This window comes from Mesorhizobium sp. M0052 (assembly GCF_040323255.1).
GTDB lineage: Bacteria > Pseudomonadota > Alphaproteobacteria > Rhizobiales > Rhizobiaceae > Mesorhizobium.
Genome location: NZ_JAMYUS010000007.1, coordinates 108,590 through 217,759, shown reverse-complemented (window position 1 = coordinate 217,759; position 109,170 = coordinate 108,590). Strand labels below are relative to the sequence as shown.

Here is a 109,170-nt window from a genome sequence, read left to right as displayed (position 1 = left end):
GCTGCTGCAGATGCTGCCCGGTTTTGCCGAAGACGAACGGCAAGGCGCGGCGGCGCAGTATCTCATTCGAGCCGGCGCCGACTGGCCGGAGGCCGAGCGCAACAAGGCGCTGGCTTCGGTGATGGCGATCCTCAGAGATTCGCGTTTTGCCGGGCTGTTTTCGCCGTCGTCCCGCGCCGAAGTTGCTGTGATGGGCAGCCTTGAGGTCAAGGGCAGACTGCGCTCGATCTCCGGCAAGATCGACCGGCTGGCGGTGACGCCCGGGCGCGTATCGATCGTCGACTACAAGACCAACCGGCCGGCGCCCGCAGGCCTGGCCCAGGTGCCGCCGGCCTATATACTACAGCTGGCGCTCTACCGCGCGCTGCTCCAGCCGCTTTACCCCGGCCGCGCGGTGACGGCAGCACTGCTGTTCACCGAGGCACCGAGGCTTATCGAACTGCCGGCGCAGGCGATGGATGACGCCCTTGCCCGACTCACGGGAGCGTGACACAAGTTCTGCTTGAAGAAGGGCTGCTGAACCACCACATTTGGTGCGAGATAAATTTCGAAAGGATTTTCGTATGGCCACCGTCAAGGTCGACAAGAGCAATTTCCAGGCCGATGTGCTCAACGCCTCGCAGCCCGTCGTCGTGGATTTCTGGGCCGAATGGTGCGGCCCCTGCAAGATGATCGGTCCGTCGCTGGAAGAGATCGCCAACGAACTCGGCGACAAGATCAAGATTGCCAAGCTGAACATCGACGAGAACCCCGAGCTTGCCGCCCAATTCGGCGTGCGCTCGATCCCGACGCTGATGATCTTCAAGGGCGGCGAAGTCGCCGACATGAAGGTCGGCGCCGCGCCGAAGACCGCGCTGTCGCATTGGATCAATGGCAGCCTCGCCTGATCCTGTAGGAGTTTCTGAAGTTAAGCCCGGCCCTCGCGCCGGGCTTTTTCTTTGGCGTCATCGCCCGACCGCCTCTGGCCCTCGCATCGGCGCACTCCATGTCATCTGCTTGTTGCAGGACAGGAGAGACAAATGACCGGATCCGCCAAGGCCACCGTCTTCATCGACAATGAGCGCGTCATCGTCACCGAATATCGCTTCCAGCCCGGCGACAACACCGGCTGGCACCGGCATGGCCATGACTACGTCGTGGTGCCGCTGATGGACGGCAAGGTGAAGCTGGTGACCAAGGACGGCGAGAGTTTTGCTGAAATGAAGAAGGGCGCGCCCTACTTCCGCAAGGAAGGCGTCGAGCACGACGTCATCAGCGCCAATGACGGCGAATACGCCTTCATCGAGATCGAGCTGAAATAGGCCTCAGACTGGTGCCGCGGCCGCCGATGTCTATTTAGTTTGAGCCGCGGTTTTTTTTGGCCTGCCTAGGCTTGCCGGGCTTCCGTCCGGTCGCGGGCTTCAGGACCTGCCCATATCCCTCTATAGCGCCCGTATACACACGATAGAGAAACGTCTCTCGGCTTACGAAATACGCGACACTGGGCTGGCCGGATGCATCATTGGGGCGCGTCGGTCTGTGGGCCACTCGAACAATTGGGTGCGGTGGCTCGATGGCTCCCGGTAACATCACATGATCGCCGACCCGCGGAGCATATTCAAATATCAGCTCCTCCGGCGGGTCGTTGTCGACGGTAACAAGACACTTCACAACCATTCGAGCTTGCCTCCATGCTTCGCCAAGCATATCGGGGCTTCTGCCCGAGGGGCAACCGCCCGATAGATTCCCCGGGCCAAAATACTACCAGTCGGCGATGCGATCCCCGCCGGTGAATTGCGCGCTTTTTGCGGTGTATTCGAACAGCTCGATCTTCACGCCGTTGGGGTCGCGGATCCAGGCCTGAAACGTGTCGTCGCAGGCATGCTTCTTGGCCGTGATATCAATGCCTTTCGACTTGATGTGGGCGATCGCCGCATCGATGTTTTCCACCTCAAGGCAGAAATGGTTGATCTGGTTGAGCTCGCTATGGCTGGTGCCGTCCTTCTGGAACACCTCGACATGGCTGCGATCGCCGCAATTGAGGTAGAAGCCGAACACCTTTCCGTCGCGCAGGAAGTTGAACTGCGTGTCGAGGCCGAGCACGTCGCGGTAGAAGGCCCGCGTCGCCTCCAGATCATGCGCGAAGATGCAGACATGGGCGAGTTGCTTGACCTTGATCATGATGGGCTCCTCGCAGTGAAATGGCTTCAGGTTGGCGGCGTGCCGTTTTCGGCCAGCACCGCGCCGGCGAGATATAACGACCCGCCGATCAGGATGCGTGGCGCCGGCCCGTCCCAGGTGTCGCGCAGCAGCATCATCGCACTGGCGACGGAACTGACCGGTTCGGCCGTGAGGCCGGCTTCGGTCGCCCGCACCGCCAGCTCGTCATTCGGCACGCCGGCATCGCTCATGCTCACCGGCACGGTGTAGACATGCCGTGCCAGGCCCTTGAAGGCGTGGAAGTAGCCGCTCTGGTCCTTGGTGTTGATCATGCCGGAGATCAGAAACAGCGGCCGCGGGTTCTTTTCCTCCTGCTCGGCCAGCGCCTCGGCAATGACCATGCCGGCGCCCGGATTGTGGCCGCCGTCGAGCCAGATGTCGGCGCCCTTGGGCGCCAGCTCCATCAGCCGGCCCTGTACCAGTTTCTGCATGCGGCCCGGCCATGCGACGCTCGCCATCGCCTTCTCAGTGGCGCGATGACTGATTTCGAAACCGGCGGCCTTGACGGCGGCAATCGCTGCCGCCGCATTGGCGAACTGGTGGCGCCCGGGCAGGCGCGGTGGCGGCAGGTCCATCAGCCCGTCCTCATCCTGATAGACCATGCGGCCGTTTTCCTCGAAGGCGAGAAAATCCTGGCCGTAGACGAAGGTCGGGCAATCCAGCCGCTCGGCGGTTTCGATCAGCACTTGCAGCGCCGTCTCGCTCTCCTGCGCGCCGATGACCACCGGGCAGCCGCGCTTCATGATGCCGGCCTTTTCGGCGGCGATCAGTTCGACCTGGTCGCCGAGATAGGCTTCGTGATCCATCGACACCGGCATGATCACCGACACCGCCGGCCGGGCAACGACATTGGTGGCGTCGAAGCGGCCGCCAAGGCCGACCTCGATGATGGCGGCGGCAGCCGGATGTTCGGAAAACAGGATGAAGGTGACGGCGGTTAGGATTTCGAAGACGGTGATCTTCTGGCCTTGATTGGCCCGGGCGACGCGGGCGATGGCCTCGGCGAAGGTCTCGTCGTCGACCAGCCGGCCGCCGCCCTCGGCCGCCAGTCGGTAGCGCTCGGCCCAGTTCACCAGATGCGGCGAAGTGTGGACATGGACAAGGTGGCCGCCGGCTTCGAGCAGCGCGCGCGAAAAGGCCGCGCACGAGCCCTTGCCGTTGGTGCCGGCGATATGGATGACCGGCGGCAGCCGCTCCTGCGGATTGCCGAGGCGTTCGAGCAGCCTTGTGATGCGGTCGAGCGAAAGGTCGAAGCCTTTCGGATGCAGCGCCATCAGGGCTTCGATTTCACGATCTGCGGCAAGCGTTGTCATGAGCGAATCCTACGCATGCGCACAGGTGCACGCAATCGCGGTTTGCGGCCAGAAATGTCGCGTCAGGCCTGCGGGCGGGCTTCCGTCGGGATGACCGACGGCGGCAGGATTTCCGGCTCCAGCGGCTTTTGCTCCTGCGGCAGTTTGAGCAGGATTTTCAACAGCCGTGAAATCGTCTCGCGCAGTTCCAGCCGCGACACCACCATATCGACCATGCCGTGCTCCATCAGATATTCGGAGCGCTGGAAACCGTCCGGCAGTTTCTCCCGGATGGTCTGCTCGATGACGCGCGGGCCGGCAAAGCCGATCAGCGCGCCGGGCTCGGCAATGTGGACGTCTCCCAGCATGGCGTAGGAGGCGGTAACGCCGCCGGTGGTCGGGTTGGTCAAGACGACGATGTATGGCAGGCCGGCTTCCTTCAGCCGGTCGACGCCGATCGTGGTGCGCGGTAACTGCATCAGCGACAAGATGCCTTCCTGCATGCGCGCGCCACCGGAGGCGGCAAACAGGATCAGCGGCCGCTTGCGCTGCAAGGCGACCTCGAAACCGTGCACAATGGCGTCACCCGCGGCCATGCCGAGCGAGCCGCCCATGAAGGCGAAATCCTGCACCGTCACCACAACCGGCAGGCCTTTGACCGTGCCCAGCGCGTTGATGATGGCGTCTTCCAGGCCGGTCTTGGCCTTGGCGTCCTTCAGCCGGTCCGTGTAGCGCTTCTCGTCGCGGAACTTGAGCGGGTCCTGCATGACCTTGGGGTTCTCAAGCTGCTCGTATTTGCCGTCGTCGAGGAAGAATTTCAGCCGTTCCTTGGCCGAAATCTTCATGTGATGGCCCGATGACGGGATGACGAACTGGTTGGATTCCAGGTCCTTGTGAAACACCATCTCGCCGGTCTCGGGATCCTTGATCCAGAGATTCTCGGGCATGTCGGTGCGCCGGCCGAGCATCGAATTGATCCTCGGGCGAACGTAATTGGTGATCCAGTTCATCGCTTCGGCTCCTGTCCTGACGAAGAGTTGGCTCGTGCATGTCGCCCAAAAGTGGGAACCGATTTTGGGATAACGACTTGCACAAGGCCTAAGTAGGGAAACTATTCGGCAGCAGCAAGGCGGGCCGAACGCACGCCCTGAGACAGTCCGCTGACCAGGGTGGCGACGGCCTCGGCCGGGTCGGCGGTCTTCTCGCCCTTCGGTCCCAACACATTGGCGACCGCGTTGACGATCGCGGTGCCGACGACGACGCCATCGGCATTGGCGCCGATAATGCGCGCCTGCTCGGCGGTCTTGACGCCGAAGCCGACGCAGACTGGCAAGTTGGTGTGGCCCTTGATGCGCTTGACCGCGGCGGCAACCTTGCCGGTGTCGGCCAAAGCCGAGCCGGTGATGCCGGTCATCGACACGTAATAGACGAAGCCCGACGTATTCTGCAGCACCTTGGGCAGGCGCTTGTCGTCGGTGGTCGGCGTTGCCAAGCGGATGAAGTTGATGCCGGCCTTCAGCGCCGGAATGCAGAGTTCTTCGTCCATCTCCGGTGGCAGGTCGACGACGATCAGCCCGTCAATGCCGCTGGCGATGGCGTCCTTGAGGAAGCGATCGACACCGTAGATGTAGATCGGGTTGTAGTAGCCCATCAGCACGATCGGCGTTTCATTGTCGGTGGCGCGGAAATCAGCCGCCGTCTTCAGCGTCTTGACCAGGGTCTGGCCACCTTTCAGCGCCCGCAGGCCAGCGGCCTGGATCGCCGGTCCATCGGCCATCGGATCGGAAAACGGCATGCCCATTTCAATGATGTCGGCGCCGGCCTTGGGCAGCGCCTTCATGATCGACAAAGCGGTGTCATAGTCGGGGTCGCCGCTCATGAAATAGGTGACGAGCGCCGGGCGGCCCTCGGCTTTCAGTTTTGCCATGCGGCGGTCGATGCGGGTCACCATGATCAGATCTCCATGCCCAGCATCGAGGCCACTGTGTGCACATCCTTGTCGCCGCGTCCCGACAGATTGACGATGACGATCTGGTCCTTGTCCATATCAGGCACGATCTTCACCGCATGCGCGATGGCGTGCGCGGATTCCAGCGCCGGGATGATGCCTTCGACGCGCGTCGTCAGCTTGAAGGCTTCCAGCGCCTCGTCGTCGAGGATCGGCACATATTCGACGCGGCCGGAATCGCGCAGCCAGGAATGTTCGGGGCCGACGCCCGGATAGTCGAGGCCGGCCGAGATCGAATGGCCGTCCATGATCTGGCCATCGGCGTTCTGCAGGAGATAGGTGCGGTTGCCGTGCAGGACGCCTGGCGCGCCGGCATTCATCGAGGCGCAATGCTCGATGCCGTCGAGGCCGCGGCCGCCGGCTTCGATGCCGATGATGCGGACTTGCCTGTCGTCGAGGAAAGGATGGAACAGGCCGATGGCGTTGGAGCCGCCGCCGACAGCCGCGATGATGGTGTCGGGCAGCCGGCCTTCCTGTTCGAGGATCTGGGCGCGCGCCTCGATGCCGATCACCGACTGGAAGTCGCGCACCAGCTCCGGATAGGGATGCGGACCTGCGGCGGTGCCGATCAGATAATAAGTGTCCTCGACATTGGTGACCCAGTCGCGCAACGCTTCGTTCATGGCGTCCTTCAGCGTGCCGTGACCGGCGGTCACCGGCCGCACTTCGGCGCCGAGCAGCTTCATGCGGAACACGTTGGGGCTTTGGCGGGCGACATCGGTGGCGCCCATATAAACGACGCAGGGAAAGCCGAAGCGCGCCGCGACCGTGGCCGCGGCAACGCCGTGCTGACCAGCGCCCGTCTCGGCGATGATGCGCTTCTTGCCCATGCGCTTGGCCAGCAGGATCTGGCCGAGGCAGTTGTTGATCTTGTGCGAACCGGTGTGGTTCAAATCCTCGCGCTTGAAGTAGACTTTGGCGCCGCCCCCGAGGCCCTTCGCCGAGGAAACCTCACGAAGATGCTTGGTCAGGCCTTCGGCGAAATAGAGCTTTGACGGCCGCCCGGCATAGTGGGTCGACAAATTGGTCAGCTCAGCCTTGAAGTCCGGATCGTTCTTGACCTCGTTCCAGTGCCGCTCCAGGTCGAGGATCAGCGGCATCAGCGTCTCGGCCACGAAGCGGCCCCCGAAGATGCCGAACATGCCCTGTTCGTCGGGTCCGGTGCGGAAGGAATTGGGTGTCGCCGGCTTGTTCATCGCCGATCTCCTGGTCTTGGTTCTGAGCATGTCTTATCGGAAAACCGGTTCCCACTTTTCCGGAACATGCTCGGGTTCGAAAGAAGTGCTCAGGCAGCGCGGTCGTCGCGCGCGGCCCTGACGGCCCGGAAAAACTGCTCGATCAGCGCCGGATCCTTGACGCCCGGGCCGCTTTCCACCCCCGACGAAATGTCTATCGCGGGCGGATTGGCTGATATCAGGGCGTCGCCGATATTGGCGGCGTTGAGCCCACCGGAAAGCATGTAATCGAGCCCGGCGTCAAGGCCGGCCAGGATGCGCCAGTCAAAGGCGACGCCATTGCCGCCCGGAAGTTGCGAGCCCTTTGGTGGCTTGGCATCGAACATGAAGCGATCGGCAACGCCGATGAACGGCTTTAGCCGCTCGAGATCGGCAGCCTCACTGACGGAGAACACCTTCATGACAGGCAAGCCGTAGCGGGCTTTCACCTCGGCCACCCGCTCGGGCGTCTCCGTGCCGTGCAGTTGCAGCATGTCGGGTCGCATCTTTTCGACGATCTCGTCCAGGAAGGCGTCATCGGAATCGACCGTCACGGCAACCGCCAGGGCCTTGCCGATTGCCGCCTGGCGCAGGCGGCCGGCTGCCGCAGGCTCGACATAGCGCGGGCTCCTGGCAAAGAAGATGAAGCCGACATGGCTGGCGCCGCCGGCCAATGCCGCGGCCATTGCATCATCGGTCTTCAATCCGCAGATCTTGATATCGAGCGCCATGGCGCGGGGATTGGCACGAAACCGGCCAAGAGTCGAGAAAAAGCATGCTGTTTGCCGGCAACGCCAAAGGCGCTACCTATTGATGGGAGAAGCAAGGCGGAGCAGACGAATGGCCGACCAGAGCATAGCCGAACTCAGGCAGAAGATCGCGCAAGCGCGCGACGTCATCGCGCATCTGATGCAAAAGGCCGCCTTCGACGGGGCAGAAGCGCACCGGGTCCTGGATTATTTCGGCAGCGATGCGTTCGAGCAGAATTTCCTGCCATGGCCGCGCCATGGCGACGAAGGGCTGCGGCCTGAAGAGCTTAATGCGGCCAATGATGATTGAGCGCGGCGCCGGCGCAGGCTAATCGAACACGATCGCCTGCAGCGCGCCGCCATTGCGCTTCAGCCAGTCCTTGCAGCGGTCGGTATCGGGACAGAGCTGATCGCACAATTTCCAGAATTTCGGGCCGTGGTTCATCTCCTTGAGATGCGCCACCTCATGCGCGACCAGGTAGTTTATCACCGGCGTCGGCGCCATCATGATGCGCCATGAGAAGGACAGATTGCCATCGGAAGTGCAGGAACCCCAGCGGCTCGACGTGTCCTTGAAGCGGATCGCCTTGGCGCGCTTGCCGATGGCCTCGGTATGCTTGACCACCAGCTTCTCGATGTCCTTCTTGGCCTCACGCTTGAGGAAATCGGCGATGCGGCGCGGCAAATGTATGCGCTCGCCATGGACGATCAGCAGCGGACCGCGCTCGTCGCGCGACACGGTGACGGTGCCGCGTTTCGACGGTTCGTGGACGATGCGATGCGCGACGCCGCGTATCGGGATCTTGATGCCGGGGCGCACTTGCGGCCGTGTCGGGACCTTGGCCAGACGCTGCTCCAGCCAGTCCTGGTGGCGGTGAAGGAATTTCTCCACCTCGCCGCGGCGCAGGCCCGGCGGCACGGTGATGCGCAGCCCCTGGCCGCCCGAATCGATGCGCAGCGTCAGCCGCCGTGCGCGGGCGCTCTCGACGATCCTGAGCGGCAGTGTGCGGCCGGCAACGACGTGCTCTCGCTCTTCGACAGGCGAGGGTTTTGGTTTGGTCAGGTTGCGGAAAAAGCCGAAGGACATGGCTGAACGATACGCGATTCGAGGAAAACGACCAGAACAAAAAAGAAACGGCGCCGCTCGCGCGACGCCGTCCATCATGCCAAGGCCTGTCCTACAGCGCCGCGCGTCTCTGACGCGCAAAGGACGCTGTAGCACTCTAATTCGGCGCATGACCCCGAAAATCGGTTCCGATTTTCGGGGTCATGCGCGCAGCCTCAGTCGTCAAGCAGGTTCGGGCCCTTGCGCTTGGGGGTCGCGGGCTTGGCCGTTTCGGCCGAGCCTGTTTTCGCAGGCGCCGTCGACTTGTTGCGGTTGGCCATGAAGCGGTCGAACTCGTCCTGGTCCTTGGCGCGGCGCAATTCGCGGGCGTACTCATCGAACTCGCTCAGCATCTCGTCGAGCTTGCGACGCTCTTCGGCGAGGCGTTCGAGTTCCTTCTCGCGCCAGTCGTCGAAAGCGACATTGCCGGTGCGGGCCGAACCGTGGCCCCAGCGCGCGGCCTTGTCGGAACCGCGGCGGCAGCCGGCGAAGATGCCGTCGGTGGCCCGGTTGACGTCGCGCTTGAAGCCGTCAAGCCGGTCGCCCCAGATGATGTAGGCGAGCATGGCGAAGCCAAGCGGCCAGAACACCATGAAGCCGATCACCATCAGCGCGATGGTCGCCGGCGTCCAGGCCGGGCGGATCAATGCGGATGTGTTCATTTTCTCCCATTCCTTCGGTTGGAGACAGCCAAGAGTGGCTGCGTGGATTCGAAATGGGATGAGAAAAACGGCGATTCAAGACAACGTCCGCCAAAACCGGACAAGGGCCTGAAATGATTATCGCTTTTTGAGCGCTTCGAGGGAAAGCACGACCAGGCCAGCGACCAGACCCCAGAAGGCGGCGCCAACGCCGAACAAGGTCAGCCCTGACGCGGTGACCACGAAGGTGACCGTGGCGGCCATGCGCTGGTCCTCGTCCTTGAGCGCGATCGACAGCGCGTTGGCGAGCGATCCCATCAGCGCCAGGCCGGCTACCAGAACGATCAGGCTCTGCGGCAGGACGGCGAAGATTGCCACCAGCGAGGAGCCGAAAACCGCGAAAATCAGATAGGCAAGTGCATAGAAGGGTCCGGTCTTCCAGCGCTCGGCCGGGTTGGGATGGACGTCCGGCCCGGTGCAGATCGCCGCAGAGATCGCGGCCAGATTGGTGGTCGAGCCGCCAAACGGCGCCGACAGCAGCGAGAACAGGCCGGTGACGCCGATCAGCGGGCCGGGTTCGGGGTGATAGCCGGCGGCGCGCAAGACGGCGAGACCCGACAGGTTCTGCGACGCCATGGTGACGAGGTAGAGCGGCAGCGCCAGGCCGATGACAGCTGCGGCGCTGAAATGCGGGGCAATCAGCGTCAGCGTCGACAGTTCCGGCGCCGGCAGTCCGCCGACACGGCCTGTCAGGAATGCGGCGATGCCGCCGCCGATCAGCACCGCCAGCACCGACAGCGCCGGGTTGAACAGGCGAATGACGAAGAAGGCCGCGATCAGCGGCAGGATCAGCCAGGGATCGACCGGAATGGTCTTAACGGCATTGAGCGCGAAGGTGACGACGATGCCCGCCAGCATGCCGGACGCGACTGACGCCGGTATCCTTGATATCAGCTGGGTCAGCGGCTTGAACAGGCCGGTGGCGATCAACATCAAGCTGGTGACGATGAAGGCGCCGACCGCATCAGCCATGGTAAACCCGCTCGATGCCGCCATCAGCGCCAGGCCCGGTGTCGACCAGGCGGTGATGATGGGTATTTTCGTGCGCCAGGACAGCCACAAGCATTCGATCGCCATCGCCACGCACACTGCCGTCACCCAGCTCGCGGTTTCGGCTTGCGTGGCGCCAACCGCCTTGGCGGCGGCAATGACGACGGCCAGCGTGCCGCCGAAGCCGACGATTGCCGCGACAAAGGCGGATATCGGGATGGAAATGCGCATTCTTGCCTACCCCGCCCGCTGAACCATGTCGCCCACCGCCCTCAGCAGCATGTCGAGATCCTGCGGCCGCGACAGCCGGTGGTCGCCGTCGGGAATGAGCGACAAGGTGACGTCGTCGGCCGGCAGCAGCGAGACCAGCTTCAGCGCATGGCTTGCCGGCACATCGGCATCGGCCAGGCCCTGCAGGATGTGGACGGGGCAATGGGTATCGATCGGCCCGGTCATGACCCGGTTCGCCCTGCCGTCCTCGATCAGCGCGCTTGTGTAGATGTAAGGCTCGGCGGAATAGTCCGAAGGTTCTTCGAAAAAGCCTTTCTCCCGGAGGTCGCGCCTCTGTTCCTCCGTCAGAGCCGGCTCGACCAGCTCGGCGGTGAAATCCGGCGCCGGCGCGAGCAGCACCAGGCCAACCACATTGCTGTCGCCCGCCTTGCGCAGTTCCTGCGCCATGCGCAGCGCGATCCAGGCGCCCATCGACGAGCCGACCAGGATTTGCTTGCCCTCGGTGAAACGCCGGAAGACGGCGAGGCTCTCGCCAAGCCATTTCGAAATGGTGCCGTCGGCAAAGGCGCCGCCGGATTCGCCATGGCCGGAATAATCGTGGCGCAGATACGCGCGGCCTTCCCTTGCCGCCCAATCCGATAGCGTCTGCGCCTTCGTGCCCAGCATGTCGGATTTATAGCCGCCGAGCCAGACGATGCCGGGCGTTGCGCCCGAGGAATGGCGAACCGCGATATCAATGCCGTCGACATCCAGCAGGGTTGGGGTGGTCGCGGTCATGGCTGTGGATCAATCCTGGTTCTGGGGGCCTGATTGCGGGAGCCTGATTTTACTCGCCGGTCTTTTGACACAGGCACAGGCGAGGCGGAAAGTGCTCGCGACATCCTTTGTTTGGTGCAGGCCTGCGATCAGGGTGATTTTCTGTCAGCGCTGTGCTATTGACTCCGCCCGCGCGCTCACCACATTGGCGCGTCCTGAACATTTCTAGATTGAAACCCTGAACGAAACGGCCAAGGAGACCACGACCATTCGCAGACCTTTCAAAGCAGCGGCGCCCACCAAAGATGGCCCGCGCTCCAACCGTGATATCCGGGTTCCCCGGGTCCAACTGATCGACGCCGATGGCCAGAACCGCGGCGATATTTCCATCAACGACGCATTGCTGCTCGCCGAAGAGGCAGGGCTCGATCTGGTCGAGATCTCGCCCAATGCGGTGCCGCCTGTCGTCAAAATTCTCGATCTCGGCAAATTGAAATACGCCAACCAGAAGAAGGCGGCCGAGGCGCGCAAGAACCAGAAGGTCATCGAGATCAAGGAGATCAAGATGCGCCCGAACATCGACAGCCATGACTACGAAACCAAGATGAAGGCCGTGCGGCGCTTCTTCGAGGAAGGTGACAAGGTCAAGCTGACGTTGCGCTTCCGCGGCCGCGAGATGGCGCATATGGAACTCGGCATGCAGCTCCTGAACAAGGTGCGCGAGGAGACGGCTACCATCGCCAAGGTCGAAGCCGAGCCGAAGCTGGAAGGCCGCCAGATGATGATGGTGCTGGCCCCGCGCTAGATCAGTTCGGGCGTTGCGCTCTAAATCCGCCTGAATCCTGTCTCATGGCGTCCCGGCGATCGGCGGGACGCCGATTCTCCTGTCCAGACGCCGCGATCGCCGGCAAAGCTTCTCGACGATCGGATTCCCGACATGGCCAATGAAATCAACCCTGCGCCCATCAAGGAGCTGGGCGGCTACCAGCACATGCGCCGGATGGTGCTTGCGGTGCTGGTGGTGGTGCTGTTTGCGGCACTGCTGTTCGGCCAGTCGACCTTCCCGCCCGATACCCCGGTGCATGAAACGATCGAGATGGTCGGCGTGCTGCTGATCTTCCTTGGCGTCGTCGGCCGCTTGTGGTCGACACTCTATATCGGGGGGCGCAAATCCTCCGAAGTGGTCACCGGCGGACCCTATTCGATCACCCGCAATCCTCTCTACGTGTTCTCGACCGTTGCCGCCGCCGGCGTCGGGGCGCAGATCGGCTCGTTCTCCGGCATCGTCCTGTTTGCGCTGTTGTGCGCCGGCGCCTTCCACATCGTCATCCTGCGCGAGGAACGGTATCTCAAGGAGGTTCTCGGCGCGCCCTACACAGCCTATCTGGCGCGGGTGCCGCGTTTCTTCCCCCAGCTGTCGCTCTACCAGGAAGGCGACACCGGCAGCTTCAAGCCGCGCCTCTTGCTGACCACCTTGCTCGACGGGCTGGTGTTTCTGGTGGCGTTGCCGGTGTTCGAGACCATCGATGGCGCCCAGCAATCGGGCATTCTGCCGGTGCTGTTCAGGCTGCCCTGATCGCGGACAGAGCGTCGCAGCCGCTCGGGTGTTGCGCGCCAGCCCGCTTTGAAGTATAGGACCGCCGTTCCAAGAAAACCGCCCGGCAGGGCATGCCGTGGCGGTTTCATTTGCTTTTCGGGCTTTTGGTCCGCCCGAAGCGAACAAGAAGCGCGATTGTGCGCCACCAATACGGAGTAGCAAAATGCCCAAGATGAAGACCAAATCGGCCGCCAAGAAGCGGTTCAAGATCACAGGTACGGGTAAAGTCCTGTCGGCTGCGGCCGGCAAGCGTCACGGCATGATCAAGCGTTCCAACAAGTTCATTCGAAATGCCCGCGGCACGATGGTTCTGGCTGAACCGGATGGCAAGAAGGTCATCAAGAATTTTCTGCCGAACGGCCTCTGAGCATTCGGTTTCCAGGAACAGCGTTTAAGGAGATCATGACATGGCACGCGTAAAAAGAGGCGTCACCTCGCACGCCAAGCACAAGAAGGTCCTGAAAGCCGCGAAAGGCTTCTACGGCCGCCGCAAGAACACCATTCGCATCGCCAAGCAGGCGGTCGAAAAGTCGATGCAGTATGCGTATCGCGACCGCAAGAACCGCAAGCGCTCGTTCCGCGCGCTGTGGATCCAGCGCATCAACGCCGCGACGCACGAGCATGGCCTGACCTATGGCCGCTTCATCGACGGCCTCAACAAGTCCGGTATCGAGATCGATCGCAAGATCCTGTCCGACATGGCCATCCATGAACCGCAGGCGTTCGCCGCACTCGTGGCCAAGGCCAAGGTCGCGCTCGAATATCTGAAGAACACCACCCCGAATGCTTTTGAAAGCGCTGTCGCCTAGAGCATGATGCCAAAAAGTTGCTGACTTTTTGGACAACATCATGCTCAGGGAAATTTAGCGAGGAGCGCGATCTTTCCGAAAAGTCTGCAACTTTTCGGGATCGGGCTCCGAGCCCAGCGCTTCCCAGCATTCGCAATTCTGATTGGGGAACCCGCGCTGGCACGGCTGGCGCGGGTTTTTCTTATGGCTGAACTTTCAACTTGAAAGTGACTTTCACCTCAAAGTTGACTCCCAACACAGCGAGTTTGACCGTGAACGACATAGCTACCGGCTTGGATACTCTCGAAAACTCCCTGATGGCCGACGTCGCGTCGGCCGCCGATGAGGCTGCTATCGAAGCCGTGCGCGTCGCGGCTCTCGGCAAAAAGGGGTCGATCTCGGAATTGCTGAAGACACTGGGCGCGATGAGCGCCGAGGAGCGCCAGGTCAAGGGCCCCGCGATCAACGGCCTGAAGAACCGCGTCACCGAAGCGCTGACGACACGCAAGGCCGAGCTGAAGGATGTGGCGGTCACGGCGCGCCTTGCCGCCGAGACGGTCGACGTGACGCTGCCGGTGCGGCAATCGCCGGCCGAGCGCGGCCGCATCCATCCGATCAGCCAGGTCATCGACGAGATCGCGGCGATCTTCGGCGATCTCGGCTTTGCCATCGCAGAAGGTCCCGATGTCGAGAGCGACTATTACAATTTCACCGCGCTGAATTTCCCCGAAGGGCATCCGGCGCGCGAGATGCACGATACCTTCTTTTTCCAGCCGGACGAAAAGGGCGAGCGCAAGCTGTTGCGCACCCACACCTCGCCGGTCCAGATCCGCACCATGGAGAAGCAGAAGCCGCCGATCCGCATCGTCATTCCCGGCAAGACCTACCGCCAGGATTCCGACGCTACCCACTCGCCGATGTTCCATCAGGTCGAGGGGCTGGTGATCGACAAATCGGCCAATGTCGCCAACATGAAGTGGGTGCTGGAAGAATTCTGCAAGGCTTTCTTCGAGGTGCCGCAGGTCAAGATGCGCTTCCGGCCGTCGTTCTTCCCGTTCACCGAGCCAAGCCTCGAGGTCGACATCCAATGCGACCGCTCGTGGCCCGGCGAAGTGCGCTTCGGCGAAGGCTCCGACTGGATGGAGATCCTCGGCTGCGGCATGGTCCACCCCAATGTGCTGCGCGCCGGCGGGCTCGATCCCGACGAATATCAGGGCTTTGCCTGGGGCATGGGAATCGACCGCATCGCCATGCTGAAATACGGCATGCCGGACCTGCGCGCCTTCTTCGACGCCGATGTCCGCTGGCTGTCGCATTACGGTTTCCGGCCGCTCGACATGCCGACGCTGTTCGGAGGTCTTTCCGCATGACGGCGCCGCACGCCGGTGGCTGCCGCTGCGGCGCGGTACGGTTCGAGGCCTCGGTCGAACCGCACCATGTCAGCTATTGCCATTGCGGCGATTGCCGGCGCGCCAGCGGCGCGCCGGTGTCGGCCTTTGTCGGCTTCCTTACCGAGCAGGTGGCTTTCACCGGCAAGGCACTGAAGATGTACGAGAACGGCCCGGTTACACGCTCGTTCTGCGGCATTTGCGGCTCGCCTATCGCCTATGTCGACGAGCGGCTGGAAGACCACATCTATTTCATGCTGGGCGCCATGGACATGCCGGCTTATTTCCGGCCGACGCACCATGCCTATGTGCGCGAGCAGCTGCCCTTCGTGCATATGCCCGACGACTTGCCGCGCCATTTGAAGACAAGCGTGCCCAGACCCGATGGACAAGGTCCGGGCGGGTACAGACAAAACGGAACATAGTGATGAAACTCACCCTTTCCTGGCTCAAGGATCATCTCGACACCGACGCCACGCTCGACGAGATCGTCGAGAGGCTGACCTCGATCGGCCTCGAAGTCGAGCATGTCGACGACAAGGCCGGCCTGAAGCCGTTCGTCATCGCCAAGGTGCTGACGGCGGTGCAGCATCCCGACGCCGACCGGCTGCGGGTGCTGACCGTCGACACCGGCAATGGCGCAGCCCCTGTCCAGGTGGTGTGCGGTGCGCCGAATGCCCGCGCCGGCCTGATCGGCGCCTTCGCCGCGCCCGGCGCCTATGTGCCCGGTATCGACGTGACGCTGACCGTCGGCAAGATCCGCGGCGTCGAGAGCCATGGCATGATGTGTTCCGAGCGCGAGCTGGAGCTGTCGGATGAGCACAATGGCATTATCGACCTGCCGGCCGATGCGCCTGTCGGCACCAGCTTCGCGGCTTACGCGCATCTCGACGATCCGGTGATCGAGATCAATCTGACGCCGAACCGGCCGGATGCGACCAGCATTTACGGCGTAGCCCGGGACCTGGCGGCAAGCGGGCTTGGCCGGCTCAAGACCGCGCCGGTCGAAGCGGTCCCTGGCAAAGGTGAAACGCCGGTCAAGGTGACCATCGAGGCGCCGGAGCTCTGCCCCGGTTTCGCGCTGCGCCTGGTGAAAGGCGTGAAGAACGGGCCGTCGCCGAAATGGCTGCAGCAAAGGCTGATCGCCATCGGCTTGCGCCCGATCAGCGCGCTGGTCGACATCACCAACTACGTCACCTTCGACCGTGGCCGGCCGCTGCATGTGTTCGATGCCAAGAAGGTCGCCGGCAATCTCGTCGTGCGCCGCGCACGCGACGGCGAGAAGGTGCTGGCGCTCGACGGGCGCGAATACACGCTGACGCCGCAGATGTGCGTGATCGCCGATGATAATGGCGTCGAATCGATCGCCGGTGTCATGGGCGGCGAGCATTCCGGCTGCGACGAGAGCACCACGGACGTGCTGATCGAATCCGCTCTTTGGGATCCGATCACCACGGCCCGCACTGGCCGTACGCTCGGCATCATCACCGATGCCCGTTACCGTTTCGAGCGTGGCGTCGACCCAGAATTCATGGTGCCCGGCGTCGAGCTGGCGACAAAGCTTGTGCTGGAGTTCTGCGGCGGCGAGCCGACGGAAACCGAGGTCATTGGCTATGCCGGCTACAAGCCTAAGATCGTTTCCTTCCCGATCTCGGAAGTAAAGCGGCTGACCGGCACCGAAGTGCCGAAGGCGGAAAGCCTCGACATCCTTTCGCGCCTCGGCTTCGAGCCGCAGGGCTCGGACGACATCGTCGATGTGGCGGTGCCGTCCTGGCGGCCCGATGTCGATGGCAAAGCCGACCTGGTCGAGGAAGTCATGCGCATTCACGGCGTCGACAACATCGCGCCGCAGCCGCTCGGCGCTCATGACGCGGTCAATTCCAAGATCCTGACGACGCTGCAGGTGCGCACCCGCATTGCCAAGCGCTCGCTCGCCGTGCGGGGCATGCTGGAGGTTCTCACCTGGTCGTTCATCCCGGCCAAACACGCCGAACTGTTCGGCGGCGGCCAGACGGCGCTGAAGCTCGCTAATCCGATTGCAGCCGACATGTCCGATATGCGGCCCTCGTTGTTGCCCGGCCTGATCGTCGCCGCGCAGCGCAATGCCGACAAGGGGATCGGCGATGTCGCGCTGTTCGAGGTCTCCGGTACCTATGAGGGCGACGGCCCCGACCAGCAGCGGCGCGTTGCCGCCGGTGTGCGCCGCGGCACCGCCAAGCTCGACGGTTCCGGCCGCAGTTGGGCCGGCAATTCCGGTCCGGTCGGCGTGTTCGACGCCAAAGCCGACGCGATTGCAGCGCTGGAAGCCTGCGGCGCGCCGGTCGACAGGCTGCAGATCGAGCCAGGCGGTCCGGCCTGGTATCATCCCGGCCGCTCCGGCACGATCAAGCTCGGCCCGAAGACAGTGCTCGGCACCTTCGGCGAGTTCCACCCGAAGACGCTGGAGGGGTTGGACGTTTCCGGACCGATCTGCGGTTTCGAGGTCTATATCGACGCCGTGCCCGAGCCGAAGGCCAAGCCGACGAAAACCAAGCCAAAGCTGGAGCTGTCCGCCTTCCAGGCGGTGAAGCGCGACTTTGCTTTCGTCGTCGACAAGACGGTGGAGGCCGGCGCGCTGGTGCGCGCGGCGCTCGCCGCCGACAAGAAGCTGGTCACCGGCGTTTCGGTGTTCGATGTGTTCGAGGGGGCATCTCTCGGGACCGCCAAGAAGTCGGTTGCCATCGAAGTATCTATCCAGCCGGTTGAAAAGACGCTCACCGACGAGGATTTCGAGGCGCTGGCCAAGCGCATCGTCGACAATGTTGGCAAGCAAACGGGCGGCATGCTGAGAACGTAGAGCGGCTAACGCCGCCCTACGTATTTCGACTTCAGGCAATTCTTAGGGAAAGCGCGTCTTAGGGAAAGCGCGGCGCGCTTCCCAGTAAAACCGCTACACACTTTTCCTGGAATTGCTTCTGAGGATTGCCGGCAGTTGCGAATCGCTCTCCAAAGGGCGATGGACCATCTGCGCTATTCCGGTCTGCCGTTCGAAGCCCAGCGCGAAGCGTTTCTCGCCATGGTGTTGGCGGATGCGCTCGTCAGCGACGCGCTGGAGCGGGCCCGCACGCTGGCGTTGCCGGACTGGCTGGTGGTGTCCGGCGCGCTCTACAACAGCGTCTGGAACCACCTGACCGGCAAGCCGCCGGGCTACGGCATCAAGGATGTCGATCTCTTCTACTTCGATGACAGCGACCTGTCCTACGAGGCCGAGGAACGGTCATCCGTCGAGCCGCGCAGCATTTCGAGGGGCTGGCTCTGCCGGCCGAGGTGCGCAACCAGGCACGGGTGCATCTGTGGTATCCGCAGAAATTCGGCCAGCCCTGCCCGCGCTATACGAGTTCCAGCGAGTCGGTGAGCTATTTCGCCTCGAAGACGCATGCGGTCGGGGTGCGATACGATGCCGATGGGCAGCTTGAGGTCGTGGCGCCGTTCGGGCTGGATGACCTCTTCGCGTTTCGCATCACGCCCAACCGGCTGATGGATAACAGGCGCACGCATGAGGCCAAGGGGGCGAGGGCGAAGGCGTGCTGGCCGGAGATTACGGTGGTGCCTTGGTAATACGAAATGGCGGCGCGAGGCACCCCCCTCTGGCCTGCCGGCCATCTCCCCCGCAAGGAGGGAGATTGGCAGCTTCATCGTTGGCGCACTTTCTGCAACGTTGGTGATTGGCGAAAACAGCGACGACAGCCGATCTCCCCCCTTGCGGGGGAGATGTCCGGCAGGACAGAGGGGGGTGCCGCGCGCTGACTTCTCAGGGCGCCAAGCTCCCCCGCTTGTTCACCCATTCACCAGCGCCAGCAATTCCTCAGTGTAGCGCTTGCCAACCACCTTGTCCGGCGACAGCGCATCTCCAATCGCCGCGACCTCAGCCGCGCTCAGCTCGATCCCGACCGCCGCTGTGTTCTGCTCGAGATGGCGGATCTTTCTTGCGCCGGGGATCGGCACGATGAAGTCGCCCTGGTGCAGCACCCAAGCCAGCGCCAGCTGCGCCGAGGTGACGCCTTTTTCCACCGCCAGCTTTTCCAGCGTCGCAACGACCTTGGCATTAGCGGCCATGGCGTCGGCCTGGAAACGCGGCAAGGTGCGGCGCCAGTCGTCGTCGCTGAGGGCCTCGGGCTTGGCGATGGTGCCGGTGAGCAGGCCGCGACCGAGCGGGCTGTAGGGGACGAAGCCGATGCCGAGTTCGCGGCAGACATCGAACACTTCGTCTTCAGGGTCGCGGCTCCAAAGCGAGTACTCACTCTGCACGGCAGCGATCGGATGCACGGCGTGCGCCCGGCGGATGGTGGCGGCACTGACCTCCGACAGGCCCAGCGCCCGCACCTTGCCATCGCGCACCAGCTCGGCCATGGCACCGACCGTGTCCTCTATCGGCACGTCGGGATCGACGCGGTGCTGGTAGTAGAGGTCGATAACATCGGTATCGAGCCGCTTCAGCGAGGCTTCGGCCACCGCCTTGACGTGCTCCGGGCGGCTGTCGACGCCGACCATGCGTTCGAGGCCTGAGCCTTCCTCGGAAATCTTGAAGCCGAATTTGGTGGCGATCGTCACCCTGTCGCGCACCGGCTTCAATGCCTTGCCGAGAAGGATCTCGTTCTCAAAGGGACCATAGACTTCGGCGGTGTCGAAAAACGTCACGCCGATCTCGACAGCGCGGCGCAGCGTGGCGATTGCGTCAACCTCGGCCTGACCGCCATATGCGAAGCTCATGCCCATGCAGCCGAGGCCGACGGGGAAGACTTCGAGCTCAGTACCAAGTTTGCGGGTTTTCATGGCGCATCTCCTTGTTGCGATGAAACAGAGATAGCGCCTAGCTTTACGTTCGATAATTGGCTGTCATTCGCACGGGCTGTTCTATAAAATAGAGCAATGAACCGAGCGCATCTTTCTCAACTCGCTGTACTGGCAACAGTCGCCCAATGCGGTAGTTTTCGCGGCGCGGCGCGCGAACTGGCCATCGCGCCCTCGGCAGTTAGCCATGCCGTGTCCAGCCTGGAGGCGCGGCTCGGCGTGCGGCTTTTGGCGCGCAGCACCCGCAGCGTGGCACCAACGGAGGAGGGCGCGCAGCTGCTCGAACGGCTGCGGCCGGCGCTGTCCGAGATCGATCTGGCGCTGGAAACGGCGATCGAGGCGCGCGACCGGCCGGCCGGGAACCTGCGGCTGACCGTGCCGCGCACCGCGGCCCACCTGGCATTGACGCCCAGGCTCGGCGGCTTTGCCGCGGCCTATCCCGACATCGTGCTGGAAATCGTCATCGAGGATCGCTTCACCGACGTCGTCGAAGGCGGCTTCGATGCCGGCGTGCGGCTCGGTGAGAGCCTGCAGCGCGACATGATCGCGGTGCGCATCGGACCGGACCTTCGCGGCGCCGTGGTCGGCGCGCCATCCTATTTCGCGACCATGCCAAGACCCCGCCATCCGCGCGATCTTGCCGACCACCGCTGCATCCGCTTCCGTTTTTCCAGCGGCATTCTTTACCGCTGGGAATTCGAGAAGGATGGCGAAGAGATCGAGATCGCGGCGCAAGGGCCGCTGATCCTCGACGAAGACCATCTGATCGCCCAGGCGGCGGTCGACGGCGCTGGGCTCGCCTTCGTCTTCGACGATTATGTGCGCGCGCCGCTCGCCGACGGTCGCTTGATCCGCGTGCTGGAAGACTGGTGTCCGCCCTTCGACGGTTTCTTCGTCTACTACCCCAGCCGCCGCCAGATGCGCCCGGCGCTGCGGGCGTTTGTTGATTTCTTCAAGGTCGGTGCTTAGCCACCTCCCCCTAGTGGGGAGGGTCGATCCGCGTAGCGGATCGGGGTGGGAGTCTTCGTAGGGCGCTACCCCCCACCCCGTCGCTTCGCGCCGACCCTCCCCACAAGGGGGAGGGTGGAAGAAAGCCCAGCTGCCATTCGTTCACCAGCCATGCCGGCATTCATCACCAACAACTCAACCCGCTACGGCTGGGCGGCGATCGTCCTCCACTGGCTGATCGGCATCCTGTTCATCGGCCAGTTCATGCTTGGCTTCATCATGGTGCGGTTGACCAGCCAGCGCACCGCCTTCGAGCTGATCCAGCTGCACAAATCCTTCGGCTTCCTGCTGCTCGGCCTCCTCATCCTGCGCATTGCCTGGCGGCTCGGCAATACGGCCCCGGCCTTGCCGGCCTCGGTCGGAGGCCTGGAGCGTCGGACGGCGCCGCTGGCGCATCTGGCGCTTTATGGCTTCCAGCTCGCGGTGCCGCTGTCCGGCTGGGCACTGGTTTCGGTGTCGATGCTGGAGATCCCCAGCATGCCGTTCAACCTTTTCGTGATGCCGAACCTGCCGCTCGGCGTGTCCGATGCGGCGGAAAACTTCTGGGCGGTAGCACACTGGTATCTCGCCTATGCCGGCATTGCCTTGGTCGCGCTGCATGCGCTGGCGGCGCTGCGGCATCATTTCTGGCTGCGCGACAGCGTGCTCACGCGCATGATCACGCCTTCGTCAGATCAGGACATGGAATAGCGCGCGCCGCGCATTCGTTCATTGGAGTGAGGGCGCAACACTTCGCCTGCCCCAGTAAGGACAAAACCCATGTATGCGCGCATCTTCGGATTGGCGGCTGTTGCCGCTTGCCTTGCCATGCCTGTCTCCGCCGCTGTGGACCTCGGCGACGCCGCCGGCAGCTACACGGTCAACCCGGCCAGCTCCAGCATTCGCTTCTCCATCGGCAAGGTCGGTGGCGGCGGCCTCGACGGCGCCTTTGGCCGCTTCAAGGGCTCCATCCGCATCGACAACAGCGATGTCGGCCGTTCCGCGGTCAACTTCACCATCTATCCCGAAAGCGTCGGCACCGGCCAGGGCCGCATCGACGCCTTCCTGCGCTCCGATGCGGTGTTCGACGTGGCCAACAGCCCCGAAATCCAGTTCCGCTCGACCAGCGTAACCCGAACCAGCGACACCACGGCGCTGGTCAGCGGCCGGCTGACGGCGCGCGGCAAGACGTTTGCGGAAAAGTTCACTGCCGAGCTCGGCGGGCTGAAGGGCGGCGTCATTAAATTCCACGTCACCGGTAAGGTGCTGCGCTCCCGGTACGGCATGGATGTCGGCACGCCGATCTATTCGAATATCGTCAATTTCGACATGACGCTAACGGGCAAGCGAGGCTAGCAGGACCAGCGATCCGCATTGGCTTTTCCTGCAATTTCGGGCAAACCTCCTCGCCTGTAAATCGATAGGAGAAGCCTGATGTTCCGATGGGGTGTTTTGTCGACGGCCAAGATCGGCCGCGAGCAATTGTTGCCGGCAATCGTCGAGGCCGAGAATGGCGTTTTGTCCGCGATCGCCAGCCGCGACCTGTCGAAGGCCGAGGCCCTGGGCGAGCGGTTCGGCGCCAGGCATGCCTTTGGTTCGTATGAGGAGCTGCTCGCTTCGAAAGACGTCGACGGCGTCTACATCCCGCTGCCGACCTCGCAGCATGTCGAGTGGACGGCCAAGGCCATCGAAGCGGGCAAGCATGTGCTGGTGGAAAAGCCGCTGGCGCTCGACGCCAAGAATATCGCACCGCTGATCAAGCTGCGCGACCAGAAGAAGGTGCTGGTCTGCGAGGCCTTCATGGTCATCTACCACCCGCAATGGATCAAGGTGCGCGATCTCATCGCCGATGGCGCCATCGGCCGGCTGCGCCATGTGCAGGGCGCCTTCTCCTATTACAATGTCGATCCCACCAACATGCGCAACCAGCTCGATCTCGGCGGCGGCGCGCTGCCTGATATCGGCGTCTATCCGACGGTGTCGACGCGGTTTTCGAGCGGCAAGGAGCCACTGCGCGTGCAGGCGACGATCGAGCGCGACAAGAAATTCGGCACCGACATCTATTCCTCGATCCGCGCCGATTTCGGCGATTTCGAACTGTCCTTCTATCTGTCGACGCAGATGGCGGCGCGGCAGGTGATGGTGTTCCACGGCGAGAAGGGTTTCATCGAGGTGTTCTCGCCGTTCAATGCCGGGCTCTACGACCATCACCGCATCGAATTGCACAACCAGAACCATACGGAGGCGCAGGTGTTCCGCTTTCCCGGCACGCAGCAATACCGGCGCGAGGTCGAGACGTTTGCCAGGGCGGCACAGGGTGGCAAGGAGCGTGTCTTCACGCTGGAGGAGTCCGTGCTCAACCAGAAGGTCATCGACGCCATCTTCCGCGCCGGCGGCAAGGAAGGCTGGGAGGCCGTCTGATACAGCAATCTTAGCGGGTAATTTCATGGGAGAAGGGCGTCCGCATTGTGCATGCGGACGCTCCTTTCCTGTTGAACTGACGATCTCACGCGCCTCTGAGCGTCAGGTGCAAGGTCTCGGCGAAGCGGTCGGGATAGGGCGCAAAGCCCATGTGGTCGCCGGGGAAGGCGGCGCGCTTGCTGCCGAGCCCGTCGGCCAGCGCCTTGCCCATGCCGTCGATCGGCTGGCCGATGGACTCTTCGCCGATGCCGACCACGACCGGGCGGCCGCGCAGCGCCTCGATATCAGGACGGTAGAGCGACAGCGGCATGACGCCATGCGCCAGCCAGTATTCGAAATTGCCGCTGACCCTGGCAAAGGTCTCGGCCTCCTCGGGCGACGGTTCGAACGAAGGCGGTCCGTCCTGCGGCCCGGCTTCATCCTGACCCGGCCCTTCCGACAGGCTGTTCTCGCTGAAGAATTTCTGCATCGCCGCCTCGACACCCTGGCTGCGATAGGTGTCGTGCAGGTCGCGCATGCCGGCCAGTGACGGCGACGGGTCGTCGAGCAGCATCATGCTGGGCGGCTCATGCGCCACCAGTGCACGAACCCGGCCGGGATGGCGGGCGGCGAGGTTGAGCCCGATCTGGGCGCCGCCGCTGGTGCCGAACACATAGGCCGGTCCGGCGCCAAGCGCCTCGATCAATCGCGCGGCATCGTCGCCATGGACATCGAGGTCCTGCTCTTGCGGCTCTCCGTCGAAGGTGCTGCGCGAATTGCCGCGCGGATCATAGGCGACCACCGTGTAGCGGTCGGCGAGGTGGCCCGCGACATCGGCGAAGACGCCGGCGTCCTGCGGTCCGCCGGGGATTATCAACAGTACGGGGCCGGAACCGCGCATCTCATAATAGAGGCTGGCGCCCGGTACTTTCAGCGTCGACGTTTGGGGGGTCATGTCCATCTCTCCTGTTGTTCTCATGTCAAAGTTCGGCTTTGCGCCGGGTCCGATCATTTGCTGGCGACAACCATGCGGTTGCCCTCGCTGTCGCGGAATTCGGCGACTGTGCGGCCCGGCTGCCAAGGCGCTTCCTGCGGCTCGGTGATGATTTCGACGCCGCGCGCCTTCAGGCCCGCGACCGTTGCCTCGACATCGCCATCAACGAGCACCAGCACGGGCTCAGTGCCCGGCGTGTCATCGGGGCGTTTGACGAAATGCAAATTGGTGACGGCGCCGGGAAATGTCAGCTCGATCCAGCGCCAGCCGCTGTCGCCCATCAGCTGGTCCTCCGCCACTTGGCAAGCAAGATGTCCGGTGTAGAAGGCCTTGGCGCGGTCCTGGTCGAACACCGGCAATTCGGCAAACTGGATGTGCATGATGGGTCTCTCCTGCTCCTGGACGGCTGCCGCGCAGCCGTCGACGGGAAAGACGATCCGGACGATCGAAAAGATTCGCCGGGCGACGAATCTTTTCGAGGCCGCGAAACGTCTTCTCTGTGCAGAGTTGAAAAACAGGAGACGACAATGGGCTACAATCTCATCCGCTACGGCGTGAAGGACGAAAGCATCGCCGAGAACCGTATGCTGGTTGCACAGGTGTTCGAGGCACTCGACGACACGAAGCCGCAATCCGTGCGCTACCTCGTCCTGGAACTGGAGAATGGCGAGTTCATCCATCTTGTCAGCCAGGATGGCGACGGCCTGACGGGGCTCGCAGCCTTCAAGGCCTTCAGCGCCGATCATGCCGGGCGCCGCTCGACGCCGCTTGCCAGATCGCCGGCAAAGATCGTCGGCAATTATCGTATGCTGGCCGGCGAGGTCGTGCCGGCTTGAATGCAAAGACCGGCATTTTGGGAACGGACAGGATGAACACAGCAAAACTCGACCGCGTTGCCCTGGAGGCGATGCTCGGCGCCTTGCGACCGAAGCTGCACCGCTACTGCGCCCGCATGGCCGGCTCGGTGATCGATGGCGAGGACATCGTCCAGGAGACACTGATCAAGGCACTGCAGGCCATCGACGGCGACGCCACCGTTGGGCGTCCGGAGCAATGGCTGTTCCGCATAGCCCACAATGCCGCGCAGGATCATCTGCGCCGGCGCCAGCGGGAGCAGGCGCGCATGAGCGAGACCGACATGACGACGATCGAAGACCCCTCCGCAAGCGCCGATGCGAGGCTCGCCACCGCCGCCAGCCTGCGAAGCTTCATGCAGCTGGCAACAGTGCAGCGCAGCGCCGTGATCCTTGTCGACGTGCTTGGCCTCAGCCTGCACGAAACCTGCGAAGTGTCCGGCGCGACGCTGGCCGCGACCAAGGCAGCGCTGCATCGCGGGCGGTCGCAGCTGCGCCTGCTGGCGTCACAGGACGAGCAGGCGCCTGCCCCAAAGCTCGACGCCGACGACGAGCGGCGCCTGCGCCGCTATGTCGACCTGTTCAACGCGCGCGACTTCGACGCCGTGCGCGCGTTGATCGCCGAGGATATCCAGCTTGAAGTCGTCAACCGCACCCGCATGCGCGGCAAGGCGCAGGTTTCCAACTATTTCGGCAATTACGACCGTGTCCAGGACTGGGCGCTGTCGCTCGGCTTCGTCGACCGCAGGCCGGCCATCCTGATCCGCAACCCGCAAACGGGAGATGACGCCGTGCGCGGCTTCATGCTGGTCGACTGGCAGGATGGAAAGGTCAGCCATATCCGCGATTTCCGCTACGCGCCCTATTGCCTTGCCGATGCGGACATCCGCTTCATCGACGAGTAAGCATCGGCCAGAGAGCGCGGACTTCGCGCCTCAGGCGAAGCTTTGCAAATTGGCGTCCTGCAGCTTGGAGCCGGCGAGCAAGGCCTCGAGCACCTGCTTCTTGAGCGACAGGCACTGCGAGCGGGCAAGCTTTGCGATGGCCGAGACTTCGGCCAGCTCGCAGGCAAGCACCAACTCCTTCTGCTGGCCGATGATCGCTTGCGTGAAGTCGCGCGATTTGAAGCCGAGATGGAGGACACGCTCCGACTGGTCGAGCGTTTGGTCGAGCAGGCGAACCAGCCGCAGATTGCCGGAGAGTTCAGCCAGGGCCAGGCGAAAGGCGCGGTCGGCCGCCAGAAAGGCGACATGGCTGCGCAGCGTCTCCGGCTTCAGCACCTTCTGCGCCGCCAGCCTGATGTCGTCGAGCCCGCGTTCGGTGAGGTTTGCCGCGGCCACCCGGAACACTTCCGGTTCGATCAGGCTGCGGAGGTCGAAGATCTCGTTGACGTCGCGCAGGCTAAGCGGTGCGATGACATAACCGCGGCGCGGCTCGCTCTTGATCAGCCCTTCCTGCGTCAGGCGGGCCAAAGCCGAGCGGATCGTCGCCTTCCTGATCTGGTAGCGGTCGCCGATCTGCTTTTCGGTCAGGCTTTCGCCGGGTTGCAGGACGCAGGCGACGATGTCGCTCTTCAGCTGCTCATAAGCTTCCTCGCTGCGCAATATGTCGGCGGTCGACGGCGCCTTGACGGCGGACGGTGACACTGATTTCGGAAGAGCCATATCTGCCTGCCCGTGTGGTCTGCCCGCGTGGTCTGCCCGCGTAGTCTGCCCGCGTAGTCTGCTTGCCCGTTTCGACCATCCGGTTGAGGGGTCTGTCGGCATTCGCTAGCCTGAGCATCTCAGCTGTATTGGTTGAGCTTCCCAATGGAGATGACGACAAATGTCTCTTGCCGCCAACTCGCCTCTCTACGCCGTAACCGCCGGTATCGTCAACGCAGCCAAAGGTGCTCATGCCATCGAACGGGTCAAGGCGGTGCTGCGCGAACACACCGACCGCTTCCATGCATCAGGCGTGCTCGCGCATGAGGAAGACGACGATGAGGTGCTGCTGCATGCCAGCCCTGACTTGACCATCTACCACATCACGCTGTCGCCCGGCCTGCGGTACCCGCCGCACAACCATCTGATGGATGCGCTGATCGGCATCTACAAGGGCAGCGAGACCAACTTCATCTATCCCGTCGACGGCAGCGAGATCGATGCGCCGGAACGCCACGACATCGCGGCGCCCGCGGTGGTGCACATGACCCCTGATACCGTGCACGCGGTGGCCAACACCGGCATCGCCCGCTCAGGCGCGCTGCATGTCTATCTCGGCAATCTGACCGAGACCCACCGCCACATGTGGAGCCCGGGCAGCACCCACGCCGAGCCGTTTGACAATGAGCGGTATCTGGCTGGAGCGAGGCCTATTGGGCCCTGATCCGGGAAAGGCGGAAGAAAAGTGAGCGTGCTGCGCGGCGGCGTGAATGAGCATTCAGCGTCGCTGCGCCCAGATAACGGTCGCCGCGTACTCTCCCGTTTCAAGAACATCGCAGCGCGTTTATAGCGCAGTCAGGCTGACGACTGGGGTAATAAATGAAGAAGCCCGGAATAGGCGGCGTCCAGTTCTCCAGCACTCGGATGAGGCGGTGCTCGGCAACGTGTTCCGCGACCTGCTCTTCATATGCGAGCCCAAGACCGGCTAGCGGATCGCAGGAAATCGCAGATTCGGCGGAAATGGCGCGCCCGAAGAGATTCGAACTCCTGACCCCCAGATTCGTAGTCTGGTGCTCTATCCAGCTGAGCTACGGGCGCGCAACAGGCCATGCTTTACATAGCCCCGCTAACCGATCCTGACGACCGGCCGCGACAAGACGTGTTCCCTAGCGACTGAATTTCCGAAAAGCAAGCCAATCCGGCAAAAGTTTTGTCGCAGCTGCTTTCGACGGTGCCGATCAAAGGGGTGCTGAGATTCAGCTCAGTCCGGCTTCGGCTGAATATCAATACAGCTCAGGCAGGGCGGCGCAGGCCGTTGCGGGCCTGGTCGAGGCGGACCGGCTGGTCGGGGATGGTGACGGCGAAGGTGGTGCGGCCGCCGATCGATTCGACCAGTTCCACCGTGCCGCCATGGGCGCGGATCAGCTCGTGCGCGATGGCCAGGCCAAGGCCGGTGCCGCCGCTGCGGGCCGAGCCTCGAAACGCCGCGAACAGGTTTTCTCGCGCCTTCGCCGGCAGGCCGGGACCGGTGTCGGTGACAATGATGCGGCTTACGCTGCCTATGCGCTCGGCCGATACGGCGAGCCGGCGCACCAGCGCGCTCTCGGCGTCGGCCGCCATCGCCTGCACCGCGTTTCGGCACAGATTGGTGAGCACGCGAAACAGCTGGTCGGAATCGGCATCGACCTCGAAGGCGAGCTCGACGGCATTGACGAATTCGATGCCGTCCTCGATGTCGAGCAGGCCGTGGACGTCGTCGACCAGCTGGCGCAGCCGCAAGCGGCGGCGTGAGGGCGCCGGCTCCTGCGTGCGACCATAGTGGAGCACACCTTCGGAATAGGAGACGGCGCGGTCGAGCGCGCGCAACAGCTTTGGCGCGAAGGCCTGCACCGTCGGGTCCTTGACCAGGCGCAGGCGGTCCGACATCAGCTGCGCCGAGGCCAGGATGTTGCGCATGTCATGGTTGATCTTGGAGACGGCGAGGCCAAGATCGGCAAGATGCTTCTGCTCCGACAGCATCTTTTGCAGCCGTTCCTGCATCTGCGACAGTTCGCGCTCGGCAACGCCGATCTCGTCGGCACGGGCGGCCGGGTGGATGATGCGCCCTGGATCGTCGGGCGCCTCGGAGAAGGACAGCATCGAGCGCGTCATGGTGCGGATCGGGCCGATCATGATCAGGTCGATCGCGGCATAGACCAGCATTGCGGTGAACAGCGAGATCAGCAGCGAGACGAAGGCGACGTTGCGCGAATAGCGCAGCATGGCGTTGCGGAGGGAATAGTCGGGCATGATCAGCTCGAATTCCTTGTCGCTGTCGCCGACCGGGCCGAACACCCGCAGCATGCGCTTGCCGCCGAAGAACAGCGTATCCAGCGCCCCGGTCATGCCCTTGATCATGCCGACATTGGCGATGTCGATGTGCTCGTCGACCTGCGGCGGCATCTCGGCCACCACCAGCAGGCGCGATACGCCGCCGTCGCGCACCGCGATCGCCTTGGCGCCGATTGCCATCAGCACGTCGTTCTGGGCGGCGCGGGAGAGCGAATTGGGCTCACCCTGCACCAGCACGATCGACACCGCGGCAGCGGTGCTTAGCCTCTCCTTCAGCCAGGCCAGGCGGTAGCTGGCGATCCAGGGCAGGAAAATGAGGACTTCGGCCAGGAGCACGAAGACAATGGTGAGCAAGAGCAGCTTGGTCGACAGGCCGCGCGCCAAGGGCACTGAACGATTGGGCACCGAACGGCTCGCAACCGGGCGAACGGTCGCCGGGCTGGCATCGGCTGTCGCCGGGCCGCTCCCTTCATCCGCTGATGCAACTTCGCTCATTAAGGCCTGTCTTCACAAACGCTTGATCGGTTGAGATTAGGTGATTGCGGCTTTTTTGCCAATTTCATCCTTCGTTGGACGATGGCGCCAGCAATAAAAATAGCCTCGAACTGGGTGTTCGCGCCGCGACGAACGGGGTGTCGCGCCGTGACGAACTGGCAGTTCGCGCTGCGACGAACTGGCGTTCGCGCTGCGACGAACTCATAGTTCGCGCTGGATTGACTCCCAAAACCCTTCTTTCTATAAGCCGCTCACGCTCGGGCCATTCGTCCCGGCGCGGTTTCGATCGCGCCAATGCCGGCCCGGCAAAGCTCCTGTTACACAGTGACAGAATCAAGAAGGGCCGCACCCCGCGGTATTAAAACAAATGAAGCGTACCTACCAACCGTCCAAACTCGTCCGCAAACGCCGGCACGGTTTCCGTGCTCGCATGGCCACCAAGGGTGGTCGCGGCGTCGTCGCAGCTCGCCGCAACCGCGGCCGCAAGCGGCTCAGCGCCTGAACGGAAGACGAGATCGTTGCCCGCAACCGGCAAGCCAGTGGGACCAAACCCCAAGCGGCTTCTGAAACGTGCGGAATTCCTGGCCGTCCGCCGCGGTGAAAAGCGGCGCGGGCGGCTTTTTCTCGTCGAAGTTCTCGACCGCAATGACGGCCTGCCGCCGCGCGTCGGCTTCACCGTCACCAAGAAGGTCGGCAATGCGGTTGTCCGCAACCGCGTCAGGCGGCGGCTGAAAGAAGCCGTGCGCACCCATGCCGCAAGTGACATGGCGCCCGGCAATGACTATGTCATCGTCGGGCGTGAAGACGTGCTCACCATTCCGTTCGGCCAGTTGAAGGCCGAACTCTCCCGCCGTCTCAGCGGAACACGATAGGCCAAGGGCTTTCGATGGAAAACAACCGGAACTTCTACATCACCATCGTCTTGTCGGTGCTGATCCTCGGGCTGTGGCAATATTTCTATGTGCTGCCGCGCAGCGAACAGCAGCGCGAGGCGGCCCGCATCGAAGAGCAGCGGGCGGCGGAGCAGAAGAAGGCGGCCGAGGCCGCCAACCCCGGCGGCACGCCGGCGCCCGCAGCGCCCGGCGCCATTCCAAACGCGCCCGGCACCTATGTTACGACGCCGGAAGGCCGCGCGCAGGAAGTGGCCAAGACGGCCCGCGTCAACATCGACACGCCGAGCCTGTCGGGCTCGATCAACCTCACCGGCGCCCGCCTCGACGACCTCAAGCTCAAGCACTATACCGAGACGGTCGACAAGACATCGCCGCAGATCCAGCTGCTCAATCCGCAGGCGCTGCCCACCGGCTATTATGCCGAGATCGGCTTTGTCGGCAGCGACACGACCGGCACGGTGCCGGGCCCGGAAACGGTCTGGAGCGTCGACGGCAATGCGACTCTGACGCCGGCGACGCCAGTGACGCTGACCTTCACCAACGACAAGGGCCTGACCTTCAAGCGCACGATCTCCGTCGACGGCGACTACATGTTCACCGTTTCCGATGCGGTGCAGAATTCAGGCTCGGCCCCGGTCACGCTGTCCAATTACGGCCGCGTCATCCGTTTCGACAAGCCAGCCATTGCCAGCTCCTATGTGCTGCATGAAGGCCTGATCGGCGTCACCGGCACGGAAGGCCTGCAGGAGCACAAATACGCCGACATCGAGAAGAACAAGCTGTATACGCCGAGCAAATCGACCGATGGCTGGCTTGGCATCACCGACAAATACTGGGCGGTCACCCTGGTGCCGACCGAGAAGCAGCCCTTCCAGCCGCACTATGCCTATTACGACAATGGCCGCCCGCGCTACCAGTCGGACTTCCTCACCGACCCGATCACCATTGCCGCCGGCCAGTCGGCGACGGTGGAGACCGAGATCTTCGCCGGCGCCAAGGAAGTCAACAAGATCAACGCCTACGCCCAGGACCGGCAGATCAGGCTGTTCGACCGGCTGATCGATTGGGGGTGGTTCATCTGGATCACCAAGCCGATGTTCTACCTGATCGACACGCTGTACAAATTCTTCGGCAATTTCGGCCTGGCCATCCTTGCCACCACGGTCGTCGTCAAAACCCTCTTCTTCCCGCTCGCCAACAAATCCTATGCGTCGATGGCGAACATGAAGAAGGTGCAGCCCAAGATGCTCGAGATCCGCGAGAAATACGCGGACGACAAGATGAAGCAGCAACAGGCGATGATGGAGCTGTACAAGACCGAGAAGATCAATCCGCTCGCCGGCTGCTGGCCGGTGGCGCTGCAGATCCCGGTGTTCTTCTCGCTCTACAAGGTGCTCTACATCACCATCGAGATGCGGCACGCGCCGTTCTTCGGCTGGATCCAGGATTTGGCCGCGCCCGATCCGACCTCGGTCTTCAACCTGTTCGGCCTGCTGCCCTTCGCGCCACCGGCATTCCTGCCGCATATGGGCGCCTGGGCGGTGGTCATGGGCATCACCATGTTCCTGCAGATGCGCATGAACCCGACGCCGCCGGATCCGACGCAGGCGCAGATCTTCACCTGGATGCCGGTGATCTTCACCTTCATGATGGGCAGCTTCCCGGCCGGCCTCGTCATCTACTGGGCCTGGAACAACACGCTGTCGATCCTGCAGCAGGGCGTGATCATGAAGCGCCAGGGCGCCAAGATCGAATTGTGGGACAATCTGACGGCATTGTTCCGAAAGAAACCCTCGCCGGCTGAATAGAAGGCGCTATTCCGGCAATCAAAGCCCCGGCTCGTCCGGGGTTTTTTTGGACGAGGCGCGCATCACGTTCCCGTGAGGCGCGAAACTTGCGGCGTGCAACCGGCGTGGCTGCTGCTTGTACCGCCAAGGCCGATCAACACCGATCAGCTCTAATCCGAAGACCGCTGTTTTTGATCCGTGACCCCGTCATGTCCATCGCGGGGATGCGGCGCGTGGAATGGGCATTCGCCTTTAAGTATTTGTTATCATTATCGTTTTTTACTCTGCACCGAAACTTTCCCGCAATCGCCGCGTAACTCTTCCCGACAATCGAATCAACAATTGTCGCACCAGAAGGGTTCTCCAATGGCAAAGTCCATCCTCAAGGCATTCTGCTTTTCCGCCGGCCTGGCTCTATCGGGCCTCGCAGCTACGACGGCCTATACGCTCGCCAATCCCGCCGTTGGCGGCGCTGCGATGCTGACCTCGAAGAACATCGTCGAGAACGCCCTCAACTCGCCGATCCACAAGACGCTGGTTGCCGCCGTCAAGGCCGCCGGCCTGGTCGACACGCTGGAAAGCGCGGGACCCTTCACGGTGTTTGCGCCGACCGATTCCGCCTTTAAGAAACTGCCGGCCGGCACCGTCGCCACGCTGGTGAAGCCCGAAAATAAGGACAAGCTGACCAAGATCCTGACCGCCCATGTCGTGGCCGGCAAGATCTCCGCCAAGGATATGATGACCAAGGCCAAGGCGATGGGTGGCAAGTATGAAATGAAGACCGTCAGCGGCGACACGCTGATCGCCGAGGTAAAAAAAGGCGCGCTTTATATCGTCGACGAATCCGGCGGCGCCGCCAAGGTAACGGTCGCCGACGTCAACCAGTCGAACGGCGTCATCCACGTCGTCAACAAGGTGCTGTTGCCGAAGTAACGGTTTTAGGCAACGGGGAATGACGGCGGGCTGCGACGGGCTTTCTCGGTCTGCCTTCCCCACCTCACGGCGAGGTGCCATTCTTTTGAAGCCGTCTTCGACACCACCGGGGTCCTGCTTGTCCTTCGCAGGGCCCCGTTTTTCGTTTCAGGGCGCCTTAGGCGACTGCGCTGCGGTCGACCTGATCGTGATCTGCCGCGGCACCAAGTGAACATCGAAGCCCAGCAGGGCTCGCTCATCGGGCGATTGGTGCTATAGGGCGGATCACGCCATCTAGAATGGCGGCTTTAATTTGCGCCACTCTCGACGGATCTCGCCATGGACGGACCCAACCCAGACATCAAACACCCGATCCCGATGCACACCCGCGTCGGCTTCCTCAAGCCCCTGGTCACCGCGCCGAATATCGAGATCGGCGAGTTCACCTACTATGACGATCCTGACGGACCGGACAAATTCGCCGAGCGATGCGTGCTGCATCATTATCCCTTCATCGGCGACAAGCTGATCATCGGCAAGTTCTGCGCCATCGCGGAGGGCGCGCGCTTCATCATGAACGGCGCCAACCATGCCATGTCCGGCTTTTCCACCTATCCGTTCAACATTTTCGGTCATGGCTGGGAGCAAGGCTTCGACCCGAAGACGTGGTCACAGGAACTGCGCGGCGACACGGTGGTCGGCAATGATGTATGGATCGGCATGGATGCGGTGATCATGCCCGGCGTGTCGGTCGGCAATGGCGCCATCGTGGCGGCGAAATCGGTGGTGACGCATGACGTGCCGGCCTATGCGATCGTCGCCGGCAATGCGGCAAAGGTGGTGAAGATGCGTTTCGACGACAGGACGGTGCGGCGGTTGCTGGCTGTGGCGTGGTGGAACTGGCCGGTGGACAAGATCGGCCGCAACCTCAACGCCATTCGGGGCGCCGATATTTCCAGGCTGGAGGCAGCGATTTGAACGCGCTGGGCAACACCGTCATCGGCACCGACCTGTTCACCAAGGGGTGGATCTTCATCCGCGGCGTGCCGGCGATGAAGTTCCTGCCGCCGGAGGGGCCGCCTGAGATCGCCTTTGCCGGCCGCTCCAATGTCGGCAAGTCGTCGCTGATCAATGCGCTCGTCGGCCATAACGGGCTGGCGCGCACCTCCAACACGCCGGGCCGCACGCAGGAGCTCAACTATTTCGTGCCGGGCGGGTTTTCCGGCGAAGGCACCGACCTGCCGCCAATGGCGCTGGTCGACATGCCGGGCTACGGCTATGCCAGCGCGCCGAAGGAAAAGGTGGACGACTGGACCAAGCTGGTCTTCGACTATCTCAAGGGCCGCGTGACGCTGAAGCGGGTCTATGTGCTAATCGATTCCCGGCATGGCATCAAATCCAAGGACGACGAGGTGCTGTCGCTGCTCGACAAGGCGGCGGTGTCCTACCAGATCGTGCTGACCAAGACCGACAAGATCAAGGCCGCCGGCGTGCCGCGGCTGGTCGAAGAGACATTACTGAAGATCAAGAAGCGACCGGCGGCGTTTCCGTTCGTGCTCGCCACGTCGTCGGAAAAGGGCGAGGGTCTGGACGAACTGCGCGCGGCGATCGTGCTGGCGGCCAATGGCGGTTAAAAGCAACTCCGGGAAAAGTGTGAAGCGGTTTTCCGTCCGGAGTTGCGAAAAAAGACCTTTGGCTAACTAGGCCTTTGCCTTGGACTTCGCCTCGAGCGCGATCATCTGATGGCTTTCTTCCTCGGCAAGCTTTTCGGTGCCGTAGGACTTCAGGAACAGGCTGACGCCCGACCGCACGATGTGGTCGATTTCATCCTGGCTCGGCGCCTTGGTGCGGTAGGCGAAGATGCACTGGCGAAACAGGCCGGCGAGGCACAGTTCGGTGAATTGATAGGCGGCAAGATCGACATCATCGATCTTGAGCAGGCCGCGTTCGATGGCTGCATTGAGGAACTTGACCACCTTGTCGTGGCCGCGTTTGGGGCCGCGTTCGTAAAACCGCGCGCCCATGTCCGGTATCCTGTCGGAGGCGCCGATCACGGTGCGTTGCGCCTGGATGACCTTGGCCGAGGTGATCTTCATCGACAGCACCTTGCCGAATTTCACCAGCGTCTGGCGCAGATCGTCGGCGCGGTCGAGCATGTCGTACATGTTCTTGAAGATGGTGCCGCGCTCTTCCTCGATCAGCGCCTCGAACAGCTCTTCCTTGTTGGCGAAGTAGACATAGATCGTGCCCTTGGAGACGCCAGCCTCGCGGGTAATGTCGTTCATCGACGCCGCTTCGAAGCCCTTGTCGATGAACACGCGCCGCGCGCCCTCGATGATCTGGCTGCGCTTGACCGGATCCTGGCCCGCCGCCGGGCGGCCGCGACGCGCACTATCCAGCACATCGCACGGATCATTTTCGACGTCGGGTAACGTGTCGGCCATTAAAGTCACACCTCGCGAAATAATTCGAACCGAGCGGTTCGATTGCTCTTGATATGGGCCTGCTTTAGCGCTATGTCAACGTTCGCATCGAACCGAACGGTTCAGTATAACACATTTTCCTTATGTAGCTACGGTAGCGAGATATCATGTCCTCGAACACGCCAACCACCGCCGAAGTCCGCCCCTTTCCCAACGCCAAGGTCTCGCCGGTTATCGAAGCGCCGGAAGCGCCCATCAAGCCTGCCGCCGAAGTTTTGGCCGAGGTGCCGGCCAAGAAGAAGCGGTCGGCTCGCTCGTTCATGCTGCCGATCATCGGCCTCGCTCTGCTCAGCGCCGGCGCCTGGTATGGCTATAATTACTGGACCGACGGCCGGTTCCTGATCTCGACCGACGATGCCTATGTCCAGGCCGACATGTCGTTCGTCTCGCCGAAGATTTCCGGCTATGTCGATCAAGTCAAGGTCTCGGAGAACCAGCAGGTCAAGGCCGGCGATCCGCTGCTGACGATCGACGACGGCGACTACAGAATAGCCGTTGCCCAGGCGGAGGCGCAGATCGCCACGCTGGCCAAGACGCTCGACCGTATCGACGCGCAGACCAAGGCGGCGCAAGCTTCGCTGCAACAGGCGCAGGCGCAGAAGGTCGCCGACCAGGCGGCAGCCGACAACGCCGCTCGCGCCCAGCAGCGCGCCGCGCAACTGGTCAAGACGCATGTCGGCACACAGGCGCAACTGGACGATGCCCAGACCGCTCTCGACCAGGCCAATGCAGCCCTCGTCGGCGCCGACGCGCAGATTGCAGCCGCACAGGCCAATATCGGCGTGTTCGAAGCGCAGCGCGCCGAATCGGCCAGCACGCTGGCTTCGCTGCGGCTGAACCGCGACAAGGCCGCGCGCGATCTGTCCTTCACCGTGCTCAAGGCGCCTTATGACGGCGTCGTCGGCAACCGCTCGGTCGAGCAGGGCGACCTCGTCAGCCCCGGCCAGAAGCTCGCCGTCGTGGTGCCGCTGGACAAGCTCTACATCGTTGCCAACTTCAAGGAGACGCAGCTGGCCAAGCTGGTGCCCGGCGAGAAGGTGCGGGTCTCGGTGGACGCCACGGACGGCCATGATTTCGAAGGCACGGTGTCGTCGCTGGCGCCGGCTTCGGGTGCGGTGTTCTCGCTGCTGCCGCCGGAAAATGCCACCGGCAACTTCACCAAGGTGGTGCAGCGCATCCCGGTTCGCATCGACGTGCCGGCCGATGTGCTGAAGGCAGGCAGGCTGCGCGCCGGCCTGAGCGTCGTCGTCGCCGTCGACAGCCGCACGGCTCCGGCTACGACGAACTGAGCGAAAGCCGGGAGCAACGCCATGGCAACCGCAACCATAACTGCAGGAGCGGGGCCGGCGCCTGCCATGCCGGCGGTACCGACGACCATCTCGACGCGCCGCCTCATCGCCTTCCTGGCGATGGTGTTCGGCATGTTCATGGCGATCCTCGACATCCAGATCGTCTCAGCCTCGCTGGCGGAGATCCAGGCCGGCCTCAGCGCCAGTTCCGACGAAATCCCATGGGTGCAGACCGCCTATCTGATCGCCGAAGTGGTGATGATCCCGCTGTCGGGCTTCCTCAGCCGGATGCTGTCGACGCGCGTGCTGTTTGCAGGCGCCGCGGCCGGCTTCACGGCGGCCAGCGCGCTGGCCGCGACCGCCACCAACATCGACCAGATGATCGTCTACCGCGCCATCCAGGGCTTTATCGGCGGCGGCATGATCCCGAGCGTTTTCGCCGCCGCCTTCACCATCTTCCCGCCGTCGCGCCGCGCCATGGTGTCGCCGATGATCGGCCTGGTGGCGACGCTGGCGCCGACCATCGGCCCGACCGTCGGCGGCTATATCAGCCATGCCATGTCGTGGCACTGGCTGTTCCTCATCAATGTCATTCCAGGCATTCTGGTGACGGTCACGACCTGGACCCTGATCGATTTTGACAAGCCCAATCTCGGCCTGTTCAGCAAGTTCGACTGGTGGGGCCTTGCCGGCATGGCGGCGTTTCTCGGCTGCATGGAATATGTGCTCGAGGAGGGTCCGAACCATGACTGGCTGCAGGAACAGGCCGTGTTCATCTGCGCCATCATCATGGTTGTCGGTGCGGCGCTGTTCTTCTGGCGTGCCTTCACCGCCGAGGAGCCGATCGTCGATCTCAGGGCCTTCACCAACGTCAATTTCGCCTTCGGTTCGCTGTTCTCCTTCGTCATCGGCATCGGCCTGTACGGTCTGACCTATCTCTACCCGGTGTTCCTCGGGCGCATCCGCGGCTACGATTCCATGATGATCGGCGAAGCCTTGTTCGTCAGCGGCCTGGCGATGTTCGTCACTGCGCCGATTTCCGGCATCCTGTCGAGCAAGATGGATTTGCGCATCATGATGATGATCGGGCTGTTCGGCTTCGCTGCCGGCACATGGTGGATGACGCATCTGACCGCCGACTGGGATTTCTGGGAATTGCTGATCCCGCAGATCCTGCGCGGCAGCTCGATGATGCTGTGCATGGTGCCGATCAACAACATTGCGCTCGGCACCTTGCCGCCGGACCGGCTGAAGAACGCGTCGGGCCTGTTCAACCTGACCCGCAACCTCGGCGGTGCGGTCGGCCTTGCCGTCATCAACACCGTGCTGATCGATCGCAGCGCCTTCCACTACGCCAGGCTGGCCGAGCATGTGGAATGGGGCAGTGCGGCGGCGCAGACCAAGCTGCAGAACATGACGCTCGACTTCCAGCAGACTCCCGGCCTCGACGCCACCAAGGCGGCGATCTCCAAACTGTCGGGCATGGTCCAGCAGCAGGCGTCGCTGCTGTCGTTCATGGATGTGTTCACCATGCTGACCGTGCTGTTCGCGACCATGGCGGTCTTCACCCTGGTCATCGCCAAGCCGGCGCCGCCCGCGGGCAGCGGCGGCGGAGGCCATTGAGCGCGCCGGACCCCCCGCCTGGCGCGCTCATGTGTGACCCCGGAAATCACCCCCGATTTCCGGGGTCACGCTTAAGCATCGATCGTTGTCAAGCTCCTTGGTCGAACACCCGGCGCGCTATGCTGCGGCAGGCGGCCCAAACCATTTGGTCAGCGAGTCGGTTAGCCCGGCTGCTTCAGGGCCGCCGACCCAGGCCACATAACCGTCAGGCCGGACCAGCACTGCGCGTGGGGCTTCGACTGCCCCCAGCACCGGAAGCTCCCATGCGCCATCGTAGCTGGCGTCGACCAGCTGAATCCGCTCCACCCACTGGCCGATACCAAAAGCGCCGGGCTCACCAAGATTAAGCAGCAGCGGCCGAGCGTCATGCAGCAGGGCGAAAACCGGCAGCGGACCGGCAGCGGTGACGAGGTCGAGATCCGGCATGCGACGCCCCAGCAGCGGATGCCCCTCGCCAAGATCGTAGTGGATGTCCAGGCCGGACAACATGCCGGCAAAACGCTTGCGCGGCTCTTCCATGCCGAGAAGTTCCGACACTGTATCGCGCAGCGCCTTGGTGCGCTCGTCTTCGCGACGGAGCACGACCGACGCCATGGTGTTTTTCATCACACGCGCGGCAATCGGGTGGCGCTCTGCCTGGTAGCTGTCGAGCAGGCTTTCGGGCGCAGTTTTCCTGACCACCTGGGCGAGCTTCCAGCCCAGATTGACCGCGTCCTGCACGCCGGTCTGCAGCCCCTGTCCACCGTCCGGTGGATGCACGTGCGCGGCGTCGCCTGCCAGCAGCACCCGCCCCTTGCGGTATGAGGCTGCCTGCCGGGTCATGTCGGTGAAGCGGGCCAGCGATGTTGGATTGTGGACGCCGTAATCGGTGCCGTAGACGGCAATGAGCGCCTCGCTGAGCTCATGCAATGTGGGCACGCCGCCGGCCCCGACCTCGCGTTCGGTCACCAGCACCCGCACCGTACCGTCTTCCAGTCTGCTGAGGCCGTGAATTCCGATGGCATCGCGGTGGATACCCCATTGCGGCTCTTCTGTTACCTCGATCTCGGCGATCAAATTGCTGGTTGTCGGCTCGGAACCGGGGAACTCTATGCCCGCCGCCTTGCGCACGAGGCTTCTGCCGCCGTCGCAGCCGACAAGATAATCGGCACGAAGCGACCCGCCATCTGTCAGCGCGACATCGACGCCGCCTGCATCCTGCACGAAGCCTGTCACCTCGCGGCCACGGTAGACCGTGACGCCAAGTTCATCGACCCAGCAGGCAAGGATGCGCTCGATGTGCTTTTGCCACAGCGCCAGCCCGTAATTGTGGCGGGTGGGGAAGTCGCTGATATCAAGCGAAACGCCGGCGAAACCCGCGACCTGGGCGGTCTGGCCTTGCGACAGGAACCGATCGGCAATGCCGCGCTGGTCGAAGATCTCGATGGTGCGCGAATGCAGGCCGCCGGAGCGCACGCCCGCGAGATCCTGGTTCTCGCGCCGCTCGACGATGGCGACATCGATGCCGGCCAGGGACAGTTCGCCGGCCAGCATCAACCCGGTCGGGCCGCCGCCGGCGATCACCACTTGATGGGAGATACGCGGCCGGTCCGCATCAACACCGCCGGTCGATTTGGCGGTCGATCTGCGCTCGCTAGCGCGAGCCCGTGCTTTGGTTCGTTGCATAGGTTCTGGCCCTCTCGTTAGGGCTGCGGAATCTACGCATAAAAAGCCGTCTGCCAATTCTTGAAGTTGACTGTTTTCGCTCCATTTCAAGAGATAGGAGGCGGTCGTCACGCCGGCGCCAAATCCCCACCCCGCTAAAGACGCCGAACGGTCAGGCAGTGGCCGGCTTGAAGCTGAGCGCAACGCCGTTGATGCAGTGGCGCAGGCCGGTGGGTGCGGGACCGTCATCGAAGACATGGCCGAGATGACCGCCGCAGCGGCGGCAATGAACCTCGGTGCGGGTCATGCCCAGAGAACGATCCGTGGTCTTGCCGACGCTGTTGGCGATCTCCTGCCAGAAGCTCGGCCATCCGGTACCGGAATCGAACTTGGTCTCCCAGGAATAGACCGGCAGGTCGCAGCCGGCGCAGGCGAAAATGCCTTTGCGGTGCTCGTTGAGCAGCGGGCTGGTGCCGGGATATTCGGTGCCTTCCTTGCGCAGCACATTGAAGGCTTCATCCGACAGGATGGCGTGCCACTCGGCGTCGGTCTTGGTGACCTCGAAGGTTTCGGCAGCTCTGGCGGACTGGGTTCCGCCCAAGCGTAGCGTTGCCAAGGCGCCGGCGACGGCCGCAAAGGCGACGCCACTCAAAAGCAAGTCGCGACGGTTCATGACGGAAATCCTCCTGCGGATCATTTTGCCAGATTTGGCCGCCACTGGAAAATCAAAAGCCGGTGACGGTTGCCCTGCAAACCGAACGCTCCAAGCCGGCTCCGCGTTTTGTGGCGGACGGCGTGGAGCGCTCGGAAGATTGCGCGGCCCGCGAAGGGGGAGCCGCGCAATCAGAGAGCTTACCGCCTGTTCGTCGGCGGCAGGGGCTTTGTTACATCTTCGGCAGCAGGACCTTGTCGATGACGTGGATGACGCCGTTCGACTGCTCGACATCGGCGATCGTGACATTGGCGACATTGCCGTTCTCGTCGGCTACGGTGACCTTGCCGCCATCGGCCTTGAGCGACAGCTCGCAGCCGCCGACCGTCTTGACCTTGTGGGTGCCGCCATCGGCCTTGGCCATCGAGGCGACATCGGCGCCCATCGCCTTGGCGCCGATGACATGGCAGGTCAGGATCTTGGTGAGCTTGTCCTTGTTCTCGGGCTTGAGCAGCGACTCGACCGTGCCAGCCGGAAGCGCGGCGAAGGCCTCATTGGTCGGCGCGAAGACGGTGAACGGGCCGGCGCCCTGCAGTGTCTCGACCAGGCCGGCAGCCTTGACGGCGGCGACCAGTGTCGTGTGATCCTTCGAATTGACGGCGTTCTCGACGATGTTCTTGTTGGCGTACATGGCGGCGCCGCCAACCATCGGATTCTCGGCATAGGCGATTGTGGCGAGGGCGGAGACGGCAATGGTACCGGCGAGCAAAAGGGTGGCGATTCTACGCATAGTGTTCGAACTCCTCGGGGTTATTGTTTCCTCTTTCGGAACAGAGGAGATACGAAATAGACCTGCCTGAGTTTCCGCGCGCCGGGAAAAATTTCCTTTATTTTGTCGGCGAATTAATCTCCCAGATCGAACCTCTAATCTCCAGCAGCGTATCCAAAACGAAAACAGCGGAAGATGTACTTCCGCTGTCTTCATTGTCACGTCATGGTTTTACGATCTATCAGATGCCCTTCAGGTCGCCCGCGGCAACGACCGGTCCGGTCGGCTGTCCCGTCGTCGAACCGCCCGTCGGCTCGACGCTGACAGCAAGCACGGCGCCTTGCGCCAGCTTCTGCTGCACGGCCGGGGTAACCGGGATATGGGCGACCTGGCCGGCGGGGATGACGCCCATCGAGACCGGAGCATTCTTGCCTTCGATCATCCACAGTTCGAAGTCCTTGCCGGCGGCGCGTTCGCCCGAAACCAGCGACAGGCCGACATCGCGGCGGGAAGCGTCGTAGACGACAAGGTATTTGACATCGCTGCCTTCGGCAGCCAGCGAGGCGACGAGGCGCTCCTGCGGCACGACGACCGGCGACCTGACGTAAGGCACGGCGACATAGAGCACCAGGGCCGCGAGAGCCGCTGCGGTGAGGCCGCGCCAGAAGCTAAGGCTGGACCACAGGCTGCCGCTCGGGGCCGTCGTCGACGCCGCGGTGGAGGAGAACAGCCGGCGATCGATAGCCGGCTTGATGGTGGCCGGCGGCTCTACCTCAGCATAAGCGGCAGCCATCGGCGAGAGGTTTACTTCCCAGGAATCGACGAGACGGGCAAAGCCGGTCTCCGCGTCGATGCGTCCGGAGGCTATCTGGCGCTCATCCGCCGGCAGCACGCCGAGAACGTATTCGGCTGCGAGCAGGTCGTCGCCTCCACGTTCCGGTCCATTTTCTTCTGCCAGGGTCATCTTTCCAGACATTCTCTAAGTTTCAACAGGCTGCGGCGCAGCCATGTCCGCATCGTGTTGAGCGGAACCTTGTGACGTTCCGCGAGCTCGGCGTAACTTTCGCCGTTCAAATAAGCACCCCGAACGGCTTGCGCCCGGTCTTGTTCCAACTCTTCAAGGCACTGATAGATGCGCTCGGATTCACCGCCCGCAACAACCATAGCCTCTGGCCCCGGACCGGGGTCAGCCACGTCGAGCGCGGCATCGATATCGGCAGCGGGCTTGCGTCGCGACCGGATGCGATCAATCGCATGATTGCGTGCTATGGCCACCAGCCAGGAGATTGGGCTTAGATCGGAAACAGCGAAACGGTCCGCCTTCGTCCACACTTTGACGAAGACCTCTTGCAGCGCTTCTTCCGCATCTCCGCGATCCTTCAATACACGAAGGCACACGCCGAAAAGTTTCGCACTGGTTTGCCGGTAAAGCAGATCGAACGCAGTCCGATCCTTCATCGAGGTCCGGACAATCAGGGTGGAGATATCCTGCGGCGTCATACGGACAAGCTAAGCGATCACAATTTATTTGCAAAGGCAGAAATCTTGTTGTCCACGCAAACGATGTCCGCGCCCGATCGCCAGTAATCGCCGGTCGGTGCCAAGGAAATCGGCTGTCGTTAGCCTCCCGCAGAAAGGGGAACAGCAATGTCGGCCGAACAGATGCTGTGGGAGAACGATGCAACCGACTTGGCAGGCTGTGCACAGAGGCGAGATCTCGCCGCCAGACCTTGTCGATGCTGCGATCGCGCGCGCCGAGGCAACCCGATCATTGCGCATCCGCCGCTTGCCTGAGGCGCCATGGACCCGAAGGGGGCCGACGAGCTCATCGAAAACCTGCTCGACAAATTGCATTTGACCCGTCTCTTGGAGATCAGATCCTTGTTTGGGCAATTGATGGACAAGAGCCTGTGGTTCACCACTGGCCGGCGATCCAGAATGTCAGCGGCCAGCCGTCGATCGCGCTGCCGGTCCATGTCACCGATGCCGGCCTGCCGCTCGGCATCCAGGCCGTCGGCCGCCCCGGCGACGAGCAGGACGCTTTTGTCGCTTGCTGCGCAGATGGAGAAGGTTTCCGGGTGGCTGACGCGGCGGGCGCCGCTCAAGGTGCCGGCCTGATCCGGCAGATTTCATCATCGTGATAGCAAAGCTGTTTGCGGCCTGGGCCAATTCCCGCTAAGACGCCGCCGTCCTTACCCACATCCAGGGAACCATGCCGATGACGGAGATCACCGCCACCGCCGAAATGCAGGCCGCCCTGCTCTCGCGGGCCCTGCCCTATATGCAGCGCTACGAGCACAAGACGGTGGTGGTGAAATATGGCGGTCATGCCATGGGCGATATCGAGCTCGGCAAGGCTTTCGCCCGTGACATCGCGCTGCTGAAGCAGTCCGGCGTCAACCCGATCGTCGTCCATGGCGGCGGGCCGCAGATCGGCGCCATGCTGGCCAAGATGGGCATCGAATCCAAGTTCGAAGGCGGACTGCGCGTCACGGATCAGAAGACGGTCGAAATCGTCGAGATGGTGCTGGCCGGTTCGATCAACAAGGAGATCGTCGCGCTGATCAACGCCGAGGGCGAATGGGCGATCGGCCTGTGCGGCAAGGACGGCAACATGGTGTTCGCCGAAAAGGCGCGCAAGACCATGATCGACCCGGATTCCAACATCGAGCGTGTGCTCGATCTCGGTTTCGTCGGCGAACCGGTCGAAGTCGACCGCACCCTGCTCGACCTGCTGGCGCGCTCCGAAATGATCCCGGTGCTGGCGCCGGTGGCGCCGGGCCGCGACGGCCACACGTACAACATCAATGCCGACACTTTCGCCGGCGCCATTGCAGGCGCCTGCCAGGCGACGCGCCTTTTGTTCCTGACCGACGTGCCCGGCGTGCTCGACAAGAACAAGAAGCTGATCGACGAGCTGACGGTGGCCGAGGCCAGGGCGCTGATCAAGGACGGCACGGTATCGGGCGGCATGATCCCCAAGGTCGAGACCTGCATCGAGGCGATCGAGCGCGGCGTCGAAGGCGTCGTCATCCTCAACGGCAAGACGCCGCATGCGGTGCTTCTGGAACTGTTCACCGAACACGGCGCCGGCACGCTAATCGTGCCCTGATCGGCAACTGGCTTGGCGGCCAGTTGGTCGGCTGGCCAGCCCTTAGGCAGGCTGGGGCAGGCGCGCGATGACCTTTATCTCGAAGTCGAAGCCGGCTAACCAGTTGACGCCGACCGCCGTCCAATTGGTGTAGGGCGGTTCACCGAACACCTTCAGCCGAACGGCATCGATCACGGGCCATTGCGTTGCCGGATCGGTGTGGAAGGTGGTCACGTCGACTATATCGTCGAACGTGGCGCCCGCTGCTTTCAGCACTGCCGCGAGATTGTCGAAGGCAAGCTGGACCTGCTTTTCGAAGACAGGTTCGGGCGACCCGTCCTCGCGGCTGCCGACCTGGCCCGAGACAAACAAAAGATCGCCCGATCGGATTGCAGCAGAATAAAGATTTATCTCGTAGAGAGCCTGCCTGCCGGCAGGAAAGATCGCGTCACGTTTGGTCATTTTCACTCCATTGTCCGGGGCACTCACATACGTCCCGTATGCATGAGGTGGGTACATACGCCGCGTATGTCAATACGCATACGGTACGTATCTATGAATGGCAGCGAGCCGGTCAGGTGCCGGCCGAGATCGCGACAGCCGCTTCGGCCGGCTTGAGCGGCGGGCGCATGACGACCATGGATTCCTCATCGGCATCCTGCGGCGCGCCCCAGAACTCAGCCAGCGTCGGACCATCCTTGATGCGGCGGTTGCGGGCCAGAAAACCCCAGACCTCGCGGAACCACACGCGGCGGCCCATTTGCGTGTACCAGCGCATCGAATGGCGCTGTTCGGGATCGGGGTGGAAGAGAATGCGCGCCAGCGCCTTCGGCCGCGACTGCACCGCGACCTCGATCAGCTTCACCGAGAAGAACAGCATCCACGGTTTCAGCCGGGTCATCTGCAGCACCTGGTGCTTGTAGTCCCACAGCCGGGCATCCGTCTGGATCACCTTGCGGTCCCTGGCAATGCGGAAGAACGGCGTCCAGCGGTGCGGCGTGACATAGAGCGCCTGGATCTGGTCGGGGTCGTAGGCAAGCAGCTGGCGAAAGCCGCGCCACAGATCGCGAAAGGTCTCATCCTCGAACCCGGCCACCCAGGTCGCCATGGACAGTATGCCATGCTGGCGGAGCAGCCGGATCGCCTCGCGGTCGGATGAGGTGCTGCCGCCCTTGCGGATCAATTGAAGCGTCTGTTCGTCGGTGTTTTCCATGCCGAGCAGCCAGCGGATGACGCCGGCCTTGCGATGGAGGTGCAGGATGTCGGCATCGCGCACGATGTCGTCGGCCCGGGTCGAGCCGACGATCAGCACCGGCACGTTCTCGGCGATCAGCGCATCGAGAAGGGCGCGCCAAACCTTCTTCGACACGGTCGGGTTTTCGTCGGCGAGGTTGATCAGTTCGACGCCGTGCTGGCGGTACAGCCAGGCAATCTCCTGCGCAAATTTCTTGGGGTCGCGATGCCGCCAGCGGGTCCAGAAACCACGTTGGCCACAATAGTTGCACAGATGCGGGCAGCCCCGCGAAAACTGCATAACCACGGCGCGCTTGCCGCCCCAATAGCTGTAGCGGCGGTGATCGATCAGCTCCCAGCTGACGCGGTACTCGTCCAGATTGGCAGTGGTCCCGGCCGGCCGCGTCGCGAAGGGGCGGCCGAGATCGTCGCGATAGGCGATACCCGCGACATCGCCCAGCGGCCGGCGATTGTCCAGTGCCACGACCAGGGCAAGGATGGTTGCCTCGCCCTCGCCGCGCACGATGAAGTCGAAGACATCGCTCGCCGCCAATATGTCGCGCCAGTGATAGGTCGGGAACACGCCGCCATAGATCACCAGCGTCGCCGGCTCGAGCGCCTTGACCATGCGGGCGATCGCGAGCGCGGTGGGATGCGCCGAGGTCGAGCCGGAGTGGCCGATCAGGATGCAATCGGGGGGCTGGCCGCTGAGCGCATCGCGCACCAGAGTTTCCAACGGCATCGGCCCGAATTCGGCATCGACCAGCCGGACTTTATGGCCGGCGTCGATAAGCGGGCCGCCCAGTGCCAGCAGGCCGAGCGGTGGCAGATGGTCATCGGGCACGCGGCTGCCGATGGCGGTGTGCGGCGGATTGATCAGCACGATGTTCATGACGGACCTTTGAGCGACGGTCCGCATGGCGTAGCCGGCGTTTCAGTTTCGCATTTGGGCTCCGTTCAGCAGTTTGCGTGCAGCTTTTCCGCAGAAATGGCGGTGCGTGTCCTACCGCCTGAGGTGGGCGAGCGGCACGTGGCCCGGGCCCTTGATGTTCTGCAGCACCAGCTGGGTGTGAACGTCGCGCACGCCGGCAAGGCGCATCAGGCGGTGCATGACGAAGGCGTTGAGTTCGTCGACCGACGGCACCATGACGTGCAGCAGGAAATCGTGGTCGCCGGTCATCGTCCAGCATGACGACACTTCGTCCATGCGTTGCACGGCGGCGATGAAGGTTTCGGGCGAACCGTCGCTGTGGCTGGTGAGCCGCACCTGGATGAACACCTCGACCATCAGGCCGACGGCGCGGCGGTTGAGCACGGCGGCAAAGCCCTTGATGATGCCGGCCTCCTGCAGCGCCTCGAAGCGGCGGGCGCAAGGCGTCGTCGACAGGCCGATCTCCTGCGCCAGTTCGGACACGGGCTTGCGTCCATCGCGCTGAAGCACATCCAGCATCTTGATCTCGAAATCGTCGAACTGAGGCATTTTCACTCTCTTTCAGCTTCTGCTTGGTGATTTTTACCTCAAATCATGGACCCAAGCCATCATCAAAGCTGAATTGCCTCGCCGGCCGCCGCTAGACTCTGCGGACAGATTCAAGTGTCACGATCAGGGGAGAAGAACCATGACGACGATGAGCGTTGCCGAATATGCCCGTGATTGCGCGGCGCAAGGCCTGCGTGGCGACTATTCAGTGTGCCGTTCCGATTTCACCGTGGCGCAGGGCTATGATTACAGCGCCGACGAACAGGCGGTGTGGCGCACGCTGTGCGACCGGCAGACCAAGCTGACGCAGAAGCTGGCGCACCATTCCTATCTCGATGGCGTCGCCGCACTCGGCCTGCTCGACAAGATCCCGGATTTCGGCGCGGTCTCAGACAGGCTGCGCAAGCTGACCGGCTGGGAAATCGTCGCCGTGCCTGGCCTCATCCCGGCCGCGCCCTTCTTCGACCATCTCGCCAACCGGCGCTTTCCGGTGACCAACTGGCTGCGCACCAAGGACGAGCTCGACTACATCGTCGAACCCGACATGTTCCACGACTTCTTCGGCCATGTGCCCATCCTGACACAGCCGGTGTTTGCCGACTTCATGCAGATGTATGGCGAAAAGGCCGAGAGCGTGATTGCGCTGGGCGGTGACGAGATGATCACCCGGCTCTACTGGTACACCGCCGAATACGGGCTGATACAGGAGGAGGGCCAGAAGCTGAAAGCTTTCGGCGCCGGGCTGATGTCGTCGTTCACCGAATTGCAGTTCGCCGTCGCGAGCCCGGACGCGCACCACGTGCCCTTCGACCTCGAAACGGTAATGCGCACCGGTTACGAGATCGACAAGTTCCAGCGCGCTTATTTCGTGCTGCCGTCCTTCGACGTGCTGCGCGATGCGTTCCGGACCGCCGATTTCAAGGCGATCGTTGCCCGCCGCAAGGGGCAGCCGACCCTGGATCCAGCGACGGTTTAGCAAATCCTGAAGGGTTTGCGCGGCACCTATCCCCACCCTTAATCCTCCCCACAAGGGGGAGGGAGATCTCGTTGGCGCTGATTTCCGAGGGTTTCGACACCAAGGCATGGTTAGCGCCGGCAGCAATCCTGTCGCGCCGTTCGCTTTTTTGACATCAGACGGTAATGACTTCGTCACACCGTGGATGACTTCGTCACACCGTGATTACTTTGGTCAGATGGTCGCCTAGCCGGCAGGCAAGTGCGGTGATTGTCGTCGTCGGGTTGCATTCGCCCGACGTGCAGAACACCGACGAGCCGCCGACATAGAGATTGTCCATGCCGTGCACCTTGCAGTTGGCGTCGACCACGCTCTTGGTGATATCGGTGCCCATGCGCGTGCCGCCCATGTGGTGGTGGCCGGCCAGTTCCTCATCCGTCGGGTAGTCCTCGCCATTGGTCAGCCAGTCCATGATGCGGACGCGGCCGAGGTCCTTCTCGATCAGCGTCGTTCCGAACAGCTTGAGCCCCTCGAGGATGGTGCGGCGCTCCAACGGCGACTTCTTCCAGTGCAGCTCGATGCGCGGCACGCCGGCACGGTCGACATCGGTCTTCGACAATTCGATATGGTTCGAGGCCAGCGGCGCCTGTTCCCAGGCGACGTAGAGCTGGGCGGCGCAGCGCAGGTTCTGGCTGAGCTGGTAGGCGACCCATTCGGCGGCCTCGGGCGCGGTGCAGGCAAGGTCGGCAATCAGGCTCTTGACGCCGGCATAGGGCGTCTCGATCAGGCGTATGCCGAAATTCATGATCTGCAGCCGCTCCATGGCGGCGAGCGTCGGCGAGAAGAACGCCTCGTTGACGGCATCGACCTCGAACTCGCTGTAATCGGCCAGGATGGCATTGCCGCCCTCGAAGGTCGGGTGCTCCATCCAGTAGCGGCCAAGTGCCGTGGCGTTCGGCACCACGCCGCCATTCGAGCGCTGGTTCGACCATAGAAGCAGCCGCGAATTCTCCAGCCCGCCGGCGCAGACGATGAAATAATCGGCGCTGAAGGCGCCGGCATCCTTGCCGTTCGACCACAGCCTGGCGCCGGTCACTCGTTTGCCGTCCCCGGCAAGTTCGGTGGCATAGGTGTTGAGCACGAGCGCTATGTTCTTGCTCTTGTCGAGCTCGTCGGAGAATTTCTCGCCAAAGCGCACGGCCGGGCTCTTGATCAGCTGCACCCAGCGTATGTCGTCTGAAATCGGCACATCGGGCTTGAAGTCGGGAAGCTCGAGTATGTCGTGCAGCTCGGACAGATAGGGCTCGATGTCGGTCCGGGCGATTGGCCAGCCGGTGTCCGGCGCCCATGCCTTGGGCTCAAAGTCCTGCTTGTCGAGCACGCGGCACCAGCCGGCCCAGTGGTTCGACGACCCGCCCATGAAGCGCAGCCGGGTGATGTCGAGATCGAAATATTGATCGCCGACCGTGGAGCCGCGGTAGAAATCCTGCGACTCGTCGCTGAATTCGCGTGCGCCGGCCTCCAGCACCACGACCGGAATGCCGGCGGCGCCGAGCTTTCTGGCAATGGTGGTGCCGGCCGGCCCGGAGCCGAGAATGCAGACCTTGGGCTTGAAATCCGAGGCTCGAAACGCCTCATAGCTGTCGAAGATCATGCCAGGTCGCTCCGCTTCAGGATCCAGCCATTGACCACGACGATCACGTCGGGATCGGCCGGGGGGCGGTCGCTGTCAGGCTGCTTGCGAAAAAGCTGTAGCGCCGGCATCGCAATCAGCGCCTGCACGATGGTGCGGCGCGATATTTTCCTGATGAAGAAACTCATGACACGTCTCTGGATGGGGGCTTCGATCCACGCATGGCGTTCCCTGAACGGCACAGGTACCGGCCAGACATGCCATTCCCGTGCCAAGCCTTGCCTGTAAACGAGTTACAACCCGGTAAACGGCGCAGTTGCGTGGAAACAATGTTGGCGAACCGTTAACAGCCCCACCACCAACACCTAGGCAGCTTCGGAAATGTCCCGGTCGAGGATCGACAAATTGCGGCCGCGGTGCTTGGCCTCGTAGAGCCGGCGGTCGGCGGCGCGCATCAGGTCCGAGACATCGGCATCTTGCGCACAGGTGATGCCGCCGATCGAGACGGTCAGCGGCACCGTGCGCTCGTCGACCGGACGAAAGCGGACCAGCTCGACTTCACGGCGGATGCGCTCGGCCACGCGCCGGGCTTCGGCTTCCGTAGCGCCGACCAGGAAGGCGCCGAACTCCTCACCGCCAATGCGGCCGAGCACGTCGCCGCTGCGGACGCCGCGCTCGATGGCGCTGGCGATCAACACCAGTGCGTCATCGCCGGTCAGATGGCCGAAACTGTCGTTGATCGCCTTGAAATGGTCGGCGTCGATGATCAGCAGCGCGCCGCGATCGGATTTGCGCCGCGAGCCGTCCAACGCGGCAAAGAAGCTCTCGCGGTTGAGCATGCCGGTCATGTCGTCGCGGCTCGCCTTCGCCGACAGGCGCCGATGCGCGGCGGCGAGCTGGGCATGCGCGCGGGCGAGATCGCGATGCGCGTTTTTCAGTCGGTCGCTCTGCCAGAAGGTGCTGGCGCAGGCGATCCAGGCGAGCGCCAGCGGGCACACCGTCGATGTCAGCCAGACAGTGCGGTCGACCGGAAAACCCATGGCGGGAACGATGATCAGCGTCAGCAAAAGCGAGATGGCTACCGAGCCGAATGCGACCGCGGCGGACTTTAAGACTATGCGACTCATCGCTGGCTCCCACTGAACCGTCTCTGTGCCAGCAAGCCCTGAAGGCCACCTTTCCGTGATGGCTAAAATTTGAATGGTGAGCCCATTTTTACAACTCTAGATGCACATAGGTTGTGGATAAGCTCTACATCAGAAAGGGGTTCGAACGGCAGATATTTCATGCCATAAGGACGCCATGACCACGCTGCCCGATCCCGCCCGCTTCGCCCATGTCACCGACTGGGTGTTCGACCTCGACAACACGCTTTATCCGCACCATTCGAATCTGTTTTCGCAGATCGACGTCAAGATGACGGCCTATGTCGGAGAACTGCTCACGCTGCCGCGCGAGGAAGCGCGCAAGCTGCAGAAGGAACTCTATCTCGAATATGGCACGACGCTGAACGGGCTGATGACGCGTCACGGCATCGACCCCGACGATTTTCTCGAAAAGGTGCATGATATCGACTATTCGTGGCTGGTGCCGGATCCGGTGCTGGGCACCGCTATCCGCCAGCTGCCCGGCCGCAAGTTCATCTTCACCAATGGCGACCGCAGGCACGCCGAGCGCACCGCGCGCCAGCTCGGCATACTCGACCATTTCGACGACATTTTCGATATCGTCGCCGCCGGACTGACGCCGAAGCCGTCGCGGCAGACCTATGAGAAGTTTGCCGAACTGCACGCCGTCACCGGACACAATGCGGTGATGTTCGAGGATCTCGCCCGCAACCTCGAGGTGCCGAAATCACTGGGCATGACCACGGTGCTGGTGGTGCCGCGCAATTTCGAGCCGACCTTTGCCGAAATCTGGGAACGCGATCCGGCCAATGAGGACGACGTCGATTTCGTCACCGACGATCTGGCGACGTTTCTGACGGGGATAGTGGAGGGGGTGGAGGAATTGAGGAGCTGAAGAATAGAACTGGTGAAAGGAAGACCGATCCGGACCTCCTTTTCCTCAATTCTTCAGTTCCTCAATTCCCGGTTCCCCTACTCCCCCAACTTGTAGAAGCGGCTGATGATCCCCCAGGCCTCGTCGGCGGTGTCGACAAAGTCGATGATATCCTGGTCGCCGGGCGTGATGGTGCCTTGTTCGGCCAGGAAATCGAGGTCGATCGCGCGCTGCCAGAACGCCTTGCCGAACAGGATCACCGGCACGCGTTCCATGCGGCCGGTCTGGATCAGCGTCAGCGTCTCGAAGAACTCGTCCATGGTGCCGAAGCCGCCCGGAAACACCGCGACGGCCTTGGCGCGCATCACGAAATGCATTTTGCGGATGGCGAAATAGTGGAAGTTGAAGCACAGCTCCGGGGTCACATAGGCGTTCGGCGCCTGCTCGTGCGGCAGGACGATGTTGAGGCCGATCGACGGCGCGCCGACATCGTCGGCGCCGCGATTTCCCGCCTCCATCACGCCTGGGCCGCCACCGGTGACGACGACGAATTCGCGGTAGTAGGACGTGGCCGATTGCTGTGAGCAGAGGCGGGCGAATTTGCGCGCCTCCTCGTAATATTTGCTGTTTTCCTCGAGGTTTTTCTTCTGCGTCTCGTTCTTGGCGGCCCAGGCCTCGCCGCCGGGCTCGGGAATACGCGCGCCGCCGAACAGGATCACCGTCGAGCGGATGCCGCGCTCGGCCAGGATCATTTCGGGCTTCAAGAGCTCAAGCTGCAAGCGCACAGCGCGCAACTCCCGGCGCGTCATGAAGTCGGGATCGTTCCAGGCCAGCCGGTAGGTTTCGGCGCGAGTCTGCGGCGTGTCGGGCACGCTTTTCGAGCGCTCCAGATCCTCGTCCGAATGCGGCAGCGGCGTCCATCCCGCCTTTTCCATAGGAGTCATATGCTTTCTACCCGTCCCAACAGTTCACTTGCGCCGTCCCATGGCGCACGCGCGATTGACCCCCAATACGCCTTAACATAGGGTCCGCGCGACTTTCAAAACAAGGTTAAGTCCGACGGCCTTAACAGCGTGGTAACGGAGCGAATTCATGTCGAAGCCTGATCTGGCCAGCCTCGAAAAGACGATCGAGAAGGCCTTCGAGGAGCGCGACACGATTTCGACCGCGACCCGGGGCGAAACGCGCGACGCCATCCAGTCCTCACTCGACCTGCTCGACCGTGGCACCGTGCGCGTTGCCGAGCGCCAGGCCGATGGCAAATGGCATGTCAACCAATGGCTGAAGAAGGCGGTGCTGCTCTCGTTCCGGCTCTATCCGATGGAGATCATCAAGGGCGGCCCCGGCCAGGCGGTCTGGTGGGACAAGGTGGCGTCGAAGTTCGACGGCTGGAGCGCGGTCGATTTCGAGAAGGCAGGCTTCCGCGCCGTGCCGTCTTCGATCGTGCGCCGTTCTGCCTATGTCGCGCCGGGCGCGGTGCTGATGCCGTCCTTCGTCAATGTCGGCGCCTATGTCGATAGCGGCACCATGGTCGACACCTGGGCCTCGGTCGGCTCCTGCGCCCAGATCGGCAAGAATGTGCACCTCTCGGGCGGCGTCGGCATCGGCGGGGTGCTGGAGCCGATGCAGGCCGGCCCGACCATCATCGAGGACAATTGCTTCATCGGCGCGCGCTCCGAAGTGGTCGAGGGCTGCATCGTGCGCGAAGGCTCGGTGCTCGGAATGGGTGTGTTCATCGGCCAGTCGACCAAGATCGTCGACCGCGCCACCGGCGAAGTGTTTTATGGCGAGGTGCCGCCGAATTCGGTCGTCGTCGCCGGCTCGATGCCGGGCAAGGCCTTTCCGAACAACGAGCCGGGCCCTGGCCTCTACTGCGCCGTCATCGTCAAGCGCGTCGATGCCAAGACCCGGTCGAAAACCTCGATCAACGAACTGCTGCGTGATTGATCCTGTCCGAGCAACCAGAGCGCTCCAGATTGCCCAACACACCACCACTTCCCTGGCTTTTCTTCAGCCTCTCAGGGCGCGTCAGCCCAAGTGCCTACGTGCTCGCCGGGCTGCTGCTGGTGCTTGCACAGTTTTTCCCGCTCTACCAGTTGTCGAGACTGGAACCCGGCACCGCAACCAGCCAGAACTGGGCACTTGTGTTCTGGGTCGTTTTGCTGATCTCGACATGGTCGAGCTTTGCGGTAACCGCAAAGCGGTTTCATGATTTCGGCAAGCCGACTTATTACGCGTTGATCTCTCTTATCATCGGCCCCATTCTTCTCATCGTTCTAGCGTGTTTCCGCGGTGACCCCGGTCCGAACCGCTACGGCAAACGCAGCAACGCGCCGGCTGAACCATGAGCGCCGACCGGATATCTCGCCATGCGCTACCGCACGCTTGATCCGAAACTGATCATCGACACCGCCGAGCGGCTGGAAGAGCGCGTCGCCGAGCGTTTTCCCGATGCCGGCCTGCGCGGCGTCGCCGCCGAACTGGTGTCGCTGTCGCGCGACCTGGCCAAGGCGGCGCAGGCGCTGGAAGCGCCGATCTGGTGGCTGCGCGGCGCCATCGTCGCCGCTGTTGCCGCCGGCGCGCTGATCTTCCTGTTCGTCGGCACCATCCTGCCGCTCATCCATATCTCGCAGGCCGACGATGCGGTGCAGTCGGTGCAAGGCATCGAAGCCACGATCAACATGATGATCCTTGCCGTGCTCGGCCTGCTGGCGCTGATCCGCACCGAGGAGCGCATCAAGCGCAAGCGGGTGTTTCGCCAGCTGCATGGGTTGAGATCGCTGATCCATGTCATCGACATGCACCAGCTGACCAAGGATCCGGCAGCATTGTCCGCCAATTTCAGGCCGACCGCGCATTCGCCGGCTCGCATCACCAATGCCGCCGACCTGGCGCGCTACCTCGACTATTGCTCGGAAATGCTGTCGATCACCGGCAAGATCGCGGCGCTGTTTGCGCAGTCCGTCAATGACGATGTGGTCATCGACGGCGTCAACGACGTCGAGAACCTGGCGTCCAACCTGTCGCGCAAGATCTGGCAGAAGATCACGCTGATCGAGAACCACCCGGCGGCGCAGCCCGTGCCGGCGCCAGGCCCGGCGAGCAAAGCGCCGGCTCCGAGGCGCGCACCAAAGCTGTGACGCGGCGGGCCCACGCGCCTGTTTTGCGGGCCAAGGCCCGAGGCTCGCGGCAAGTAGACTATCCAGTGACGGTTTCCGGCGTCAGCCCGGGTGAGCCGCGCTTTTCCCGCTCGGCCTGCCGCACCAGCGCGGTGACCCGCTTCAGCAGAGGCGCCGGCGTGCCGGCCTTTTCGGCGAGGCTCAGGACGGCCCCCTGCAGGTCACCGATCTCGGTCGGCCGACCACGCTGGAGGTCGTCCCACATCGACGAACGCGCCTGCGGGTCGATGGCGAGCATGCGGCGGGCGACCAGCCGGAACAGCCAGTCCGGCAGCCGGAGCAGTTTCGGCAGCAGGACGGGATGCAAGCCGCCGATTCGCGCCGGCGCGATATGTAACGCCTTCATCGCCGCCAGGGCCTCGTCGATCTGACCGGCCAGGATCCGCCGCCAGCGGCGGTCGGCAAGTTCGCTCGCCAGCGGCAGGCCGGACAAGGCGACAAGCGCGTTGTTGAGGTTGATCAGCAGCTTGCCCCACTGAACGGCTTTCATGTCGGGATGGGTTTCCACGCCAAGCCCTTCGACACCGAGAAGGCCGGCAAGGCCGGTCACGCCATCTTCGATCATGACCTTGCCGTCGCTGGCGCGATGCACGTGAAGCGGCAAATTGCCTATGGCCGACTGGACGACATTGAACGGCACCATGCCGGCGAGCACAGTCCGTCCACCGAGCCCGGCGCGTAACCGGTCGGCATTGCCGACGCCGTTCTGCAGGCTGACCACCACGACATCGCCGCGCGCATGTCCGGCAACAAGCGACGCCATCTCCTCGGTAGCGCCGTTCTTGACCGTCACCAGCACCACGTCGGCGCTGGCGAGGGCAGCGGCGGGATCGGTGGTGACGGACTCCGGCCGCATGGATCGGTCGCGACCATCGAGATCGGTGATGCGCAGGCCACCGTCCAGCAAGGCCGTCGCTATGCCTGGCCGCGCCAAAAACAACACCTTGCGTCCGGCCAGCGCCAGGCAACCGCCGACATAGCAGCCGATGCTGCCGGCGCCGGCAATGACGATGGTTTTTTCGGCGTTGGCCATGCGATTATCTCGTGTTGGCCTGCACTATACGACATGAAAACCATAATGTCGGCGGCAGGACCGGTCATCATCTCTGGCCGTGACAGGCCTTTCGCTTTCGACTATCGCTTTGCCCATGAAACTGCCGACCGATCCCGCCGCCAACCTCGCGACCCTCATACGCTGCGCCTCCGTAACGCCCGCCGAGGGCGGCGCGCTGGCTGCCCTGGAAGGCATGCTGAAGCCGCTCGGCTTTTTCGTCGAACGCCCGGTGTTTTCCGAAGACGGCACCCCCGACATCGAGAACCTCTACGCGCGCCGCTCCGGCAATGGGCCGCATCTGATGTTTGCCGGCCATACCGACGTGGTGCCGGCGGGCGACGAGGCGTCGTGGACGCATCCGCCCTTTGCCGCCGAGATCGCCAGGGGCGAAATGTACGGCCGCGGCGCCGTCGACATGAAGGGCGGCATCGCCTGTTTCATCGCCGCCGTGGCGCGCCATGTCGAGAAAAAGGGTGGTCCGAAAGGCTCGGTCTCGCTGCTGATCACCGGCGACGAGGAGGGGCCGGCGATCAACGGGACGACAAAACTGCTCGACTGGGCGGCGGCCAGGGGCGAGAAATGGGACGCCGCGATCGTCGGCGAGCCCACCAATCCGGACACGCTCGGCGACATGATCAAGATCGGCCGGCGTGGCTCGATGTCGGGCAGTGTCACGGTCAACGGCCGCCAGGGCCATGTCGCCTATCCATTGCTCGCCGACAATCCGGTGCGCGGCCTGATCAGCCTGGTCGACGCCTTGCTGTCGCCCGTCTTCGACAAGGGCACGAAGGATTTTCAGCCGACCAATCTGGAAGTGACCTCGATCGATGTCGGCAACCCGGCGACCAATGTTATTCCGGCCAAGGCGACAGCCACCTTCAACATCCGCTTCAACGACACATGGACTGCCGAGACGGTGCAGGCCGAGATCCATAACCGCCTCGACCAGGCGGCGAAGCGCAAGAAATACCGGACCGGCAAGACGCCGGTCGACTACGAGCTGATCTGGCGCGACCGGCCGAGCCATGTCTTCCTGACGCGCGACGACAAGCTGATCGAGACGCTGCGCGGCTCGATCAAGGCGACGGTCGGCAAGGAGCCGGCGCTGTCCACCTCGGGCGGAACCTCGGATGCGCGTTTCATCAAGGACTATTGCCCGGTGGTCGAGTTCGGCCTCGTCGGCAAGACCATGCACATGGTCGACGAGCGCGTCGCACTGGCCGACCTCGAGACGCTGACCCAAATCTACCAGCGCTTCATCGATGACTGGTTCGAGCAGGGCTGATCATGCTTTCGGTTGACGAGACCTCTTCATCGCTTAACGGCGCCTGGCGGCTGATGCTCGGAAAGGCCGACGGCTTGCGGCTGCTCGACCTTTCGGCGGACGGCTTCTGGAATTCCTTCTTCGCCATCGTCGTCGCCGCGCCGGCGATGATCGTCGGCTGGGTCGGCACGGCCAACGAGATCGGCGATCCCAATGCGTTCGCAGGTCGGCTGGGCATGTTGGTTCGCCTGGCGACCGTCGACCTCGGCTCGTGGCTGCTGCCCCTGGTTGTGCTTGCCCTGGTCGCATCGCGCGCCGGCATCGGCGACCGCTTCGTCCACTATGTCGTCGCCAGCAACTGGGCGTCAGCGATCACCGCCTGGATGCTGCTGCCTTCAGCGCTGATCAGGCTTTTCCTGCCGTCCGGCAACCCGGTTGCCGAATTGGTGTGGCTGGTTCTGGTGGTGCTGTCGCTGGTACTCACCTGGCGGATGACCAACGCCGCGATCGGCAAGGGCGCGGCTGTCGGCAGTGCCGTGTTCGCAGGCATGTTGGTGGTGTCTCTGGCCGTCTTGTTCGGCCTGGTGGCGCTGCTCGGCATCACTGTGCCGACCGCCGCTCCGGCCTAGAACTTTTCCGGATAGTCTACACCGACGAGAAAAAGCCCGTCGGGCGGCGCCACCTGGCCGCAGGCGGCGCGGTCTTGCGCCGCGAGCGCGGCCTTGAGGTCGGCGGCGGTCCAGCCGCCGTCGCCGACGCGTTTCAGCGAACCGACCATGGAGCGCACCTGGTTGTGCAGGAAAGAGCGCGCCGAGGCCCTGACTTCGATCAGGTCGCCCTGGCGGCTTACATCGAGCCGCTCCAGCGTCCGCACCGGACTGTTGGCCTGGCATTGCGTCGAGCGGAAGGTGGTAAAGTCATGTCGGCCGAGCAGGACTTTCGCCGCTTCGTGCATGGCGTCCGCATCGAGCCGCTTCGGCACCCACCAGACCTTGCCCTTTTCCATCGCTGCAGGCGCGCGCCGGTTGAGGATGCGGTAGAGATAGTGCCGTCCGGTGGCCGAGAAACGGGCGTCGAACTCATTGGGGACAACCGTGGCCTGCAGGATGGCGATGCGCGCGCCTGCCGCCTGCAGGTGCGCGTTGACGGCGTCGCGCACCTTGTCGTTTGGCCATGCCTTGGCGAGGTCGACATGCGCCACCTGGGCGGTCGCATGCACGCCGGCGTCGGTGCGGCCGGCGGCGCGTATCCGCACCGCCTCACCGCAGAATTTCTCGATCGCCTGCTCTATCGCCTGCTGCACCGAAGGCTGATCCGCCTGGTGTTGCCAGCCGGCGAAGAGGCTGCCGTCATATTCGATATCGAGACGAAAACGCGGCATACACCCTTCGTTCAGGCGGCGAGTGCGGTAAAGGCCTGGGCGTAGACCAGTTTGCCTTTTTCGGGTGCGTCACCCCAGGCCAGCGCCTGCAGCGCTTCGCCCTGATATTCGCTCTCGAACATTTCGGCGCGCGCATGATTGTAGCCGAAGCGGCCGTAATAGGCCGGATCGCCCAACACAACGGCGAGCGTCTCGCCGCCATCCCTGAGGCGGATATGCGCCTCGCGGATCAGCGCACCGCCAATGCCCGAGCCGTGGAACGAAGGTTCCACCGCCAACGGCGCCAGCGCCACGGCTGCAAACTGCTTGCCGCCGTTCTGGACGAACAGCCTGGAAAACAGGATGTGGCCGACCACCTGGCCGTCTTCTTCCGCCACCAGTTCGACAACGGCGTCGCCGCCGGTGACCAGAGCGTCGACCAGCCCGGCCTCCGCCTGCTGGCCGAATGCGTGTTCCTCGACCAGGCGTATGGCCTCGCGGTCCCGCGGCGTCGCGCCGCGTATCGACATCATGCTCATGAGAACTTCATTCCCTTTTCGATCTTGGCCCCGCGCAGAAACTCCTGCGCGGCAGCGGGCTTTCCGCCCGCCCGTTGAACTTCGACCAGCCTGACCGCGCCCGACCCGCAGGCGACCGTCAGCCGGTCATCGAGAATTCCTCCCGACTCGCCCATGCTTTCAGAAAGCGTGCCTTCCAAAAGCGTCGAGCGAAGCAGTTTCAGCCGTTCCGTGCGGCCGCCGATGTCGGCCTCGCACCAGGCGCCCGGGAATGGCGACAGGCCGCGAATGTGATTGTGGACCTCCGCAGCCGGGCGCGTCCAGTCCACACGTGTCTCCGACTTATCGATTTTCCTGGCGTAGGTCACCCTGTCAGCCGCCTGCAAAGTCGATGCCAGGGTATTTGTCTCCAATCGGGACAGCGCTTCCACCATCAGCGTGGCAGCAATATTCATCAAGCGGTCGTGCAGATCGCCGGCGGTCATGTCGGGCTCTATGGCGCATTTTTCAACCAGTGCCACCGGACCGGTGTCCAGGCCCTCTTCCATGCGCATCACCATCATGCCGGTTTCGACGTCGCCGGCCATAATGGCGCGCTGGATGGGAGCTGCACCACGCCAACGCGGCAAAAGCGAGGCGTGGCCGTTGAGGCAGCCGAGGCGCGGAGCCTCCAAAATACCCTTCGGCAACAGCAAACCATACGCGACGACGACCGCGACATCGGCACGCAACGCATGGAAAGCAGCTTGCTCGGCCTCGCCCTTCAGCGACAGCGGCGTGCGCACTTCGATGCCCAGCCGCTCAGCCTCGCGCTGCACCGGCGACGGTGTCAGCTCCAGCCCGCGGCGGCCCGCGGCGCGCGGCGGCTGGGTGTAGACGGCTGCTATCTCGTGCCCGGCCTCGGCAATCGCGCGCAGCACCGGCACCGAAAACTCCGGCGTGCCCATGAAGATGACGCGAAGCGGCATTTTTCGTCCAGTATCCTGTTCTGCGCGCGGCAGTCCGCTCAAGCGTCTGCTTCAAACGGGTTTACGATCTTGAGGTCAAGCTCTTCGAAGTCCTTAATATTGCGCGTCGCCAGCATAGCGTCGTGCGACAGGCAGATGGCAGCGATCATGGCATCGGAAAGGCTGATCGGCCGGCCGATAGTTTCCCGCATTGCCCGGAGCTTGCCCGCCAGACGGGGAATGGGACCGGCAAATTCGACGACACGTCCCGAAAACTGCTTCGAAACCAGGTGGTCAAGTGCACGGACGTGGCGGTCCGAGCCGGTCTTGTTGAGAAACCTTTCGGCTCCAAAGGACTGCTCCATGACAACAGGACCGCAGAGATAGAGGTCGAGCAGGTCCTGTCTGCGAAACCACTTAGCGACGTTTGGATCGGGCGCGGGCCGGCTCGCTTCCGAGACGACATTGGTATCGAGGATTATCACTCGAAATTCTCAATGGTGCGGCCAAAGTCGCGTTTCCGTTCCGCTTCGATCTCATCCATCATCTGCGCAAATTCGTCGCTGATTGCATTTTCCGAGGCGAAGGCAGCGCGAATCGCATCCCAAGCCGTGAGTCCAGGCTCGGCCTTGCCTTCTTTTTCCGCAACCATGCCTTTTCGCAATAAATCGATCGCCTTGATCGAGAGGCTTTGGCCGCCCTTGCGTGCCGCATGCTCGATTTCACGCTTCAACGGCTCGGGAATATCTCTGATCAACATATCGCCCATCTGAGTCTCCAGTCTGATATCAATGATATCACGCTAGGAAGCGTCTCTCAATAGGGGCGGGTCGAGACGGGATTTTGTGCGAGTCGCCGAAAGCAGGGCCTATCCCACCAGCTTGCCCGGCGCCTTGTCCTTGGCGAGCTTCTTGAACTTCTTGACCACCATGTCGCGCTTCAGCTTCGAGATGTGGTCGATGAACAGCACACCGTTGAGATGGTCGATCTCGTGCTGCAGGCAAGTCGCCATCAGGCCTTCGGCCTCGATCTCCTGCAGCTTGCCGTCGCGGTCGAGATATTTCACGCGCACCGAGGCGGGACGCTCGACCTCGGCGTAATAGTCCGGGATCGACAGGCAGCCTTCCTCGTAGACCGAGCGGGCGTCGGCGCTTTCGAGGATTTCGGGATTGATGAAGACATGCGGCGCCGGCGGCTCGTCTTCTTTGGCGAGGTCGATGACCAGCATGCGCAGCGGCTCGCCGATCTGGATTGCGGCCAAACCGATGCCCGGCGCATCATACATCGTCGCCAGCATGTCGTCGGCCAGTTTGCGCAAAGGCGCGTCGACGCGTTCGACTGGTTTGGAAACCTGGCGCAGGATGGGATCGGGAAGGATGATGAGCGGCTTGATCGACATGGCGCCTCACCTAAAACGTCGCAGGAGAAGCGTCAACCGGTGCGAATCGGTCTCGTTCACGTTTTGATCTGTGCCAGGTCTGCGAATCGGCTATGCTGGCGGGATGAACGACCTGAGCACCATCCTTTCCGAACCCGTTGCCCGGCTTGGCGCCACGACGATCACGCTCGGCCATGCACTGGCCCTCGGCGCGCTGGTGTTTCTCGGCCTGTTCCTGGCGCTTGTCGTGGCGCTGTGGCGATCGGCCAAGGCGCGCACCATCGCCGCGGCGGAAGCCGCCGACCACGCCCGCGACGCCGAGGCGCGGATGGCCGGCATTTTGCAAAGCCAGGCCGAGATGCAGGGCCGCATGGGCGCCATCGCCGACGTGTTCGGCGCAAGGCAGGCCGAACTCAACCAGTCGATCGGCCAGCGCCTCGACGCCATGACCGGCAGGCTCGGTCAAACCATGACCGAACAGACCAAATCGACGCATGAGAGCCTCGCCAAACTGCAGGAACGGCTGGCGGTCATCGACACCGCGCAAGGCAACATTCAGTCGCTGGCCGGCCAGGTCGTGCAATTGCAGGCGATCCTGTGCAACAAGCAGACGCGCGGCGCCTTCGGCCAGTCGCGCATGGAGGCGATCGTCGCCGACGGCCTTCCGATGGGCGCCTACGAGTTCCAGGCAACGCTGTCAAACGGCAGCCGTCCCGACTGCCTGGTCAGGATGCCGAACGGTGCGCCGCAGCTTGCCATCGACGCCAAGTTTCCGCTGGAAGCCTGGAACGCCATCCGCGCCGCCGATGGCGCCGAACACCAGAAGATCGCGGCCCAGGCTTTCCGCCGCGACATCGAAATTCACGTCCGCGATATCTCGGAAAAATACCTGATCCAGGGCGAGACGCAGGACACCGCCTTCATGTTCGTGCCGTCCGAATCGGTGTTCGCCGAAATCCACGAGAATTTCGACGCCGTGGTCCAGAAGGCGCACCGGGCGCGTGTCATCATCGTCTCACCGTCGCTTTTGATGCTGTCGATCCAGGTCATCCAGGCCATCCTCAAGGACGCCCGCATGCGCGAACAGGCGCATCTGATCCAGGGCGAGGTGATCCGGCTGATGGAGGACGTCGCGCGCGTCGACGAACGCGTGCGCCGGTTGCAGACGCATTTTGGCCAGTCGGCCAAGGATATCGACGAGATACTGGTGTCGACGTCGAAGGTGACCAAGCGCGGCCAAAAGATCGAAGCGCTGGAGTTTGGCGAAAACGAAGCCGAAGTGCGCGGTGGCGGACCCGCCAAGGCCGAAGCCGGGGTGCGGGTGGCGGATTCCAAGACGGGGCAGCTCAGGCTACGTGTCGTCGAAGGCGACGATTAAAGTGCGTCGCGCTGAAACGGATTCATACGACGCGCTTTAAGTCTTTGTTTTGATGAATGTCGTTGTCCCAGAACCGCGGCTCACTTCTGGGCAACATGCATTAGACCGTAGCCACCATCACGTGCGCCTGGATCTTGGCCGCAACCTCGCCGCTGCCGTGTCTGGCTGCAATCACGGACGCGGCGTGATCGGTTGCGGCTTCCAGTTTTCCTCTGGCCTCGATTTCGTTGCGAAGCGGAGTTCCCTGGCAATAGGCAACCGCCGGAAGGCGCGGCGAGGAGGCACGGCTTTGTTCGGCCCTCGTGTCGATCACCACACGGGAGAAACCTGCGGCTTCCAACTCGCCGCGGATCAATGCAGTGTCATTGTAGCCGTGCGGCGTGCGGGCGAGAAAGCGGGGCGGATCGTTCGGAAAAATCTCCGCAAGAGCATTCGTCACATCACTGGCGAATACATTCTCTTCAATGCGATCCCACACGTTGAACAGGAAATGGCCGCCGGTCTTCAGGACCCGCTTTGCTTCGCGATAGCCGGCGGCTCGGTCGGGAAAGAACATCGCGCCGAACTGACAGCAAACGAGATCGAAAGCCGCATCTTCGAACGGCAGCGCCAGAGCATCCGCCTGACGCCATTGTATGCGACTGTCGGGAGCTTGTCGCGAGGCCGCGTAGTCGAGCATAGGCTGGTTGAGGTCGGTCACGATATAGCTTGCGCCGGGAGACAGTTTTGGAGCCAATGCGCGGGTAACAACGCCGGTGCCGGCGGCGACTTCCAGGACGGCGCCGGGCGACAAGGACGCTGCCCGTCGTGCCAAATCCGCGGCGAACGGCTCGAAGATCAGCGGCACCATGTAGCGGTCGTAGTTTTCCGGAATCGAGCCGGCAAACACTTTGTCCGTTTCCGACATTGCTATCCCCCGCCATCCGTTTGATGGGTAGCCTAGCACATTATTGGCTGGTTTGGGCCGCGTTTAACCGGGAGGCAGGTGCTACTGCGCCTCTACGATGCTTACGCCCTCGAATTCCGGAAGCCAGTGCAGGGCCGATCGGTGCCATTTCTGTTGGGTCGGAACGAGATCCTCGCGTTGCCGCGCGGTCCCCGCCCTGATCCCATAGACCTTCGGCCCGTCGCCAACCGACGTTGCGTAAAGATGCGAACCGCAGTCGCCGCAGAACGCCTGGGCACGCTTGGCGCCGCTCGATCCCGTCTTGATATAAACCTTCGGTGTGCCCTTTGTGATCCTATAATGATCCTCAGGCGCGGGAACAGTGACACGAAAGGCGGTACCGGTCAGTTGCTGGCAGTCGGTGCAATGACAGATAGAGGTCTTTTCCGGGTCGACGTCTGCTTCATAAGTTATGGCGCCGCAATGGCACCCACCATCGATTTTCATCGTTGATTCTCCGAAATCCGTCGGGTGATCTTAGCGGGACCAGGCGATGGCGCCAACGGTGGACTGCTGGTCCAGAACTAGTCCGACGCCGCCTCGACCTGCTTGCGCCGGTGCTCCCAGGTTCCGGTCGTCTGCGGCTTGACGAACAGTCTGGTGATCTCCGGCATTTCTTTTTTCAAGAGCGCCTCGATGCGCTCGACACAGGCTTCGATCTCAGGCGCCGTCAGATGGTCCTCGAATTCGATGCTCAGCCCAGCGACGATCTGTTGCGGGCCGAGATGGACGGTGAGAACGCCGTTGGCCCGCTGCACTGCCGGATCCTGCTGGGCGATGGTCAGCACCTTGGCCTGCACTTCCGGCGAGGCCGGCTCACCGATGAGCAATCCCTTGCTTTCGCGCGCCAGAAAGATGGCGGTGGCGCCGAGGATCATCGCGATGCCGATCGAGGCGACGCCGTCGAGTTCGGGCATGTCGAGGAGTTCGGCCGCCAATATGCCGGCGAAGGCGACGAACAGACCGAGCAGGGCGGCGCTGTCCTCGAACAGGATCGTGTAGACGCTCGGATCCTTGCTCGATTGCACAGCCTGCAGCCAACCTTGCTTGCCCTTCTGCTGGCGGAACTCCTTCAGCGCCACGTACCAGGAGCTGCCCTCGAACAGCATTGAGAGGCCCAGCACAATGTAGTTGATTTTGGGATTGGCGACCGGCTCAGGCGCCATGATGTGGACGACGCCTTCATAGAAGGACACGCCGGCGCCGAGCGCAAAGACGAGCAGGGCGACAATGAAGCTCCAGAAATAAAGCTCGCGGCCATGGCCGAGCGGATGCGTGCGGTCCGGCGGACGGGCGGCGCGGTGCATGCCGTAGAGCAGCAGCCCGCCATTGCCGGTATCCACCAGCGAGTGCACGCCTTCCGACAGCATCGCCGAGCTGCCGGTGAAGAAGGCGGCGACGAATTTGGTCACAGCAATAGCGAGATTACCGGCGAGCGCCGCGTAGATGACCGTCTTCGACCCGCCATGTGCTGCCATGCTGTCCCTCCAAGGAACCTGATGTAACGCCCCTGAGCTCCACAGGCATCACAACGCACGAATCGCCCGGTCGTTCAGGGTCTTGTAGGCCAGCTTGCGGAAAGACGCCCCTATTCGATGATCTCGTCCGTCCACACCTTGAAACCAGCCAGCGTGCCCGGTCCGAAGATGTGGGTCAGAGGCACGTCGGCGGCGTCGCGACCCGACGCGATCAGGATGCGGCCGATGCGTGGCGAATTGTTCCGCGGATCGAAGACATGCCAGCGGCCACCGAGATAGACCTCCATCCAGGCTGCGAAATCCATGCTCGCCCAAGGTTTGGGCAGGCCGATGTCGCTGATGTAGCCGGTGCAGTAGCGGGTCGGGATATTGAGCGCACGGCAGAAGGTGACCGCAAGGTGGGCAAAGTCGCGGCAGACGCCGCTTTGCTCGCGATAGGCTTCCGCGGCGGTGCGGGTCGGCCGCGCATTGCCGTAGCTGAAGACGATGTGGTTGTGGACGAAGTCGCAGACCGCCTGGACGCGCGCAATGCCAAGCGGCGTATGCCCGAACAGCCGCCAGGCTTCGCTGGCCAGCAGATCGCTCTCGCAAAAGCGGCTCGGCAACAGGAACAGCAATGTGTCCGACGGCAGATCGCGCACCTCGTGCTGCCAGGCCATCAGGTCGCCCATCTCGAACGTGCCGGGGTCGCGGATTACCGAATCGGTGCCGAAGGTGAAGCGCCCGGGCGGGGCGACGAAACGGTTGCACCAATTGCCGAAACTGTCGCGGTAGCTCTGGATCGGCACCGGCGGGTTGGAGGTCAGGAAATCCGGGCGCTCGAGATCGGAGGCCCTGGAGTAGTGGACATTGAGCATCGCGATCAGCGGCGTTTCCTGCGGAAAATCGAAACTCATCTCGCTGCCGATGCGGATTCGCATTGTCGTCCTGACCGCACTGCCTGATCATCGCCGGGCGAAGGCATGGCCGATGCTGCAGTGCGAAGGCAACCATGGCACGGACCGCAATGGTTTACGAGCAAATTAGAAACCGGTTGAAAGCGGCCCGACGGCGCCGGCGACAGACGCCCGCCCCCTTGCAGTCCGGCGTTTCTCTTGTTTCACTTGGCCTCCCAGCAACTGGAGGAACGAATCATGGCTAAAGGTGCGATGAAGGCGGGCAAGGAAGCTCGGAAGCCGAAAAAAGACGCCAAGAAGCCCGCAGCGGCTCCGGCACTCAAGGCGCCGCCCGTCAAGGCGATGAGGCTCAAGGAAAAGTAAGCCCGCCTCGGAAGATCTTGGACGGTTGAAATCCGGACAAACCGTTTCGGCGCAGATTTTGACACCGGCGGCATGAACGATGCGGCCGGTGTTTTGTTGATCGCACCGGCGCAGCCGCTTGTGTCGAAGCGGCGAGGACGACCTCGCGCCTTCCCATAAATCGGCCGGGACGGCCCGCCATGCTCATGGAATGGAGTGCATCCCGATGTCGTGGATTTTTCTGTTTTTCGCCGGCCTGTTCGAAATCGGCTGGGCGATCGGCCTCAAATACACCGACGGCTTCTCGAAGCCGCTGCCGACGGTGCTCACCGTCGCCTCGATGATCATCAGCCTGGGCCTGCTTGGCCTGGCGCTGAAGACGCTGCCCGTCGGCACGGCCTATGCGGTGTGGACCGGCATCGGCACGGTCGGCACGGCGCTGCTTGGCATCTGGCTGCTGGGCGAGCCTGCGACGGCCATCCGGCTCGCCTGCATTGCGCTCATCGTCTGCGGCATTATGGGGCTGAAGCTCGCCGCCTGAGCTCCGAGGCATCAAACCCTTAAATTAGGCAAACGCCTTCAGGGCCGCTGGAAGGCGACCCTGATGTCCGATCGTTTCGATCGAAGCGTTAGCGGGCGGAGAAGCCCGGAGGCGTCCTGCCGGTACGCTGCTTGCGCGCCGCATAGCGTGCGTCGCGCTTGGCCTTGCGTTCGGCTTCGTCGGCCAGCAAACGGGCAATGCGCTCGTTTTCTTCGGCTTCCTTGATCTTCGCTTCAGCCTGCGCTGCCTCTTCGGCCGCAATACGCGCCGCTTCGGCTGCTGCCTCGCGCTCGGCCTTCTCGACCGCCTCGCGTGCCAGCTTTTCCTGCTTCAGCCTGGCCTTTTCGGCCTCGCGTATTTCGCGAGCCTCAAGAATCGCCTTGCGTCCGGCCTGTTTGGCCAGAACCGCAGGATCATCAGCCGCCGGCTTTGACTTGAAGCGCTCCAGAAGCGCCTTCTTTGCCTCGTTCGCGGCATTGCGCCGCTCGAAAATGTCTTTTTCCCTGTAGATAGCCAAGTCCACTTCCCTGAAGTCAATTCGCGACGCTTACATACGCGCGAAAACCGAGAGTTCAAGCGCCAAAACGGTATGCCAGCCATGAAAGTTTAGGCTGTTGCAGCCGGGAGACGCGTTTTCCCTGAAACAAAGCCGGCCGAAACCGACATGCACTGTTCACTATCCGCCCCTCTGGCGGCCGGGGCGGCTCGCCGCTACCTCTAGCGGCAAATCAGAACATTTGGATGACATGCCATGGAACTCGGTCTCTACACTTTCGCCGACGTCAGCCCGGAGCCCGGCCCCGGCGCGATCGGCTCGCATCAGCGGCTGCGCAATCTGATCGAGGAGGTCGAGCTGGCCGACCAGGTCGGCCTCGACGTCTTTGGTCTGGGCGAACATCACCGCCCCGACTATGCCGCGTCCGCGCCGGTGGTGGCCCTGGCCGCTGCCGCCGAACGCACCAAGCGCATCCAGCTGACCAGCGCGGTCACCGTGCTGTCCTCCGACGATCCGGTTCGCGTCTTCCAGCAGTTCGCAACGCTCGACCTTTTGTCGGGCGGCCGGGCCGAGATCATGGCCGGGCGCGGTTCGTTCATCGAATCCTTCCCGCTGTTCGGCTACAATCTCGAGGACTATGACGAGCTGTTCGCCGAAAAGCTCGATTTGCTGCTGGCCATACGCGACGGCGTCAAAGTTACCTGGTCCGGCAATCTGCGCGCGCCGATCAACGACCGCGGCGTCTATCCGCGGCCGCTGCAGGACAAATTGCCGATCTGGATCGCAATAGGTGGAACGCCGCAATCTGCGGCGCGCGCGGGCGTGCTCGGTTTGCCGCTGGCACTGGCCATCATCGGCGGCGAGCCGGCGCGGTTTGCACCGCTGTTCGACATTTATCGCGATGCCGCAAGGCGGGCCGGTACCGACCCCTCGGGCCTTGCCACCAGCATCAATGTGCACGGCTTCATCGCCGGCACCACTGAACAGGCGGCCGACGATTTCTATGGCCCGCAGGCCGAAGTGATGAACCGCATCGGCCGCGAGCGCGGCTGGGGCCCGACCTCGCGGGCGCATTTCGATCAGTCGCGTGGTCCGAACGGCGCGCTGTTCGTCGGCGATCCGGAGCAGGTGGCGGAAAAGATCGTCGCCCAGCACAAGATCTTCAACAATGACCGCTTCCTGCTGCAGATGGCGATCGGCGCCATGCCGCACGCCAAGATCATGAAGGCGATCGAACTGTACGGCACCAAGGTGGCGCCGATCGTACGCAAGGAGACCGCCAAGCCCGGCGTCGCCGTCGCAGCGCCAGCCGCCTGAGCGACGGGCGGCCCGGATTGAGGGCCTTGCCGGCTAACGGAACCTTGGGCTTGCAGAGGCGTTTCCGTCAGGGGAAAGCACCAATTGCGGTGCGCCGCTGAGGGAAAATCATGAAAGCCGAACCCGCCGCTTTGGGTGCTGGCCTTGCCGAGACCGAAGAGGCGAGAGTTGTGGCGCGTGCCGACACGCATCTGATGCGTTCGCTGCTCATCGGGATCTTCCTGTTCATGGCCATCTACGCGCTGTATTTCGCGCGTGCTTTCTTCATGCCGGTCATCCTCGCCTTCCTGCTGACGCTGACGCTGACACCAATCGTGCGCTTCCTGCGCAAGCGCGGCATTCCGGAAGTGGTTTCGGCGACAATGTTGGTCGTGCTGTCGATCTGCGTCTTCGGCGTTGCCGGCTATCTGCTCAGCGGCCCGGTCATCGACCTTCTCAACAACACCTCGTCGATCGGCCAACAACTTACCGAACGGCTGGCGCAATTACGGCGTCCGCTCGAGAGGATCATGCAGATCTCGCATCAGATCGAACAGATGACGGAGACCTCGCAGGAGCCGGGCATCCAGAAGGTGGCGATGGCGCAGTCCGGCGTCCTGTCGGCCGCCGCCAGCAACGTCCTGTCGGCGGGGACAAGCCTGACCATCATCTTCGTGCTGTCGCTGTTCCTGCTGGCGTCAGGCACGATGTTCTATGAGAAGATCATCCAGTCCTTCGCCAGCCTCAGTGAGAAGAAGCGGGCCTTGCGCGTCGTCTATGACGTCGAGCGCGAAATCTCGCATTATCTGCTCACCGTCACCGTCATCAATGCCGGTCTCGGCGCGGTTATCGGCCTTGGCCTGTGGGCGCTCGGCATGCCCAACCCGCTGGTCTGGGGAACGATGGCGGCGCTGCTCAACTTCCTGCCCTATGTCGGCGCGCTGATCACCATCGTGCTGGTCAGCGTCATTGCGATGATCAGCTTCGACTCGATCACCTACGCCCTTTTGGCGCCGGGCTTCGTGCTTTTGTGCGACATCGTCGAAGGCCAGTTCGTTACGCCGATGGTTGTCGGCCGACGCCTCGAGATCAACGCCGTGGCGATCTTCATCGCCATCGCCTTCTGGTCCTGGCTTTGGGGCTTTGTCGGCGCGCTGATGGCGGTGCCGCTGCTGGTCGTCGTCAAAGTGTTCTGCGATCATTTCGATGGCCTCAGCCATGTCGGCAATTTTCTCGCCGCACAGCAGACGGCCGTGGTGGAGGAGGAAGCGGCCGAAGAGAACGGAAAGGCCGCGCCATAAGCTTGCCGCGCCTGTCCGTCATCTCGCATTTGTTGTCTTCAGGCGGAGTGCCTATATCGAGCCGGTCAACCCGGACCCCCCGATGAACGATGCCTCCTTCGACCTCGACGCCTATTTCGACCGCATCGGCTATCGCGGCCCGATCGATGCTCCGCTCGGCACGCTGAGCGCGTCGCATCGCCAGCATCCGCAGGCGATCCCGTTCGAGAATATGGACCCGTTGCTTGGCACCAGCTCGACATCCTCATTCCCGACCGCGCCTTCCAAACAAGGGGCAGGCAGTTGAACATCGTAAAGGCTTGAGGCCCATGACCGCACTTTCCGTTCTCGACCTGTCGCCGATCGTCGAAGGCAGCGACGCCTCGCAATCGCTGGCAAATTCGCTCGACCTGGCCCGCCATGCCGAGCGGCTCGGCTACAGGCGCTACTGGCTGGCCGAGCACCACAACATGCCGGGCATCGCCAGCGCGGCGACCGCCGTGGTCATCGCCCATGTCGCCGGCGGCACCAAGACCATCCGCGTCGGCGCCGGTGGCATCATGCTGCCCAACCATGCGCCGCTGGTGATTGCCGAGCAGTTCGGCACGCTGGCGGCACTGCACCCCGGCCGCATCGACCTCGGCCTCGGCCGGGCGCCCGGCACCGATATGGGAACAGCGCGCGCGCTGCGCCGCAATCTCGAGGCGTCAGACAATTTCCCCCAGGATGTCGTCGAGCTGATGGGCTATTTCCAGCCGGCCGCGGAAGGCCAGCGTATCCACGCCGTGCCCGGCGAAGGCCAGAAGGTGCCGGTCTGGATCCTCGGTTCCAGCCTCTATGGCGCGCAGCTCGCCGCCATGCTCGGCCTGCCCTATGCGTTCGCCTCGCATTTCGCGCCGGCCGAACTCGACCATGCGCTGGAGATCTACCGTTCGCGCTTCCAGCCTTCGGAACAGCTGGACAAGCCCTATGTCATGCTCGGCCTCAACGTTTTCGCCGCACCGACCGATGGAGAGGCCAAACTGCTGTTCACCTCGTTGCAGCAGGCCTTCGTCAATCTGCGCACCGGGCGGGCCGGCCGCCTGCCGCCGCCGGTCGAGGGCTATGACCAGACGCTCGAGCCGATGGCAAAAACCATGATTTCGCAGGCGCTGTCCTGCGCCGTCGTCGGCTCTCCCGAAACCGTCCGGCAAGGCATAGACGCGTTCGTGCGCCGCACCGGCGCAGACGAGCTGATGGTGACCGCGCAGATCTTCGACCATGCGGCACGCGTGCGCTCGTTCGAAATCCTGGCCGAGGCGCATAAATCGCTGTCGCAGGCCGCGTGACGCTTTTGCCTGTGTCTGCTGTGGGCAGGCGCCTTCCTCAGCCAGGAGCCGCCTCTCTCACGCATAGGTGACGTTTTCTTGTGGTTTCGAAGCCCTGACTGGGCGCTTCGCCGGGGGATCGCGCAGATCCTGGGGTTTTGAGCGCGGTTTGAGCACATCCGGCCGCCGGGCGGCTGTTCAAAGGCGCCAAGCGCGGCGCGGTGGATGCCATGCGCAGAATGCTTGCGCCCGATGCCGCCTGTTCTTATATACGCGCCAAGCCGCCCAGTGCCGGAATGCCGGTTGCCGGAGCGGAATTTCTTGTGAACAGGGGCTTTCGTCGGAACGCCTTACGGGTCCTGAGAGCCTGCTTAGCGGAGAGACTAGAAAAATGGCAAAAGTAATCGGTATCGATCTCGGCACCACCAACTCCTGCATCGCCATCATGGATGGCAAGGAGCCCAAGGTCATTGAAAATGCGGAAGGCGCGCGCACGACGCCTTCCATCGTCGCCATCTCGGGCGACGGCGAACGTCTCGTCGGCCAGCCGGCCAAGCGCCAGGCGGTCACCAATCCTGAAAACACCATCTTCGCCGTCAAGCGCCTGATCGGCCGCCGCTATGACGACCCGGTGACGGAGAAGGACAAGAAGCTTGTCCCCTACAAGATCGTCAAGGGCGACAATGGCGATGCCTGGGTCGAGGCCGGCGGCAAGAAGCAGTCGCCCAGCCAGATCTCGGCCATGATCCTGCAGAAGATGAAGGAAACGGCGGAGGCCTATCTCGGCGAGAAGGTCGAGAAGGCGGTCATCACCGTTCCGGCCTATTTCAATGACGCCCAGCGCCAGGCCACCAAGGACGCCGGCAAGATCGCCGGCCTTGAGGTGCTGCGCATCATCAACGAGCCGACGGCTGCAGCACTTGCCTACGGCCTCGACAAGAAGGATGGCAAGACCATTGCCGTCTATGACCTTGGCGGCGGCACGTTCGACATTTCGGTGCTCGAAATCGGCGACGGCGTGTTCGAAGTGAAGTCGACCAATGGCGACACCTTCCTCGGCGGCGAGGATTTCGACATGCGTCTCGTCGAATATCTGGCGGCCGAGTTCAAGAAGGAACAGGGCATCGACCTGAAGAACGACAAGCTTGCGCTGCAGCGCCTCAAGGAGGCGGCTGAAAAGGCCAAGATCGAGCTGTCGTCGACGACGCAGACGGAAATCAACCTGCCATTCATCACCGCCGACGCGACCGGCCCCAAGCACCTGACGCTGAAGCTGACCCGTGCCAAGTTCGAGCAGCTGGTCGACGATCTCGTCCAGCGCACCATCGAGCCCTGCAAGGCGGCGCTCAAGGATGCCGGGCTGAAGGCTGGCGAGATCGACGAAGTGGTCCTGGTCGGCGGCATGACCCGCATGCCCAAGATCCAGGAGATCGTGAAGCAGTTCTTCGGCAAGGAGCCGCACAAGGGCGTCAACCCGGATGAAGTCGTCGCTTTGGGCGCCGCCATCCAGGCCGGCGTGCTGCAGGGCGACGTGAAGGACGTGCTGCTGCTCGACGTGACGCCGCTGTCGCTCGGCATCGAGACGCTGGGTGGCGTGTTCACCCGCCTGATCGAACGCAACACGACCATCCCGACCAAGAAGAGCCAGGTGTTCTCGACCGCTGAAGACAGTCAGTCGGCCGTGACCATCCGCGTCTTCCAGGGCGAGCGTGAAATGGCTGCCGACAACAAGGCGCTCGGCCAGTTCGACCTGGTCGGCATTCCGCCGGCGCCGCGCGGCGTGCCGCAGATCGAGGTCACTTTCGACATCGACGCCAACGGCATCGTCAACGTTTCGGCCAAGGACAAGGGCACCGGCAAGGAACACCAGATCCGCATCCAGGCCTCTGGTGGCCTTTCGGACGCCGACATCGAGAAGATGGTCAAGGACGCCGAAGCCAATGCCGAGACCGACAAGCAGCGGCGTGCTTTGGTCGAGGCCCGCAACCAGGCCGAGGCGCTGGTGCACTCCTCCGAGAAGTCGCTGAAGGAATATGGCGACAAGGTTTCGGAAACCGAGCGCACGGCGATATCGGAGGCTATCACGGCGCTGAAGGCTGCTGCCGAAGGCGACGATGCCGCCGACATCGAGGCCAAGTCGCAGACGCTTGCCGAAGCATCCATGAAGCTCGGCCAGGCCATGTACGAAGCTTCGCAGAAGGAAGCGGCGGAAGCCGACGCCAAGGCGGACGCGGCCAAGGATAGCGATGTGGTCGACGCCGATTTCGAGGAAATCGACGAAAACGACGAGAAGAAGAAGTCGGCCTGACCGGTTGACGGCAAATAAAGCGGAAAGCCCGGCGCAAAGCCGGGCTTTTTTGCAACCCTCGCTGAAAAAGTGCGGGCCTTGCCGAAAAAGTCACTGAAAAACACAGGCACAAGCGCGCCGGCCCTAGCATCCGGGCAGCACCGCTCCTAAATCGAGACAACGTGCCGGCAAACGACGCAACATGCATCAAGACGTTGAGCATCCGGACTGCGGGAAAAGATGAAAGCTGATTTCTACGAGACGCTGGGCGTGCAGAAGGGCGCCGACGAGAAGGAGCTCAAGAGCGCTTTCCGCAAGCTGGCCATGCAGTTCCATCCCGACCGCAATCCCGGCGATCACTCATGCGAGCATAAGTTCAAGGAAATCAACGAAGCCTACGAAACGCTGAAGGACCCGCAGAAGCGCGCGGCCTATGACCGTTTCGGTCACGCCGCCTTCGAGCAGGGCGGCATGAATGGCGGCGCGCAAGGTTTTGGCGCCGGCGGCTTCGCCGACATTTTCGAGGATATTTTCGGCGACATGATGGGCGGGCGCCAGCGCCGCTCGTCGGGCGGCCGCGAACGCGGCGCCGATTTGCGCTACAATATGGAAATCACGCTGGAAGAAGCGTTTGCCGGCAAGACCGCGCAAATCCGCGTGCCGGCCTCGATCTCATGCACGGAATGCTCCGGGACCGGCGCCAAGCCCGGCACCCAGCCGGTGACCTGCTCGATGTGCCATGGCCACGGCAAGGTACGAGCGACGCAAGGCTTCTTCTCGATCGAGCGTACCTGCCCGCAATGCCAAGGCCGCGGCCAGACGATCAAGGACCCGTGCCCGAAATGCGCCGGCCAGGGCCGCGTCACCGAGGAACGCTCGCTGTCGGTCAATATCCCGGCCGGCATCGAGGACGGCACCCGCATCCGGCTTGCCAATGAGGGCGAGGCGGGCCTGCGCGGCGGCCCATCGGGCGACCTCTATATTTTTCTGGCGGTGAAGCCGCATGAATTCTTCCAGCGCGACGGCGCCGATCTCTACTGCAAGGTGCCGATATCGATGACGACGGCCGCCCTTGGCGGCTCGTTCGAGGTGACGACGCTGGACGGCAGTCAGACCAAGGTGAAAGTGACCGAAGGCACGCAGAACGGCCGCCAGTTCCGCCTCAAGGGCAAGGGCATGCCGGTGCTGCGCCAGCCCAATGTCGGGGACCTCTATATCCAGACCGCGGTCGAAACGCCGCAAAATCTGTCGCGCCGCCAGCGCGAGTTGCTGGAAGAGTTCGAGCAGCTGTCGTCGAAGGACAATTCGCCCCAGTCGAGCGGCTTTTTCGCCCGCATGAAGGACTTTTTCGAATCCTTCGGCGAGCACTGAACCCAAACCAAGGCCGCCACGCTTCCCGAACGTCATCAACATCTTATGCCAGATCGCGCCTTGCCTTGGACCTGTTAGCTGCTAAGTAGCGTTCGGGGAGTGTTGAGGAGAACTTGCATGGCACGTGGTCCGGGATTGCGGAAGGCGCTGGCGGAAAAGTTCGACGACGAACTCAAATTCTTCAAAGGCTGGATCGACAAGCCGAAGTCGGTCGGTTCGATCGTGCCGACAAGCTCCATCACCGCCCGCAAGATGGCTTCCATCGTCAATCCGAAGTCCGGCCTGCCGGTGCTTGAAGTCGGACCCGGCACAGGCGTCATCACCCGTGCAATCCTCGCCCAGGGCGTTAAGCCCGAAAACCTGTACGCGGTCGAATATTCCACCGATTTCGTGCGCCATCTGCGCCAGCTCTATCCCGGCGTCAACGTCATCGAGGGCGATGCCTTCAATCTCAACGCCACGCTTGGCGAGAAGAGCGGGATGGTTTTCGATTCCGTCGTCTCCGGCGTGCCGCTGCTCAATTTTCCGGTCGCACAGCGGATCGCCTATATTGAAAGCCTGCTAGACCGCATCCCGGTTGGACGGCCGATCGTGCAGCTGACCTATGGGCCGTTGTCGCCGATCCCGCCCGGCCGCGGCAATTACACGGTCAAGCATTTCGACTTCATCTTCCGCAACATCCCGCCGACGCAGCTGTGGATCTACCGGCGCGAAGCGCATTAGCTGGTATTGGGGGCGGGAGAAGTCTCTGGCGCCTTGTAGAGGATCGACGTCTCCCGAAGGAAGCTCGATTGAGGGTCGATCCACATCCTTGACTGTTATCCGCCTCGCAAACTCGTGGCGACCTCTCTGATCGCCGCGCACATGGCCCGCACGGCCGTTGCTTCGGCGCTGCTGGAGAACAGAAGCAGCAGAGGCCGACGCGCACGCGGCTCAAGAGGACGCCTCGCGACGGTTCGCTGCCAATCGGCCGGAAACGCCAGGCCTGGCGCAATCGACAAACCGCGCCCGGCCCCAACCAGAGCAAGCAGCGCCGCCATATCGCTCGCCGACAGGATGACAACTGGCGCAACGCCAAAATCCTGGAACAATTCGGCAAGCATTGGTCCGCAGCCGCCGCTCGACATGATGAATGGCTGGCCGTCGAGAGCGCGGATCGGAAATGACCCGCCTTGGACTGAGTTCTTTTGCGATGACGCCACAAAGAGTTCGTCGTCGACAAGTTCCTCGGCTTGGCAATTGCCGGCGATGTAGGACAGTCCAATATCGGCGGCACCGCGATCGACCCACTCCGCCACCTCGGTATCCGTGCCCAAGAGCAGTTCGACAGCAAGCTCCGGGTGCCGGACGGAAGTAATGTTCAACGCATATGGAGCAATCTTTACCGAGGCGCTGCTGACCAGCGCGAGCCGTACTCTGCCTTTGATGGAGTGTTCCCGTAGGCCGGCAAGACGGCCTAAAGCATGCAAAGCGGCGCGCGCCGCATCCAAAGCCGCCTCGCCGGTTGCGGTGAAAGCGACACCGCGCCGATCACGTATGACGAGGGGCGCGCCAACGATCTCCTCCAGCGCCTTCATTGCATGGCTTATGGCCGATTGAGAAAGACAGAGCCGCTCGGCGGTTTTCGTGAAGCTGCGCGTCTCGCTGAGCGATGTCAGGACGCGCACCATTGTGATGTTGATATTAGCTTTGTTCATGGCTGCCGAAATATCTTTCATTTCGCTCATATTAAAGAGCGCTGTAGGTTTGTGAAGATGAGGGAAACGACCCTCGAAATCGCGGCGAGCGGCTTCCTGGCCTCTCCGGCATGCAGGCGTGCGGTACGACGAGCCTGAAATTGGAGCTTCGCATGAGCTACCTTCCGCAATTCCTGACACTTGCTTCAGTGTTCCTGCTCGGCGCCATGAGCCCGGGACCCGATTTTGTAGCCGTGACTTCCCATGCGCTGATCAGCCGTCGCGCGGGGTTCCATGTGGCGCTTGGCATTGCCGCAGCGATCATGGTGTGGGCGGCTCTCGCGATGTTTGGCCTGGGCCTCGTACTGACGCAGGTTGCATGGGCTCACCTTGCCGTCCGGATCGCCGGCGCCGTGTATCTCGGTTACCTGGGCAGCAAGATCCTTTTGTCGGCTTGGCAGGCGCAGCCACCGCTGGCCGTCAGTGGCGCAGAGACTACGACTCCTTGGCGAAGCGGATTCGTTGTCGGAATTACAAATCCGAAGACGGCCGCCTTCTTCGCGAGCCTGTTCATATCGGTATTGCCGATGCAGGCTCCGATCTGGGTCCAGGCAGTGTCGCTGGCCATAATCGGGCTGGTCGCGATGGCGTGGTTTGGGCTTGTCGCGCTGATGTTCTCCACAAGAAGGGTTCGGGCGGTATATGGCAGCGTCCGCAGGCCGATAGATGCCTTGCTCGGAGTTGCACTCATCGCGCTGAGTGCAAGAATTGCGGTCACCCACTAGCAATAGCCCAGCTGCTCGGCACACCTTCGCGCGCTTGCCCCCCGATCGTTTCCGTTTTTTGAGCCAGTGCGTTGATTTGCGCAGCCTCTGGCTGTACCTGTCCGGGAACAAGAGTGGCCAATGGCTGTGATCGCGAAAATCCTCGTCTTCGCCGGCTCGGTGCGCAGCGGCGCCTTCAGCGGCAGGACCGCCGATGTGGCGCAGAAGGAGCTGGCCATGCAAGGCGCCGAGGTGACGCGCATTTCGCTGGCCGACTATCCGCTGCCGATCATCGACGAGGACCTCGAAAAGGAAAAAGGCGTCCCCGACAACGCCGTGAAGCTCGGCCGGCTGATCGCCGCCCATGACGGGCTGCTGATCGCGACGCCCGAATATAATGGCTCGATCCCGCCATTGCTCAAGAACACGATCGACTGGGTGAGCCGGGTGCGCCTGGATGGCGGCCGGCCGCTGAGGCCGCTTGTCGGCAAGGTCGCCGGCCTGTGCTCGTCCTCCAACGGACATTTCGCCGGGATCCGCTGCATCAACCATCTGCGCGCCGTGCTGGTGCGCTGCCAGCTGGAGATGGTGACGCCGGAATGCTCGGTATCCGATGGCGGCAGTGCCTTCGACGGCGACGGCAATTTCAGGGATGATAGACTGACCAAATCGATGGAGCACCTATGCCGCACGCTGATCGAAACCTCGCGCATGCTGTCGACCCGGACCGGGGCATGATTTCCACAGCCATGCAGGCCCATACGATGAGAGACAGGCTGATCGTCGGCCTCGACGTGCCGACGGTGAAAGAGGCCGAACAGGCGGTGCGCGAACTCGACGGCGTCGTCTCCTTCTACAAGATCGGCTATCAGTTGGCCTTCGCCGGCGGGCTCGACTTCGCCAGGGAGTTGGCCAGCGGCGGCACGAAGATCTTCCTCGACATGAAGCTGCTCGACATCGACCACACGGTGGCGAAGGGTGTCGAGAACATCGTGCGCATGGGCATGACCATGCTGACCATCCACGCCTATCCCAAGGCGATGCGAGCCGCGGTGGAGGCCGCCAGGGGCAGCGACCTCTGCCTGCTGGCGGTCAGCGTGCTGACCTCGATGGACGAGCAGGACGTGATCGACGCCGGCTATGAATACGACCCTCACACGCTGGTGCTGAGACGCGCCGAACAGGCGCTGCATGCCGGCATGGGCGGCGTCGTCTGCTCGGCCGAGGAGGCGGAAGCGGTGCGCCGCATCGTCGGACCCGACCTGGCGGTGGTGACACCGGGGATACGGCCCAAGGGCAGCGACCATGGCGACCAGAAACGCGTGGTGACGCCCGGCCAGGCGATCCGCAACGGCTCCAGCCATCTTGTTGTGGGCCGGCCAATCGTGGCGGCAAGCGACAGGCGCGCGGCTGCCGAGGCCATACTGGAAGAGATGCGCGCGGCGTAACGAGGAGAAGAAAATGCCCAAGGGATACTGGATAGCCCGCGTCGATGTGCGCGACGCCGAAGGCTACAAGGACTATGTCGCTGCCGCCAAGCTCGCTTTCGACCGTTTCGACGTGAAGTTCCTTGCCCGTGGCGGTGAGCATGAAAAGGCCGAGGGGCCTGGCCGCGCCCGCAATGTCATTATCGAGTTCGAATCGCTGGCGATGGCGCATGACTGCTACCACTCGCCGGAGTACCAGCGCGCCGTCGCCATCCGTCAGAAAGTGGCCGATGGCGAGATCGTGCTGGTCGAGGGTATCTGACGCGCGAAGCTGCTCTGCTCAGTGCGGCGCTTCCTCCTGCGCCAGCACCTCCAGTTGATGGCGGTGCCCCGACAGCTCATAGCCGACAACGGTGACGGCCGGCGCTAGCGTGAGTAAGATGAGGCAGACCGCCATGTCGACGCCGGCAAGGGCGGCGATGATGCCAAGTGCGACGACCGCAGCCGTTCCCGCCAGCAGCCAGACGTGGAGGGGATCGAAGCGCTGGACGAGATAATAATACAGCGCATAGATCGCCCCCAGGAACACGCCTAGCGGAATGGCGACTGACAGCAGCGTCGCGACCGGGCCGTTATGGGCCTTGTGCTCGATGAAATAGGCCGCGACATGCAGCCCGGCGCCGGTGGCGACGATGGCAGCGACGATCACCATCTGGCCATAGCCCCAGACGAAGGAACGGCTGCGGTGCCGATGCAGCACCGTTCCCGAGGGCAGCATGTAGTAGACCCACCACATGCCGAAGGTGAGCCCCATGCCGGCAACGCCGATCAGGGCGGCATCGAGAGTCCAGCCCTGCTCCTCGACCACGGCCGACAGCGTCGCCAGCGTGCCGACCACCCCTTCGCCCAGCGCGATAATGGCGAACAGGCTGTAGCGCTCGGCGACGTGATGCGCGTGCCAGGGCGTGCCGCCATCCCGGCGTTCGGCGATGACCGGTCCGGCAAGCTCGATGAGAAGCAGGACCGCACCGAAAGCCAGGCTCGTCGCCAGCGAGAAATCGACCAGGATCTGCACCACCCAGCCGATCTGGGCGATCGCGATGGCGATGGCATAGGTGAGACAGGCACGCCGCCGCCCAGGGTCCTGCCGCGCCGCGCGCAGCCATTGGAAGATCATGGCGACGCGCATGATGACGTAGCCCAGCACCATGACCGAATTGTTGAGGTGTTCGCCATGCTCGATCGAGGCGAACATGCGCGGCAGGCCGATGGCCAGCACCAGCACGCCGATCATCTGCACCATGGTGACGAGGCGGAAGACCCAATCGTCGGTGTCATAGGCGGAGGAAAACCAGGAGAAATTGATCCACGCCCAGCAGATGGCGAAGCTGGCAAAGCCGAAGCCGATCAGCGCCGCCGCGTGGTGGCCCTCGGCCAGAGCGTGCGCCAGTTGCGCGGCGGCAAGGCTGAAGGCGGTGACGAAGGTCAGATCGAACAGCAGCTCGAGCGGCGTGGCGACGCGATGCGCCTCGTGCGGATCGCGCCCGGCCATGCGCCTGATGTGATGGTGGAGGGAGCTTGCTGGTGTGCTCATCGCGCGGCCTTGCCTGAGGACTGTCCCGCGACACTAAAGGTGGAGCAAAAGCCGTCAAGGCGCGGTAGGTCGCGCTGGTCCCTCGACCGTTCAGATCGCCTGTCGGTTCAGTCGGTTCGCCGCCGTCTCGGCAACCGCATCGGCAAGCGTCATGCCCCATTGCATCAGGCAATAGGCGCGGAAATCGAAGCAGGGCAGGCCGGGACAGACCTCGAACTCGATGAGGTGGACATGGTCGTTAGCCTCGACCCTGAAATCGAGGGAAAACACGTCTCGCAGGCCGAGCCAGCTGACCAGCCGCTCGGCGATGCGGCGGATGGTTGCCGCGGCTGCCGGCTGGGTGTCGGCGACCGGCTCCAGCACCGGCTCGCTGTATAGTCCAGCCGCCTTGGCGGCCTCGCCGGTGTCGCCGTAAAGCGCCATTGAGTCCGCCATGGTCTGGAAATCGCCGCCGGAGTCGACGAACGCAATGCCGAGCGCTTCCGCCCCGGCATCCGTGTGCAGCCCAAGGAAGCTGGCGCGGACATTGCGACCGCCGACATAGGGCTGGACGACGACATCGTCGCGATAAGCGGCATAGACCCGCCGGCTAAGCTCCAGCGCATGGGCCAGGTCGCTGCAGCGTGAATCCGGCCAGATGCCTACCTTGGAGCCGAGCCGGTTCGGCTTGACGAACCAGCCGGCTTCCGAAGCTGGCGGGTCGGCCAGCCAGCGGCCGTCGCGGGCCAGGCCTGCCTGCGGCGCCGGCAGGCCGAGCGCGCAAAGCACGGCGCCGGAGCGGAACTTGTCCTGGCAAAGCGCGAACAGCGCATCGTCGGCTCCGATGGTTCTAAGCCCATTCAGCCTGGCAAGTGCGGGCGCTGCAGCACCGCGGAAATAGGCAATGCCGTCGGTCAGCGTCCAGACCAGCGTGGTTGCGGGATCGGCCTTCGCCAGCGCGCTTGCCGCATCGTCGAGTGCAACCGGCATAAAGGCGAGGCCGCGCTTTTCACAAGCGGTCGCCAGTTGATCGAACTCAGGAGCGAGATCGGTCGACTGCGCCAGATAAGACGAGATTTCCAAGGCGCGCTCGGCGGGAAAGCCGTCGGCGACCAGCCGGTCGAGACAGGCCCTTTCAGGCTCATGGACGAGGATCAAGGTCGGGCGCGGCATGGGTCAACGCTTCTCGTGATGCAGCCACAGCATCGCACGGCCAATGCGATCGGCTTGCGCGAAATCGACCCGCGCCCGACGCCTGCACGACAACCGGTACGCTCAGGCGATCAGCACGCGCGGCTCGAAGCGGCCGTTGACGGGGATGTCGAGCAGGAAGGTCATGCCGGCCTGTGGGTCAAGCTTGCGCTGCTTGTCGTCCTTGCCTTTCCAGGCCGAGGTCACCGCCAGCCGATCGGCCTTGGCGCCGACAAAGGCCGGGCACGAGGACTGCCCCGCCGGCACGGCAATTTCGCGCAACAATGTGCCATCTGGCGAATAGGCCTTGACCGCCTTGCCGCCCCAGACGGCGTTCCACAGCACGCCGTCGCGATCAACGACCGAGCCGTCGACAAAGCCCTTGGACGAGCGATGGTCGACGAACACTTTCGACTCGCCGATCGGCAGGCCCGTCGCCGGATCGCAGGCGACGCGCATCAACAGGCCGGTCGAGGTATCGGTGTAGTAGGCGATCGTTCCATCCTGCGAGAAACAGATCGAGTTCGACACGGTGATGCCGGTGTAAAGCGTGCGCAGCTCGCCCTTGAAGAACCAGTAGATGGAGCCGGCGCCCTTCTCCTCACCCTTGCCCATCGTGCCGACCCAGAAGGCGCCACAAGGGTGGACGCGCGAATCGTTGGAGCGGGTCAGCGCATTGTCGGCCTCGATGGGCGTATGCAGCGTCAGCTTGCCGGTCGAGACGTCGCGGACATGCAGGCCAGTCTCGGTGGCGATGAGCTGGCGATTGTCATCGACAATGGCGATGGCGCTGGCCATCTGGCCGAGTTCATGGACTTTCCGCGCGCCGGACGTGACACCCTGCTCCAGCAGCAGGCCGTTGACAATGTCGAACCAGAACAGCGTATCGGTGGCGGGATCGTAGCTCGGCCCCTCGCCGAGCTCGCAGACATGGTCCGAGAAAACCGAAACGTTTTCCATCATGCCGCTCCGCCGAAGGCCGCATCCCAGGCCGTCACCGCCGCCCGGGCGCGCGAGGCCACCTCGTCGACGCTCATGCCGGGTTTGAACAGGCTGGAGCCAAGACCGAAAGCGGTCACCCCAGCGGCTTTGTAGCCGGCAAAGTCTTTCTCGGAAACGCCGCCGACGGCGCCGACCACGGTATCGGCCGGCAGCACGGCCCGCATCGCCGAAATGCCGCTGGGCCCGAGCACGCTTGCCGGGAAGAATTTGAGCGCCGAAGCCCCAAGCCTAATCGCCTGAAAAGCTTCGGTGGGGGTGAACACGCCTGGCATCGTCACCATGCCATGGTGCATGGCGCGGGCCATGACGTCGGCATCGATGTTGGGGCTGACCAGCAAGCGCCCGCCGGCCTTGGCCAAGGTGTCGACATCGGCTGAAGTCAGCACCGTGCCGGCGCCGACCAGCGCTGTCTTGGGCAATGCGGTGACAATGCTGGCGATCGATGAAAACGGTTCCGGCGAATTGAGCGGCACCTCGATGGCTTCGATGCCGGCGTCAAACAGCGCCTGGCCGATGGCAACCGCCTCGCTGGGTTTGAGGCCGCGCAGAATGGCGACAAGACCACGATTGAGCTTCGGGAAGGGTGCGGTCTGGGTCACGCTATCACTCCACTCTGGTGAGTCATTTGGCGATCATGCCATTTTCTCGCGCCGCCTCGATAAGGCCGGCACGCACCGCCTCGTCGGCGTCGACCGTCCTGACGGCAAGCGCTGCAAGGTCGAGCGCCTGGCGGTAGAGGGCTGCTAGCGACCCCGAGGCGACCAGCACAATTGCGGTGGTGCTTTCGCCATAGCGGCGGCCTGCCGAGGCGATCTCGCCGCCGATCAGCAGGCCGGACAAACAAGCGGCGGCATCGTCGGCCTTGAGGTCCTGCAGCAGGCCGGCGGCGCGGATCGAGAACAGCCGCGAGGTGACATCGCCGCCCTCGGCCAAAGCCTTGCGGCACCATTCCCGGAACAACGGATTGTCCGGAATGACCGGCTTCGGGCTCTCGCCCAGCGAATGGCGCAGGATCGAGTGAGTGGCCAGCACCGAAAACAGCTCTCCGGTCGGCCAGGTGCAGAAGCCGTCGACCGCGCCGTCTTCAACCAGAACCCACTTCGAATGGGTGCCGGGCATGCAGACGAGATGGCGACCTTTTGCCGGCAAACCGGCGCCGGCAAGCTGGGTTTCCTCGCCGCGCATTACGTCCGGCGCATCTTCCAGGCGCTGCGCCAGGCCAGGCACGATGCGGATGTCGCGGCTCTGGCCGGGAATGCAGGCGGCCCCCGCGAGGATGGCACTGAGCGGCGCCGGCACGGTGACGTAAGGCGCTTCCAGCCAACCCTGGCGCGAGCCGGCCATGCCGCAGATGATGACCGGCAGTGTGTCAGGTGCGCCGAGCGCCGCCAGATGGCCCTCGAGGATGATCGAAAAGCCTTTTTGCTGCGCGGTGATCAACCCATCATCGCCGCGACGCTCGGCAAGCACCCCGCCCGCCTCGTCGACCAGCCAGACCCGCATGCGGGTCGTGCCCCAGTCGACGGCGGCGACTGCCGGCGTGCCTTTTGCCGGATTTTGATTCACCGGGCTCACAGGAAACCCCCGTCGACGATCAACATCTGCGCCGTCAGCATACGTGAGGCGTCGGAGGCCAGGAACAGCACTGTGCCGACGATGTCGTCGGGCTGCATGACCTGCTTGATGCATTGCTTGGCGACATGGGCGGCGAGCCTCTCCTCGGTGACCCAGAGTTCCCGCTGCCGCTCGGTGATCACCCAGCCCGGCGCAATCGCATTGACGCGGATGCCGTCGACCCCAAGCTTGCCCGCGAGAGCTTTGGTGAGGCCGAGTATGCCGGCCTTGGCGGCGGTGTAGGCCGGCATATCGGGGTGGTTGATGAGATAGGAGGTTGAGGTGAAGTTGATGATCGACCCGCCGCCGGCCCGCTTCATGCCCGGCGCGACCGCCTGTGCGGTGAAGAAATGCGGGCGCAGATTGACGGCGAGATTGTTGTCCCAGAACTCGACGGTAACGTCGGCGACCTCGTGGCGTTCGTCCCAGGCGGCATTGTTGACCAGCACGGTGACGTCGCCATGCGCCTCAGCCGCTTTGGCGGCCGAAGCGCGCAACGCCTCGACGTCACGCAAATCGGTCTTGAGGTAGAGCGGTCGCCGGCCAAGTTCTTTTTCGACGCGGTCGGCAAGCAGCGTGCTTAGGCCATCGGCGATGTCGATGAAGGCGACATGGGCGCCCTGGCGAACGAAGCCCTCGGTCAGTGCCGCACCAATTCCGGAACCGCCGCCGGTGATCAGCACCGAGGCTCCCCTGAGGTCGGCAAAATCGGCCGATGGCATCATATTTTTCTCTCCCGATCCGGTCGGCGCGCATCCTATCCAGCCAAGTCCGGGGAGCAAGGGCGAAAACGGCGATTTGTTTGGCTTATGTCAGACAAAAGGACGCAAGATGGCGGCCACAGTCGATCTTGGCTCGCACCGCTGACTTGCTCGACGCAGGCAAGACCGCCGGTCAGACTGCCTTGGCGTAGAGGGCGCCGCGATAGGAATCGCGGAGGTAGCCGAGCGTGGCGTCGGCGTCGATCGGTTTGCCGAAGAGATAGCCCTGGCCGCCGGCGCAGCCGAACTGGACGAGGCGGTCGGCCTGCGCCTCCTCCTCGATGCCTTCGGCGACGACATCCATGCCGAGCCCTTCGCACATGGCCAGAATGGCGCGGATGATGTGTTCCGACGGGCGGTCGTCGAGGATCGAGGAGACGAAGGCGCGGTCGATCTTGAGCTTGTCGAAATGGAATTCGCGCAAGCGGCCGAGCGAGGACTGGCCGGTGCCGAAATCGTCGAGCGAGACTCGGATGCCGACGCGACGCAGGTCCTCGACGATCTTCTCGGCCGAGGCCGGATCGTTCATCAGGCCGGTTTCGGTGATCTCGATCTCCAGCCGTCGCGGATCGAAGCCGGTGCGGTCGAGGATCGACAATATGTGCAGGCCGGTGTTCTGGTCGACGAGTTGCGAGGGCGACAGGTTGAAGGACAGGAACAGGTCCTTCGGCCAGCTGCGCGCCGCTTCGGTCGCCTTGCGCAGCACCAGCTGCGATAGCGGGCCGATGATGCCGCGCTCTTCGGCGATCGGGATGAACACGGTCGGCGGCACCACGCCGAGGTCGCGATCGGTCCAGCGCGCCAGCGTCTCGAAGCCGATGGTGCGGCGGGTGGTCAAATCGACGATGGGCTGGAAATGCGGTTCGACCTCACCGGCCGAGACGGCACGGCGCAGCGCCTGTTCGATGCGGGTGACGCGCTTGGCCGCCTCTTCCATTTCGCGGGTGTAGACGACGACCCGGCCACGGCCCGAACGCTTGGCGTGGTAGAGCGCCGTTTCGGCCTTGTTGACGAGGATTTCCGTGGTTTCGTCGCCGGAATAAAAGAGCGAGCAGCCGACCGAGGCCGAAAGCCTGGCGGTGCGTTCGCCGACATCGTAGGGCGCCGACAGGATTTCGATCATCATGCGCGACTTCTCGGCCGCCGCTTCCTCCGAGAACACCATCGGATACAGGAAGGCGAATTCGTCGGCGCCGATGCGGCAAACGGTGGAGTGGCTGTCCATCGAAGCGCGCAGCCGCATTGCCACCTGGATCAATATGTCGTCGCCGGCCTTGTGGCCGAACAGATCGTTGATCGGCTTGAAGCCGTCGAGGTCGAGAATGCCGACCGTGAACGGCGCGGGATCGTCCGCACGGTCGCTGATCAGGCGATCGACCTTGTCGAAGAAGCGGCGATGGTTGCCAAGCCCGGTCAGCGCATCGGTGAACGCCAGATCCGAGTTTTCCCTGCTTGCCTGCCCGGTGCCAAACGTCGTTTGCATCGGTATCCCTGTTTGTGACGCCCGAAATTTAGGCTGAGACTGGCAGCAAAGCGTTTAGGAAGCGTATCGCGAAATCGATTTTTCGCTGGCGAATGATGCTTTAGCGGACGCGGTAGAGTTCGATCGGGTCTCCGCGCGTTTCGGCCACCGGTTCGAGCCAATCGGGGACGCTTCCCTGCATCAGCCCGGCCAGGAAGCCTTGCGGCGCCTTGGCGGCGAGCACCTTGCTTTCGGCGCTGCCGCGGCACAGCGCCACCAGGCCGACGTGATGAGCCGCTGCGATCGTCCCCGCCTGGTCCGCCGATCCGAGGAAGGCATCGAGCGCAAGCAGATCGCCGGCGATGTTGCGATGATAGGGGCCGGCAAAGACGCGGTGCCCGGAATATGCAAGGATGGGCGAGCCGAGATTGGAAATGGCAAGCACCGTGGTGTCCGGCAGCCGGGCCAACGCCGCGAAGGAGGCCTTGCGCTCGCAGGACGGATCGCTGTCGGTGTCCTGTGCCTCGACCGAGACCTTGCTGGCCTCGAATACGTTCGACGTCGCGGCGGCAGCGCCGGCCCAGACGGCATTCACCGACACCAGCCAGACCGCCGCCATGCGCAGCGATACGCTGCGCGCAGGGCTGATCCTCGCCCGTTCGCGCCAGCTTGCGATCCAGGCCGACAGCGGGATGACGGCAAAGGCGATCGAGAATGTCGAGCCGCGGACCTGCCAGGCGCTGACGATGAAGGCGCCGACCAGCAAGGCGCCGACGAGGATGTCCTGGCGGCGCCATGGTCCGCGCAGGCGAAGCGCCATCAGCGCGATCGCCACCAGCGGCGTGACATAGCGCGCCGCCAGCGACGCCGGCTCATTGACGGCAATACTGAACAGCGACTGCGCCTCGTCGATGTGATCGAGCCACAATTCCTTGAGGCGCGGATCGAGGTTTGCGTAGGGAGCCGCAAGGCATTGCGGAAACAGCGCCACGATGACGACGCCCAGCCCAAGCGCGAGCAGGCTAAGCGAGATCAGTCGGCGGCTGGCCGTGCCATTGGACACCGTGAGCGACGTCAAGGCGGCAAGGCCCAGTCCGGCGATTGCCGCCACCACGAACTGCACAGCCGAGAAGGCATCGCACTGCGGCTGGCCCATGGCCGATGGCGGGATGGTGGTGACGAAGACGAGGGCTGAAACCCCGGCAAAGCCGAGACCGAAATCCCTGGCGATCCGGCGTTCGCCGCCGGGATCGACGACGAACAGCAAGGCGATGCAGGCGCCGATGGTGGCGACATAGGGCGCGGTTTCCATGCCGACGGCCAGCGTCAGGGCCGCACACAGCCCGGAAATCAGCGCCGCCCAGCGACGCGCCGGCGCCTCGAGCAGCAGGCTGAGGCTGGCCATGGTCAGCGTCAGCTGGACATTGTGATGATCGAGCGCACCCGGCAAGAAAATGCCGATGAAATGCAGCGCCGCCGCGCCGATGACGATAGCGGGCAGCACGGCGCCGACGCCGGCGAAGCTGCGTGCCGCACGGGCTAAAAAAAACACCGCCAGGCAAAACAGCAGCGACGGCCACAGCACCTGTGCGATCGCTTCGGCCATGGCCATGCTGCCGGTCAGCGCCGAGGCGGCGAGGATGATGGCGGCGAGCGGTGCGTCGACCAGCCGCGACCAGTGTATGACGAAACCGCCTTCCGGCCCCATCCTGTACTGATGCAGGTCGAACCAGCCCTGGCCGGCCAGCATGTCGCGAACCTCGACCAGCCGCAGCAGGCTGTCATTGTCGCCGCCGGCATTGCTCAATTCGCGAAAACCGGAGAAGGCGTTGATCGCAAGGGCAAGCAGCGTCGCCACCAGTGCCAGCAACAGGTCCGCTCGCCAGGAGGTGCGCGCCTCGGCAGGCATGGTATCGGCAGCGATCATGGACGGGGCTTTCGGCCTGTGGTTCGACGGCGCAGCATAGCGCCGTCACTTCAACAAAGCGTAAAGCCGAAGGCAAATACGCTGGCTCCCGGTTGAACCGGCATCATGCGATGTTGCATGGTGTTCACTCAATATCGGGACCACTTTTGAGCGACATGCATTAGTCCCGCGCGGGAAACACCCACAGCGACGACACGATGTAACTCACCGTGCTGGTCGCAATCGTCATCACCACCGACATGGCGAAGGGCGAAAGGCCGAACTGCGCCACCGCCACATGCGACACCAGGCCCGAAAACGCCGCGCATCCGGCTTGCAGCGCGAGATAGCGCGGCATGGCGTGCGCATGATCGTGCTGGCCGCCAAACGTCCAGCCGCGCTGCGCCGAATAGGCGACGCTGACGGCACCCGCATAGGCGATGACGCTGCCGGTGAAGGGCGAGAGGCCCGACGACACCAGCAGCCACGACAGCACCAGCAAGAGCAAAGCGGCGCCGACGCCGACCGTCAGGAAGCGGAACAGGCGCGTCTGGACGAACGCAGGCGCCATCACTCAGGCCTGGTTGCGCGCAACCGGCGCGTCGGAGCGGCCGGATTTCATCCGCTTGACCGGTATTTCGAGCACGCCGAGCAGGAACGCCGAAAAGAAGGCCTGGAAGGAAATGACGATCAGGCTGAGCCCAAGCACGACGATGCGCGGTATTTCGGAATCGTCGAGCGGACCGAAGCCAAGATGCGCCCAGCGCGCCACGGCATAGAAGAAGAACAGCGCGCCGCCGGCAAAGCAGATGCCGGCATTGGCGGCGAGACGATCGGTGCTGATCGTTCTGGCCAGCCAGCCGGAACGGCGGCTTGGCGGCAGGATGCCGGTTATCTCGGCATAGTAACGCGAAATGGCACCGAAGGTCAGGAGCTGGACACCGGTGACGATCATGAAACAGGCGGCTACGAAGGTGTTGAGGTCGAGCGACAGATTGTTGATCACGCGCAACGGCCCGAACACCAGCAGCGCCGCAAACAGCGCGCCGATACCGCACAGCACCGTGCCGGGGATGAAGAACATCCAGCGCGGATTGTAGACGAGCAGGAACTTCAGATGCCGCCAACCGTCGCGCCAAGTCCTGAGATGCGGCGGGCGGCTGCGGCCGTCGGGCTTGAGCGTGGTCGGCACTTCCTCAATGCGCAGGCCGGCTAGCGCGCCGCGCACCACCATCTCCGAGGCGAACTCCATGCCGGTCGTCTGCAGGTCGAGCTGGCGGATGCTTTCGGCATTGAAGCCGCGCAGGCCGCAGTGGAAATCGCCTGTCTTGATGCGGAAGAACAGCCGGCCGACGAAGCTCAGCACCGGATTCCCGAGATAGCGGTGCAGCGGCGGCATGGCGCCGGGTTCTATGCCGCCCTGGAAGCGGTTGCCCATGACCAAGTCGGCGCCGTCGCGCAGCCGCGCGACAAAGGCTTCCAGCGCGCTGAAATCGTAACTGTCGTCGGCATCGCCCATGATGATGAAGTGGCCCTTGGCGGCCGCGATGCCGCCAAGCAGCGCCGCGCCATACCCTTTCTGCGGCACCGGCACGACACGGGCTCCGATCGCGGTGACAATGTCCTGCGACCCGTCGGTGCTGCCATTGTCGGCGATCAGCACCTCGCCGGAGATGCCAGCCTTGTCTAGAAAGGCCCTCGCCTTGCCGATGCAGACGGCCAGCGTCTCGGCCTCGTTGAGGCATGGCATCAGGATGGTGAGTTCGAGCTCTTTGACCGAAGCGGCGCGGATGGCTGTGACGGCGTTCATGGTCGTTGTTCCATCGAGGACGTTTTTGGCGGCGTCCAATCCGGGTTGAATTCGGCGACTACCCTTGCACGGCAAGGCTTAAGAAAACGATGACGCGCAGCCTCGCCTTGTCTCCAACAGGGTCGGCGCTGTCACGGCTTTGCTTCTGCCGATCCCGGAATCTCGCGATTGGCAGAAGCGCGGCGAGGCTGTACAGGCAATGGCTGTTGCCGATCGACCCGCGGAGACCAGAAGATGCCCCTGAAGATCGCCGTCCAGATGGACCATGTCTCCACCGTCTCGATTGCCGGCGACACGTCCTTTGCGCTGTCGCTGGAGGCGCAGCGGCGCGGCCATCAATTGTTCCACTACACGCCCGACCGGCTGTCGATGCTGGGCGGCAAGGTGTTTGCCCGCATCGAAGAGATGAAGCTCCGCGACGAGAAGGGCAATCATTATACGCTGGGCGACAAGGTGCGCACCGACCTGTCGGAGATGGATGTGATCCTGCTGCGCCAGGATCCGCCCTTCGACATGAATTACATCACCACCACGCACATTCTGGAGCGCATTCACCCGAAGACACTGGTCGTCAACGACCCGGCCTGGGTGCGCAACAGCCCGGAAAAGATCTTCGTCACCGAATTCCCCGACCTGATGCCCGAAACGCTGATCACCAAGGATCCCCAGGAGGTCGCGGCCTTCCGCAAGGAATTCGGCGACATCATCGTCAAGCCGCTCTACGGCAATGGCGGCGCCGGCATTTTCCATCTCAAGGAGGGCGACCGCAACCTCGCCTCGCTGCTCGAAATGTTCGCCCAGCTGTCACGCGAGCCCTATATCGTCCAGCGCTATCTCAAGGATGTGCGCAAGGGCGACAAGCGCATCATCCTGATCGACGGCGAGGCGGTCGGCGCCATCAACCGGGTACCGGCCGACCACGATTCGCGCTCCAACATGCATGTCGGCGGCCGCGCCGAAAAAACCGAACTGACGGAACGCGAACGCGAAATCTGCGCCCGCATCGGCCCATCGCTGAAAGAGCGCGGCTTCATCCTGGTCGGCATCGACGTGATCGGCGACTACATGACCGAGATCAACGTTACCTCGCCGACCGGCGTGCGCGAAGTGCAACGCTTCGGCGGCGCCGATATTGCAAGCCTGTTCTGGGACGCGGTAGAGGAAAAGCGGGGGGTAGGCTCGGCATAGGGAGCATCGCGATTGTGTGTGTGTTCCTGTAATGTTCTTGCCTTGGCCTAAAATCTATGGTTGTCTTGTCCTGACGTCGCTCGCGGTCTGAACCACGAGGCCGAGGCGAGCCGATATCCGGGGGCAGAGCAAGATGGTGGCGCGCGTTCGCACGGTTGCTTTCCAGGGCATCGAGGCCGTACCGGTCGATGTCCAGGTGATGATCGCGCCGGGCAAGGTCGGCATGCAGATCGTCGGGCTGGCCGACAAGGCGGTGGCCGAAAGCCGCGAGCGCGTGCAGGCGGCGCTGCACGCTTCGGGCCTGTCGATGCCGTCGAAGAAGGTGACGGTCAATCTGGCGCCTGCCGACCTGCCCAAGGAAGGGAGCCATTACGATCTGCCGATCGCGCTCGGCCTGATGGCAGCACTCGGCGCCATTCCGGGCGATATGCTGGCGTCCTATGTCGTGCTGGGCGAATTGTCGCTCGACGGCACCATTGCCACGGTCGCCGGTGCGCTGCCGGCGGCGATCGGCGCCAATGCCGAGGGAAAAGGCCTGATCTGCCCGTTCGGCTGCGGGCCGGAAGCGGCCTGGGCGGGCAAGGATTTCGACATATTGGCGCCGCGCAGCCTGATTGCCATCGCCAATCATTTTCGCGGCACGCAGGTGCTGTCGCGGCCCGAGCCCGGCATCCATGTCTCGGCCCGCGACCTGCCCGACCTTTCCGACATCAAGGGCCAGGAAAGCGCCAAGCGGGCGCTGGAAGTGGCGGCGGCCGGTGGCCACAATCTGTTGATGGTCGGGCCTCCCGGCTCGGGAAAATCGATGCTGGCGCAGAGGCTGCCTTCAATTCTGCCACCACTGGCGCCCAAGGAACTTCTTGAAGTCTCGATGATCGCCTCGGTGGCCGGCGAGCTCGGCGAAGGCAAGCTCACCGACCGGCGGCCGTTCCGCGCCCCGCACCATTCGGCTTCGATGGCGGCAATGGTCGGCGGCGGCATCAGGGCGCGGCCGGGCGAAGTATCGCTTGCCCACACCGGCGTGCTGTTCCTCGACGAGTTTCCCGAATTCACGCCGCAGACCTTGGATGCGCTGCGCCAGCCGCTGGAGACCGGCGACTGCATGATAGCGCGCGCCAACCACCGCGTCACCTATCCAGCGCGCATCCAGCTGGTAGCGGCGATGAACCCGTGCCGTTGCGGCATGGCCGGCGAGCCCGGCTATCGCTGCCTGCGCGGTGAACGCTGCCGCACCGACTACCAGGCGCGCATCTCAGGCCCGCTGCTCGACCGCATCGACCTCAGGATCGAGGTACCGGCTGTCTCGGCCGCCGACCTGATCCGGCCCGACCGGGCGGAGAAGAGCGCGGCGGTCGCCCAGCGCGTGGCGCGCGCCCGCACCATCCAGCGCGAGCGGTTCGAGCGGCTGGGCGTCACCAGCGCCACCACCAACGCCCATTGCTCGCCTTCTGTTATCGAGGACATCGCCGCGCCGGACGCAGCCGGCCTGTCGCTGCTTAAAGATGCCAGCGAGAAACTCGGCTTTTCTGCGCGCGCCTATCACCGCGTGCTTAAAGTGGCGCGCACACTGGCCGACCTCGACGCCAGCGAAACCGTCGGCCGCATTCACCTGGCCGAGGCGATTTCCTACCGCATGATGTCGGAGCGGGTGGCGCAGGCGGCTTAACCCTCCCCCCTTGAGGGGAAGGTGACCGCGAAGCGGCCGGGTGGGGTCGCCGAAGAATGCTCGATCTTTTTTTTGAAGCCGAGCCGAGAAAGGGCCTCTGCGATGACATTGCTTGTAGTGTCGTCCGAAGGGAGTCGCCGCACTTCACGCAGGACCCCACCCGGCCCTTCGGGCCACCCTCCCCTCAAGGGGGAGGGAAACGCAGGCGCTAATTCGCCCGCGCTTTCGCCTTCAGCTCCAGCCGCCGCCTGTGCAGCACCGGCTCCGTGTAGCCGTTCGGCTGCTCGCGGCCCTTGAACACCAGATCGCAGGCGGCCTGGAAGGCGATTGAAGCGTCGAAGTCGGCGGCCATCGGGCGGTAGAGCGGGTCGCCGACATTTTGGAGGTCGACGATCGCTGCCATGCGCCGCAGCGAATCCATCACCTGAATTTCGGAGCAGACCTTGTGGTGCAGCCAGTTGGCGATGTGCTGCGAGGAGATGCGCAGCGTGGCGCGGTCTTCCATCAGGCCGACATCGTTGATGTCGGGCACTTTCGAGCAGCCGACGCCCTGGTCGATCCAGCGCACGACATAGCCGAGAATGCCTTGCGCATTGTTGTCGAGCTCGCGCTGGATCTCGTCGGGGGTCCAGTTCGGCCGCACCGCCACCGGCACCGACAATATATCATCGAGCTTCGCCTTCGGCCGGCTCTTGAGCGCCGCCTGGACGGCATGGACATCGACCTTGTGATAGTGCGTGGCGTGCAACGTCGCCGCCGTCGGCGACGGCACCCAGGCGGTGTTGGCGCCGGCCTTGGGATGCTCGATCTTCTGTTCCAGCATCGCCGCCATCAGATCGGGCATCGCCCACATGCCCTTGCCGATCTGGGCATGGCCGGCCAGCCCGCATTCGAGCCCGGCGTCGACATTCCACGCCTCGTAGGCGGAAATCCAGGCGGCCTGCTTCATGTCGCCCTTGCGGATCATCGGGCCGGCTTCCATCGAGGTGTGGATCTCGTCCCCGGTGCGGTCGAGGAAGCCGGTGTTGATGAACACGACGCGTTCCTTGGCGGCGCGGATCGCCTCCTTGAGGTTGACGGTGGTGCGCCGCTCCTCGTCCATGATGCCCATCTTGATGGTGTTTGCCGCCATACCGAGCAGCGCTTCGACGCGGTCGAAAATCTCGACTGCGAAGGCGACTTCCTCCGGCCCATGCATCTTCGGCTTCACCACATACATCGAGCCCGCGCGGGAATTCATCCGACGCCCGTTGGCGCCGACATCGTGCAGCGCGATCAGCGCCGTCATCGCCGCATCCAAGATGCCTTCCGGCACCTCGTTGCCATCGCGGTCGAGGATGGCCGGATTGGTCATGAGGTGACCGACGTTTCGCACCAGCATCAGCGAGCGGCCAGGCAAGCTCAGCGCGCCACCACTGGGCGCGGTCCAGGCGCGGTCCGGATTGAGCTTGCGCGTGAAGGTTTTGCCGCCCTTGCTGATTTCCTCCGCCAGATCGCCCTTCATCAGGCCGAGCCAGTTGCGGTAGACGATGACCTTGTCCTCGGCATCCACCGCCGCGACCGAATCCTCGCAGTCCTGGATGGTGGTCAGCGCCGATTCCAGGATCACGTCGGCAATGCCGGCCGGGTCGGTGCGGCCGATCTGGTTGGTGCGGTCGATGAGGATCTCGATGTGCAGGCCGTTCTGGACCAGCAGGATGGCTTCCGGGTTGGCGCCGTCGCCGCGGTAGCCGGCAAATTGTTTCGGGTTGGCCAGTGTGGTGCCGCCGGCGCCGGCGCCGAGCCGCAAGGTGCCACCCGAAACCGTCAGCCCGTTCACGCCGGCCCATTTGCCCGAGGTGAGCGGCACGGACTCGTCCAGAAAACTCTTCGCCCAGGCAACCACCTTGGCGCCGCGCACGGGGTTGAAGCTTTTACCCTTCTCGGCGCCACCGGTCTCGGCAATGGCGTCGGTGCCGTAGAGCGCATCGTAGAGCGAGCCCCAGCGGGCATTGGCGGCGTTGATCGCATAACGCGCATTCATCACCGGCACCACCAGCTGCGGCCCGGCAACGGTGGCGATCTCGGGGTCGACATTGTCGGTCGACACGGAAAAGGCCGGCCCTTCGGGCACGAGATAGCCGATCTCACGCAAGAAGCTTTTGTAGGTCTCCATATCGATGGGCGCGCCATTGGCGCGGTACCAGGCGTCGATCTCTTCCTGCATAGCGTCGCGTTTGGCCAACAGCGCCCGGTTCTTCGGCGCGAGATCATGGACGATGGACGAAAAGCCGTTCCAGAAGGCGTCGGCGGCAATACCGGTACCCGGCAGCGCTTCGCCGACAAAGTCATGCAGTTCGCGGGCAATCCGCAATCCGGCGATCTCGACGCGATCGGTCATCAGGGCTTCTCCAGATGAAAGGCTTTGCGGCCTTTGGCATGTCAGGGGTGAAGGGTCAATTCAGCTTAGGGTGAAGCCGGGGATTTTGAAGCTGCTGATCTCCCCCCTCGTGGGGAGATTACCCTAAACCGCGATCCTCGGCCGACCCGATGCAACCGCCACCACATGCGCTTCGATAAACATCCGTTGGGCCTCAACCGTAGACACCTTGAACTCGGTCGAAACGTCGATCTCGGCATTATCCGTGCCGGCATCCTTCGCGCGCGCGGCTACGATCGCCCGCACATCAGCCTCCGCTGCCGCGATCGCCTTGGCCTCGTCGGTGAAGTCGCGCACCGTTTGCCCCGACGCGACCCGGAACAAACCTTCCTTGGGCTGGCTGACGCGGGCTTCGGCCGAGACGCGGACCTGGCCGACGACGGCGCCGAGCGCGTTGGCGACGTCGGTATCCTCCGGCACCACGCACTCATTACCGACCAGCTCGGCCAAGCCGGCATAGTGCAGCGGCGCCGAGGCGCCGAGGCCAATGACCGGACGATCGAGCGCGACGCTGAGCCTTGCGATGCCGGGATGGGAATCGACGGCGCGCTGCACCAGCGCGTGCGCGACGGTGGCGGCGCCATCCAGCCCATCCTCGGCAAAGGCTGTCTCCAGAATGTATTCGGCCGACCAGCGCGTGAGCGTCAGCAGCACCCGTTCGGAAATCACCTCTGGAGACGGCGCGATGTTCTGGCCTCGCCCATCACGCTTGCGGGCAAACAGTTCGGCGCCGAGCCGGGCCGCAAGCGGGTCCCAGTTGGCCTGCTTGCCGAGCACATGGGCGGCGTCCGAGGGGGTGAAGCCCGAGATATGCACAAGACCGCGCGAGACCAGCCGGTTCAGCGTGGCGTTCTGGGCGTTCGAGGTGAGCAGCCTGTCGATGGCGAGCGGCACGGCACCAATCAGTTCATACAGTTTCGCCTCGGGCGCGGTCAGGCCGGCGGCGAGCCTGTCCGGCACGCCGGTGCGCAACGCAAAGCGGCTGTCCATGCGGCCGGGGTTGGGCGCCCTGAGCTGGCGCTCGAGCTCCGATGTCACTGAAGCACCATGCATCATGCCGGCCAGCGCCAGCGGCACCAGGCGGCGCGGCCCGAGCAGGATTTTCGGGTTGAGCGCGCCATCTTCCAGCGCCACTTCGGAATCGCCGCCGAGGCCGAAGGTGCGCATGGCGACCGCCTCGACCATGGTGCGGAAGCCGCCGACAGTGGCGCCTTCGGGATCGAGCCGAGGACGGCCGCCGTCGAGCACGGCGACATCGGTGGTGGTGCCGCCAATGTCGGACACCATGGCGTTGTCCAGGCCCGTCATGTGGCGGGCGCCGACCAGGCTGGCGGCCGGGCCGGAGAGGATGGTCTCGATCGGCCGCTGGCGGGCAAACGCCGCCGAAACCAGCGCGCCATCGCCGCGCACCACCATCAGGGGCGCTGCGATGTTGCGGGCTTCCAAAAATCCTTCGGTTGCCGCCACCAGCCGGTCGATCATCGAGATCAGCCTGGCGTTGAGCAAGGTGGTGAGCGCGCGACGCGGACCGCCGAGCTTGGCCGACAATTCATGGCTGGCGGTCACCGGCAGGCCGGTCTTTTCGCGGATGAGGTCGCGCGCGGCGAGTTCATGCGCCGGGTTGCGGGTGGCGAAATAGGCGCACACGGCAAAGCCCGACACCGAGGCGCCGAGTTCAGGGAGTGCTGCTTCCAGCCCCGACAGATCGAGCTTGGCCGCATTGCCGTGCACGTCATGGCCGCCCGGACAAAACACCACCGGATCGGTGCCGAGCGCCGTCTTCAGCCCGTCGCGCGCAAGGTCGGCCCCGGTAAAGCCGATCATGATGAGCGCCACACGCCCACCCTGGCCCTCGACCAGCGCATTGGTGGCGAGCGTCGTCGACATCGACACGAGTTTGATCGCGGCCGGATCGGTGGCCGATTTTCCCAGCACCGCATCGACCGCGCCGGAAATGCCGACGGCAAGATCGTGCCGCGTGGTCAGCGCCTTGGCCTTGGCCAGCACCTTGCCTTTTGGCCCGCCTTGTTCCGACCACAGCACGGCATCGGTATAGGTGCCACCGGTGTCGATACCGAGAAACAGGGGTTTTGGCTTGGCGGTCATGTCTGGCGGTCCGGGATTCTGCTCCCCCGCCCTTAGCCGATACGGCCCGGCTGATAAAGGCGGGAGAGGTGGGCCAGTTTGACCCTCGTCGCCGCTCATGCCCGCCAAACTTTGTAACGGTCACATTTTTTCATTGGTGCGTGGCCTGCCTTTGCGTGCACCATGCGCCGATCTCATCCCTTTCAGGACTTCGCCATGACCACGCTTCCCGGCATCGCCGACATCCATGCCGCCGCCGCGCGGCTCTCCGGCCTGATCGCCGAAACGACCTTGATCGAATCGCTGGAACTCAACAAACGCTTCGGCGGCCGCATCCTGTTCAAGCCGGAGACGCTGCAGCGCACCGGCTCGTTCAAGTTCCGCGGCGCCTACAACAAACTGTCTTCGCTGAGCGAAGAAGAGCGCAGCCGCGGCGTCGTCGCCTTCTCCTCCGGCAACCATGCTCAGGGCGTCGCCGCGGCGGCTGCCATGTTCGGCGTCAAGGCGGTCATTGCCATGCCGGCCGACGCGCCGGCGATGAAGATCGCCAATGTCCGCAAGATGGGCGCCGAAGTGGTGCCGTTCGACCGCTTTCGCGACGACCGCATGACGGTGGTGCGACCCTACATGGACAAGGGCATGGTGCTGGTGCCTCCTTTCGACGATCCGACCATCATCGCCGGCCAGGGCACGATCGGTCTCGAACTGATGCGCCAGGCAAAAGCGCTCGGCGTCAGCCTCGATGCGGTCGTCATTCCCTGTGGAGGCGGCGGCCTGACGAGCGGCATTTCGATCGCCGTCAAGGATGCCTCGCCGGCCACAGCAGTCTGGGCCGTTGAGCCCGAGCATTTCGACGACACCCGCCGCTCGCTGATCGAGGGAAAAAGGGTCTCCAACGAGCCTGGCCACAGCTCGATCTGCGATGCCATCCTCACCGCAGAGCCCGGTGCCATCACCTTCGAGATCAACCGCAAGAACCTCGCCGGCGCCATCGCCGTCTCCGACAAGGCGGCCGCACAGGCGGTGCGCGACGCCATGGCCCATCTCAAGCTGGTGGTCGAACCCGGCGGCTGCGTGGCGCTGGCGGCGCTCTCGTCAGGCGAGATCGAACTGTCGGGCAAATGCGTCGCCGTCGTGCTGTCAGGCGGCAATGTCGATTTCACCACCTATGCCGAGATCATGGCTGCGGCCTGAGAACCGATATGGCAGACGCTGAGATAAGGGCGGCTCTCGATCGCCATTGGGCTGCCTCCGATGCCAATGATTTCGAGACGGAGCATCAGATTTATCGCGATGACGCGGTGCTTGACTATCCGCAGTCAGGCGAGCGCATCAGCGGACGGCACAACATCCAGCCGTCGCGCGCCGCCCAGCCCAACCGGAAGCGCTTTGCCGTGCGGCGGATCACCGGGTCAGGCGACCTCTGGATCACCGAGTATGTCCTGACCTATGACGGGATTCCGTCCTATACGGTGAGCATCATGGAGTTCGTCGATGGCAAGGTGGTTCGCGAGACCCAGTATTTCGGCGATCCGTTCGAGCCGGGGCAGTCGCGCGCGCAATGGGTCGAACGGATACCTTGAAACACGGCGGCGGTAGCATGACCAGCCACCATCCGCTCGATCGTGCCGAACTGCCTGATGATACGGCCGATCTCGCCCGCTATCTCATCGGCAAGCTCGTGGTGCGGGAATTGCCGGAAGGCATCGTCGGCGGCCGTATCGTCGAGACCGAGGCCTATGTCACCGGCGACGCCGCCGGTCACGGCTATCGCGGGATGACGCCGCGCAACCGTTCGATGTTTCTTGACGCCGGGCACGCCTATGTCTATCTCGCCTATGGCGTCTCCTGGATGCTCAATGTTTCGAGCGAGGGGCCAGGGACCGGCACCGGTGTGCTGATCCGGGCGCTCGAACCGCTCGAAGGCATCGCCATCATGCGGCAGAACCGGGGCGTGGAGCGCCTGCGCGACGTGGCGCGCGGGCCGGGACGGCTCGCACAGGCATTGCGGATCGACCGTTCGCTGGACGGCCTCGATCTGTGCCGCCAAGGCTCGCTATGGCTGGCAGCCGACGGGCATCAGGCCGGCGACATCGGCCAAGGCATCCGCATCGGCATCACGAAGGATGCGGACCGCCCGCTGCGGTTCTATGTCAGGGGCAGTCCGTTCGTCAGCGGTCCGCGGTCGCTCAATTCCTGAACGCTCAGTCGAGCGTGCGCCTGAACCGCACCAATGCGACGCCGGCAAACAAGGCCACGAACCCGACCAGCCAGGCGATCTCGCTCGCAACCGCCGGCAGTTCAGCGCCCTTCAGCATCACCGCGCGGGTAATGCGCAAAAAATGCGTCAGCGGGAAAATCTCGCCGAAGGTCTGCGCCCAGCCCGGCATGCCGCGATAGGGGAACATGAAGCCGGACAGCAGGATCGACGGCAGGAAGAAGAAGAAGGTCAGCTGCAGCGCCTGCATCTGCGTGCGGGCGATGGTCGAGATGGTGTAGCCAAGCAGCACCAGCGCCAGCACGAACACCAGCACGGCGGTAAGCAGCAGCGACATCGAGCCGGTGAAAGGAATGGCGAACAGAAGCTTGGACGCCGCCAGCACCACCACCACCTGGACGCCACCGACCACCAGATAGGGCAGCACCTTGCCCAGCATGATCTCGAACGGGCTGGAGGGCATGGCGAGCAGGTTTTCCATCGTGCCGCGCTCGGTCTCGCGGGTCAGCGCGATCGAGGTCATCATCACCAGGGTCATCTGCAGGATGACGCCGAGCAGGCCGGGCACGATGTTGTATTGCGAGATGCCTTCCGGATTGTAGCGCTGGTGCACCACCACATCGAGCTGGCCCCTGGCGGCCTCACTCGCCGCCTCCTGCATGCCTTGCGCCCGAAGCAGCGCCTGGCTGGCCACTTTGCTTAGCGTCGAGATGGCGCCGCTGGCGGCGGCCGGGTCGGTGGCGTCGGCCTCGATGAGTATCTGCGGATTGTCGCCGCGCTCGACCCGGCGGCCGAAATCGGCCGGGATGGTGACGACGAAGGCGACATCGCCGCGCGCCATCAGGAATTCGGCAGCCTCGGCACTTTGCGCAACATGGTCGAAGCGGTAGTAGCCGGTCGTCTGCAGGGCCGCGACAATGGCGCGGGTGTAGGGGTCGTTGCTGGTCGCCACCAGTGCGGCAGGCAGGCTTTTGGGATCGTTGTTGATGGCGTAGCCGAACAGCACCAGCTGCAAAAGCGGCACGCCCAGCATCATGGCGAAGGTGATGCGGTCGCGCCGCATCTGGATGAATTCCTTGATCAGCAGCGCACCTAGCCTGGCGAAGGAGAAGACGCTGTTCATGCCATATTGTCCTTCGAGCCGGACATGAACTGGATGAAGACGTCCTCAAGGCTGGTCTCGCCGGGTTTTACGCTGACACCCTTGTGCTCCTTCTCGACATCGGCGAGCGCCTTTTCGAGCTTTGCCTTGTCGGAGCCGACGACATGCAGCGTCGCGCCGAACGGCGCCACCTGGTCGACGCCGGGCCGGTCCCTGAGTGCATCGGCGACCTGGTCGAGGCGCGGTCCCTGCAGCACGAAGGTGGTCAGACCGGCATTCGTCACCACCTCGTCCACCGTGCCGGTGGCCAGCATCTTGCCGTAGGAGATGTAGCTGATGCGGTGGCAGCGCTCGGCCTCGTCCATGTAATGGGTGGAGACCAGCACGGTCAGACCGCCGCTCGCCAGCCGGTGGATCTCGTCCCAGAATTCGCGCCGCGCCTTCGGATCGACGCCGGCGGTCGGCTCGTCGAGCAGCAGCAGCTTCGGCTTGTGCATGATGCAGGCGGCCAGTGCCAGCCGCTGCTTCCAGCCGCCCGACAGCGTGCCGGCGAGCTGGTTGCGGCGGCTCGTGAGGCCAAGCTCTTCCAGCGTTTTCGACACATGCTCCTCGACCGGCTTCAGTCGGTAGAGCCGCGCCACGAATTCGAGATTCTCGCCGATCGTCAAATCCTCGTAGAACGAGAATTTCTGCGTCATGTAGCCGACTTCGCGCTTGATGAGGAGCGACTCGGTGCGGATGTTGAAACCCAGCACCGTACCTTCGCCCTCGTCGGGCGTCAGCAGGCCGCACATGATGCGGATGGTCGTCGTCTTGCCGGACCCGTTGGGCCCGAGAAAGCCGACGATCTCGCCCTCGGCCACCGTCATCGTCACATGGTCGACGACAGTCTTGTCGCCGAAACGCTTGACCAGGCCATGAACGTCGATGGCGTTCATTTTGCGGAGGCCGCCAGCTCGACATCGACGATCTGTCCCGGCTGCAGCGCTTGCGCCTTGCCCTGAGGCCGCGCCTCGACGAGGTAGACCAGCTTCTGCCGGTTCTCGAGCGAGTAGATCACCGGCGGGGTGAATTCCGGGTCGGGCGAGACATAGCTGACGCGCGCCTTCACCTCCGGCCCGCAGCCGTCGCAATGGACGACAAGCAGCGTGCCGACCTTGATCGACGAGAACGCACTTTCCGGGACATAGACGCTGAGCTTTACCGCACCGTCCGGCAACATCGAAATGACAGGCGCGGTCGGACCGGCGGTGTCGCCGGGATTGCGGATGACGTCATTGATGCGGCCGGGCGAGGGTGCCGCCAGCACGCGCTTCGATAGCCGCCACTCAGCCTGTTCCAACGCCGACTGCGCCTGTTTGACCTGATTGTCTGCCGCCTTGATCGTTTCGGGACGCGCAGGCAGACCGCCGACGGCGAGGTTGGCCTGCGCCTGGCCGACCTGCGCATTGGCGGTCTCCAGCGTCGCGGCGGCGGTGTCGTAGTCGGCCTGCGTGCCGGCACCGCGCTTGAACAGGTCGGCGGCGCGGTCGTATTTGCGCTTGGCATCCGTGGCCTGGGCCTTGGCCATGTCGACCTCGGCCTTCAGCACCGCGATCTCCTCCGGCCGCTTGCCGATCTGCAGGTCGGCCAGCTGCGCCTGCGCCTGGGCGAGCGCGGCCTCTGCCTGGGCGACGGCGATTTTTGCGTCGGCGCTTTCGAGAGTCACCACCGGCGTGCCTGATACAACACGGTCGCCGCGCTTGACCGCGACGGTCTCGACCTGCGCCACTTCGATTGGCGCCAGCAAGACATAGTCGCCCTCGACATAGCCGACGGCAAGCGGCGCTGCCGGCGCGCAGGCGCCGAACAGCTGGGCTGCGAGCGGCAGGGAACAGAGAAAACTCATCGCTTGCCCTCCTTGCGGGCGACCGGATTTCGGGCCGCCAGTATGGCGCCAAGATTGCTTGTGACCGCCGCCGCCACCTTGGCGGCTTCGGTGTTACCGATCTCGCGCCAGCCCATACGACGCATCACTGCTTCGCGGCCGATGCGGAAATAGATGACCTGGCCGATCAGCGTGAAGACCACGAGCTTGGTGGCCTCGCTTTCGGCCGGCTCGCCCGTCGCCTGTTCCCAGATCTGGCAGAGGCGGCGATGCGTCGGTTCGAACACCCCGTCATAGATGCGGTCGAGGGCGGCCGTCGGATGCGACAACTCTCTAAGTACGAATTGTACGATCTCGCCCGCCTCCGGCCTGGCGACGACAAATCCTACCATCCGCTCCAATGCGGTCGAGAGTTGCGCCCGCGCCGTCTCTGAACTGGCTTGACCTTGCAGCTGCATGCCGCCGAGCGCCTGGCCGGCAACCGCCTGGATGGTCTCAACGATGTGGTCGGCGGCGGCCCCGCGCAGCCCTTCCTTGCCGCCGAAATGATAGGCGATGGAGCCGATGTTGGCCTTCGCCTCCGCCGCGATCTCGCGCGTCGAGGTGCCGTCGAAGCCCTGCCGCCCGAACAGTTTGAGCGCGGCCAGCACCAGTGCGGCGCGCGTCTGCTCGGCGGGCGATGTCTCCTGGCGGGGCATTTTGTCGGGCGCGGATTTGATCATGTCGGCGTGTTTAATCAATCGATTGATTAAAGTCAAATTGATTATCTACGGCCGCTTGCCATGTCGGGCCGCAGACGCTTTAGTGCGCGGCCATGGGCAAGGAAGTCGAACGCAAGTTCCTGGTCTCCACCGCCGAATGGCTAGAAATGGCCGAGGCAAATATACGCATTCGCCAGTTCTACCTTGCCGCAGCACCTGGCCGCACCGTGCGCGTGCGCATCAGCGACGGCAGTTCGGCGAAGCTGACGCTCAAATTCGGCAGCAAGATCCGCGAGCGTGACGAATACGAATATGAAATTCCACTGGCGGACGCAGAGGAGATGCTGGCCTTCGCCGTCGGACATGTCATCGAGAAGACACGCCACCATGTTAGGCATCGCGGCTATCTCTACGAAGTCGATGTTTTCGGCGGGATTCTAGCCGGCCTTGTGGTGGCCGAACTGGAGACGCCGGAGGATGTACCTGACGAAATGCTGCCTGATTGGCTCGGCCGCGAAGTGACCGGCGAGCAGAGATTTTACAACGCGTCGCTCGCCCTAGAGCCGGATGATTTTAGGTCGGGTCGACCTAAAATCGGAATCCGGCTCTAAATCAAAAGAGATGGACCATGATGTCGTCCGAAAACCGCTTCACACTTTTCGGCATCATGCTCTAAGGGGATTCCGGAGATCGCCGCATGAGCTTTCGCATCGATCCGCGCCTGCCGCTGACCGGCGAGGTCAGGCGTATCCTTGGCGAGGACATCGGCAAGGCGCTTGCCCATCTGGCCGTCGCGCGCGACCAGCCGGAGCAGGCATTGCACAAATGCCGCAAGCGGCTGAAGAGCGCGCGCGCCTTGCTGCGGCTGGTCCGTTCCGGAAATGAAACATTCTGTCGGACTGAGAACCAATGCTACCGTCAGGTGGCGGCGCTGCTTGCCGGGCCGCGCGAGGCGACCGCGCTGGTCGAGACCGTCGACCGGCTGGCAGCCGCCTTTCCCGAGCAGGTTGCCGGCGGCGGCCTCGACAGCGTGCGCGACCGGCTGATTGCCCGCCAGCATGAAACGCATGCCGGCGCCGGCCTCGACGCCGCCATAGGCGCGGCCACCGCCGCCTGCGAGGAAGGCCTCATCAGGATAGAGCGGCTGCTGCTCCCCGATCTGCCTGAGCATGCAGCCGATGTGCTTGCGGAAGGCGCTCGCAAGACCTTGCGCCGTGCCAGGAAGGCGCTGGACCGGGCGGGATCGCGCGGCGAAGCAGAGGATTTCCACGATCTGCGCAAGGCTGCCAAGACCCACTCGATGCATTTGTCGCTGCTCGGCCGGCTGTGGCCGACGCCGATCAAGGTGCGGCGCAAGGCGGTCGACGAACTGGGCGAAAGGCTCGGCGAACTGCACGACGTCTTCGTCATGCGCGTGTTGCTCGAGGCCGACGGTGAGCCGCTCGGCGATGCGCAGGATACAAGGCTTCTTGGCAAGCTTTTGAAGCGCTCGGAAAAAAGCCTGAAGAAGAGCTGCCTCGCCGGAGCGGCCGAGCTGTTCGGCGACAGCCCCAAGCGCTCGACAAAGAAACTCGCGCGCAATGCGCGCGACGACCTCGCCGGCCCGGTATTGTCGAAAGAGGTCCCGGTCGGTTGATCATGGCCGAGGACGTCACCTCGTGCTAGTCACACTTTACCATGACCGCGCCGCGCGACACGCTTCTCGACCGACTTGGCCGCTGGCTTGCCGGCCGGCTGCAGGACGAATCCTCGGGCTATGAGCCCTACACGCCGTCCGACGCCGAGACGTTGCGGCGCACGCTCGAACCCGGCGACATCCTGCTCATCGAAGGCAACCAGAAGATCTCCGCGGCCATCAAATACCTGACACAGTCGACTTGGTCGCATGCCGCCTTCTATATCGGCGATGCGTTGTCCGAACCGGAGGACGGATCGGAACGGCGTCGGCTGATCGAAGTCACGCTCGGCGAAGGCTGTGTCGCCGTGCCGCTGTCGCGCTACCGCACCTACAACACCCGTATCTGCCGGGCGAGCGGGCTGGCGCCGGAAGACCGCGACCATGTCGTCGCCTTCATGATCGGCAAGCTCGGCCTGAAATACGATCTCAAGAACATTTTCGACATGCTGCGCTTTTTCCTGCCGACGCCGCCGGTGCCGGTGCGCTGGCGCCGCCGCATGCTGGCTTTCGGCTCCGGCGACCCGACGCGCGCCATCTGCTCGACCCTGATCGCCGAAGCCTATGGCGAGATCCGCTATCCGATCCTGCCCGAGATCACCCGCGCGCCCGGCCGCGCCTCGGCGCAGTCGAACTATTCGCGCCGCGAAATCCTGCACATCCGCCACCACTCGCTCTACACGCCGCGCGACTTCGACCTGTCGCCCTTCTTCCGCATCGTGAAACCGACGCTGGAATTTGGGTTCGACTACCGGGCGGTGACCTGGGAGGACAAGGCAGGCACCGACGCCGCAGCCGCGAAGGCTGGCGCAATCGCCTCAGACACGTGATGGCTTCGGCCTGAGTCATGAGGTTCAGGCGTCTCACATGGCGGCCTGCATCACGCCGAAACCGCAATAGCGCCCTGGTTTTCGGCCCTGTGTTCGACCCAGACATGGACCGGTTCGTCCCGGCCGCGGATGCTAACCGGTCCATGATCGCGCGCATTCAACCGTGTCGTTGGCGATTCCGCCTTCGCGGCCTCAATCAGTCGTGACCCAAAGCAAATATTCGCCTGAAGTTCCCGGCAGAGCGCCTGCAAACGGCTGGCGACGTTGACGGTGTCGCCCACCACCGCGAAGGACAGGTTGCGCTCGCTGCCGACCGCGCCGAGGACGACGGCGCCATATTGTGCACCGATCCGAACGTCCAGCGGCGGATATCCCCTGGACACACGCTGGACATTCCAGTCTTCGATAGCGGCGATCATCGCTTCAGCGCACCGGATGGCCCGGGTTGCGTCGTCATGGCTGGCTTGCGGAACCCCGAAGGTCGCCATGATGCAATCGCCGATATAGTTGTCGACGGTGCCATGGTGGTCGAAAACGACCTGCTCCATGCGACGGTGGAACTGACGCAGTAGTTCGAACACTGCTTCGGCCGGATGATCCTCGGAATAGTGTGTGAAGCCGACGATGTCGGCGAACAGCACCGCGATATCCTGCCGGCGGACCGGACCGAAGGGCTCGTCATCCGAGGCGAGCTGGTCGACGACATTGGGCGAAAAATGCCGGGCGAGATTGGCGCGGGCGCGCTCCGCCTTGACATAGTCTTCCGACAGATGCCGGGAACGGGAGACGACCAGCGCCATGATCGCGCCGATAATCAGGACAACCAACACATTGGTCGCCTGCGCGAACGTATCGACGAAATTGGGGTTGAGATAGAGATTCAGTCGCTCTGTCATCGGCAGCGAATAGAGGTTCGTTGCCGGAATGACGGTTCCCGCATGAAAAACCACCCATCCCACCCCGATCGTCCACGTCAAGGCCGCGAGCGCGCCGAGATAGAGCGCCAATCGCGTCGAAAGGGTCAGCGCGCCAAGGCATACGAAAATCAGCAGGAATTTGAAGCTGCCCTCGCGCAGTTGCATCGCAGCCGGCGCGACCTCGCGGGAAAACGGGTTGGGCGTTACCAGCAGAACGGTCAACAGAATGATGTCCAGCGTACCGACGAGGTAACCGATCCACCATGGCGCGTTGCGACGGCGCGCAAAGCGAAACTGGATCAGGCCGACCAGCTGGAACAGCGCTAGGCCCGCCAGCACGAAGAGCAGCGAGGCATCCCAGCGGCTGATCAAGGAAAAGAAGCAGGAGATCACGGCGAGCGATGCCGTGCGCGCCCAGAACTGCAATGCAGCACCCTGGCGTTCTGCGCGCTCCCGCAAATTTTTCAGGCGCGAATAGCGGCGAAGTTCAAGTGTTGGCGCGGTCGGCATAGGATCACTTCGATTTTGCGGGGACGGTCACGCATTCGGCAAACCCGCCCCGTACAGTCAGGCAAATCAGCGCGCGAACTCTATCATGGTTTCGTTTTTGAAACGCGGCTGGCGCGTCAAGCCGGCAACGGACGGCGTCCCTTTGCCGGAGCGGTGGGCCGGTCGGACGCACCGGCATCCCTGGGGTGCGGGCCGATCGGCATGATCGCCGGAAACGGGGTTGCGCCAAAAGCAAACGTCCATTTGTAGCCGGTCAGCCCGTCTTCCGGCGTCGTGTGCTGGTCGTGATGGGCGAGCAGTTTGGCGCGCTCGGCCAGTTCCTCCGCCTCGCGCTTCACCATCTCCGCCGTCTCCGGCCGCATCCGCCTGGAGAAAGAGACGAAGGTCGCTTCCCGCTCCAGATGGGTGATCGCCCAGCCGATGAAATTCTTGTTTGTCATCTCGAACAGCGGCCTGAGCGGCCCTTCGAAATTCCACTGGATCGGTGTGTCGACCAGCAGCCGTGCCGACAGCCCGCTGCCCAGCGCAATGAGGCCGAGCCCTTCGAGATCGCGCAGATAGAGGAACATCGAGGCTTCGCTCAAGCCCTGCGAGCGCATGACGCCCTCGGGCGTGAATTTCTCCGATAGCATGACGAAGATGAACAGCAACGCCGGCCGTCCGGCAAGCTTGCGCTCGACCTCTGGCGCGATGCGGTTGACCGGTCCCGGCCCCCGGTTCATCGACCCCAGCACGTTTTCCAGCTCGACGCCGGCGGCAGCGCAGATCCCGACGAGACGGTCGAGCTTGCAGTTGCGCTCGTGGAAGATGCGCTTCACCGTCGGCTCGGAAACGCCCATCCGCCCGGCAAGCTCACGATAGGTGACGCCTTTGGCCTTCAGCGTCCGCTTCAGCGCCTCGAAGATCAGGCCGTTCATGGAATGCACCTCTTTTCTCGCGATTTGGTATCGCGTTTCGATACTAGCGGCAATCGCCCTTCCGGAAAAGTATCGACATCTCTAGCTCTCCGCCATCCACCACAGGAGACCTAGCCGTGAAAACCCTCATCACCTCGATTTGCGTCGCCGCCTTCGGTATCGCGCTCGCACCTGCGGCCGAGGCCGCCGAACTCTGGCGCGCCTCGGGCTTCGAGCAACCCGAATCGGCGCTGTTCGATGCCGCCAACAATCGCATCATCGTCTCCAACATCGTCGGCAATCCCGGGGAGGCCGACGGCAACGGCTATCTCTCGGTGCTGTCGCTGGACGGCAAGGTCGTTAGCCGGCACTGGACCGCCGGCATGGATGCACCGAAGGGCTCGGCGATCTCTGGCGGCAAGCTCTACGTCGCCGACATCACCAAGGTGCGCATCGTCGATCTCGCCAGCGGCAAGCTCATCTCGACGATCGATGTGCCCGGCGCCGTTTTCCTCAATGACGTGACATCGGACAGTTCGGGCAAGGTTTATGTCACCGACATGCTGGCCGATGCGATCTACCGCATTGACGGCGA

117 protein-coding genes, 1 tRNA gene and 2 pseudogenes (2 of these 120 only partly in view) are annotated in these 109,170 nt (G+C 63.5%); 59 read left to right on the top strand and 61 right to left on the bottom strand.

The window, feature by feature from the left end:
• From addA to NKJ77_RS12000, 3 genes are all read left to right on the top strand, one after another.
• Positions 1 to 490 carry the 3' end of a double-strand break repair helicase AddA gene (gene addA, locus NKJ77_RS12010; RefSeq protein WP_352535259.1) on the top strand. Its footprint begins 3,032 nt before the window's first position, so 490 of the gene's 3,522 nt are visible here — the last part of the coding sequence; its start codon lies off the left edge, out of view; it ends in the stop codon at positions 488 to 490.
• Positions 491 to 563: 73 nt separating this feature from the next.
• A complete protein-coding gene (trxA, locus tag NKJ77_RS12005; protein ID WP_023672297.1) occupies positions 564 to 887 on the top strand; it encodes a thioredoxin in 324 nt (107 codons plus the stop codon).
• 132 nt (positions 888 to 1,019) lie between these two features.
• Positions 1,020 to 1,301: a cupin domain-containing protein gene (locus tag NKJ77_RS12000; protein WP_023681396.1), complete on the top strand. Its 282-nt coding sequence runs from the start codon at positions 1,020 to 1,022 to the stop codon at positions 1,299 to 1,301.
• Between the two features lie 439 nt (positions 1,302 to 1,740).
• Here NKJ77_RS12000 and NKJ77_RS11995 read toward each other — a convergent pair whose 3' ends face one another.
• The 6 genes from NKJ77_RS11995 to NKJ77_RS11970 form a co-directional block, all read right to left on the bottom strand.
• Complete coding sequence (locus NKJ77_RS11995) at positions 1,741 to 2,160, bottom strand: VOC family protein (RefSeq protein WP_023687435.1); 420 nt, start codon at positions 2,158 to 2,160, stop codon at positions 1,741 to 1,743.
• A 26-nt stretch (positions 2,161 to 2,186) separates the two neighbouring features.
• Positions 2,187 to 3,512, bottom strand: a complete 1,326-nt coding sequence (locus tag NKJ77_RS11990; protein ID WP_352535258.1) for a bifunctional folylpolyglutamate synthase/dihydrofolate synthase — start codon at positions 3,510 to 3,512, stop codon at positions 2,187 to 2,189.
• A 62-nt stretch (positions 3,513 to 3,574) separates the two neighbouring features.
• A complete protein-coding gene (accD, locus tag NKJ77_RS11985) occupies positions 3,575 to 4,501 on the bottom strand; it encodes an acetyl-CoA carboxylase, carboxyltransferase subunit beta (RefSeq protein WP_023672292.1) in 927 nt (308 codons plus the stop codon).
• 101 nt (positions 4,502 to 4,602) lie between these two features.
• Positions 4,603 to 5,442 (bottom strand): tryptophan synthase subunit alpha, encoded by an 840-nt coding sequence (trpA, locus tag NKJ77_RS11980; protein WP_023693067.1) that lies wholly within the window; start codon positions 5,440 to 5,442, stop codon positions 4,603 to 4,605.
• Positions 5,443 to 5,444: 2 nt separating this feature from the next.
• Positions 5,445 to 6,695: a tryptophan synthase subunit beta gene (gene trpB / locus NKJ77_RS11975; protein ID WP_023687439.1), complete on the bottom strand. Its 1,251-nt coding sequence runs from the start codon at positions 6,693 to 6,695 to the stop codon at positions 5,445 to 5,447.
• A gap of 89 nt (positions 6,696 to 6,784) precedes the next feature.
• Entirely contained in the window at positions 6,785 to 7,444 is a 660-nt protein-coding gene (locus NKJ77_RS11970; protein WP_023739761.1) for a phosphoribosylanthranilate isomerase, read from the bottom strand.
• Positions 7,445 to 7,553: 109 nt separating this feature from the next.
• Between NKJ77_RS11970 and NKJ77_RS11965 the strand changes: the two genes are divergently transcribed.
• Positions 7,554 to 7,772, top strand: a complete 219-nt coding sequence (locus NKJ77_RS11965) for a hypothetical protein (protein WP_023672288.1) — start codon at positions 7,554 to 7,556, stop codon at positions 7,770 to 7,772.
• 18 nt (positions 7,773 to 7,790) lie between these two features.
• Here NKJ77_RS11965 and NKJ77_RS11960 read toward each other — a convergent pair whose 3' ends face one another.
• The 4 genes from NKJ77_RS11960 to NKJ77_RS11945 all read right to left on the bottom strand — a co-directional run bounded on the left by NKJ77_RS11960 (position 7,791) and on the right by NKJ77_RS11945 (position 11,266).
• The gene (locus NKJ77_RS11960) at positions 7,791 to 8,549 is read right to left on the bottom strand and encodes a M48 family metallopeptidase (protein WP_023748271.1); all 759 of its coding nucleotides are present in this window, start codon (positions 8,547 to 8,549) and stop codon (positions 7,791 to 7,793) included.
• Between the two features lie 194 nt (positions 8,550 to 8,743).
• Positions 8,744 to 9,229, bottom strand: a complete 486-nt coding sequence (locus NKJ77_RS11955; RefSeq protein ID WP_023672286.1) for a DUF2852 domain-containing protein — start codon at positions 9,227 to 9,229, stop codon at positions 8,744 to 8,746.
• Between the two features lie 117 nt (positions 9,230 to 9,346).
• Complete coding sequence (locus NKJ77_RS11950) at positions 9,347 to 10,489, bottom strand: benzoate/H(+) symporter BenE family transporter (protein WP_352535257.1); 1,143 nt, start codon at positions 10,487 to 10,489, stop codon at positions 9,347 to 9,349.
• A gap of 6 nt (positions 10,490 to 10,495) precedes the next feature.
• Complete coding sequence (locus tag NKJ77_RS11945; RefSeq protein WP_023693062.1) at positions 10,496 to 11,266, bottom strand: alpha/beta hydrolase; 771 nt, start codon at positions 11,264 to 11,266, stop codon at positions 10,496 to 10,498.
• 247 nt (positions 11,267 to 11,513) lie between these two features.
• On the opposite strand from NKJ77_RS11945, the gene infC reads away from it, so the two are divergent.
• From infC to NKJ77_RS11905, 8 genes and pseudogenes are all read left to right on the top strand, one after another.
• Positions 11,514 to 12,050, top strand: coding sequence for a translation initiation factor IF-3 (infC, locus tag NKJ77_RS11940; RefSeq protein ID WP_023744911.1), 537 nt, complete (start codon positions 11,514 to 11,516; stop codon positions 12,048 to 12,050).
• A gap of 132 nt (positions 12,051 to 12,182) precedes the next feature.
• Entirely contained in the window at positions 12,183 to 12,821 is a 639-nt protein-coding gene (locus NKJ77_RS11935; protein ID WP_023681388.1) for a methyltransferase family protein, read from the top strand.
• A gap of 184 nt (positions 12,822 to 13,005) precedes the next feature.
• Complete coding sequence (gene rpmI / locus NKJ77_RS11930) at positions 13,006 to 13,209, top strand: 50S ribosomal protein L35 (protein ID WP_006201248.1); 204 nt, start codon at positions 13,006 to 13,008, stop codon at positions 13,207 to 13,209.
• A 40-nt stretch (positions 13,210 to 13,249) separates the two neighbouring features.
• Positions 13,250 to 13,651 carry a 50S ribosomal protein L20 gene (gene rplT, locus NKJ77_RS11925; RefSeq protein ID WP_023672281.1) on the top strand — a complete coding sequence of 134 codons (402 nt, stop codon included), beginning with the start codon at positions 13,250 to 13,252 and terminating at the stop codon, positions 13,649 to 13,651.
• Between the two features lie 296 nt (positions 13,652 to 13,947).
• Complete coding sequence (pheS, locus tag NKJ77_RS11920) at positions 13,948 to 15,000, top strand: phenylalanine--tRNA ligase subunit alpha (RefSeq protein WP_023832646.1); 1,053 nt, start codon at positions 13,948 to 13,950, stop codon at positions 14,998 to 15,000.
• Positions 14,997 to 15,443, top strand: a complete 447-nt coding sequence (locus tag NKJ77_RS11915; protein ID WP_023681387.1) for a GFA family protein — start codon at positions 14,997 to 14,999, stop codon at positions 15,441 to 15,443. Before pheS ends, NKJ77_RS11915 begins: the two co-directional genes overlap by 4 nt.
• Before the next feature lie 2 nt (positions 15,444 to 15,445).
• Entirely contained in the window at positions 15,446 to 17,854 is a 2,409-nt protein-coding gene (gene pheT, locus NKJ77_RS11910; RefSeq protein WP_031195816.1) for a phenylalanine--tRNA ligase subunit beta, read from the top strand.
• Positions 17,855 to 18,013: 159 nt separating this feature from the next.
• Positions 18,014 to 18,615 (top strand): annotated as a pseudogene (locus NKJ77_RS11905) (nucleotidyltransferase family protein).
• A gap of 219 nt (positions 18,616 to 18,834) precedes the next feature.
• Here the strand turns inward: NKJ77_RS11905 and NKJ77_RS11900 are convergent.
• Positions 18,835 to 19,830, bottom strand: a complete 996-nt coding sequence (locus tag NKJ77_RS11900) for an aldo/keto reductase (protein ID WP_023681384.1) — start codon at positions 19,828 to 19,830, stop codon at positions 18,835 to 18,837.
• 96 nt (positions 19,831 to 19,926) lie between these two features.
• On the opposite strand from NKJ77_RS11900, the gene NKJ77_RS11895 reads away from it, so the two are divergent.
• From NKJ77_RS11895 to NKJ77_RS11880, 4 genes are all read left to right on the top strand, one after another.
• On the top strand, positions 19,927 to 20,817 hold the full coding sequence (locus NKJ77_RS11895) for a LysR family transcriptional regulator (RefSeq protein ID WP_023687444.1): 891 nt from the start codon (positions 19,927 to 19,929) through the stop codon (positions 20,815 to 20,817).
• A gap of 150 nt (positions 20,818 to 20,967) precedes the next feature.
• A complete protein-coding gene (locus NKJ77_RS11890; RefSeq protein ID WP_352535256.1) occupies positions 20,968 to 21,546 on the top strand; it encodes a cytochrome b in 579 nt (192 codons plus the stop codon).
• Between the two features lie 69 nt (positions 21,547 to 21,615).
• Positions 21,616 to 22,191, top strand: coding sequence for a YceI family protein (locus NKJ77_RS11885; protein WP_023681381.1), 576 nt, complete (start codon positions 21,616 to 21,618; stop codon positions 22,189 to 22,191).
• A 78-nt stretch (positions 22,192 to 22,269) separates the two neighbouring features.
• Positions 22,270 to 23,256 carry a Gfo/Idh/MocA family protein gene (locus NKJ77_RS11880; RefSeq protein ID WP_023681380.1) on the top strand — a complete coding sequence of 329 codons (987 nt, stop codon included), beginning with the start codon at positions 22,270 to 22,272 and terminating at the stop codon, positions 23,254 to 23,256.
• Between the two features lie 85 nt (positions 23,257 to 23,341).
• On the opposite strand, the gene NKJ77_RS11875 is transcribed toward NKJ77_RS11880, so the two are convergent.
• Both NKJ77_RS11875 and NKJ77_RS11870 read right to left on the bottom strand, forming a co-directional pair.
• Positions 23,342 to 24,190, bottom strand: coding sequence for an alpha/beta hydrolase (locus tag NKJ77_RS11875; protein ID WP_245261692.1), 849 nt, complete (start codon positions 24,188 to 24,190; stop codon positions 23,342 to 23,344).
• Between the two features lie 53 nt (positions 24,191 to 24,243).
• A complete protein-coding gene (locus NKJ77_RS11870; protein ID WP_023672270.1) occupies positions 24,244 to 24,609 on the bottom strand; it encodes a VOC family protein in 366 nt (121 codons plus the stop codon).
• A gap of 147 nt (positions 24,610 to 24,756) precedes the next feature.
• On the opposite strand from NKJ77_RS11870, the gene NKJ77_RS11865 reads away from it, so the two are divergent.
• Complete coding sequence (locus tag NKJ77_RS11865; protein ID WP_023681378.1) at positions 24,757 to 25,065, top strand: hypothetical protein; 309 nt, start codon at positions 24,757 to 24,759, stop codon at positions 25,063 to 25,065.
• 32 nt (positions 25,066 to 25,097) lie between these two features.
• Positions 25,098 to 25,988, top strand: coding sequence for a sigma-70 family RNA polymerase sigma factor (locus tag NKJ77_RS11860; RefSeq protein WP_023672268.1), 891 nt, complete (start codon positions 25,098 to 25,100; stop codon positions 25,986 to 25,988).
• 30 nt (positions 25,989 to 26,018) lie between these two features.
• On the opposite strand, the gene NKJ77_RS11855 is transcribed toward NKJ77_RS11860, so the two are convergent.
• Positions 26,019 to 26,747: a GntR family transcriptional regulator gene (locus NKJ77_RS11855; RefSeq protein WP_023672267.1), complete on the bottom strand. Its 729-nt coding sequence runs from the start codon at positions 26,745 to 26,747 to the stop codon at positions 26,019 to 26,021.
• A 160-nt stretch (positions 26,748 to 26,907) separates the two neighbouring features.
• Here NKJ77_RS11855 and NKJ77_RS11850 point away from each other — a divergent pair, with 160 nt between their 5' ends.
• On the top strand, positions 26,908 to 27,450 hold the full coding sequence (locus tag NKJ77_RS11850) for an autotransporter (protein ID WP_023672266.1): 543 nt from the start codon (positions 26,908 to 26,910) through the stop codon (positions 27,448 to 27,450).
• A 100-nt stretch (positions 27,451 to 27,550) separates the two neighbouring features.
• Here NKJ77_RS11850 and NKJ77_RS11845 read toward each other — a convergent pair.
• The 3 genes and pseudogenes from NKJ77_RS11845 to NKJ77_RS11835 all read right to left on the bottom strand — a co-directional run.
• Positions 27,551 to 27,715, bottom strand: a pseudogene (locus NKJ77_RS11845) (LysR family transcriptional regulator); the annotation flags it as partial.
• A 32-nt stretch (positions 27,716 to 27,747) separates the two neighbouring features.
• A tRNA-Arg gene (locus tag NKJ77_RS11840) sits at positions 27,748 to 27,824 on the bottom strand.
• 195 nt (positions 27,825 to 28,019) lie between these two features.
• The gene (locus tag NKJ77_RS11835; protein ID WP_023672265.1) at positions 28,020 to 29,552 is read right to left on the bottom strand and encodes an ATP-binding protein; all 1,533 of its coding nucleotides are present in this window, start codon (positions 29,550 to 29,552) and stop codon (positions 28,020 to 28,022) included.
• A gap of 367 nt (positions 29,553 to 29,919) precedes the next feature.
• Between NKJ77_RS11835 and rpmH the strand changes: the two genes are divergently transcribed.
• The 6 genes from rpmH to yihA all read left to right on the top strand — a co-directional run bounded on the left by rpmH (position 29,920) and on the right by yihA (position 34,778).
• On the top strand, positions 29,920 to 30,054 hold the full coding sequence (gene rpmH, locus NKJ77_RS11830) for a 50S ribosomal protein L34 (protein ID WP_008833937.1): 135 nt from the start codon (positions 29,920 to 29,922) through the stop codon (positions 30,052 to 30,054).
• Between the two features lie 16 nt (positions 30,055 to 30,070).
• Positions 30,071 to 30,424: a ribonuclease P protein component gene (gene rnpA / locus NKJ77_RS11825; RefSeq protein WP_023672264.1), complete on the top strand. Its 354-nt coding sequence runs from the start codon at positions 30,071 to 30,073 to the stop codon at positions 30,422 to 30,424.
• Between the two features lie 14 nt (positions 30,425 to 30,438).
• Positions 30,439 to 32,253, top strand: coding sequence for a membrane protein insertase YidC (yidC, locus tag NKJ77_RS11820; protein WP_023709266.1), 1,815 nt, complete (start codon positions 30,439 to 30,441; stop codon positions 32,251 to 32,253).
• A gap of 345 nt (positions 32,254 to 32,598) precedes the next feature.
• Positions 32,599 to 33,165, top strand: coding sequence for a fasciclin domain-containing protein (locus NKJ77_RS11815; protein ID WP_023673244.1), 567 nt, complete (start codon positions 32,599 to 32,601; stop codon positions 33,163 to 33,165).
• 318 nt (positions 33,166 to 33,483) lie between these two features.
• The gene (locus NKJ77_RS11810) at positions 33,484 to 34,122 is read left to right on the top strand and encodes a CatB-related O-acetyltransferase (RefSeq protein WP_023701989.1); all 639 of its coding nucleotides are present in this window, start codon (positions 33,484 to 33,486) and stop codon (positions 34,120 to 34,122) included.
• Positions 34,119 to 34,778, top strand: a complete 660-nt coding sequence (gene yihA, locus NKJ77_RS11805; protein WP_023824002.1) for a ribosome biogenesis GTP-binding protein YihA/YsxC — start codon at positions 34,119 to 34,121, stop codon at positions 34,776 to 34,778. The genes NKJ77_RS11810 and yihA overlap by 4 nt, the downstream gene beginning before the upstream one ends.
• A gap of 66 nt (positions 34,779 to 34,844) precedes the next feature.
• Here the strand turns inward: yihA and NKJ77_RS11800 are convergent, their stop codons facing one another.
• Positions 34,845 to 35,588 carry a TetR/AcrR family transcriptional regulator gene (locus tag NKJ77_RS11800; protein WP_023681357.1) on the bottom strand — a complete coding sequence of 248 codons (744 nt, stop codon included), beginning with the start codon at positions 35,586 to 35,588 and terminating at the stop codon, positions 34,845 to 34,847.
• A 146-nt stretch (positions 35,589 to 35,734) separates the two neighbouring features.
• Between NKJ77_RS11800 and NKJ77_RS11795 the strand changes: the two genes are divergently transcribed.
• Both NKJ77_RS11795 and NKJ77_RS11790 read left to right on the top strand, forming a co-directional pair.
• Positions 35,735 to 36,916 (top strand): HlyD family secretion protein, encoded by a 1,182-nt coding sequence (locus tag NKJ77_RS11795; protein ID WP_352535255.1) that lies wholly within the window; start codon positions 35,735 to 35,737, stop codon positions 36,914 to 36,916.
• Positions 36,917 to 36,937: 21 nt separating this feature from the next.
• The gene (locus NKJ77_RS11790; RefSeq protein WP_352535254.1) at positions 36,938 to 38,539 is read left to right on the top strand and encodes a DHA2 family efflux MFS transporter permease subunit; all 1,602 of its coding nucleotides are present in this window, start codon (positions 36,938 to 36,940) and stop codon (positions 38,537 to 38,539) included.
• A 117-nt stretch (positions 38,540 to 38,656) separates the two neighbouring features.
• Here the strand turns inward: NKJ77_RS11790 and NKJ77_RS11785 are convergent, their stop codons facing one another.
• From NKJ77_RS11785 to NKJ77_RS11765, 5 genes are all read right to left on the bottom strand, one after another.
• A complete protein-coding gene (locus NKJ77_RS11785) occupies positions 38,657 to 40,204 on the bottom strand; it encodes an FAD-dependent monooxygenase (protein WP_081732445.1) in 1,548 nt (515 codons plus the stop codon).
• 151 nt (positions 40,205 to 40,355) lie between these two features.
• Positions 40,356 to 40,856, bottom strand: coding sequence for a peptide-methionine (R)-S-oxide reductase MsrB (gene msrB, locus NKJ77_RS11780; RefSeq protein ID WP_023736961.1), 501 nt, complete (start codon positions 40,854 to 40,856; stop codon positions 40,356 to 40,358).
• 211 nt (positions 40,857 to 41,067) lie between these two features.
• The gene (locus NKJ77_RS11775) at positions 41,068 to 41,625 is read right to left on the bottom strand and encodes a fasciclin domain-containing protein (RefSeq protein WP_023687459.1); all 558 of its coding nucleotides are present in this window, start codon (positions 41,623 to 41,625) and stop codon (positions 41,068 to 41,070) included.
• Positions 41,626 to 41,845: 220 nt separating this feature from the next.
• Positions 41,846 to 42,568: an anti-sigma factor gene (locus tag NKJ77_RS11770; RefSeq protein ID WP_023736962.1), complete on the bottom strand. Its 723-nt coding sequence runs from the start codon at positions 42,566 to 42,568 to the stop codon at positions 41,846 to 41,848.
• The gene (locus tag NKJ77_RS11765) at positions 42,565 to 43,104 is read right to left on the bottom strand and encodes a sigma-70 family RNA polymerase sigma factor (RefSeq protein WP_023673234.1); all 540 of its coding nucleotides are present in this window, start codon (positions 43,102 to 43,104) and stop codon (positions 42,565 to 42,567) included. Before NKJ77_RS11765 ends, NKJ77_RS11770 begins: the two co-directional genes overlap by 4 nt.
• Positions 43,105 to 43,514: 410 nt before the next feature.
• Between NKJ77_RS11765 and NKJ77_RS11760 the strand changes: the two genes are divergently transcribed.
• Both NKJ77_RS11760 and argB read left to right on the top strand, forming a co-directional pair.
• The gene (locus tag NKJ77_RS11760; protein ID WP_023696030.1) at positions 43,515 to 43,745 is read left to right on the top strand and encodes an amidase family protein; all 231 of its coding nucleotides are present in this window, start codon (positions 43,515 to 43,517) and stop codon (positions 43,743 to 43,745) included.
• A 77-nt stretch (positions 43,746 to 43,822) separates the two neighbouring features.
• Positions 43,823 to 44,716, top strand: coding sequence for an acetylglutamate kinase (argB, locus tag NKJ77_RS11755; RefSeq protein ID WP_031209616.1), 894 nt, complete (start codon positions 43,823 to 43,825; stop codon positions 44,714 to 44,716).
• Positions 44,717 to 44,758: 42 nt separating this feature from the next.
• Here the strand turns inward: argB and NKJ77_RS11750 are convergent, their stop codons facing one another.
• The 3 genes from NKJ77_RS11750 to NKJ77_RS11740 form a co-directional block, all read right to left on the bottom strand.
• Positions 44,759 to 45,157, bottom strand: a complete 399-nt coding sequence (locus NKJ77_RS11750; protein WP_352535253.1) for a RidA family protein — start codon at positions 45,155 to 45,157, stop codon at positions 44,759 to 44,761.
• A 112-nt stretch (positions 45,158 to 45,269) separates the two neighbouring features.
• A complete protein-coding gene (gene bchE, locus NKJ77_RS11745; RefSeq protein ID WP_352535274.1) occupies positions 45,270 to 46,820 on the bottom strand; it encodes a magnesium-protoporphyrin IX monomethyl ester anaerobic oxidative cyclase in 1,551 nt (516 codons plus the stop codon).
• Positions 46,821 to 46,931: 111 nt separating this feature from the next.
• A complete protein-coding gene (locus NKJ77_RS11740; protein ID WP_023687465.1) occupies positions 46,932 to 47,408 on the bottom strand; it encodes an Lrp/AsnC family transcriptional regulator in 477 nt (158 codons plus the stop codon).
• 139 nt (positions 47,409 to 47,547) lie between these two features.
• On the opposite strand from NKJ77_RS11740, the gene phhA reads away from it, so the two are divergent.
• Positions 47,548 to 48,384, top strand: coding sequence for a phenylalanine 4-monooxygenase (phhA, locus tag NKJ77_RS11735; protein ID WP_023687466.1), 837 nt, complete (start codon positions 47,548 to 47,550; stop codon positions 48,382 to 48,384).
• Positions 48,385 to 48,577: 193 nt separating this feature from the next.
• On the opposite strand, the gene NKJ77_RS11730 is transcribed toward phhA, so the two are convergent.
• The 3 genes from NKJ77_RS11730 to NKJ77_RS11720 form a co-directional block, all read right to left on the bottom strand.
• Positions 48,578 to 50,017: a GMC oxidoreductase gene (locus NKJ77_RS11730; RefSeq protein ID WP_023832249.1), complete on the bottom strand. Its 1,440-nt coding sequence runs from the start codon at positions 50,015 to 50,017 to the stop codon at positions 48,578 to 48,580.
• Complete coding sequence (locus NKJ77_RS11725; protein WP_023805802.1) at positions 50,014 to 50,184, bottom strand: hypothetical protein; 171 nt, start codon at positions 50,182 to 50,184, stop codon at positions 50,014 to 50,016. The genes NKJ77_RS11730 and NKJ77_RS11725 overlap by 4 nt, the downstream gene beginning before the upstream one ends.
• Before the next feature lie 177 nt (positions 50,185 to 50,361).
• The gene (locus NKJ77_RS11720) at positions 50,362 to 51,123 is read right to left on the bottom strand and encodes a GGDEF domain-containing protein (protein ID WP_023681345.1); all 762 of its coding nucleotides are present in this window, start codon (positions 51,121 to 51,123) and stop codon (positions 50,362 to 50,364) included.
• A 175-nt stretch (positions 51,124 to 51,298) separates the two neighbouring features.
• On the opposite strand from NKJ77_RS11720, the gene NKJ77_RS11715 reads away from it, so the two are divergent.
• The gene (locus NKJ77_RS11715) at positions 51,299 to 52,018 is read left to right on the top strand and encodes a pyrimidine 5'-nucleotidase (RefSeq protein WP_023687469.1); all 720 of its coding nucleotides are present in this window, start codon (positions 51,299 to 51,301) and stop codon (positions 52,016 to 52,018) included.
• 77 nt (positions 52,019 to 52,095) lie between these two features.
• Here the strand turns inward: NKJ77_RS11715 and NKJ77_RS11710 are convergent, their stop codons facing one another.
• The gene (locus NKJ77_RS11710) at positions 52,096 to 52,941 is read right to left on the bottom strand and encodes an LOG family protein (RefSeq protein ID WP_023681343.1); all 846 of its coding nucleotides are present in this window, start codon (positions 52,939 to 52,941) and stop codon (positions 52,096 to 52,098) included.
• Between the two features lie 148 nt (positions 52,942 to 53,089).
• Between NKJ77_RS11710 and dapD the strand changes: the two genes are divergently transcribed.
• From dapD to NKJ77_RS11695, 3 genes are read left to right on the top strand one after another with little or no spacing between them, the layout of a single operon-like run.
• Complete coding sequence (gene dapD / locus NKJ77_RS11705; RefSeq protein WP_023673222.1) at positions 53,090 to 53,944, top strand: 2,3,4,5-tetrahydropyridine-2,6-dicarboxylate N-succinyltransferase; 855 nt, start codon at positions 53,090 to 53,092, stop codon at positions 53,942 to 53,944.
• On the top strand, positions 53,941 to 54,345 hold the full coding sequence (locus tag NKJ77_RS11700; RefSeq protein WP_081725464.1) for a DUF805 domain-containing protein: 405 nt from the start codon (positions 53,941 to 53,943) through the stop codon (positions 54,343 to 54,345). The genes dapD and NKJ77_RS11700 overlap by 4 nt, the downstream gene beginning before the upstream one ends.
• A 21-nt stretch (positions 54,346 to 54,366) precedes the next feature.
• The gene (locus NKJ77_RS11695; RefSeq protein ID WP_023673220.1) at positions 54,367 to 55,137 is read left to right on the top strand and encodes a hypothetical protein; all 771 of its coding nucleotides are present in this window, start codon (positions 54,367 to 54,369) and stop codon (positions 55,135 to 55,137) included.
• A 58-nt stretch (positions 55,138 to 55,195) separates the two neighbouring features.
• Here NKJ77_RS11695 and NKJ77_RS11690 read toward each other — a convergent pair whose 3' ends face one another.
• Positions 55,196 to 56,209, bottom strand: coding sequence for a 2-dehydropantoate 2-reductase (locus NKJ77_RS11690; RefSeq protein WP_023832248.1), 1,014 nt, complete (start codon positions 56,207 to 56,209; stop codon positions 55,196 to 55,198).
• A gap of 115 nt (positions 56,210 to 56,324) precedes the next feature.
• Between NKJ77_RS11690 and dapE the strand changes: the two genes are divergently transcribed.
• Positions 56,325 to 57,515 (top strand): succinyl-diaminopimelate desuccinylase, encoded by a 1,191-nt coding sequence (gene dapE / locus NKJ77_RS11685; protein ID WP_023832247.1) that lies wholly within the window; start codon positions 56,325 to 56,327, stop codon positions 57,513 to 57,515.
• Between the two features lie 2 nt (positions 57,516 to 57,517).
• Complete coding sequence (locus tag NKJ77_RS11680; RefSeq protein ID WP_023681339.1) at positions 57,518 to 58,123, top strand: hypothetical protein; 606 nt, start codon at positions 57,518 to 57,520, stop codon at positions 58,121 to 58,123.
• On the opposite strand, the gene truA is transcribed toward NKJ77_RS11680, so the two are convergent.
• The 6 genes from truA to def all read right to left on the bottom strand — a co-directional run bounded on the left by truA (position 58,120) and on the right by def (position 61,718).
• Positions 58,120 to 58,875, bottom strand: a complete 756-nt coding sequence (gene truA / locus NKJ77_RS11675; protein WP_023681338.1) for a tRNA pseudouridine(38-40) synthase TruA — start codon at positions 58,873 to 58,875, stop codon at positions 58,120 to 58,122. The two genes, NKJ77_RS11680 and truA, sit on opposite strands and share 4 nt — an antisense overlap.
• Before the next feature lie 11 nt (positions 58,876 to 58,886).
• Positions 58,887 to 59,393 carry a GNAT family N-acetyltransferase gene (locus NKJ77_RS11670; protein ID WP_023748255.1) on the bottom strand — a complete coding sequence of 169 codons (507 nt, stop codon included), beginning with the start codon at positions 59,391 to 59,393 and terminating at the stop codon, positions 58,887 to 58,889.
• Positions 59,390 to 60,340, bottom strand: a complete 951-nt coding sequence (gene fmt / locus NKJ77_RS11665) for a methionyl-tRNA formyltransferase (protein ID WP_023805804.1) — start codon at positions 60,338 to 60,340, stop codon at positions 59,390 to 59,392. The genes NKJ77_RS11670 and fmt overlap by 4 nt, the downstream gene beginning before the upstream one ends.
• A gap of 38 nt (positions 60,341 to 60,378) precedes the next feature.
• A complete protein-coding gene (locus NKJ77_RS11660) occupies positions 60,379 to 60,804 on the bottom strand; it encodes a type II toxin-antitoxin system VapC family toxin (protein ID WP_023732763.1) in 426 nt (141 codons plus the stop codon).
• Positions 60,801 to 61,088: a hypothetical protein gene (locus NKJ77_RS11655; protein WP_023696043.1), complete on the bottom strand. Its 288-nt coding sequence runs from the start codon at positions 61,086 to 61,088 to the stop codon at positions 60,801 to 60,803. The genes NKJ77_RS11660 and NKJ77_RS11655 overlap by 4 nt, the downstream gene beginning before the upstream one ends.
• 99 nt (positions 61,089 to 61,187) lie before the next feature.
• Positions 61,188 to 61,718 (bottom strand): peptide deformylase, encoded by a 531-nt coding sequence (gene def, locus NKJ77_RS11650; RefSeq protein WP_023673213.1) that lies wholly within the window; start codon positions 61,716 to 61,718, stop codon positions 61,188 to 61,190.
• A 103-nt stretch (positions 61,719 to 61,821) separates the two neighbouring features.
• On the opposite strand from def, the gene NKJ77_RS11645 reads away from it, so the two are divergent.
• The gene (locus NKJ77_RS11645) at positions 61,822 to 63,075 is read left to right on the top strand and encodes a DNA recombination protein RmuC (RefSeq protein ID WP_023825811.1); all 1,254 of its coding nucleotides are present in this window, start codon (positions 61,822 to 61,824) and stop codon (positions 63,073 to 63,075) included.
• A 100-nt stretch (positions 63,076 to 63,175) separates the two neighbouring features.
• Here the strand turns inward: NKJ77_RS11645 and NKJ77_RS11640 are convergent, their stop codons facing one another.
• From NKJ77_RS11640 to NKJ77_RS11625, 4 genes are all read right to left on the bottom strand, one after another.
• Positions 63,176 to 63,982, bottom strand: coding sequence for a class I SAM-dependent methyltransferase (locus tag NKJ77_RS11640; protein WP_023832246.1), 807 nt, complete (start codon positions 63,980 to 63,982; stop codon positions 63,176 to 63,178).
• Positions 63,983 to 64,063: 81 nt separating this feature from the next.
• Positions 64,064 to 64,468, bottom strand: a complete 405-nt coding sequence (locus tag NKJ77_RS11635) for a GFA family protein (RefSeq protein WP_023673210.1) — start codon at positions 64,466 to 64,468, stop codon at positions 64,064 to 64,066.
• A gap of 77 nt (positions 64,469 to 64,545) precedes the next feature.
• On the bottom strand, positions 64,546 to 65,499 hold the full coding sequence (locus NKJ77_RS11630) for a cation diffusion facilitator family transporter (RefSeq protein ID WP_023710395.1): 954 nt from the start codon (positions 65,497 to 65,499) through the stop codon (positions 64,546 to 64,548).
• A gap of 110 nt (positions 65,500 to 65,609) precedes the next feature.
• Positions 65,610 to 66,419, bottom strand: coding sequence for a transglutaminase-like domain-containing protein (locus NKJ77_RS11625; protein WP_023687480.1), 810 nt, complete (start codon positions 66,417 to 66,419; stop codon positions 65,610 to 65,612).
• 213 nt (positions 66,420 to 66,632) lie between these two features.
• On the opposite strand from NKJ77_RS11625, the gene NKJ77_RS11620 reads away from it, so the two are divergent.
• A complete protein-coding gene (locus NKJ77_RS11620) occupies positions 66,633 to 66,758 on the top strand; it encodes a hypothetical protein (RefSeq protein ID WP_006200611.1) in 126 nt (41 codons plus the stop codon).
• A 205-nt stretch (positions 66,759 to 66,963) separates the two neighbouring features.
• A complete protein-coding gene (gene sugE, locus NKJ77_RS11615; protein ID WP_023681326.1) occupies positions 66,964 to 67,278 on the top strand; it encodes a quaternary ammonium compound efflux SMR transporter SugE in 315 nt (104 codons plus the stop codon).
• Positions 67,279 to 67,366: 88 nt separating this feature from the next.
• On the opposite strand, the gene NKJ77_RS11610 is transcribed toward sugE, so the two are convergent.
• Complete coding sequence (locus tag NKJ77_RS11610) at positions 67,367 to 67,795, bottom strand: DUF6481 family protein (RefSeq protein WP_023832245.1); 429 nt, start codon at positions 67,793 to 67,795, stop codon at positions 67,367 to 67,369.
• 234 nt (positions 67,796 to 68,029) lie between these two features.
• On the opposite strand from NKJ77_RS11610, the gene NKJ77_RS11605 reads away from it, so the two are divergent.
• The 7 genes from NKJ77_RS11605 (at position 68,030) to pmtA (ending at position 76,038) form a co-directional block, all read left to right on the top strand.
• The gene (locus NKJ77_RS11605; RefSeq protein ID WP_023832244.1) at positions 68,030 to 69,091 is read left to right on the top strand and encodes an LLM class flavin-dependent oxidoreductase; all 1,062 of its coding nucleotides are present in this window, start codon (positions 68,030 to 68,032) and stop codon (positions 69,089 to 69,091) included.
• Positions 69,092 to 69,201: 110 nt separating this feature from the next.
• Positions 69,202 to 70,371, top strand: coding sequence for an AI-2E family transporter (locus NKJ77_RS11600; RefSeq protein WP_023681324.1), 1,170 nt, complete (start codon positions 69,202 to 69,204; stop codon positions 70,369 to 70,371).
• Between the two features lie 82 nt (positions 70,372 to 70,453).
• The gene (locus NKJ77_RS11595; protein ID WP_352535252.1) at positions 70,454 to 70,657 is read left to right on the top strand and encodes a hypothetical protein; all 204 of its coding nucleotides are present in this window, start codon (positions 70,454 to 70,456) and stop codon (positions 70,655 to 70,657) included.
• Positions 70,658 to 70,679: 22 nt separating this feature from the next.
• On the top strand, positions 70,680 to 71,678 hold the full coding sequence (locus tag NKJ77_RS11590; RefSeq protein ID WP_023673201.1) for an LLM class flavin-dependent oxidoreductase: 999 nt from the start codon (positions 70,680 to 70,682) through the stop codon (positions 71,676 to 71,678).
• A gap of 370 nt (positions 71,679 to 72,048) precedes the next feature.
• Positions 72,049 to 73,965, top strand: coding sequence for a molecular chaperone DnaK (gene dnaK, locus NKJ77_RS11585; protein ID WP_023673200.1), 1,917 nt, complete (start codon positions 72,049 to 72,051; stop codon positions 73,963 to 73,965).
• Between the two features lie 219 nt (positions 73,966 to 74,184).
• Positions 74,185 to 75,315, top strand: coding sequence for a molecular chaperone DnaJ (dnaJ, locus tag NKJ77_RS11580; RefSeq protein ID WP_023681322.1), 1,131 nt, complete (start codon positions 74,185 to 74,187; stop codon positions 75,313 to 75,315).
• A 117-nt stretch (positions 75,316 to 75,432) separates the two neighbouring features.
• Entirely contained in the window at positions 75,433 to 76,038 is a 606-nt protein-coding gene (pmtA, locus tag NKJ77_RS11575) for a phospholipid N-methyltransferase PmtA (RefSeq protein ID WP_023687484.1), read from the top strand.
• A gap of 95 nt (positions 76,039 to 76,133) precedes the next feature.
• Here pmtA and NKJ77_RS11570 read toward each other — a convergent pair whose 3' ends face one another.
• The gene (locus NKJ77_RS11570; RefSeq protein WP_023673197.1) at positions 76,134 to 77,042 is read right to left on the bottom strand and encodes a LysR family transcriptional regulator; all 909 of its coding nucleotides are present in this window, start codon (positions 77,040 to 77,042) and stop codon (positions 76,134 to 76,136) included.
• 122 nt (positions 77,043 to 77,164) lie between these two features.
• Here NKJ77_RS11570 and NKJ77_RS11565 point away from each other — a divergent pair, with 122 nt between their 5' ends.
• The 4 genes from NKJ77_RS11565 (at position 77,165) to NKJ77_RS11550 (ending at position 79,504) form a co-directional block, all read left to right on the top strand.
• Positions 77,165 to 77,776, top strand: a complete 612-nt coding sequence (locus NKJ77_RS11565) for a LysE family translocator (protein WP_352535250.1) — start codon at positions 77,165 to 77,167, stop codon at positions 77,774 to 77,776.
• Between the two features lie 120 nt (positions 77,777 to 77,896).
• The gene (locus tag NKJ77_RS11560; protein WP_352535248.1) at positions 77,897 to 78,493 is read left to right on the top strand and encodes an NADPH-dependent FMN reductase; all 597 of its coding nucleotides are present in this window, start codon (positions 77,897 to 77,899) and stop codon (positions 78,491 to 78,493) included.
• A complete protein-coding gene (pyrF, locus tag NKJ77_RS11555) occupies positions 78,490 to 79,203 on the top strand; it encodes an orotidine-5'-phosphate decarboxylase (protein ID WP_023696050.1) in 714 nt (237 codons plus the stop codon). Before NKJ77_RS11560 ends, pyrF begins: the two co-directional genes overlap by 4 nt.
• Before the next feature lie 13 nt (positions 79,204 to 79,216).
• Positions 79,217 to 79,504: a DUF1330 domain-containing protein gene (locus tag NKJ77_RS11550; RefSeq protein ID WP_023741329.1), complete on the top strand. Its 288-nt coding sequence runs from the start codon at positions 79,217 to 79,219 to the stop codon at positions 79,502 to 79,504.
• 18 nt (positions 79,505 to 79,522) lie between these two features.
• On the opposite strand, the gene NKJ77_RS11545 is transcribed toward NKJ77_RS11550, so the two are convergent.
• The 10 genes from NKJ77_RS11545 to NKJ77_RS11500 all read right to left on the bottom strand — a co-directional run bounded on the left by NKJ77_RS11545 (position 79,523) and on the right by NKJ77_RS11500 (position 90,501).
• Positions 79,523 to 80,776, bottom strand: a complete 1,254-nt coding sequence (locus tag NKJ77_RS11545) for a low temperature requirement protein A (protein ID WP_352535246.1) — start codon at positions 80,774 to 80,776, stop codon at positions 79,523 to 79,525.
• Between the two features lie 90 nt (positions 80,777 to 80,866).
• Positions 80,867 to 81,928, bottom strand: a complete 1,062-nt coding sequence (locus NKJ77_RS11540; RefSeq protein WP_352535244.1) for a D-alanine--D-alanine ligase family protein — start codon at positions 81,926 to 81,928, stop codon at positions 80,867 to 80,869.
• Between the two features lie 102 nt (positions 81,929 to 82,030).
• On the bottom strand, positions 82,031 to 82,906 hold the full coding sequence (locus NKJ77_RS11535; RefSeq protein ID WP_031356096.1) for an SMP-30/gluconolactonase/LRE family protein: 876 nt from the start codon (positions 82,904 to 82,906) through the stop codon (positions 82,031 to 82,033).
• Positions 82,906 to 83,547 carry a 2-dehydro-3-deoxy-6-phosphogalactonate aldolase gene (locus NKJ77_RS11530; protein ID WP_352535242.1) on the bottom strand — a complete coding sequence of 214 codons (642 nt, stop codon included), beginning with the start codon at positions 83,545 to 83,547 and terminating at the stop codon, positions 82,906 to 82,908. Before NKJ77_RS11530 ends, NKJ77_RS11535 begins: the two co-directional genes overlap by 1 nt.
• A gap of 22 nt (positions 83,548 to 83,569) precedes the next feature.
• Positions 83,570 to 84,514: a 2-dehydro-3-deoxygalactonokinase gene (locus NKJ77_RS11525; protein ID WP_031195696.1), complete on the bottom strand. Its 945-nt coding sequence runs from the start codon at positions 84,512 to 84,514 to the stop codon at positions 83,570 to 83,572.
• Positions 84,515 to 84,519: 5 nt separating this feature from the next.
• On the bottom strand, positions 84,520 to 85,287 hold the full coding sequence (locus NKJ77_RS11520) for an SDR family NAD(P)-dependent oxidoreductase (RefSeq protein ID WP_352535240.1): 768 nt from the start codon (positions 85,285 to 85,287) through the stop codon (positions 84,520 to 84,522).
• A gap of 169 nt (positions 85,288 to 85,456) precedes the next feature.
• Positions 85,457 to 86,806, bottom strand: coding sequence for a putative bifunctional diguanylate cyclase/phosphodiesterase (locus NKJ77_RS11515; protein ID WP_352535238.1), 1,350 nt, complete (start codon positions 86,804 to 86,806; stop codon positions 85,457 to 85,459).
• A gap of 100 nt (positions 86,807 to 86,906) precedes the next feature.
• Positions 86,907 to 88,712, bottom strand: coding sequence for a GtrA family protein (locus NKJ77_RS11510; protein ID WP_352535236.1), 1,806 nt, complete (start codon positions 88,710 to 88,712; stop codon positions 86,907 to 86,909).
• A 160-nt stretch (positions 88,713 to 88,872) separates the two neighbouring features.
• Positions 88,873 to 89,262 carry a GtrA family protein gene (locus NKJ77_RS11505; protein WP_023832239.1) on the bottom strand — a complete coding sequence of 130 codons (390 nt, stop codon included), beginning with the start codon at positions 89,260 to 89,262 and terminating at the stop codon, positions 88,873 to 88,875.
• A gap of 3 nt (positions 89,263 to 89,265) precedes the next feature.
• Entirely contained in the window at positions 89,266 to 90,501 is a 1,236-nt protein-coding gene (locus NKJ77_RS11500; RefSeq protein WP_023832238.1) for a glycosyltransferase family 2 protein, read from the bottom strand.
• Between the two features lie 234 nt (positions 90,502 to 90,735).
• On the opposite strand from NKJ77_RS11500, the gene gshB reads away from it, so the two are divergent.
• Together gshB and NKJ77_RS11490 are read left to right on the top strand one after the other, a co-directional pair.
• Positions 90,736 to 91,689: a glutathione synthase gene (gene gshB / locus NKJ77_RS11495; RefSeq protein ID WP_023832237.1), complete on the top strand. Its 954-nt coding sequence runs from the start codon at positions 90,736 to 90,738 to the stop codon at positions 91,687 to 91,689.
• A 133-nt stretch (positions 91,690 to 91,822) separates the two neighbouring features.
• A complete protein-coding gene (locus tag NKJ77_RS11490) occupies positions 91,823 to 93,355 on the top strand; it encodes a YifB family Mg chelatase-like AAA ATPase (protein ID WP_352535233.1) in 1,533 nt (510 codons plus the stop codon).
• A gap of 208 nt (positions 93,356 to 93,563) precedes the next feature.
• On the opposite strand, the gene NKJ77_RS11485 is transcribed toward NKJ77_RS11490, so the two are convergent.
• Positions 93,564 to 95,735, bottom strand: coding sequence for a malate synthase G (locus tag NKJ77_RS11485; RefSeq protein ID WP_023832235.1), 2,172 nt, complete (start codon positions 95,733 to 95,735; stop codon positions 93,564 to 93,566).
• Between the two features lie 123 nt (positions 95,736 to 95,858).
• Positions 95,859 to 97,880: a hydantoinase/oxoprolinase N-terminal domain-containing protein gene (locus tag NKJ77_RS11480; protein WP_023832234.1), complete on the bottom strand. Its 2,022-nt coding sequence runs from the start codon at positions 97,878 to 97,880 to the stop codon at positions 95,859 to 95,861.
• Positions 97,881 to 98,075: 195 nt separating this feature from the next.
• Between NKJ77_RS11480 and NKJ77_RS11475 the strand changes: the two genes are divergently transcribed.
• Genes NKJ77_RS11475 through NKJ77_RS11465 form a run of 3 tightly spaced genes read left to right on the top strand, consistent with a single transcriptional unit; the run spans position 98,076 to position 100,059 of the window.
• Positions 98,076 to 99,053 (top strand): threonine ammonia-lyase, encoded by a 978-nt coding sequence (locus NKJ77_RS11475; protein WP_023832233.1) that lies wholly within the window; start codon positions 98,076 to 98,078, stop codon positions 99,051 to 99,053.
• Positions 99,054 to 99,061: 8 nt separating this feature from the next.
• A complete protein-coding gene (locus NKJ77_RS11470) occupies positions 99,062 to 99,442 on the top strand; it encodes a nuclear transport factor 2 family protein (protein WP_023741341.1) in 381 nt (126 codons plus the stop codon).
• 17 nt (positions 99,443 to 99,459) lie between these two features.
• Positions 99,460 to 100,059 carry a DNA-3-methyladenine glycosylase gene (locus NKJ77_RS11465; protein ID WP_023832232.1) on the top strand — a complete coding sequence of 200 codons (600 nt, stop codon included), beginning with the start codon at positions 99,460 to 99,462 and terminating at the stop codon, positions 100,057 to 100,059.
• Positions 100,060 to 100,063: 4 nt separating this feature from the next.
• Here the strand turns inward: NKJ77_RS11465 and NKJ77_RS11460 are convergent, their stop codons facing one another.
• The 4 genes from NKJ77_RS11460 to NKJ77_RS11445 are packed head-to-tail and all read right to left on the bottom strand — an operon-like array spanning position 100,064 to position 103,768.
• Complete coding sequence (locus tag NKJ77_RS11460) at positions 100,064 to 101,200, bottom strand: ABC transporter permease (protein WP_023832231.1); 1,137 nt, start codon at positions 101,198 to 101,200, stop codon at positions 100,064 to 100,066.
• Entirely contained in the window at positions 101,197 to 102,117 is a 921-nt protein-coding gene (locus NKJ77_RS11455; protein ID WP_023832230.1) for an ABC transporter ATP-binding protein, read from the bottom strand. Before NKJ77_RS11455 ends, NKJ77_RS11460 begins: the two co-directional genes overlap by 4 nt.
• Positions 102,114 to 103,067 carry an HlyD family secretion protein gene (locus tag NKJ77_RS11450; RefSeq protein WP_023726776.1) on the bottom strand — a complete coding sequence of 318 codons (954 nt, stop codon included), beginning with the start codon at positions 103,065 to 103,067 and terminating at the stop codon, positions 102,114 to 102,116. The genes NKJ77_RS11455 and NKJ77_RS11450 overlap by 4 nt, the downstream gene beginning before the upstream one ends.
• Entirely contained in the window at positions 103,064 to 103,768 is a 705-nt protein-coding gene (locus tag NKJ77_RS11445) for a CerR family C-terminal domain-containing protein (RefSeq protein WP_023726775.1), read from the bottom strand. Before NKJ77_RS11445 ends, NKJ77_RS11450 begins: the two co-directional genes overlap by 4 nt.
• 92 nt (positions 103,769 to 103,860) lie before the next feature.
• Between NKJ77_RS11445 and NKJ77_RS11440 the strand changes: the two genes are divergently transcribed.
• From NKJ77_RS11440 to NKJ77_RS11430, 3 genes are all read left to right on the top strand, one after another.
• On the top strand, positions 103,861 to 104,358 hold the full coding sequence (locus NKJ77_RS11440; protein ID WP_023726774.1) for a CYTH domain-containing protein: 498 nt from the start codon (positions 103,861 to 103,863) through the stop codon (positions 104,356 to 104,358).
• Between the two features lie 86 nt (positions 104,359 to 104,444).
• Positions 104,445 to 105,383, top strand: a complete 939-nt coding sequence (locus NKJ77_RS11435; RefSeq protein WP_023726773.1) for a CHAD domain-containing protein — start codon at positions 104,445 to 104,447, stop codon at positions 105,381 to 105,383.
• 41 nt (positions 105,384 to 105,424) lie between these two features.
• On the top strand, positions 105,425 to 106,252 hold the full coding sequence (locus NKJ77_RS11430; RefSeq protein ID WP_023687509.1) for a C40 family peptidase: 828 nt from the start codon (positions 105,425 to 105,427) through the stop codon (positions 106,250 to 106,252).
• Positions 106,253 to 106,302: 50 nt separating this feature from the next.
• Here NKJ77_RS11430 and NKJ77_RS11425 read toward each other — a convergent pair whose 3' ends face one another.
• Entirely contained in the window at positions 106,303 to 107,679 is a 1,377-nt protein-coding gene (locus tag NKJ77_RS11425) for an adenylate/guanylate cyclase domain-containing protein (RefSeq protein ID WP_023739822.1), read from the bottom strand.
• Positions 107,680 to 107,795: 116 nt separating this feature from the next.
• Positions 107,796 to 108,596: a helix-turn-helix domain-containing protein gene (locus NKJ77_RS11420; protein WP_023832229.1), complete on the bottom strand. Its 801-nt coding sequence runs from the start codon at positions 108,594 to 108,596 to the stop codon at positions 107,796 to 107,798.
• Between the two features lie 116 nt (positions 108,597 to 108,712).
• On the opposite strand from NKJ77_RS11420, the gene NKJ77_RS11415 reads away from it, so the two are divergent.
• Positions 108,713 to 109,170, top strand: partial view of an NHL repeat-containing protein gene (locus NKJ77_RS11415; protein WP_023832228.1) — the 5' portion only. The gene runs 400 nt beyond the window's last position; only the first 458 of its 858 coding nucleotides appear in the window; the start codon lies at positions 108,713 to 108,715; its stop codon lies beyond the right edge, outside the window.

Coding starts and splice junctions, on each gene's coding strand:
- NKJ77_RS11915 (WP_023681387.1), top strand. CDS start 14,997: ATGACGGCGCCGCACGCCGGTGGCTGCCGCTGCGGCGCGGTACGGTTC.
- NKJ77_RS11470 (WP_023741341.1), top strand. CDS start 99,062: ATGGCAGACGCTGAGATAAGGGCGGCTCTCGATCGCCATTGGGCTGCC.
- NKJ77_RS11950 (WP_352535257.1), bottom strand. CDS start 10,489: ATGCGCATTTCCATCCCGATATCCGCCTTTGTCGCGGCAATCGTCGGC.
- NKJ77_RS11895 (WP_023687444.1), top strand. CDS start 19,927: ATGAACCGAGCGCATCTTTCTCAACTCGCTGTACTGGCAACAGTCGCC.
- NKJ77_RS11605 (WP_023832244.1), top strand. CDS start 68,030: ATGGAACTCGGTCTCTACACTTTCGCCGACGTCAGCCCGGAGCCCGGC.
- NKJ77_RS11480 (WP_023832234.1), bottom strand. CDS start 97,880: ATGACCGCCAAGCCAAAACCCCTGTTTCTCGGTATCGACACCGGTGGC.
- dapD (WP_023673222.1), top strand. CDS start 53,090: ATGTCGAAGCCTGATCTGGCCAGCCTCGAAAAGACGATCGAGAAGGCC.
- NKJ77_RS11790 (WP_352535254.1), top strand. CDS start 36,938: ATGGCAACCGCAACCATAACTGCAGGAGCGGGGCCGGCGCCTGCCATG.
- NKJ77_RS11645 (WP_023825811.1), top strand. CDS start 61,822: ATGAACGACCTGAGCACCATCCTTTCCGAACCCGTTGCCCGGCTTGGC.
- trxA (WP_023672297.1), top strand. CDS start 564: ATGGCCACCGTCAAGGTCGACAAGAGCAATTTCCAGGCCGATGTGCTC.
- NKJ77_RS11625 (WP_023687480.1), bottom strand. CDS start 66,419: ATGCGAATCCGCATCGGCAGCGAGATGAGTTTCGATTTTCCGCAGGAA.
- NKJ77_RS11440 (WP_023726774.1), top strand. CDS start 103,861: ATGGGCAAGGAAGTCGAACGCAAGTTCCTGGTCTCCACCGCCGAATGG.
- NKJ77_RS11765 (WP_023673234.1), bottom strand. CDS start 43,104: ATGACGCCGCAGGATATCTCCACCCTGATTGTCCGGACCTCGATGAAG.
- NKJ77_RS11770 (WP_023736962.1), bottom strand. CDS start 42,568: ATGACCCTGGCAGAAGAAAATGGACCGGAACGTGGAGGCGACGACCTG.
- NKJ77_RS11630 (WP_023710395.1), bottom strand. CDS start 65,499: ATGGCAGCACATGGCGGGTCGAAGACGGTCATCTACGCGGCGCTCGCC.
- phhA (WP_023687466.1), top strand. CDS start 47,548: ATGACGACGATGAGCGTTGCCGAATATGCCCGTGATTGCGCGGCGCAA.
- NKJ77_RS11725 (WP_023805802.1), bottom strand. CDS start 50,184: ATGAGTTTCTTCATCAGGAAAATATCGCGCCGCACCATCGTGCAGGCG.
- NKJ77_RS11430 (WP_023687509.1), top strand. CDS start 105,425: ATGACCGCGCCGCGCGACACGCTTCTCGACCGACTTGGCCGCTGGCTT.
- NKJ77_RS11935 (WP_023681388.1), top strand. CDS start 12,183: ATGGCCAATGAAATCAACCCTGCGCCCATCAAGGAGCTGGGCGGCTAC.
- NKJ77_RS11485 (WP_023832235.1), bottom strand. CDS start 95,735: ATGACCGATCGCGTCGAGATCGCCGGATTGCGGATTGCCCGCGAACTG.
- bchE (WP_352535274.1), bottom strand. CDS start 46,820: ATGAACATCGTGCTGATCAATCCGCCGCACACCGCCATCGGCAGCCGC.
- NKJ77_RS11730 (WP_023832249.1), bottom strand. CDS start 50,017: ATGATCTTCGACAGCTATGAGGCGTTTCGAGCCTCGGATTTCAAGCCC.
- NKJ77_RS11970 (WP_023739761.1), bottom strand. CDS start 7,444: ATGGCGCTCGATATCAAGATCTGCGGATTGAAGACCGATGATGCAATG.
- NKJ77_RS11870 (WP_023672270.1), bottom strand. CDS start 24,609: ATGCACATCCAGTTTGCCGAATTGCCGGTGTTCGACCAGGACCGCGCC.
- NKJ77_RS11425 (WP_023739822.1), bottom strand. CDS start 107,679: ATGCCGACCGCGCCAACACTTGAACTTCGCCGCTATTCGCGCCTGAAA.
- NKJ77_RS11550 (WP_023741329.1), top strand. CDS start 79,217: ATGCCCAAGGGATACTGGATAGCCCGCGTCGATGTGCGCGACGCCGAA.
- NKJ77_RS11740 (WP_023687465.1), bottom strand. CDS start 47,408: ATGCCTCAGTTCGACGATTTCGAGATCAAGATGCTGGATGTGCTTCAG.
- NKJ77_RS11880 (WP_023681380.1), top strand. CDS start 22,270: ATGTTCCGATGGGGTGTTTTGTCGACGGCCAAGATCGGCCGCGAGCAA.
- NKJ77_RS11795 (WP_352535255.1), top strand. CDS start 35,735: ATGTCCTCGAACACGCCAACCACCGCCGAAGTCCGCCCCTTTCCCAAC.
- NKJ77_RS11710 (WP_023681343.1), bottom strand. CDS start 52,941: ATGACTCCTATGGAAAAGGCGGGATGGACGCCGCTGCCGCATTCGGAC.
- NKJ77_RS11810 (WP_023701989.1), top strand. CDS start 33,484: ATGGACGGACCCAACCCAGACATCAAACACCCGATCCCGATGCACACC.
- NKJ77_RS11540 (WP_352535244.1), bottom strand. CDS start 81,928: ATGCCGCGCCCGACCTTGATCCTCGTCCATGAGCCTGAAAGGGCCTGT.
- NKJ77_RS11595 (WP_352535252.1), top strand. CDS start 70,454: ATGAACGATGCCTCCTTCGACCTCGACGCCTATTTCGACCGCATCGGC.
- trpB (WP_023687439.1), bottom strand. CDS start 6,695: ATGAACAAGCCGGCGACACCCAATTCCTTCCGCACCGGACCCGACGAA.
- NKJ77_RS11500 (WP_023832238.1), bottom strand. CDS start 90,501: ATGAACGCCGTCACAGCCATCCGCGCCGCTTCGGTCAAAGAGCTCGAA.
- fmt (WP_023805804.1), bottom strand. CDS start 60,340: ATGCCGCTTCGCGTCATCTTCATGGGCACGCCGGAGTTTTCGGTGCCG.
- NKJ77_RS11445 (WP_023726775.1), bottom strand. CDS start 103,768: ATGATCAAATCCGCGCCCGACAAAATGCCCCGCCAGGAGACATCGCCC.
- NKJ77_RS11455 (WP_023832230.1), bottom strand. CDS start 102,117: ATGAACGCCATCGACGTTCATGGCCTGGTCAAGCGTTTCGGCGACAAG.
- NKJ77_RS11680 (WP_023681339.1), top strand. CDS start 57,518: ATGCTTTCGGTTGACGAGACCTCTTCATCGCTTAACGGCGCCTGGCGG.
- NKJ77_RS11785 (WP_081732445.1), bottom strand. CDS start 40,204: ATGCAACGAACCAAAGCACGGGCTCGCGCTAGCGAGCGCAGATCGACC.
- dapE (WP_023832247.1), top strand. CDS start 56,325: ATGAAACTGCCGACCGATCCCGCCGCCAACCTCGCGACCCTCATACGC.
- NKJ77_RS11635 (WP_023673210.1), bottom strand. CDS start 64,468: ATGAAAATCGATGGTGGGTGCCATTGCGGCGCCATAACTTATGAAGCA.
- dnaJ (WP_023681322.1), top strand. CDS start 74,185: ATGAAAGCTGATTTCTACGAGACGCTGGGCGTGCAGAAGGGCGCCGAC.
- NKJ77_RS11505 (WP_023832239.1), bottom strand. CDS start 89,262: ATGGCGCCTGCGTTCGTCCAGACGCGCCTGTTCCGCTTCCTGACGGTC.
- NKJ77_RS11890 (WP_352535256.1), top strand. CDS start 20,968: ATGCCGGCATTCATCACCAACAACTCAACCCGCTACGGCTGGGCGGCG.
- NKJ77_RS11515 (WP_352535238.1), bottom strand. CDS start 86,806: ATGCAAACGACGTTTGGCACCGGGCAGGCAAGCAGGGAAAACTCGGAT.
- NKJ77_RS11655 (WP_023696043.1), bottom strand. CDS start 61,088: ATGGGCGATATGTTGATCAGAGATATTCCCGAGCCGTTGAAGCGTGAA.
- NKJ77_RS11560 (WP_352535248.1), top strand. CDS start 77,897: ATGGCTGTGATCGCGAAAATCCTCGTCTTCGCCGGCTCGGTGCGCAGC.
- NKJ77_RS11510 (WP_352535236.1), bottom strand. CDS start 88,712: ATGATCGCTGCCGATACCATGCCTGCCGAGGCGCGCACCTCCTGGCGA.
- NKJ77_RS11885 (WP_023681381.1), top strand. CDS start 21,616: ATGTATGCGCGCATCTTCGGATTGGCGGCTGTTGCCGCTTGCCTTGCC.
- NKJ77_RS11965 (WP_023672288.1), top strand. CDS start 7,554: ATGGCCGACCAGAGCATAGCCGAACTCAGGCAGAAGATCGCGCAAGCG.
- accD (WP_023672292.1), bottom strand. CDS start 4,501: ATGAACTGGATCACCAATTACGTTCGCCCGAGGATCAATTCGATGCTC.
- pyrF (WP_023696050.1), top strand. CDS start 78,490: ATGATTTCCACAGCCATGCAGGCCCATACGATGAGAGACAGGCTGATC.
- NKJ77_RS11835 (WP_023672265.1), bottom strand. CDS start 29,552: ATGAGCGAAGTTGCATCAGCGGATGAAGGGAGCGGCCCGGCGACAGCC.
- NKJ77_RS11640 (WP_023832246.1), bottom strand. CDS start 63,982: ATGTCGGAAACGGACAAAGTGTTTGCCGGCTCGATTCCGGAAAACTAC.
- NKJ77_RS11620 (WP_006200611.1), top strand. CDS start 66,633: ATGGCTAAAGGTGCGATGAAGGCGGGCAAGGAAGCTCGGAAGCCGAAA.
- NKJ77_RS11465 (WP_023832232.1), top strand. CDS start 99,460: ATGACCAGCCACCATCCGCTCGATCGTGCCGAACTGCCTGATGATACG.
- NKJ77_RS11450 (WP_023726776.1), bottom strand. CDS start 103,067: ATGAGTTTTCTCTGTTCCCTGCCGCTCGCAGCCCAGCTGTTCGGCGCC.
- NKJ77_RS11900 (WP_023681384.1), bottom strand. CDS start 19,830: ATGAAAACCCGCAAACTTGGTACTGAGCTCGAAGTCTTCCCCGTCGGC.
- NKJ77_RS11590 (WP_023673201.1), top strand. CDS start 70,680: ATGACCGCACTTTCCGTTCTCGACCTGTCGCCGATCGTCGAAGGCAGC.
- NKJ77_RS11995 (WP_023687435.1), bottom strand. CDS start 2,160: ATGATCAAGGTCAAGCAACTCGCCCATGTCTGCATCTTCGCGCATGAT.
- NKJ77_RS11720 (WP_023681345.1), bottom strand. CDS start 51,123: ATGAGTCGCATAGTCTTAAAGTCCGCCGCGGTCGCATTCGGCTCGGTA.
- trpA (WP_023693067.1), bottom strand. CDS start 5,442: ATGGTGACCCGCATCGACCGCCGCATGGCAAAACTGAAAGCCGAGGGC.
- NKJ77_RS11865 (WP_023681378.1), top strand. CDS start 24,757: ATGGGCTACAATCTCATCCGCTACGGCGTGAAGGACGAAAGCATCGCC.
- NKJ77_RS11990 (WP_352535258.1), bottom strand. CDS start 3,512: ATGACAACGCTTGCCGCAGATCGTGAAATCGAAGCCCTGATGGCGCTG.
- NKJ77_RS11815 (WP_023673244.1), top strand. CDS start 32,599: ATGGCAAAGTCCATCCTCAAGGCATTCTGCTTTTCCGCCGGCCTGGCT.
- NKJ77_RS11695 (WP_023673220.1), top strand. CDS start 54,367: ATGCGCTACCGCACGCTTGATCCGAAACTGATCATCGACACCGCCGAG.
- NKJ77_RS11600 (WP_023681324.1), top strand. CDS start 69,202: ATGAAAGCCGAACCCGCCGCTTTGGGTGCTGGCCTTGCCGAGACCGAA.
- NKJ77_RS11420 (WP_023832229.1), bottom strand. CDS start 108,596: ATGAACGGCCTGATCTTCGAGGCGCTGAAGCGGACGCTGAAGGCCAAA.
- NKJ77_RS11690 (WP_023832248.1), bottom strand. CDS start 56,209: ATGGCCAACGCCGAAAAAACCATCGTCATTGCCGGCGCCGGCAGCATC.
- NKJ77_RS12000 (WP_023681396.1), top strand. CDS start 1,020: ATGACCGGATCCGCCAAGGCCACCGTCTTCATCGACAATGAGCGCGTC.
- pheS (WP_023832646.1), top strand. CDS start 13,948: ATGGCCGACGTCGCGTCGGCCGCCGATGAGGCTGCTATCGAAGCCGTG.
- NKJ77_RS11750 (WP_352535253.1), bottom strand. CDS start 45,157: ATGACCAAACGTGACGCGATCTTTCCTGCCGGCAGGCAGGCTCTCTAC.
- NKJ77_RS11775 (WP_023687459.1), bottom strand. CDS start 41,625: ATGCGTAGAATCGCCACCCTTTTGCTCGCCGGTACCATTGCCGTCTCC.
- NKJ77_RS11960 (WP_023748271.1), bottom strand. CDS start 8,549: ATGTCCTTCGGCTTTTTCCGCAACCTGACCAAACCAAAACCCTCGCCT.
- NKJ77_RS11520 (WP_352535240.1), bottom strand. CDS start 85,287: ATGATGCCATCGGCCGATTTTGCCGACCTCAGGGGAGCCTCGGTGCTG.
- NKJ77_RS11475 (WP_023832233.1), top strand. CDS start 98,076: ATGACCACGCTTCCCGGCATCGCCGACATCCATGCCGCCGCCGCGCGG.
- rplT (WP_023672281.1), top strand. CDS start 13,250: ATGGCACGCGTAAAAAGAGGCGTCACCTCGCACGCCAAGCACAAGAAG.
- rpmI (WP_006201248.1), top strand. CDS start 13,006: ATGCCCAAGATGAAGACCAAATCGGCCGCCAAGAAGCGGTTCAAGATC.
- gshB (WP_023832237.1), top strand. CDS start 90,736: ATGCCCCTGAAGATCGCCGTCCAGATGGACCATGTCTCCACCGTCTCG.
- NKJ77_RS11490 (WP_352535233.1), top strand. CDS start 91,823: ATGGTGGCGCGCGTTCGCACGGTTGCTTTCCAGGGCATCGAGGCCGTA.
- rpmH (WP_008833937.1), top strand. CDS start 29,920: ATGAAGCGTACCTACCAACCGTCCAAACTCGTCCGCAAACGCCGGCAC.
- NKJ77_RS11545 (WP_352535246.1), bottom strand. CDS start 80,776: ATGAGCACACCAGCAAGCTCCCTCCACCATCACATCAGGCGCATGGCC.
- msrB (WP_023736961.1), bottom strand. CDS start 40,856: ATGAACCGTCGCGACTTGCTTTTGAGTGGCGTCGCCTTTGCGGCCGTC.
- NKJ77_RS11435 (WP_023726773.1), top strand. CDS start 104,445: ATGAGCTTTCGCATCGATCCGCGCCTGCCGCTGACCGGCGAGGTCAGG.
- NKJ77_RS11800 (WP_023681357.1), bottom strand. CDS start 35,588: ATGGCCGACACGTTACCCGACGTCGAAAATGATCCGTGCGATGTGCTG.
- NKJ77_RS11850 (WP_023672266.1), top strand. CDS start 26,908: ATGTCTCTTGCCGCCAACTCGCCTCTCTACGCCGTAACCGCCGGTATC.
- sugE (WP_023681326.1), top strand. CDS start 66,964: ATGTCGTGGATTTTTCTGTTTTTCGCCGGCCTGTTCGAAATCGGCTGG.
- NKJ77_RS11855 (WP_023672267.1), bottom strand. CDS start 26,747: ATGGCTCTTCCGAAATCAGTGTCACCGTCCGCCGTCAAGGCGCCGTCG.
- NKJ77_RS11565 (WP_352535250.1), top strand. CDS start 77,165: ATGAGCTACCTTCCGCAATTCCTGACACTTGCTTCAGTGTTCCTGCTC.
- pheT (WP_031195816.1), top strand. CDS start 15,446: ATGAAACTCACCCTTTCCTGGCTCAAGGATCATCTCGACACCGACGCC.
- NKJ77_RS11715 (WP_023687469.1), top strand. CDS start 51,299: ATGACCACGCTGCCCGATCCCGCCCGCTTCGCCCATGTCACCGACTGG.
- NKJ77_RS11955 (WP_023672286.1), bottom strand. CDS start 9,229: ATGAACACATCCGCATTGATCCGCCCGGCCTGGACGCCGGCGACCATC.
- NKJ77_RS11670 (WP_023748255.1), bottom strand. CDS start 59,393: ATGAGCATGATGTCGATACGCGGCGCGACGCCGCGGGACCGCGAGGCC.
- NKJ77_RS11875 (WP_245261692.1), bottom strand. CDS start 24,190: ATGACCCCCCAAACGTCGACGCTGAAAGTACCGGGCGCCAGCCTCTAT.
- dnaK (WP_023673200.1), top strand. CDS start 72,049: ATGGCAAAAGTAATCGGTATCGATCTCGGCACCACCAACTCCTGCATC.
- NKJ77_RS11945 (WP_023693062.1), bottom strand. CDS start 11,266: ATGACCGCGACCACCCCAACCCTGCTGGATGTCGACGGCATTGATATC.
- NKJ77_RS11570 (WP_023673197.1), bottom strand. CDS start 77,042: ATGAGCGAAATGAAAGATATTTCGGCAGCCATGAACAAAGCTAATATC.
- pmtA (WP_023687484.1), top strand. CDS start 75,433: ATGGCACGTGGTCCGGGATTGCGGAAGGCGCTGGCGGAAAAGTTCGAC.
- NKJ77_RS11860 (WP_023672268.1), top strand. CDS start 25,098: ATGAACACAGCAAAACTCGACCGCGTTGCCCTGGAGGCGATGCTCGGC.
- NKJ77_RS11460 (WP_023832231.1), bottom strand. CDS start 101,200: ATGAACAGCGTCTTCTCCTTCGCCAGGCTAGGTGCGCTGCTGATCAAG.
- NKJ77_RS11535 (WP_031356096.1), bottom strand. CDS start 82,906: ATGGAAAACGTTTCGGTTTTCTCGGACCATGTCTGCGAGCTCGGCGAG.
- def (WP_023673213.1), bottom strand. CDS start 61,718: ATGTCGATCAAGCCGCTCATCATCCTTCCCGATCCCATCCTGCGCCAG.
- argB (WP_031209616.1), top strand. CDS start 43,823: ATGACGGAGATCACCGCCACCGCCGAAATGCAGGCCGCCCTGCTCTCG.
- yidC (WP_023709266.1), top strand. CDS start 30,439: ATGGAAAACAACCGGAACTTCTACATCACCATCGTCTTGTCGGTGCTG.
- truA (WP_023681338.1), bottom strand. CDS start 58,875: ATGCCGCGTTTTCGTCTCGATATCGAATATGACGGCAGCCTCTTCGCC.